The 113,361-nt window shown below is 70.6% G+C and carries 105 protein-coding genes and 1 pseudogene (2 of these 106 running past the window's edge); 54 read left to right on the plus strand and 52 right to left on the minus strand.

What is annotated here, in order from left to right; all coding sequences use genetic code 11:
• The 7 genes from AB0I69_RS01875 to AB0I69_RS01905 all read left to right on the plus strand — a co-directional run.
• On the plus strand, positions 1–1,056 hold the 3' portion of the coding sequence (locus tag AB0I69_RS01875; RefSeq protein ID WP_363093507.1) for a sugar ABC transporter ATP-binding protein. The gene continues 450 nt to the left of window position 1, outside the view; only the last 1,056 of its 1,506 coding nucleotides appear in the window; the start codon falls outside the window, past its left edge; the stop codon is at positions 1,054–1,056.
• The gene (locus tag AB0I69_RS01880; protein ID WP_363093508.1) at positions 1,049–2,077 is read left to right on the plus strand and encodes an ABC transporter permease; all 1,029 of its coding nucleotides are present in this window, start codon (positions 1,049–1,051) and stop codon (positions 2,075–2,077) included. The genes AB0I69_RS01875 and AB0I69_RS01880 overlap by 8 nt, the downstream gene beginning before the upstream one ends.
• A 61-nt stretch (positions 2,078–2,138) precedes the next feature.
• A complete protein-coding gene (locus AB0I69_RS01885) occupies positions 2,139–3,479 on the plus strand; it encodes an L-fuconate dehydratase (RefSeq protein ID WP_363093509.1) in 1,341 nt (446 codons plus the stop codon).
• Positions 3,476–4,231, plus strand: coding sequence for an SDR family oxidoreductase (locus tag AB0I69_RS01890; protein WP_363093510.1), 756 nt, complete (start codon positions 3,476–3,478; stop codon positions 4,229–4,231). The genes AB0I69_RS01885 and AB0I69_RS01890 overlap by 4 nt, the downstream gene beginning before the upstream one ends.
• Entirely contained in the window at positions 4,228–5,217 is a 990-nt protein-coding gene (locus AB0I69_RS01895; protein ID WP_363093511.1) for an aldo/keto reductase, read from the plus strand. Before AB0I69_RS01890 ends, AB0I69_RS01895 begins: the two co-directional genes overlap by 4 nt.
• Positions 5,214–5,528, plus strand: a complete 315-nt coding sequence (locus AB0I69_RS01900; RefSeq protein WP_363093512.1) for an L-rhamnose mutarotase — start codon at positions 5,214–5,216, stop codon at positions 5,526–5,528. The genes AB0I69_RS01895 and AB0I69_RS01900 overlap by 4 nt, the downstream gene beginning before the upstream one ends.
• Positions 5,525–6,364, plus strand: coding sequence for an amidohydrolase family protein (locus tag AB0I69_RS01905; RefSeq protein ID WP_363093513.1), 840 nt, complete (start codon positions 5,525–5,527; stop codon positions 6,362–6,364). Before AB0I69_RS01900 ends, AB0I69_RS01905 begins: the two co-directional genes overlap by 4 nt.
• On the opposite strand, the gene AB0I69_RS01910 is transcribed toward AB0I69_RS01905, so the two are convergent.
• The gene (locus AB0I69_RS01910; RefSeq protein WP_363093514.1) at positions 6,352–7,773 is read right to left on the minus strand and encodes a lipase maturation factor family protein; all 1,422 of its coding nucleotides are present in this window, start codon (positions 7,771–7,773) and stop codon (positions 6,352–6,354) included. The two genes, AB0I69_RS01905 and AB0I69_RS01910, sit on opposite strands and share 13 nt — an antisense overlap.
• A gap of 135 nt (positions 7,774–7,908) precedes the next feature.
• On the opposite strand from AB0I69_RS01910, the gene AB0I69_RS01915 reads away from it, so the two are divergent.
• The 3 genes from AB0I69_RS01915 (at position 7,909) to AB0I69_RS01925 (ending at position 12,280) form a co-directional block, all read left to right on the plus strand.
• Positions 7,909–9,222: a DUF6777 domain-containing protein gene (locus tag AB0I69_RS01915; protein ID WP_363093515.1), complete on the plus strand. Its 1,314-nt coding sequence runs from the start codon at positions 7,909–7,911 to the stop codon at positions 9,220–9,222.
• 82 nt (positions 9,223–9,304) lie between these two features.
• A complete protein-coding gene (locus AB0I69_RS01920; RefSeq protein ID WP_363093516.1) occupies positions 9,305–11,380 on the plus strand; it encodes a SpoIIE family protein phosphatase in 2,076 nt (691 codons plus the stop codon).
• 36 nt (positions 11,381–11,416) lie between these two features.
• Positions 11,417–12,280, plus strand: a complete 864-nt coding sequence (locus AB0I69_RS01925) for a DNA-formamidopyrimidine glycosylase family protein (protein WP_363093517.1) — start codon at positions 11,417–11,419, stop codon at positions 12,278–12,280.
• On the opposite strand, the gene AB0I69_RS01930 is transcribed toward AB0I69_RS01925, so the two are convergent.
• Positions 12,281–12,997 carry an SDR family oxidoreductase gene (locus AB0I69_RS01930; RefSeq protein ID WP_363093518.1) on the minus strand — a complete coding sequence of 239 codons (717 nt, stop codon included), beginning with the start codon at positions 12,995–12,997 and terminating at the stop codon, positions 12,281–12,283. It abuts the gene before it with no gap.
• A gap of 94 nt (positions 12,998–13,091) precedes the next feature.
• On the opposite strand from AB0I69_RS01930, the gene AB0I69_RS01935 reads away from it, so the two are divergent.
• Positions 13,092–13,913 carry a helix-turn-helix transcriptional regulator gene (locus tag AB0I69_RS01935; RefSeq protein WP_363093519.1) on the plus strand — a complete coding sequence of 274 codons (822 nt, stop codon included), beginning with the start codon at positions 13,092–13,094 and terminating at the stop codon, positions 13,911–13,913.
• Here the strand turns inward: AB0I69_RS01935 and AB0I69_RS01940 are convergent.
• The 3 genes from AB0I69_RS01940 to AB0I69_RS01950 form a co-directional block, all read right to left on the minus strand.
• Positions 13,900–14,550 carry a zf-HC2 domain-containing protein gene (locus AB0I69_RS01940; protein ID WP_363093520.1) on the minus strand — a complete coding sequence of 217 codons (651 nt, stop codon included), beginning with the start codon at positions 14,548–14,550 and terminating at the stop codon, positions 13,900–13,902. The genes AB0I69_RS01935 and AB0I69_RS01940 overlap by 14 nt on opposite strands.
• A 140-nt stretch (positions 14,551–14,690) precedes the next feature.
• Complete coding sequence (locus tag AB0I69_RS01945; protein WP_363093521.1) at positions 14,691–15,218, minus strand: hypothetical protein; 528 nt, start codon at positions 15,216–15,218, stop codon at positions 14,691–14,693.
• A 155-nt stretch (positions 15,219–15,373) separates the two neighbouring features.
• Positions 15,374–15,919 carry a sigma-70 family RNA polymerase sigma factor gene (locus AB0I69_RS01950; protein ID WP_363093522.1) on the minus strand — a complete coding sequence of 182 codons (546 nt, stop codon included), beginning with the start codon at positions 15,917–15,919 and terminating at the stop codon, positions 15,374–15,376.
• A 223-nt stretch (positions 15,920–16,142) separates the two neighbouring features.
• Here AB0I69_RS01950 and AB0I69_RS01955 point away from each other — a divergent pair, with 223 nt between their 5' ends.
• Positions 16,143–17,282: a CapA family protein gene (locus AB0I69_RS01955; RefSeq protein WP_363093523.1), complete on the plus strand. Its 1,140-nt coding sequence runs from the start codon at positions 16,143–16,145 to the stop codon at positions 17,280–17,282.
• Positions 17,283–17,289: 7 nt separating this feature from the next.
• Here the strand turns inward: AB0I69_RS01955 and AB0I69_RS01960 are convergent, their stop codons facing one another.
• The gene (locus tag AB0I69_RS01960; protein ID WP_363093524.1) at positions 17,290–17,775 is read right to left on the minus strand and encodes a MarR family transcriptional regulator; all 486 of its coding nucleotides are present in this window, start codon (positions 17,773–17,775) and stop codon (positions 17,290–17,292) included.
• Between the two features lie 58 nt (positions 17,776–17,833).
• On the opposite strand from AB0I69_RS01960, the gene AB0I69_RS01965 reads away from it, so the two are divergent.
• Positions 17,834–18,649, plus strand: a complete 816-nt coding sequence (locus AB0I69_RS01965) for an alpha/beta hydrolase (protein WP_363093525.1) — start codon at positions 17,834–17,836, stop codon at positions 18,647–18,649.
• Between the two features lie 367 nt (positions 18,650–19,016).
• Here AB0I69_RS01965 and AB0I69_RS01970 read toward each other — a convergent pair whose 3' ends face one another.
• Positions 19,017–19,478 carry a universal stress protein gene (locus AB0I69_RS01970; protein ID WP_363093526.1) on the minus strand — a complete coding sequence of 154 codons (462 nt, stop codon included), beginning with the start codon at positions 19,476–19,478 and terminating at the stop codon, positions 19,017–19,019.
• A gap of 90 nt (positions 19,479–19,568) precedes the next feature.
• Here AB0I69_RS01970 and lysX point away from each other — a divergent pair, with 90 nt between their 5' ends.
• Together lysX and AB0I69_RS01980 are read left to right on the plus strand one after the other, a co-directional pair.
• Entirely contained in the window at positions 19,569–22,841 is a 3,273-nt protein-coding gene (gene lysX / locus AB0I69_RS01975; RefSeq protein ID WP_363093527.1) for a bifunctional lysylphosphatidylglycerol synthetase/lysine--tRNA ligase LysX, read from the plus strand.
• Between the two features lie 92 nt (positions 22,842–22,933).
• Complete coding sequence (locus tag AB0I69_RS01980; protein ID WP_363093528.1) at positions 22,934–23,776, plus strand: polysaccharide deacetylase family protein; 843 nt, start codon at positions 22,934–22,936, stop codon at positions 23,774–23,776.
• Between the two features lie 34 nt (positions 23,777–23,810).
• On the opposite strand, the gene AB0I69_RS01985 is transcribed toward AB0I69_RS01980, so the two are convergent.
• Complete coding sequence (locus tag AB0I69_RS01985) at positions 23,811–24,482, minus strand: class F sortase (protein ID WP_363093529.1); 672 nt, start codon at positions 24,480–24,482, stop codon at positions 23,811–23,813.
• Positions 24,483–24,814: 332 nt separating this feature from the next.
• On the opposite strand from AB0I69_RS01985, the gene AB0I69_RS01990 reads away from it, so the two are divergent.
• On the plus strand, positions 24,815–25,321 hold the full coding sequence (locus tag AB0I69_RS01990) for a hypothetical protein (protein WP_363093530.1): 507 nt from the start codon (positions 24,815–24,817) through the stop codon (positions 25,319–25,321).
• A 94-nt stretch (positions 25,322–25,415) separates the two neighbouring features.
• Here AB0I69_RS01990 and AB0I69_RS01995 read toward each other — a convergent pair whose 3' ends face one another.
• The 3 genes from AB0I69_RS01995 to AB0I69_RS02005 all read right to left on the minus strand — a co-directional run bounded on the left by AB0I69_RS01995 (position 25,416) and on the right by AB0I69_RS02005 (position 27,580).
• Positions 25,416–25,964 carry a hypothetical protein gene (locus tag AB0I69_RS01995; RefSeq protein ID WP_363093531.1) on the minus strand — a complete coding sequence of 183 codons (549 nt, stop codon included), beginning with the start codon at positions 25,962–25,964 and terminating at the stop codon, positions 25,416–25,418.
• 247 nt (positions 25,965–26,211) lie between these two features.
• Positions 26,212–26,973, minus strand: a complete 762-nt coding sequence (locus tag AB0I69_RS02000) for a DUF4239 domain-containing protein (protein WP_363093532.1) — start codon at positions 26,971–26,973, stop codon at positions 26,212–26,214.
• A 16-nt stretch (positions 26,974–26,989) separates the two neighbouring features.
• Positions 26,990–27,580 (minus strand): hypothetical protein, encoded by a 591-nt coding sequence (locus tag AB0I69_RS02005; RefSeq protein ID WP_363093533.1) that lies wholly within the window; start codon positions 27,578–27,580, stop codon positions 26,990–26,992.
• Between the two features lie 271 nt (positions 27,581–27,851).
• On the opposite strand from AB0I69_RS02005, the gene AB0I69_RS02010 reads away from it, so the two are divergent.
• The 5 genes from AB0I69_RS02010 to AB0I69_RS02030 all read left to right on the plus strand — a co-directional run bounded on the left by AB0I69_RS02010 (position 27,852) and on the right by AB0I69_RS02030 (position 33,416).
• The gene (locus AB0I69_RS02010; protein WP_363093534.1) at positions 27,852–28,811 is read left to right on the plus strand and encodes an SCO0930 family lipoprotein; all 960 of its coding nucleotides are present in this window, start codon (positions 27,852–27,854) and stop codon (positions 28,809–28,811) included.
• A 340-nt stretch (positions 28,812–29,151) separates the two neighbouring features.
• The gene (locus AB0I69_RS02015; RefSeq protein WP_363093535.1) at positions 29,152–29,964 is read left to right on the plus strand and encodes an SAM-dependent methyltransferase; all 813 of its coding nucleotides are present in this window, start codon (positions 29,152–29,154) and stop codon (positions 29,962–29,964) included.
• The gene (locus AB0I69_RS02020) at positions 29,961–32,105 is read left to right on the plus strand and encodes an EAL domain-containing protein (protein WP_363093536.1); all 2,145 of its coding nucleotides are present in this window, start codon (positions 29,961–29,963) and stop codon (positions 32,103–32,105) included. The genes AB0I69_RS02015 and AB0I69_RS02020 overlap by 4 nt, the downstream gene beginning before the upstream one ends.
• 50 nt (positions 32,106–32,155) lie before the next feature.
• A complete protein-coding gene (locus tag AB0I69_RS02025; RefSeq protein WP_363093537.1) occupies positions 32,156–32,551 on the plus strand; it encodes a nuclear transport factor 2 family protein in 396 nt (131 codons plus the stop codon).
• Positions 32,552–32,636: 85 nt separating this feature from the next.
• Positions 32,637–33,416, plus strand: coding sequence for an oxidoreductase (locus AB0I69_RS02030; RefSeq protein WP_363093538.1), 780 nt, complete (start codon positions 32,637–32,639; stop codon positions 33,414–33,416).
• Positions 33,417–33,504: 88 nt separating this feature from the next.
• On the opposite strand, the gene AB0I69_RS02035 is transcribed toward AB0I69_RS02030, so the two are convergent.
• Positions 33,505–34,386, minus strand: coding sequence for a LysR substrate-binding domain-containing protein (locus AB0I69_RS02035; protein WP_043672571.1), 882 nt, complete (start codon positions 34,384–34,386; stop codon positions 33,505–33,507).
• A gap of 120 nt (positions 34,387–34,506) precedes the next feature.
• Between AB0I69_RS02035 and AB0I69_RS02040 the strand changes: the two genes are divergently transcribed.
• The 7 genes from AB0I69_RS02040 to AB0I69_RS02070 all read left to right on the plus strand — a co-directional run bounded on the left by AB0I69_RS02040 (position 34,507) and on the right by AB0I69_RS02070 (position 42,175).
• On the plus strand, positions 34,507–35,178 hold the full coding sequence (locus tag AB0I69_RS02040; RefSeq protein ID WP_363094148.1) for a succinate dehydrogenase: 672 nt from the start codon (positions 34,507–34,509) through the stop codon (positions 35,176–35,178).
• Between the two features lies 1 nt (position 35,179).
• Complete coding sequence (locus tag AB0I69_RS02045) at positions 35,180–37,132, plus strand: fumarate reductase/succinate dehydrogenase flavoprotein subunit (RefSeq protein ID WP_363093539.1); 1,953 nt, start codon at positions 35,180–35,182, stop codon at positions 37,130–37,132.
• Positions 37,129–37,878: a succinate dehydrogenase/fumarate reductase iron-sulfur subunit gene (locus AB0I69_RS02050; protein WP_363093541.1), complete on the plus strand. Its 750-nt coding sequence runs from the start codon at positions 37,129–37,131 to the stop codon at positions 37,876–37,878. Before AB0I69_RS02045 ends, AB0I69_RS02050 begins: the two co-directional genes overlap by 4 nt.
• A gap of 110 nt (positions 37,879–37,988) precedes the next feature.
• Entirely contained in the window at positions 37,989–39,014 is a 1,026-nt protein-coding gene (locus tag AB0I69_RS02055; RefSeq protein ID WP_363093542.1) for a hypothetical protein, read from the plus strand.
• 172 nt (positions 39,015–39,186) lie between these two features.
• Positions 39,187–39,960, plus strand: a complete 774-nt coding sequence (locus tag AB0I69_RS02060; RefSeq protein WP_363093543.1) for a GNAT family N-acyltransferase — start codon at positions 39,187–39,189, stop codon at positions 39,958–39,960.
• Positions 39,960–40,892 (plus strand): lysophospholipid acyltransferase family protein, encoded by a 933-nt coding sequence (locus tag AB0I69_RS02065; protein ID WP_363093545.1) that lies wholly within the window; start codon positions 39,960–39,962, stop codon positions 40,890–40,892. Before AB0I69_RS02060 ends, AB0I69_RS02065 begins: the two co-directional genes overlap by 1 nt.
• A gap of 119 nt (positions 40,893–41,011) precedes the next feature.
• Entirely contained in the window at positions 41,012–42,175 is a 1,164-nt protein-coding gene (locus tag AB0I69_RS02070) for an alanine--tRNA ligase-related protein (RefSeq protein ID WP_363093547.1), read from the plus strand.
• Positions 42,176–42,265: 90 nt separating this feature from the next.
• Here the strand turns inward: AB0I69_RS02070 and AB0I69_RS02075 are convergent, their stop codons facing one another.
• Positions 42,266–44,620 (minus strand): excinuclease ABC subunit UvrA, encoded by a 2,355-nt coding sequence (locus AB0I69_RS02075; RefSeq protein ID WP_363093548.1) that lies wholly within the window; start codon positions 44,618–44,620, stop codon positions 42,266–42,268.
• Between the two features lie 134 nt (positions 44,621–44,754).
• Between AB0I69_RS02075 and AB0I69_RS02080 the strand changes: the two genes are divergently transcribed.
• Positions 44,755–47,226 carry an ATP-dependent Clp protease ATP-binding subunit gene (locus tag AB0I69_RS02080; RefSeq protein ID WP_363093549.1) on the plus strand — a complete coding sequence of 824 codons (2,472 nt, stop codon included), beginning with the start codon at positions 44,755–44,757 and terminating at the stop codon, positions 47,224–47,226.
• Positions 47,227–47,260: 34 nt separating this feature from the next.
• Complete coding sequence (locus AB0I69_RS02085; RefSeq protein WP_363093550.1) at positions 47,261–48,283, plus strand: alcohol dehydrogenase; 1,023 nt, start codon at positions 47,261–47,263, stop codon at positions 48,281–48,283.
• On the opposite strand, the gene AB0I69_RS02090 is transcribed toward AB0I69_RS02085, so the two are convergent.
• From AB0I69_RS02090 to AB0I69_RS02100, 3 genes are all read right to left on the minus strand, one after another.
• A complete protein-coding gene (locus AB0I69_RS02090) occupies positions 48,273–49,268 on the minus strand; it encodes an LLM class flavin-dependent oxidoreductase (protein WP_363093551.1) in 996 nt (331 codons plus the stop codon). The genes AB0I69_RS02085 and AB0I69_RS02090 overlap by 11 nt on opposite strands.
• Before the next feature lie 42 nt (positions 49,269–49,310).
• Entirely contained in the window at positions 49,311–49,481 is a 171-nt protein-coding gene (rpmF, locus tag AB0I69_RS02095) for a 50S ribosomal protein L32 (RefSeq protein ID WP_363093552.1), read from the minus strand.
• Between the two features lie 88 nt (positions 49,482–49,569).
• A complete protein-coding gene (locus AB0I69_RS02100) occupies positions 49,570–49,992 on the minus strand; it encodes a (2Fe-2S) ferredoxin domain-containing protein (RefSeq protein WP_363093553.1) in 423 nt (140 codons plus the stop codon).
• Positions 49,993–50,064: 72 nt separating this feature from the next.
• Here AB0I69_RS02100 and AB0I69_RS02105 point away from each other — a divergent pair, with 72 nt between their 5' ends.
• A complete protein-coding gene (locus AB0I69_RS02105) occupies positions 50,065–50,556 on the plus strand; it encodes a hypothetical protein (protein WP_363093554.1) in 492 nt (163 codons plus the stop codon).
• Positions 50,557–50,577: 21 nt separating this feature from the next.
• On the opposite strand, the gene AB0I69_RS02110 is transcribed toward AB0I69_RS02105, so the two are convergent.
• From AB0I69_RS02110 to egtA, 5 genes are all read right to left on the minus strand, one after another.
• Complete coding sequence (locus AB0I69_RS02110; RefSeq protein WP_033279016.1) at positions 50,578–50,793, minus strand: dodecin; 216 nt, start codon at positions 50,791–50,793, stop codon at positions 50,578–50,580.
• Between the two features lie 100 nt (positions 50,794–50,893).
• Complete coding sequence (gene egtD / locus AB0I69_RS02115; protein ID WP_363093555.1) at positions 50,894–51,856, minus strand: L-histidine N(alpha)-methyltransferase; 963 nt, start codon at positions 51,854–51,856, stop codon at positions 50,894–50,896.
• Positions 51,853–52,632 (minus strand): ergothioneine biosynthesis protein EgtC, encoded by a 780-nt coding sequence (gene egtC / locus AB0I69_RS02120; RefSeq protein ID WP_363093556.1) that lies wholly within the window; start codon positions 52,630–52,632, stop codon positions 51,853–51,855. Before egtC ends, egtD begins: the two co-directional genes overlap by 4 nt.
• The gene (gene egtB, locus AB0I69_RS02125) at positions 52,632–53,972 is read right to left on the minus strand and encodes an ergothioneine biosynthesis protein EgtB (RefSeq protein ID WP_363093557.1); all 1,341 of its coding nucleotides are present in this window, start codon (positions 53,970–53,972) and stop codon (positions 52,632–52,634) included. Before egtB ends, egtC begins: the two co-directional genes overlap by 1 nt.
• Positions 53,969–55,279 carry an ergothioneine biosynthesis glutamate--cysteine ligase EgtA gene (gene egtA, locus AB0I69_RS02130; protein ID WP_363093558.1) on the minus strand — a complete coding sequence of 437 codons (1,311 nt, stop codon included), beginning with the start codon at positions 55,277–55,279 and terminating at the stop codon, positions 53,969–53,971. Before egtA ends, egtB begins: the two co-directional genes overlap by 4 nt.
• Positions 55,280–55,560: 281 nt before the next feature.
• Between egtA and AB0I69_RS02135 the strand changes: the two genes are divergently transcribed.
• Positions 55,561–56,388, plus strand: coding sequence for a TIGR02452 family protein (locus tag AB0I69_RS02135; protein ID WP_363093559.1), 828 nt, complete (start codon positions 55,561–55,563; stop codon positions 56,386–56,388).
• A gap of 4 nt (positions 56,389–56,392) precedes the next feature.
• On the opposite strand, the gene AB0I69_RS02140 is transcribed toward AB0I69_RS02135, so the two are convergent.
• The 4 genes from AB0I69_RS02140 to AB0I69_RS02155 all read right to left on the minus strand — a co-directional run bounded on the left by AB0I69_RS02140 (position 56,393) and on the right by AB0I69_RS02155 (position 60,193).
• Complete coding sequence (locus AB0I69_RS02140) at positions 56,393–56,839, minus strand: type II toxin-antitoxin system PemK/MazF family toxin (RefSeq protein ID WP_363093560.1); 447 nt, start codon at positions 56,837–56,839, stop codon at positions 56,393–56,395.
• Positions 56,840–56,901: 62 nt separating this feature from the next.
• Positions 56,902–58,383 carry an SPFH domain-containing protein gene (locus tag AB0I69_RS02145; RefSeq protein WP_363093561.1) on the minus strand — a complete coding sequence of 494 codons (1,482 nt, stop codon included), beginning with the start codon at positions 58,381–58,383 and terminating at the stop codon, positions 56,902–56,904.
• 143 nt (positions 58,384–58,526) lie between these two features.
• On the minus strand, positions 58,527–58,745 hold the full coding sequence (locus AB0I69_RS02150; protein ID WP_234444330.1) for a hypothetical protein: 219 nt from the start codon (positions 58,743–58,745) through the stop codon (positions 58,527–58,529).
• A 26-nt stretch (positions 58,746–58,771) separates the two neighbouring features.
• Positions 58,772–60,193, minus strand: a complete 1,422-nt coding sequence (locus AB0I69_RS02155; RefSeq protein WP_363093562.1) for an amidase — start codon at positions 60,191–60,193, stop codon at positions 58,772–58,774.
• Between the two features lie 248 nt (positions 60,194–60,441).
• Here AB0I69_RS02155 and AB0I69_RS02160 point away from each other — a divergent pair, with 248 nt between their 5' ends.
• The gene (locus tag AB0I69_RS02160; RefSeq protein WP_363093563.1) at positions 60,442–61,830 is read left to right on the plus strand and encodes a glycoside hydrolase family 43 protein; all 1,389 of its coding nucleotides are present in this window, start codon (positions 60,442–60,444) and stop codon (positions 61,828–61,830) included.
• Between the two features lie 13 nt (positions 61,831–61,843).
• Here the strand turns inward: AB0I69_RS02160 and AB0I69_RS02165 are convergent, their stop codons facing one another.
• Positions 61,844–62,389, minus strand: coding sequence for a helix-turn-helix domain-containing protein (locus AB0I69_RS02165; protein WP_363093564.1), 546 nt, complete (start codon positions 62,387–62,389; stop codon positions 61,844–61,846).
• Positions 62,390–62,557: 168 nt separating this feature from the next.
• Here AB0I69_RS02165 and AB0I69_RS02170 point away from each other — a divergent pair, with 168 nt between their 5' ends.
• Entirely contained in the window at positions 62,558–63,817 is a 1,260-nt protein-coding gene (locus AB0I69_RS02170) for an enolase C-terminal domain-like protein (RefSeq protein WP_363093565.1), read from the plus strand.
• Between the two features lie 62 nt (positions 63,818–63,879).
• On the opposite strand, the gene AB0I69_RS02175 is transcribed toward AB0I69_RS02170, so the two are convergent.
• From AB0I69_RS02175 to AB0I69_RS02200, 6 genes are all read right to left on the minus strand, one after another.
• Entirely contained in the window at positions 63,880–65,193 is a 1,314-nt protein-coding gene (locus AB0I69_RS02175) for an MFS transporter (RefSeq protein WP_363093566.1), read from the minus strand.
• A gap of 285 nt (positions 65,194–65,478) precedes the next feature.
• On the minus strand, positions 65,479–66,351 hold the full coding sequence (locus AB0I69_RS02180; RefSeq protein WP_363093567.1) for a carbohydrate ABC transporter permease: 873 nt from the start codon (positions 66,349–66,351) through the stop codon (positions 65,479–65,481).
• On the minus strand, positions 66,341–67,357 hold the full coding sequence (locus AB0I69_RS02185) for a sugar ABC transporter permease (protein ID WP_363093569.1): 1,017 nt from the start codon (positions 67,355–67,357) through the stop codon (positions 66,341–66,343). The genes AB0I69_RS02180 and AB0I69_RS02185 overlap by 11 nt, the downstream gene beginning before the upstream one ends.
• A gap of 1 nt (position 67,358) precedes the next feature.
• A complete protein-coding gene (locus tag AB0I69_RS02190) occupies positions 67,359–68,645 on the minus strand; it encodes an extracellular solute-binding protein (protein ID WP_363093570.1) in 1,287 nt (428 codons plus the stop codon).
• 291 nt (positions 68,646–68,936) lie between these two features.
• Complete coding sequence (locus AB0I69_RS02195; RefSeq protein WP_363093571.1) at positions 68,937–69,989, minus strand: LacI family DNA-binding transcriptional regulator; 1,053 nt, start codon at positions 69,987–69,989, stop codon at positions 68,937–68,939.
• Positions 69,990–70,060: 71 nt separating this feature from the next.
• Positions 70,061–70,606, minus strand: coding sequence for a GNAT family protein (locus AB0I69_RS02200; RefSeq protein ID WP_363093572.1), 546 nt, complete (start codon positions 70,604–70,606; stop codon positions 70,061–70,063).
• Between the two features lie 134 nt (positions 70,607–70,740).
• On the opposite strand from AB0I69_RS02200, the gene AB0I69_RS02205 reads away from it, so the two are divergent.
• Positions 70,741–71,310, plus strand: coding sequence for an ABATE domain-containing protein (locus AB0I69_RS02205; protein ID WP_363093573.1), 570 nt, complete (start codon positions 70,741–70,743; stop codon positions 71,308–71,310).
• A 45-nt stretch (positions 71,311–71,355) separates the two neighbouring features.
• Here AB0I69_RS02205 and AB0I69_RS02210 read toward each other — a convergent pair whose 3' ends face one another.
• The 3 genes from AB0I69_RS02210 to AB0I69_RS02220 all read right to left on the minus strand — a co-directional run bounded on the left by AB0I69_RS02210 (position 71,356) and on the right by AB0I69_RS02220 (position 73,980).
• A complete protein-coding gene (locus tag AB0I69_RS02210) occupies positions 71,356–72,582 on the minus strand; it encodes an aminotransferase class I/II-fold pyridoxal phosphate-dependent enzyme (protein ID WP_363093574.1) in 1,227 nt (408 codons plus the stop codon).
• Positions 72,579–73,046: a DinB family protein gene (locus AB0I69_RS02215; protein WP_363093575.1), complete on the minus strand. Its 468-nt coding sequence runs from the start codon at positions 73,044–73,046 to the stop codon at positions 72,579–72,581. The genes AB0I69_RS02210 and AB0I69_RS02215 overlap by 4 nt, the downstream gene beginning before the upstream one ends.
• 217 nt (positions 73,047–73,263) lie before the next feature.
• Positions 73,264–73,980: a TetR/AcrR family transcriptional regulator gene (locus AB0I69_RS02220; RefSeq protein WP_363093576.1), complete on the minus strand. Its 717-nt coding sequence runs from the start codon at positions 73,978–73,980 to the stop codon at positions 73,264–73,266.
• Positions 73,981–74,250: 270 nt separating this feature from the next.
• Between AB0I69_RS02220 and AB0I69_RS02225 the strand changes: the two genes are divergently transcribed.
• From AB0I69_RS02225 to AB0I69_RS02240, 4 genes are all read left to right on the plus strand, one after another.
• Positions 74,251–74,958, plus strand: a complete 708-nt coding sequence (locus AB0I69_RS02225) for a TetR/AcrR family transcriptional regulator (RefSeq protein WP_363093577.1) — start codon at positions 74,251–74,253, stop codon at positions 74,956–74,958.
• A 243-nt stretch (positions 74,959–75,201) separates the two neighbouring features.
• Positions 75,202–76,119, plus strand: a complete 918-nt coding sequence (locus tag AB0I69_RS02230; protein ID WP_363093578.1) for an ABC transporter ATP-binding protein — start codon at positions 75,202–75,204, stop codon at positions 76,117–76,119.
• Entirely contained in the window at positions 76,119–76,868 is a 750-nt protein-coding gene (locus tag AB0I69_RS02235) for an ABC transporter permease (protein ID WP_363093579.1), read from the plus strand. The genes AB0I69_RS02230 and AB0I69_RS02235 overlap by 1 nt, the downstream gene beginning before the upstream one ends.
• Positions 76,869–76,917: 49 nt before the next feature.
• Positions 76,918–77,535: an ABC transporter permease gene (locus AB0I69_RS02240; protein WP_363093580.1), complete on the plus strand. Its 618-nt coding sequence runs from the start codon at positions 76,918–76,920 to the stop codon at positions 77,533–77,535.
• 67 nt (positions 77,536–77,602) lie between these two features.
• Here the strand turns inward: AB0I69_RS02240 and AB0I69_RS02245 are convergent, their stop codons facing one another.
• Both AB0I69_RS02245 and AB0I69_RS02250 read right to left on the minus strand, forming a co-directional pair.
• On the minus strand, positions 77,603–79,186 hold the full coding sequence (locus AB0I69_RS02245; RefSeq protein ID WP_363094149.1) for a metallophosphoesterase family protein: 1,584 nt from the start codon (positions 79,184–79,186) through the stop codon (positions 77,603–77,605).
• Between the two features lie 102 nt (positions 79,187–79,288).
• The gene (locus AB0I69_RS02250) at positions 79,289–80,488 is read right to left on the minus strand and encodes an MFS transporter (protein ID WP_363093582.1); all 1,200 of its coding nucleotides are present in this window, start codon (positions 80,486–80,488) and stop codon (positions 79,289–79,291) included.
• A gap of 132 nt (positions 80,489–80,620) precedes the next feature.
• Here AB0I69_RS02250 and AB0I69_RS02255 point away from each other — a divergent pair, with 132 nt between their 5' ends.
• On the plus strand, positions 80,621–81,700 hold the full coding sequence (locus tag AB0I69_RS02255) for an AraC family transcriptional regulator (RefSeq protein WP_363094150.1): 1,080 nt from the start codon (positions 80,621–80,623) through the stop codon (positions 81,698–81,700).
• Between the two features lie 5 nt (positions 81,701–81,705).
• On the opposite strand, the gene AB0I69_RS02260 is transcribed toward AB0I69_RS02255, so the two are convergent.
• Genes AB0I69_RS02260 through AB0I69_RS02270 form a run of 3 tightly spaced genes read right to left on the minus strand, consistent with a single transcriptional unit; the run spans position 81,706 to position 85,345 of the window.
• Positions 81,706–83,118, minus strand: a complete 1,413-nt coding sequence (locus AB0I69_RS02260) for an aldehyde dehydrogenase family protein (RefSeq protein WP_363093583.1) — start codon at positions 83,116–83,118, stop codon at positions 81,706–81,708.
• Positions 83,115–83,996, minus strand: coding sequence for an SDR family oxidoreductase (locus AB0I69_RS02265; protein WP_363093585.1), 882 nt, complete (start codon positions 83,994–83,996; stop codon positions 83,115–83,117). The genes AB0I69_RS02260 and AB0I69_RS02265 overlap by 4 nt, the downstream gene beginning before the upstream one ends.
• Positions 83,993–85,345: an NAD(P)-binding domain-containing protein gene (locus AB0I69_RS02270; RefSeq protein WP_363093586.1), complete on the minus strand. Its 1,353-nt coding sequence runs from the start codon at positions 85,343–85,345 to the stop codon at positions 83,993–83,995. The genes AB0I69_RS02265 and AB0I69_RS02270 overlap by 4 nt, the downstream gene beginning before the upstream one ends.
• 192 nt (positions 85,346–85,537) lie before the next feature.
• Between AB0I69_RS02270 and AB0I69_RS02275 the strand changes: the two genes are divergently transcribed.
• Positions 85,538–86,161: a TetR/AcrR family transcriptional regulator gene (locus tag AB0I69_RS02275; RefSeq protein WP_363093587.1), complete on the plus strand. Its 624-nt coding sequence runs from the start codon at positions 85,538–85,540 to the stop codon at positions 86,159–86,161.
• 53 nt (positions 86,162–86,214) lie between these two features.
• On the opposite strand, the gene AB0I69_RS02280 is transcribed toward AB0I69_RS02275, so the two are convergent.
• Both AB0I69_RS02280 and AB0I69_RS02285 read right to left on the minus strand, forming a co-directional pair.
• Complete coding sequence (locus tag AB0I69_RS02280; RefSeq protein WP_363093588.1) at positions 86,215–86,700, minus strand: SRPBCC family protein; 486 nt, start codon at positions 86,698–86,700, stop codon at positions 86,215–86,217.
• A 41-nt stretch (positions 86,701–86,741) separates the two neighbouring features.
• Complete coding sequence (locus AB0I69_RS02285; protein WP_363093589.1) at positions 86,742–88,121, minus strand: FAD-dependent oxidoreductase; 1,380 nt, start codon at positions 88,119–88,121, stop codon at positions 86,742–86,744.
• A 234-nt stretch (positions 88,122–88,355) separates the two neighbouring features.
• Here AB0I69_RS02285 and AB0I69_RS02290 point away from each other — a divergent pair, with 234 nt between their 5' ends.
• Together AB0I69_RS02290 and AB0I69_RS02295 are read left to right on the plus strand one after the other, a co-directional pair.
• A complete protein-coding gene (locus tag AB0I69_RS02290; RefSeq protein ID WP_363093590.1) occupies positions 88,356–90,593 on the plus strand; it encodes an MMPL family transporter in 2,238 nt (745 codons plus the stop codon).
• A gap of 139 nt (positions 90,594–90,732) precedes the next feature.
• Positions 90,733–91,683 carry a superoxide dismutase gene (locus AB0I69_RS02295; protein WP_363093591.1) on the plus strand — a complete coding sequence of 317 codons (951 nt, stop codon included), beginning with the start codon at positions 90,733–90,735 and terminating at the stop codon, positions 91,681–91,683.
• A gap of 72 nt (positions 91,684–91,755) precedes the next feature.
• Here the strand turns inward: AB0I69_RS02295 and AB0I69_RS02300 are convergent, their stop codons facing one another.
• A complete protein-coding gene (locus tag AB0I69_RS02300) occupies positions 91,756–93,330 on the minus strand; it encodes an MFS transporter (RefSeq protein ID WP_363094151.1) in 1,575 nt (524 codons plus the stop codon).
• 197 nt (positions 93,331–93,527) lie between these two features.
• Here AB0I69_RS02300 and AB0I69_RS02305 point away from each other — a divergent pair, with 197 nt between their 5' ends.
• Entirely contained in the window at positions 93,528–94,523 is a 996-nt protein-coding gene (locus AB0I69_RS02305) for an AsnC family transcriptional regulator (RefSeq protein WP_363093593.1), read from the plus strand.
• A gap of 98 nt (positions 94,524–94,621) precedes the next feature.
• Here AB0I69_RS02305 and AB0I69_RS02310 read toward each other — a convergent pair whose 3' ends face one another.
• Positions 94,622–95,962, minus strand: coding sequence for a jacalin-like lectin (locus tag AB0I69_RS02310; RefSeq protein WP_363093594.1), 1,341 nt, complete (start codon positions 95,960–95,962; stop codon positions 94,622–94,624).
• A 382-nt stretch (positions 95,963–96,344) separates the two neighbouring features.
• Here AB0I69_RS02310 and AB0I69_RS02315 point away from each other — a divergent pair, with 382 nt between their 5' ends.
• Complete coding sequence (locus AB0I69_RS02315; RefSeq protein ID WP_363093595.1) at positions 96,345–97,319, plus strand: TerC family protein; 975 nt, start codon at positions 96,345–96,347, stop codon at positions 97,317–97,319.
• Between the two features lie 29 nt (positions 97,320–97,348).
• Here AB0I69_RS02315 and AB0I69_RS02320 read toward each other — a convergent pair.
• Positions 97,349–98,530, minus strand: a pseudogene (locus tag AB0I69_RS02320) (MFS transporter); the annotation flags it as partial.
• Between the two features lie 56 nt (positions 98,531–98,586).
• Here AB0I69_RS02320 and AB0I69_RS02325 point away from each other — a divergent pair.
• Together AB0I69_RS02325 and AB0I69_RS02330 are read left to right on the plus strand one after the other, a co-directional pair.
• Entirely contained in the window at positions 98,587–99,567 is a 981-nt protein-coding gene (locus AB0I69_RS02325; protein WP_363093596.1) for an ArsR family transcriptional regulator, read from the plus strand.
• 103 nt (positions 99,568–99,670) lie between these two features.
• Positions 99,671–100,552 carry an LLM class F420-dependent oxidoreductase gene (locus AB0I69_RS02330; RefSeq protein ID WP_363093597.1) on the plus strand — a complete coding sequence of 294 codons (882 nt, stop codon included), beginning with the start codon at positions 99,671–99,673 and terminating at the stop codon, positions 100,550–100,552.
• 89 nt (positions 100,553–100,641) lie between these two features.
• Here the strand turns inward: AB0I69_RS02330 and AB0I69_RS02335 are convergent, their stop codons facing one another.
• Positions 100,642–101,205 (minus strand): NADPH-dependent FMN reductase, encoded by a 564-nt coding sequence (locus AB0I69_RS02335; RefSeq protein WP_363093598.1) that lies wholly within the window; start codon positions 101,203–101,205, stop codon positions 100,642–100,644.
• 101 nt (positions 101,206–101,306) lie between these two features.
• On the opposite strand from AB0I69_RS02335, the gene AB0I69_RS02340 reads away from it, so the two are divergent.
• From AB0I69_RS02340 to AB0I69_RS02350, 3 genes are all read left to right on the plus strand, one after another.
• Positions 101,307–101,987, plus strand: coding sequence for a TetR/AcrR family transcriptional regulator (locus tag AB0I69_RS02340; RefSeq protein WP_363093599.1), 681 nt, complete (start codon positions 101,307–101,309; stop codon positions 101,985–101,987).
• 110 nt (positions 101,988–102,097) lie between these two features.
• A complete protein-coding gene (locus AB0I69_RS02345) occupies positions 102,098–103,132 on the plus strand; it encodes a LacI family DNA-binding transcriptional regulator (protein ID WP_363094152.1) in 1,035 nt (344 codons plus the stop codon).
• Positions 103,133–103,311: 179 nt separating this feature from the next.
• Complete coding sequence (locus tag AB0I69_RS02350; protein ID WP_363093600.1) at positions 103,312–104,748, plus strand: benzaldehyde dehydrogenase; 1,437 nt, start codon at positions 103,312–103,314, stop codon at positions 104,746–104,748.
• A 15-nt stretch (positions 104,749–104,763) separates the two neighbouring features.
• Here AB0I69_RS02350 and trxA read toward each other — a convergent pair whose 3' ends face one another.
• Positions 104,764–105,150, minus strand: a complete 387-nt coding sequence (gene trxA, locus AB0I69_RS02355) for a thioredoxin (RefSeq protein WP_019057648.1) — start codon at positions 105,148–105,150, stop codon at positions 104,764–104,766.
• A 122-nt stretch (positions 105,151–105,272) separates the two neighbouring features.
• Here trxA and AB0I69_RS02360 point away from each other — a divergent pair, with 122 nt between their 5' ends.
• Complete coding sequence (locus AB0I69_RS02360) at positions 105,273–106,703, plus strand: NAD(P)/FAD-dependent oxidoreductase (protein ID WP_363093601.1); 1,431 nt, start codon at positions 105,273–105,275, stop codon at positions 106,701–106,703.
• A gap of 41 nt (positions 106,704–106,744) precedes the next feature.
• On the opposite strand, the gene AB0I69_RS02365 is transcribed toward AB0I69_RS02360, so the two are convergent.
• The gene (locus AB0I69_RS02365; protein ID WP_363093602.1) at positions 106,745–107,389 is read right to left on the minus strand and encodes a peptide deformylase; all 645 of its coding nucleotides are present in this window, start codon (positions 107,387–107,389) and stop codon (positions 106,745–106,747) included.
• A gap of 172 nt (positions 107,390–107,561) precedes the next feature.
• Between AB0I69_RS02365 and AB0I69_RS02370 the strand changes: the two genes are divergently transcribed.
• On the plus strand, positions 107,562–108,953 hold the full coding sequence (locus AB0I69_RS02370; RefSeq protein ID WP_363093603.1) for a PepSY-associated TM helix domain-containing protein: 1,392 nt from the start codon (positions 107,562–107,564) through the stop codon (positions 108,951–108,953).
• A 64-nt stretch (positions 108,954–109,017) separates the two neighbouring features.
• Here the strand turns inward: AB0I69_RS02370 and AB0I69_RS02375 are convergent, their stop codons facing one another.
• From AB0I69_RS02375 to AB0I69_RS02385, 3 genes are read right to left on the minus strand one after another with little or no spacing between them, the layout of a single operon-like run.
• A complete protein-coding gene (locus AB0I69_RS02375; protein ID WP_363093604.1) occupies positions 109,018–109,365 on the minus strand; it encodes a tetratricopeptide repeat protein in 348 nt (115 codons plus the stop codon).
• Positions 109,366–109,414: 49 nt separating this feature from the next.
• On the minus strand, positions 109,415–109,858 hold the full coding sequence (locus AB0I69_RS02380; RefSeq protein WP_363093605.1) for a MarR family transcriptional regulator: 444 nt from the start codon (positions 109,856–109,858) through the stop codon (positions 109,415–109,417).
• Entirely contained in the window at positions 109,855–110,343 is a 489-nt protein-coding gene (locus tag AB0I69_RS02385) for a MarR family transcriptional regulator (RefSeq protein ID WP_363093606.1), read from the minus strand. Before AB0I69_RS02385 ends, AB0I69_RS02380 begins: the two co-directional genes overlap by 4 nt.
• Before the next feature lie 139 nt (positions 110,344–110,482).
• On the opposite strand from AB0I69_RS02385, the gene AB0I69_RS02390 reads away from it, so the two are divergent.
• On the plus strand, positions 110,483–111,448 hold the full coding sequence (locus AB0I69_RS02390) for a pirin family protein (protein WP_363093607.1): 966 nt from the start codon (positions 110,483–110,485) through the stop codon (positions 111,446–111,448).
• 303 nt (positions 111,449–111,751) lie between these two features.
• Here AB0I69_RS02390 and AB0I69_RS02395 read toward each other — a convergent pair whose 3' ends face one another.
• Positions 111,752–112,342, minus strand: a complete 591-nt coding sequence (locus tag AB0I69_RS02395; RefSeq protein ID WP_363093608.1) for a TetR family transcriptional regulator — start codon at positions 112,340–112,342, stop codon at positions 111,752–111,754.
• 106 nt (positions 112,343–112,448) lie between these two features.
• Between AB0I69_RS02395 and AB0I69_RS02400 the strand changes: the two genes are divergently transcribed.
• On the plus strand, positions 112,449–113,361 hold the 5' portion of the coding sequence (locus tag AB0I69_RS02400; RefSeq protein WP_363093609.1) for an aldehyde dehydrogenase. Its footprint extends 575 nt past the window's final position; only the first 913 of its 1,488 coding nucleotides appear in the window; the start codon lies at positions 112,449–112,451; its stop codon lies beyond the right edge, outside the window.

Genomic DNA, 113,361 nt, shown 5'->3' on the forward strand with positions numbered 1-113,361 from the left:
GACCGCCAAATGGTGGAGATCGCAAGGGCGTTGAGCTTCGGCGCCCGGTTCATCGTTCTCGACGAGCCGACCGCGCAGCTCGACAACCGGGAGATCGAGCGGCTCTTCACGCGCATGCGCGCGCTCCAGGAGTCGGGCGTCACCTTCCTGTTCATCTCGCACCACCTCCAGGAGGTGTACGAGGTGTGCCAGACCGTCACGGTGCTGCGCGACGCCCGCTGGATCACGACCGCACCGGTCGCCGACCTCCCGCGCCGGGCCCTGGTGGAGGCCATGGCGGGGGAGTCGATCGCCGAACTCGAAGTCCAGCTGAGGGAGTTGGACACCGAGGCGCCCGTCCTCCTCGACGCGCGCGGGCTCACCTCCGAGTCGTACGAGAACGTCGATCTCACCGTCCGCCGCGGCGAGGTCGTCGGGCTCGCCGGATCCAGCGGCAGCGGCAAGATCGAGCTGGCCGAGTCCTTCACCGGGCTGTACACACCGACCGGCGGTACCGCCCAACTCGACGGCGAGGCACTGCCGTTCGGGGATGTGCAGGCTTCCCTGAAAGCCGGTGTCGGATGCGTGCCGCGCGACCGGCACGGTCAGGGACTGGTCTTCGGCATGTCCATCGGCGACAACGCCACCATGACGGTCCTGGACCGGCTCGGCCGCTTCGGGTTCGTCGGCACCGACCGCAAGCGCGCGTTCGCCACCGAGCTGATCGACCGCCTCGACATCCACACCGAGGGCCCCGAACAGCCCGTCTCCGACCTCTCCGGCGGCAACGCGCAGAAGGTCGTCATGGCCCGCGCGCTGGCATCCGACCCGAGGCTGCTGGTCCTCATCAACCCCACCGCGGGCGTCGACGTGAAGTCCAAGGAGTCACTGCTCGCCCGCATGGACAGCGCCCGCGACGACGGCACCGCCGTGCTCGTCGTCTCCGACGAACTCGACGACCTGCGGCGCTGCGACCGCGTCCTCGTCCTCTTCCACGGCCGTGTCGTCGCCGAGCACCCGGCGGGCTGGCGCGACCACGAGCTGATCGCCTCCATCGAAGGAGTGGACCATGGCTGACACCAAGGCGGCCCCGCCGCTCGCCGCCCCACGCGCCACCGGGGCGGGCTCGGCCCGGACGGTTCTGCTCCGCCGGGCCCGCGAACTCGCCCTCGTACCGGCCCTGTTGGTGCTCCTGGTGCTCGGCGCGATCGTCAACGACTCGTTCCTCACCGAACGGAACCTGATCTCCATCCTGGGCGCCTCCGCCGCGCTCGCGATGGTGGTCCTCGCCGAGTCGCTGATCCTCATCACCGGCAAGATCGACCTGTCGCTGGAGTCGGTGGTCGGCATCGCGCCCGCCATCGGCGCCCTGCTGGTTCTGCCGACCGCCGAGTCCGGCTGGGGCACGGAGTGGGCGGCCCCGCTCGCCCTCGTCGCGGTCCTCGTCGTCGGCGGGATCATCGGCGCCTTCAACGGCATCCTCGTGGTGAAGTTCAAGCTCAACGCCTTCATCGTCACCCTCGCCATGTTGATCGTCCTGCGCGGTCTGCTGGTCGGCGCCACCAAGGGCAAGACGCTGTTCGGGATGCCCGACTCCTTCTTCACCCTGGCCACCAGCACCTTCCTGAACGTTCCGATGTCGGTATGGCTCGCGGCGATCTGCTTCGCGGTCGCCGGGTTCGTGCTCAAGTACCACCGCGTCGGACGCGCCCTGTACGCGATCGGCGGCAACCAGGAAGCGGCCCGCGCGGCCGGAATCCGCGTCGACCGGATGCTCCTCGGGGTGTCCGTCGTCGCCGGTGTCCTCGCCTCGGTGGGCGGGATCATGCAGACCGGCTACGTCGGTGCGATCAGCGCCAACCAGGGCAACAACATGATCTTCACCGTGATGGCGGCGGCGGTCATTGGCGGCATCAGCCTCGACGGCGGCAAGGGCACCATGTTCGGCGCCCTGACGGGCGTACTCCTCCTGGGAGTTGTCCAGAACCTCCTCACCCTCGCCCAGGTCCCGTCCTTCTGGATCCAGGCCATCTACGGCGGGATCATCCTGGTCGCCCTCATGATCGCCCGCGTCACCACCGGCCGCGCCCAGGACTGACCCCACCGGTCTCCGGCACCCGCACGGCACCGGATCCCTGTACCCGACCGAAAGGCCTTCCGTGTCACCGACCCCCGCCCGCGTCACCGCGGTCGACACCTACGACATCCGTTTCCCCACCTCGCGCGAACTCGACGGTTCCGACGCGATGAACCCGGACCCCGACTACTCGGCCGCGTACGTCGTCCTGCGCACCGACGCGGCCGACGGGCACGAGGGGCACGGATTCAGCTTCACCATCGGGCGGGGCAACGAAGTCCAGGTCGCCGCGATCCACGCGCTGCGGAACCATGTGATCGGCCGGTCCGTGGCCGAACTCTGCGCGGATCCGGGGGTGTTGAACCGCGACCTGATCGGCGACAGCCAACTGCGCTGGCTGGGCCCGGAGAAGGGCGTGATGCACATGGCGATCGGCGCGGTCGTCAACGCGGCCTGGGACCTCACCGCCAAGCGCGCCGGCAAGCCCCTCTGGCAGCTCCTCGCCGACGCCGAACCCGAATGGCTCGTCCGCCAGATCGACTTCAGGTACATCACGGACGCGCTCACCCCGGACGAGGCCCTGGAGATCCTGCGCCGCGGCAAGGAAGGCGCGGAGGACCGCCGTACCCGTCTCCTGGAGCGCGGCTTCCCCGCCTACACCACCTCCGCCGGCTGGCTCGGCTACGACGACGAGAAGCTCACCCGGCTCGCCGCGCAGGCGGTCCAAGACGGGTTCCGGCAGATCAAGTTGAAGGTCGGCGCCGACCTCGACGACGACATCCGCCGTTGCAGGGTGGCCCGTTCGGTCGTCGGGCCCGACATCCGCATGGCGATCGACGCCAACCAGCGCTGGGACGTGGCCGAGGCGATCCGCTGGACCAAGGCCCTCGCCGAGTTCGACCCGTACTGGATCGAGGAGCCCACCAGCCCCGACGACGTCCTCGGCCACGCCACCATCCGCGCGGCCGTGGCCCCGGTCAAGGTGGCCACCGGCGAACACGTCCAGAACCGCATCGTGTTCAAGCAACTGCTCCAGGCCGGCGCCCTCGACATCCTCCAGATAGACGCGGCCCGCGTCGGCGGCGTCAACGAGAACCTCGCGATCCTGCTGCTGGCCGCCAAGTTCGGCATCCCCGTCTGCCCGCACGCGGGCGGCGTCGGCCTGTGCGAACTCGTCCAGCACCTCTCGATGTTCGACTACCTCGCCGTCTCCGGCACCACCGACGACCGCGTCATCGAATACGTCGATCATCTGCACGACCACTTCCTCGATCCGGTGGTGATCCGCGAAGGTCACTACATGGCACCCACCACACCCGGCTTCTCGGCCACCATGCGGCCCGAGTCCATCGCGCGCTACACCTTCCCCGGCGGCACCTTCTGGGCCGCCGACCTCGACCGCCAGAAGGGACACGCGGCATGACCGACTTCGAGGGCCTCAAGGCCCTGGTCACCGGCGGCGCCTCCGGCATCGGCCGGGCCACCGCCGAACTCCTCGCCGAACGCGGCGCGTTGGTCGCCGTCCTTGATCTCGACCCGAGCAGCGTCGAGAAGCCGCTGCTCGGCTACCGCGCCGACGTCACCGACGACGCCTCCGTACGACAGGCCGTCGCCTCCGCCGTCACCGACCTCGGCGGACTCGACGTGGTGGTCAACAACGCGGGCATCGGCGCCCAGGGCACCGTCGAGGACAACGACGACGAGGAGTGGCACCGCGTCCTGAACGTCAACGTCATCGGCATGGTCCGCGTGGCCCGCGCCGCCCTCCCGCACCTGCGCGAGTCGTCCCACGCGGCGATCGTCAACACCTGCTCCATCGCCGCCACGGCGGGACTGCCCCAACGCGCCCTGTACAGCGCCACCAAGGGCGCCGTGTACTCCCTCACCCTCGCCATGGCCGCCGACCACCTCCGCGAGGGCGTCCGCGTCAACTGCGTCAACCCCGGTACGGCGGACACCCCTTGGGTCGGCCGCCTCCTCGACTCGGCCTCCGACCCGGCCGCCGAACGCGCCGCCCTGGCCGCCCGCCAGCCCTCGGGCCGACTCGTCTCGGCCGCCGAAGTCGCGGGCGCCATCGCCTACTTGGCGAGCCCGCTGTCCGGCGCCACCACCGGCACCTCGCTCGCCGTGGACGGCGGCATGCAGGGCCTGCGCCTGAGGCCGGTGGGCCAGTGAGCACCCTCGGCGGAAGCGGGGTCGAGATCAGCGGGCTGGGCTTCGGCGGCGCCGCGATCGCCAACCTGTACACCGAAGTCGGCGACGACCAGGCGCACCAGGCCGTCAACACCGCCTGGCAGCAAGGCATCCGCTACTTCGACACCGCACCGCACTACGGCCTCGGCCTGTCCGAGCGCCGCCTCGGCGCGGCCCTGCGCGAACACCCGCGCTCGTCGTACGCGATCTCCACGAAGGTCGGCCGCCGCCTGGAGCCCCTTGAGACGGTCACCGGCGACGACCTCGCCAACGGCTTCGCCGTACCCGCGACCCATCAGCGCGTCTGGGACTTCAGCGCCGACGGGGTACGCCGCACCCTGGACGCCGGCCTGGAACGGCTCGGCCTCGACCGCGTCGACATCGTCTACCTCCACGACCCCGACGATCACGCCGAACAGGCCTTCCGCGAGGGCTATCCGGCCCTGGAGAAGCTCCGCGCGGAGGGCGTCGTCGGCGCGATCGGCGCGGGCATGAACCAGGCCGAGATGCTCACCCGCTTCGTCCAGGACACGGACGTGGACGTGGTGCTGTGCGCCGGGCGCTACACCCTGCTCGACCAGAGCGCACTCACCGAGCTGCTCCCGTCCGCCGTCGCACGCGGCAAGTCGGTCGTCATCGGCGGGGCCTTCAACTCCGGTCTGCTGGCGGACCCGAAGCCGGACGCGACCTACAACTACGCCCAGGCACCGGCCGAGTTGCTGGACCGCGCCCTGCGCATGAAGGCCGTCGCCGAGCGCCACGGCATCACGCTGCGCGCCGCCGCCCTCGCCTTCTGCGCAGCTCACCCGGCCGTGGCGAGCGTCCTGGTCGGTGCCCGTTCGGAGGCCGAAGTGCGGGACTGCGCCGAGCAGTTCGCCCTCCCCGTGCCGGCCGCGTTCTGGCAGGAACTGCGGGACACGGGTCTCCTGTCGACGGACGCCCCCGTCCCTGCTCAGGAGCCGTCATGAGAGTCGCCCTGCACACCAAGGTCCGCGCCGACCGCATCACCGAGTACGAGAACGCCCACCACGAGGTCCCCAAAGAACTGACCGCCGCGATCCGCAACGCCGGCGCCACCTCCTGGACCATCTGGCGCAGCGGCACCGACCTCTTCCACGTCCTGGAATGCGACGACTACGCCCGCCTGCTCGCCGAGTTGGACCAGCTCCCGGTGAACGTCGCCTGGCAGGCCCGCATGGCCCAGCTCCTCAGCGTGGTGCACGACTACTCCGGCCAGGGCGCCGAGGCGAGTCTGCCGGTCGTATGGGAGCTGCCGTGACCGTCGACGCCCACCACCACGTATGGGACCTCTCCGTCCGCGACCAGGACTGGATCACCGGCCCCGAACTCCAGCCCCTCCGCCGCGACTTCACCGTCACCGACCTCGCACCCGAGGCCCGCGCGACCGGCGTCGACCGCACCGTCCTCGTCCAGACGATCACCGTCGCCGAGGAGACCCCCGAGTTCCTGGCCCTCGCCGACGCGCATGACCTGATCGCCGGAGTCGTCGGCTGGACCGACCTCACCCGCCCGGACATCACCGACGAACTGGCCCGCCTGCGTGAACTCCCCGGCGGCCACTACCTCAAGGGCATCCGCCACCAGGTACAGGGCGAACCCGACCCGAACTGGCTGCTGCGCCCGGACGTACGCCGAGGCCTCACCGCCGTCGCCGACGCGGGACTCGTCTACGACCTGCTCGTCCTGCCCCAACAGTTCCCGGCCGCCGTCGAGGTGGCCGCCTCCCTGCCCCAACTCACCTTAATTCTCGACCACTTGGGCAAGCCACCCATCGCCTCGGGACGACTGGAACCCTGGGCGACATCCCTGCGCTCCCTCGCCGCGCTCCCCAACACCTACTGCAAACTGTCCGGCATGGTCACGGAGGCCGACTGGAAAACCTGGCGCACGGCGGACCTGCACCCCTACGCGGACACCGCACTCGACGCCTTCGGCCCCAGCCGGCTGATGTTCGGTTCCGACTGGCCGGTCTGCGTCCTGGCGGCAACGTACGGCCAAGTCGCCGACACGGCGGGCGAGTTGACCGACGACCTCAGTGCGGCCGAACGCGCCGATGTCTTCGAGGGCACCGCCACCCGCGTCTACGACCTCTGAGCCGCCCTCGCGAGCCGCGTGGGCGGCAGATACTCCCGCACGAACGTCCGCTCCCAGCACGCGCCCGTCTCCCGCAACTCCCGCCAGGTCGTGTAGCGGTAGCGGAAGAGGCGGGCCCGGACGTAGCGCGGCGGCTCGTCGGACGGGAACGGGGAGCGGCGCAGCAGTCGTAGCGTGTCCCGGTCGTTCTCCAGGAGCCGTTCCACCAGGGCGCCGAACCACGGCTCGGCGTAGCCGGGGGAGAGGGCCGCGAACCACATCATCCAGTCCAGCCGCAGATGGTACGGCGCGAACTGGCGCGGCCAGTGTCGTGGATCGCCCGGCTTGCCCTTGAACTCGTACTCCCGCCAGTGGGAGTCCTCACGGGGCACGGCGTCCGTCGTGCCCTCGACGACCACCTCGTGGCGGACACGGCTGACGTTGCCGAACGCGCCGTAGGAATTGACCAGATGGAGCGGGTCGAAGGAGCGGTTCATGATCTGGCGGCGGGAGACCATGTTACGGACCGGGCGGTGGCTGAGCCAGAGCAGCAGCGCGGCGACGGCGAGGACCACGACCTCGTACCAAACGGGCGGGCCGGGGACGGACGGCGGTGTGTGGGGGAACCGGATCGCTGACAGGGCCAGCACGATCGTGATCCAGTTCAGCCAGGAGAAGTTGCCGGACAGGACCAGCCACAGCTGGGTGGCGATCATCAGGGACGCGGCGGCGGTCGCGACCGGTTGAGGGGTGAACAGCAGGACGGGGACGACGAGTTGGGTGACGTGGTTGGCGGCCACCTCCACCCGGTGCAGGGGGCGCGGGAGGTGGTGGAAGAACCAGCTCAGCGGGCCCGGTATCGGCTGCGTCTCGTGGTGGAAGTCCAGGCAGGTCAGCTTCCGCCAGCACGCGTCGCCGCGCAGTTTGATCAGACCCGCGCCGAACTCGACCCGGAACAGGACCCAGCGCAGCAGGAACAGCACGACAACCGGCGGCGCCACCTCGTCGTTGCCGAGGAAGACGGCCAGGAAGCCGACCTCCAGCAGGAGCGACTCCCAGCCGAACGCGTACCAGGTCTGGCCGACGTTGACGATCGACAGATACAGCACCCACGGCACCAGCCACAGCAACATCCCGCCCCACAACGGGAGTCGGGAGTCCAGCCCGGCCGCGAGCGCCGCCGACACCGCGCAGCCCGTCCCCGCGCAGCCCGCGAAGAAGCGGTCCGTGTAGTGGAGTTGGAAGATGCTCGGGGCCCGCCAGAACGGCATCCGGTCGAGGAAGCGGGGGACCGGCAGCATGCCGCGCTCACCGATCAGCGCACGGAACTGCAGGGCCGCCGTCAGGAACGCGACCAGATAGACACCGGCCAGAGCCCGCTGGAAGACCAGTCGGCTCAGCCAGTAGTCGGGTGCGGTGAACCATCCCACGATCGTCCGTTCCTCCCTCCGTCGTCGGGCTTCAGTAGACCGTCACTCTCCGCGTTCCGTGCCTCCGGTTGCGTAACCCAAGTGAGTGAAGCAGACAATAGTGGCGAATCACCCGGCTTGAGGCGGGAGAACCTGGTGCGCACATCCACCGGAACCATCGCCACGGCCTGCGCGCTCTCGGCGGCGCTCCTCGTCGCCGGCTGCGGCGGCGACGGCGGCAAGAACACGAAGTCGAGCGGCGAGGTCTTCCTGCAGCCCGTCGCGGCACAGGGCCCGGACCCCTTCACGGACTCCACGGCCACCGCGCCGAGCGCCCCACCACGGGTCACCCGAACGCCCCAGTCCACACCCACGCGGCCGACACCTGTGCGGACCACCTCCCCGCCCCCTGGCCGCATGCGCTCCGTCTCCGGCGCCACCCCCGGCCTGTACGGCGGCACCGCGCGCACCGAGAGCTGCGATGTCGAGCGGCAGATCACCTACCTCGCCCGCGACCAGGCCAAGGCCCGCGCGTTCGCGCAGGCCGAGGGCATCTCGCAGGGCGCGATTCCCGGCTATCTGCGCGGGCTGACCTCGGTCGTGCTGCGCGCCGACACGCAGGTCACCAACCACGGATACCGCGACGCACAGGTGACCGGTTTCCAGTCGGTCCTCCAGGCCGGTACCGCCGTCCTCGTCGACAACCGGGGCGTGCCCCGGGTCCGCTGCGCCTGCGGCAACCCGCTCAAGGCGGGCGCGGCGAACCAGGGGGCGCTCGGCGACAACGGTCGGCCCTGGTCCGGGTTCCGGCCCGCCGAGGTGATCGTGGTGACCCCGGCGCCCCAGGTGATCACCAACATCACGATCATCAACATCGTCGACAACACCTGGATCGAACGGCCCCTCGGTCATCGCGGGCCCCATCACGACCACGTCGTACCCCCGCCGACGCACGTGACGCCGACGCCGACACCGTCCCGTACGAGTCCGTCGCCGCGCCCTCACGACAGCGCGTCCAGCGCTTCGCCCGGCGTCACGAGTCCCTCGCCCAGCAGCAGTGCAAGCGCCTCCCCGAGCGACCAGAGCGCGTCCCCCAGCGGTAGCCCCACCCCGGAGGGGTCGGCCACCGACTGCACCACCCCGACCGTCACCGTCACCCCGGGCGCCACCGGCGACACGACGGCCCAGCCGCCGTCACCGGGCCCCACGGACTGCCCCACCGCCACCGTCACGGCCACCCCGACGACCAGCCCGCCCGGCACCACGCTCACCCCGTCACAGCGCGGCACCACCCCGGGCACCGGGACGCCGACGACGGCCGCACCGGAGCCGTCCCAGGACTCCGCTGACGAGATCGGCCCGCCGACCGTTCCGGAGACCCCCGACCTGCCCGACGGCGGCGGCCTGATCCCCGACGACACCACCACCGGCAGCATCTTCGACAGCCCCACGAACGTCTTCGACGGCTGACCGCGTCCGCAGCGACACCGGACCGCCTCCGGAGCCGTCGGAGAAGTCGAATAATCGGGCAAATCCTGGCAAGGTGGGCCGCATGGTTGATCGGGGAGCGAGCGCCCTGTCACTCCCGGACGACTGGCCCGCCCACCCGGACCCGATCCTGGCGCTCAACCGCATGGGCAGCTTCGACTGGGACCTGGACAGCGGCCTGTTCCACATGGACGCCCAGGCCCACGAGGTCTTCGACCTGCGCCCCGACGAATACGACGGACACCCCGAGAGCCTGGCCGTCCGGGTACCGCCCCCGGAGGGCTACCGGCTCGACGGCATCGTCTCCCAGGCCATGAAGGACGGCAGCGAGAACTACGGCGCCTACTTCCGTATGCGGCTGCGCGACGGCACCCTGCGCTGGACCCACACCCAGGGCTACATCCGGCGTGACGACACGGGCCGCCCGCGCCGGATCATCGGCATCGTCCGGGACGCCACCCAGGAGCTCGCCGAGAGCGCGGCCCGCCGTGAGCAGGCCGCCCAGGACGCGGCCAGGCGCCGGCAGACCAACGTCGTCCAGCTCACCACCGCCGCCCTCGCGCACGCCCGTACCGTCCAGGACGTCATCGACGTCCTCAAGGACACCCACGGCCTCGTCCACCTCGGCGCGACCAGCCTGGTCATGGGCCTGGTCGAGGCCGGCCGTATCCGCCTGGTCGCCGAAGGCCCCGAGGGGAGCTTCGTGCCCGGCACGGAGGTCACCCGGATCGACGAGCAGTACCCGATGGGAGAGGTCGTACGGACCCTCGCCCCGGCGTTCATCGAGTCCCCGGAGGAGTTCGCCGAGCGATATCCCCTCCTGTGGCCGCACATCACCGACCTCAACATCACTGCGGCCGCCTATCTGCCGCTGATCGCCCAGGCCCGGCCGATCGGTGCGATGGGCCTGCTCTACAGCGACCGGCGTGGTTTCTCGGCGGACGAGCGCAACGTCCTCGTCGCGCTCGGCAGCAGCATCGCGCAGAGCCTGCAGCGCGCCATGTTCTACGAGCAGGAGAAGGACCTCGCCCAGGGCCTCCAGCAGGCCATGCTGCCGCGCGCCATCCCCAGCGTCCCCGGCGCCGACGTCGCGGTCCGCTACCGGTCCGCGAAGCTGGGCCGGGACATCGGCGGTGACTGGTACGACCTGATCCCGTTGCCGGGCGGGCGGGTCGGCGCGGTCATCGGCGACGTCCAGGGCCACGACACGCACGCCGCCGCCGTCATGGGGCAACTGCGCATCGTCCTCAAGGCGTACGCCGCCGAGGGGCACACCCCGGCCACGGTGATGGCCCGCGCCTCCGTCTTCCTCCATGAACTGGACACCGAGCGCTTCGCGACCTGCCTCTACGCCGAGGTCGACCTGTCGACCGGAGTGGTGCAGGTGGTCCGGGCCGGTCATATCGACCCGCTGGTGCGGCAGTTGGACGGGACCTGCCGTCGGATGACCGTCGTGGGCGGGCTGCCGCTCGGGCTTTCCGCCGAGTTCGGGCGGCTCGAATACCCCGTCTCCGCCATCGAACTCGACCCCGGCGAGACCCTGTTGCTGTGCACCGACGGCCTCGTCGAACAGCCCGGGGCCGACCTCGACGACGGCATGCAGACCCTCGCCGCGCTCATCGCCTCCGGCCCCGACGACGTACGCGACCTCGCCGATCTGCTCATCGACGTGGCCGAGGAGCGCGGCGGTGAGGACGACGTGGCGCTGCTGTTGCTGCGTCGGCGGGGCCTCGACGCGCCGCAGTCCGGCGGGCGGCTCCAGCAGCACGTGGCCCCCGGCGACTCCGAGGCCCTCACCGGGGCCCGGCACATGATCCGGGCCGCGGTCCGCGCGTGGGGTGCCGGTGAGCGCTCCGACGAGGTCGAGCTGGTCGCCGACGAGCTGATCACCAACGCGCTGATGCACACCGAGGGCTCCGCGATCGTCACCCTGAGGGTCCTCACCGGCCCCGACCGCCGGCTGCGCGTCGAGGTCGAGGACTCCTCCAGCGCCCTCCCGCGCCGCCGTGAGGCGGGCGAGGAGGGTGTCTCCGGGCGCGGTCTGCTCCTCGTCGACCTGCTCACGGACGTGTGGGGTGTGGAGGCGCGCGGCAGCGGCAAGTGCGTGTGGTGCGAGTTCCTGGTCCCGGACCGCACCTGAGCTGACCCCACGGGCCTCCGATGGCACCCTGGACGTATGCCGGAACTTCCCGAGGTCGAAGCACTGAAGGACTTCCTGACCGAACACCTCGTCGGCCACGAGATCGTACGGGTGCTGCCCGTCGCCATCAGCGTTCTGAAGACGTACGATCCTCCACTCACCGCGCTGGAGGGACACGAGGTGGTGGCCGTGCACCGCCACGGCAAGTTCCTGGACGTGGAGACGGACGGCGGCCCGCACTTCGTGACCCACCTCGCCCGCGCGGGCTGGCTGCACTGGAAGGACCGCCTCCCGGACGGCCCGCCCCGCCCCGGCAAGGGCCCCCTCGCACTCCGTGTGGCCCTGGAGACCGGCGAGGGCTTCGACCTGACGGAGGCGGGCACACAGAAGCGCCTCGCGGTGTACATCGTCGCCGACCCGCAGGAGGTCCCGGGCGTCGCCCGCCTCGGCCCCGACCCGCTGGCCGACGACTTCGACGAGACGCGCTTCGCCGAACTCCTGAAGGACGAACGCCGCCAACTCAAGGGCGCGCTGCGCGACCAGACCCTGATCGCCGGGGTGGGCAACGCGTACAGCGACGAGATCCTGCACGCGGCGAAGATGTCCCCCTTCAAGCTGGCGTCGTCCCTGACCCCGGCCGAGACGCACACCCTCTACACGGCCCTCCGCACCACACTCCTGGACGCCGTCGAACGCTCCCGGGGCGTGGCCGCCGGCCGCCTGAAGGCGGAGAAGAAGAGCGGCCTGCGCGTCCACGGCCGCACCGGCGAACCCTGCCCGGTCTGCGGCGACACGATCCGCGAGGTTTCCTTCAGCGACTCCTCCCTCCAGTACTGCCCGACCTGCCAGACGGGCGGCAAGCCGCTGGCGGACCGCCGGATGTCGAAACTGCTCAAGTAGCTACCAGGGCACGGCGGTTCCGTCCCACGACAGGAACCGCCCGGTAGGACCGTCGTCCGGCAGCAGCGCCAGATCCACGGCCCCGCGCGCGGCCTCCGCCGGATCCCCGTCGCTCGCCGCGGCCCGTTCGTTGAGGTCCGTCGCCCGCAGGCCCGGGGCGAGGGCATTCACCTTGAAACCCTCCGTCGCGAGGGACTGGGCGTAGAAGAGGGTCAGCGCGTTGAGCGCGGACTTGGACGACCGGTAGGCGGCGCCCGCCCCGGCGTGGGCGGCGAACTCGCGGTCCGGGTCGGCGCTCCAGGTCAGGGAGCCGGTGCCGCTGGAGATGTTCACGATGCGGGGACGCGGCGAGCGGCGCAGGGCCGGGAGGAACGCGTTGGTGACCGCCAGGACCCCGAAGACGTTCGTCTCGTACGTACGGCGAAAGCTGTCGAGGTCCGACTTGGGCGGGGCCCCGCCGTCGACCATGACGCCGGCGTTGTTGACCAGGACGTCGAGGGCGTCCAGCCGTCGCGCGGCCTCCGCGATGCTGTCCGCGTCCGTGACGTCCAGGACCAACAGCCGTGCGCCGCCGCCCAGTTCCTCGACGGCCCGCTCTCCCCGGCCCGCGTCGCGCGAGCCGACGTACACGGTGAGTCCCTCGGCGACGAGCAGGCGGGCGATCTCCTTGCCGATGCCCTTGTTGGCGCCGGTGACGAGTGCTGTGGAATCGTTCATGGGGACGACGATTCCGCAGCCGGAGCCGCCGAACCAGGGACAGCCGATCCCTGGCAGACGGAGGGCGGTCGGACGGCAGGCGGAGGGAGGCACAGTGACCGGCAGACAGGAACTGGCCCGATTTCTGCGCGGGCGCAGGGCGCAGCTGGTACCCGCCGACGTGGGACTGGCAGGTGAACCGTCCCGGCGGACCCTCGGGCTGCGCCGGGAAGAGGTGGCCGAGCTGGCCCACATGTCCGTCGACTACTACGCCCGCCTGGAACAGGATCGCGGGCCGCGCCCCTCGCCCCGCATCCTGGACGCCCTCACCGGGGTGTTCCGGCTCACGCCGGCCGAGCGGACCCATCTGTTCCGGCTGGCCGGGACCCAGGTGACGCCCCTCGCGGCCCCGGTGCGGACCGTCCGCCCGCACGTGGCGGCCCTGCTGGAACGCATCCCGGACACGGCGGCCGTCGTCACCGACGCCACCTACGACGTCATCGCCTGGAATCCGCTGGCGGGTGCCGTACTCGGCGGCGATCTCGACGCACGGCCGAACCTGGCGCGCCGCCGTTTCCTGGGCCGGCCTCCGGAGAGTTCGAGCGCCGAGGAGTTCGCCCACGTCGTGGTGTCCCGGCTGCGCCGCTCGGCCGACCGCTACCCGCACGACCCGGGCCTCGCCCGCCTGCTGGCCGAACTACGGGCCGGCAGCGAGGAGTTCACGCAGATCTGGGAGACCGGCCCGGTGCACGCCCCCGGCCATCGCACCAAGACCCTGACCCACCCGGAGGCGGGCCGGCTGCGGGTGAACTGCGACGTGCTCACCGTCCCGCACGACGACCAGGAGGTCGTCTTCATCACCGCGGACCCGGGAACCCCCTCCGCACGAGCCCTGCGGCGGCTGGCCGCCGCCGACCGGGGCCTCAGTGCGAGGTGAGCCGTACCAACTGCTGTCCGTCGGCCGTCCGCACGTCGTAGTGGTCGATCTCGGCGGGGTGCATCGCCGCGCCACCCTGCATCGTGATCATCGTCGCGTCGTGCGCGGGCACGTTCCAACTGGTCACGGTCTGCTCGGAACCGTCGCGGCCGACGACCACGAGACGACAGGAGCGCGGGCCCGCGCCGTCCTTGATCTTGAGGGACACGTCGCTGCCGTAGTTCTCGTTCGCGGCCGTGACCTGTGCCCACACGCCCGACTTCGCGTCGGTCGCCGTGAGTTGCACGGCCCCGTCGCCGTGCCCGACGAGGGTAGCCACCGCGGGTCCGCCCACGGCGAACACCACCGAGGCGGCCACGGCGTACAGGAACCGCCGCCGCCCGGCCCGGTGACGGGTGGCCACTTCGCCGAGCAACCGGTCCAACAGCCGTGGTCCGGGTTGCGCCATGGGGTGCACGTAGCGCGGCGTCGCCCGCCGGTACAGCATCAACTGCCGTGAGGCGGGACCGAATTCGGTCACATGAGCCGCGCAGCTAGTGCACTCCATGAGGTGATCCTCGAAGCGGAAGGCCTCCGCCTCGTCCAGCACGCCGAGCGCGTACGCGCCGACGTCGCGATGCCTTTCCAGGGACCTCATGCCGAATCCTCGTGCCGTTAGGTGCGGGTGGGGTTACTCCTTGCTCCCATCGGTACGCACCAGACAGCCGAATCACTCAAGGCACATAGAATCCCAACCAAGTGATTCGGAGCGGCCGGGGCCGCGGATTGGTCCCCATCTCAAAAAAGATGGATGGCCAGATGACCGAGCGGCAGACCCAACTGCCAGGCGGGCGTCCAGACCTTCGGCCCGTCGTCCTCACCGGTCACCGGACCGCCTCCCGATCCCGGCCCCGGCACCGCGTCCAGGTCCGGCGCGAGCAGCTCGGTCTCCTCCAGCCAGCGCCAGGCGGCCTCCGCCAGCTCCAAGTCCGGTGCCTCGACACGGGATTCGATCGCCTCGGCCGCCAACCTGGACATACGTTCCCGGACCCAGTCCTGCCACGGCTGGTCGTACGCCGTGAGCGAAAGCCAGGTCTCCAACTGGGTGACCACCCGGATACCGGACAGCTCGCCGTCCGTGTCGGAAAGGAAGATGGTCAGCGCCAGCGCGTCCCGTCCCGCGCGGAACTCGAAGGACGTCGGCGGCATCAGGTCGCCGGTCCGCAGCAACTCGTCGGCGATGTACTCGGCGTACAACCACGCCATGGGGACGGTGAGTTCACCGCCACCGGTGCCGTCCGTGCTCTCTTGACCTCTGTGCAGCATCCCTTCCTGCCTTCCTCCGGTGCGTGCGCGTCGCCCGGCCCGGGGCTCCGTCAGGAACCCCGAGCCCCCAGTCCGGAACACGGATGAGGACAGCCGATTACTCAACCGGGGTTCTGAGCAAGGCGCTTTACGGAGGTTTGACTAATGGATTGGTTTCACCGCAGGTCGGCCGCATAACCCGGTAGCACCCGGCGTAGGGCGCGCAACGCGTAGTAAGCGCGGGACTTCACCGTACCGGGCGGAATACCCAGTGCCGCCGCGGCCTCCGCCACACTCGCCCCTTGGAAATACACGAGCACCAGGACTTCACGGTGCTCCGGAGTGAGTGTCTTCACAGCCTCCCGCACATCGAGCGTCGCCGCAGACCGTTCCGCGTGATCGGCACAGACCCGTGCGTTCTCCAGCACCGCGTCCCCGACCTCCGGCGGTCGCGCCTGCCGGGCCCGGCGCGCGTCGATGGCGAGCCGCCGGCCCACCGTCAGCAGCCAGGGCCGTACGGACTCGAAGGCGTCGGTGCGCAGTGCCTCGGGGTGCTGCCAGGCCCGTACGAGGGTCTCCTGGACGAGGTCCTCGGCGCGTTGGCGGTCGCCGTCGCAGAGCCGGAGCAGCAGCGCGAAGAGCGGCCTGCCGTGCTCGCGCTGCAGTGCGGCGAGCTCGTGCTCGGCGGTCGTTCCGTTGGTGAGCGTGGGTCCGGCCGTCATGGCCGTATGGCATCGCAGGGGACCGCCCGGGGACAGAGGGCGCACGAGGGGCTTGCGGCGGACGGTCGATCGCGTCGACGAACGGTGCGACGAACGGTCCGCGCCACCCGGTGATCCCCCACACGCGCACACCGGACGGGTCATCAGAGGCCGGAAGTCGTTTGCGGGGGCGGTGAAGTTCATACCTATTGGTGGGTAAATATGACCACAGTGGGGTGAATTGATGATCGCACGCAGACAGCAGGTGGCCGTCGCCGTCGCCGGCATTCTCACCGCGGCCGCCGCCTGCCAGGCCCAGCACCACGACTCGAAGGCGTCCGGCCGCCCGGCGCCCCCGGCGGCCCGCGGCTTCACCCTCGTCGCCGCCGGCGACATCCTCCCGCACAGCGCCGTCCTCGACCGCGCCCGCTTCGACGCGGGCGGCACCGGCTACGACTTCCGGCCGATGCTCGCCGGGGCCCAACCCGTCGTCTCCCGCGCCGACCTGGCGCTGTGTCACGTGGAGAGCGTGTACGGCGACTCCACCGGTACCGCGGCCCTCACGTCCCCGCCCGAGGAGGCCCAGGGCCTCGCCGCGACCGGCTACGACAGCTGCTCCACCGCGTCCGACCACAGCCTGGACGCCGGCGCCGCCGGCATCCAGGGCACCCTCGACACCCTCGACCGCGCCGGCGTACGGCACACGGGAACGGCGCGCACCGACGCCGAGGCGCGCACGGTCGCCCTGCTGCGCGCCGGTCCGGCGAAGGTCGCCCACCTCGCCTACACCGCCGACACGAACGGCGTCCCGCTCCCACCGGCCGAGCCCTGGGCGGTCAACCTCCTCGACCCCGCCCGCGTCCTCGCCGACGCCCGGGCCGCCCGCCGCGCGGGTGCCGACGTGGTCGTCGTGTCCCTGCGCTGGGGCACGGCGGGCCAGGAGGCTCCCGACCCGCAACAGGTGGCGCTGGCCAGGGAACTCACCGCCGCCCGGACCGGCGGCCGACCCGACATCGACCTGATCCTCGGCACCCACGCCCACGCCCCGCAGGCCTACGAGAAGGTCAATGGCACCTGGGTCGTCTACGGGCTCGGCGACCAGGTCACCGGCGAGATGTACGACAACACGGGCGCCCAGGACCCCGGCGGCAACACGAGCACCATCGGCCGCTTCACCTTCGTGCCGCCCGCCCGGCCGGGTGGCCGCTGGGAGGTGACCAGGGCGGAGTTCCTCCCGCAGCTGTTCGACATCGACGCGGGCCGGGTCGTCGACATCAACCGGGCGATCGTCCAGGGCGCCGACCTGACCGCCGACCGCGACCGCATCCGCGAGGTGGTGCTGAGCCGGGGCGCGGCGAAGGACGGGCTGGCGATGGGGAAGTAGCGGACGGTCAGTCGACGTCCACGTGGTCGAAGGTCCTGAGGATCTCGGTCAGCACCCGCACGCACGCCCTGACTTCGGCGTCGGTCAGATCGCCGCCGACCTGGCGGTTCAGGTGGTGCTCGCGGCCGAGGACGGACGTGATGACGGCGCGGCCCTCCTCCGTGAGCCGGATCAGGGAGGACCGTTGGTGTGCGGGGTTGGGCGTGGCCTCCGCCCAGCCGTGGACCGACGCCTCGTTGACCATGCGCTGCACGAACTGCCGGCTCAGGGCCTGGGCCCGGCCCATCTGGGGCACCGTCATGGGCCCGTGCTGTCGCAGCAGGTCCAGTACGGCGCGTACGCCGACGGAGACCCCCTCGACCGGTTCGCCCTGCTCGACCTTGCGCAGGGCACGCCGGTAGAGCGGGCCCACCAGGTCGAACACCTCGGTGAGGCGGTGGCCGAGTTCGTCGGGGGAGAGGGGAGCGGGAACCGGGGGAGCGGAGTCGTTCACGAGCACATCATGACACCTGGGTTGCCAAACCCTCGCCGAAGATGACACCTTGGTTGTCATGACAGCTGCTCCGGAACTGAGCTTCTTCGCATCTGCCGACGGGGACCTGGCCTACCGCGACGTGGGCACCGGCACCCCCGTGGTCCTCCTCCACTCCGGCTTCGCCGACCACCGGGTCTTCGACGACCAACTACCGTCCCTGGCCGCCGACTTCCGCGTCATCGCGCCCGACATCCGAGGCCACGGCTTCTCGGCCAACGCGAGCGGGCCGTTCCGCTGGGCCGACGACCTGGCGGCCCTCCTGCACCACCTCGACCTCGGACCGGCGGTCCTGGTCGGCCTGTCCATGGGCGCGGCCGTCGCCACCGACACCGCGCTGGAACACCCCGAACTGGTCCGCGCGCTCGTGGTCTCGGGCGCCGGCACCAGCGCGTTCGAGTACACCGACCCGCACCTGCTGGAACACCAGGCCCACGCGGCGCAGTTGCTCGCCACCGGCGACATCGCGGGCTGGCTCGACCAGTTCACGCAAGGGGTGGCGGGCCCACGCCGCACGGTGGGCGAGGTCGCCCCGTCCGTCATCCGCCGCCTGCGCGAACTGACCGCCCACACGATCTCCAAGCACACCCCGGGCGAGAAGGACTGGTACGTCCCGCTGGCCGACCCGTGGCCCCGAGTCCCGAAGCTGGACATGCCGGTGCTGGCGATCCACGGCGCCGCCGACTGGCCCGACAGCATCGCGATGGCGGAACGCCTCGTCGACACGGTCCCGAACGGCCGCGCCGTGACGATCGAGGGCGTCGGCCACTACCCGAACATGGAGAAGCCGGACCGCTTCAACGAGATCCTGACGGACTTTCTCGGCACGCTCTGACTGAGCGAGGCGACAGGCCGACCAGGGCGCAACCGCAGGCTGTCACGGGCACGACCGGCTATGGCACGCTCGCCGACGGCTACGGCGTCACCTCCCCACCTTCACCATCTACAGCACGGTCGCCGGTGGCTACGGCGTTACCGCCCGGCTCCGGCCCAATCGCCACCGGCTATGGCATGACCCACGGCGGTTGCGGCGTCGCCGCCGGGCCACGGCGCGGCCGCTGGTGGCTAGGGCGTCACCGCCTAGCCACCGTCCTACCCCATCGGCTACCGCACGACCGCCGGGCGGTCACGGCATCACCGCCGGGCCACGGCCCAACCGTCACCGGCGACGGCATCACCGCCCCCCGTCCAACCGCCGGAGGCTACGGCACCACCGTCACCGGCCACCGCCCCGCCTTCACCAACCGCACCGCGACCGACCCGATGATCCGGTGCCCGGCCTGCTCGGAGGCGCCCACGACGACCGCGTCGGCCTTGAGCTCGTCGGCGGCCTTGACCAGGCCGCCGTAGGGATCGCCGCGGAACGTGTGGAACTCCCAGCGGATGTCGAATATCCCCTTCACGCGCTCGGTCTCGTGGCGGATCTGGGCGACGAGGTCCTCGGCGATCTCGTCGGTCGTCTCGGCGACCGGTGCCCCCATGGCCGCGCCCGCCGCCAGCACCGGCTGCACGTACACCATGGCAAGCAGCGCGTGCTGCCGTCGGGCCAGGCCCGCGGCATATGCCGCGGCCCGGAACGAGGACTCGGAGCCGTCCACTCCGGCGACGATGACCTTCGGCCCGTCCGTGCCCCGTTCGAACTGAGTTGAGTGCTGTTCCGTCACGGCTGTGAGGCTATCGGAACCCGCAGGTCCCGAACCCGCCCGGGAGCGCTCGACGGGCGCGCGGCCCGCCCTGTTCCTACAGTCGGAACCATGACTGCCACCGTGGAGGGCACCAGGGCCAAGAACACCACGGCCCCGATACGACCGCCCGGCAACGGCTTCCTCAGCAGGGTGCCCGAGGGTTTCGCGACCTTCTTCGGCGCCCTCGGCCTGCTCTGCGTCCTGCTGGCCTTCATCGCCCCACTGCGCCGCGTGCTGCGCCCGGTGGTCCGCTTCCTCGACCTGCTGATCGTCCCCGTCAGCGCCAACCTCGCCTACGCCGTCTTCCTGTTCCTGCTGGCCGCCGCGACCGGCGCCCGCAAGAAGATCGCCTGGTGGCTGGTCGTCGTCTACCTCGGCCTGCTGGTCCTCACCGACGCCCTCGGCGTGGCCCTGGGCCTCTACGCCGATTCCCTCCCGTCCCTCATCGTGTGCGCCCTGCTGCTGGTCCTGCTGATCGTGGCCCGCAGACAGTTCTACGCCGCCTCGCGCCGCGCGGCCGTCCGACGGGCCCTCGCCGTCCTCCTCGTCGGCCTCGCCGTGGCGATCCTCGCCGGCTGGGGACTGGTCGCCCTGTTCCCCGGCACCCTCCCCACGAGCCAGCACCTGGGCTGGGCCGCCGACCGGGTCTGCGGCGGCCTGGTCTCCGGCCGCTCCTTCGACGGCCGTACGCCCCGAGCCGTGTCCTTCCTCCTCGGCCTGTTCGGCGCGCTCGCCCTCCTCAACGCGGCCACCGTCCTCTTCCGCTCCCAACGCCTCGAAGCCGCCCTGCACGGCGACGAGGAGGCCCGCATCCGCGCCCTCCTGAAGGCATACGGCGGCCAGGACTCCCTCGGCTACTTCGCCACCCGGCGCGACAAGGCCGTCGTCTTCTCGCCGACCGGAAAGGCCGCCGTCACCTACCGCGTCGAGGCCGGTGTCTGTCTCGCCAGCGGCGACCCGGTCGGCGACCGCGAGGCCTGGCCGCACGCCATCGCCGCCTGGCTCGACCTCGCCCGCCGCCACGCCTGGGCCCCTGCCGTGATGGGCGCCTCCGAGGACGGCGCACGAGCCTTCGCCCGCGCGGGACTCGGCGCCCTCCAACTCGGCGACGAGGCCATCCTGCACGTCGCCGACTTCGACCTCGCCGGCCGCGACATGCGCGTCACCCGCCAGGCCGTGAGCCGAGTCCGCCGCGCCGGTGCCACCTGCCGCATCCGCCGCCACGCCACCCTCACCGACACGGAGATGGAGGAGGTCGTCGACCGCGCCGACGCCTGGCGCGACACCGAGACCGAACGCGGCTTCTCCATGGCCCTGGACCGCCTCGGCGACCCGTCCGACGGCGACTGCCTCCTCGTGGAAGCACTCGGCGAGGACGGCAAGTTGCTGGCCCTGCTCTCCCTCGTCCCCTGGGGCACCGACGGCGTCTCCCTCGACCTGATGCGCCGCGACCGCACCGCCCCCAACGGCGTCATGGAGTTCATGGTCGCCGAACTCTGCGCCGCCGCCCCGAAGTTGGGCGTCCACCGCATCTCCCTCAACTTCGCCGTGTTCCGCTCGGCCTTCGAGGAGGGCGCCCGCATCGGCGCGGGCCCGGTGCTCCGCCTGTGGCGCCGCCTCCTGCTGTTCTTCTCCAAGTGGTGGCAGCTGGAGGCCCTTTACCGCTCCAACGCCAAGTACCACCCCGAGTGGTACCCCCGCTTCATCTGCTACGGCGAGACCGCCTCCCTGGCCCGCATCAGCCTCGCCTCCGGCATCGCCGAGGGCTTCGTCTCCGTACCGTCGCTGCGCCAACTCTGGGGAAAGGGGCACCAGAAGAGCGGACCGCGACCCGCGACCACCGCGGGCCTGCCGCCCCTGTCGGTGCTCGGCCTCGACAGCGAGGACGAGGCCGACGGCCCGGAGAGCGGCCTGCCCGAACAGGTCCGCGTCCGCCACCGCAAGCTCGACCGCCTCCGCGCCGCCGGCACCGACCCCTACCCGGTCGGCGTCCCGCAGCGCACCCACACCCTCGCCGAGGTCCGCGCGGGAGACCAAGTCACCGTCGCCGGGCGGGTGATGCTCGTGCGCGACCTCGGCGGCATCGTCTTCCTCACCCTCCGCGACTGGTCCGGCGACCACCAACTCGCCCTCACCCGCGCCGAGTCGGGCCCCGACCTCGACCGCTTCGTCACCGACACCGACATCGGCGACCACATCACCGCCACCGGCCGCGTCGGCACCAGCGACAAGGGCGAGCCGACCGTCTTCGTCACCTCTTGGCAGCTCACCGGCAAGTGCCTGCGCCCCCTGCCCGACAAACACCGCGGCCTCACCGACCCCGAGGCCAAGGTCCGCATGCGCTACCTCGACCTCGTCGCCAGCCCCGCCGCCCGTGACGTGATCCGCGCCCGCTCCACCGCCGTACAGGCCCTGCGCCAGGGCCTGTTGGAGCGCGGCTACCTGGAGGTCGAGACCCCGATGCTCCAGCAGATCCACGGCGGCGCCAACGCCCGCCCCTTCACCACCCACATCAACGCCTACGACCTCGACCTCTACCTGCGCATCGCCCCCGAGCTGTACCTGAAACGGCTCTGCGTCGGCGGCATGGAGAAGGTCTTCGAGATGGGCCGCACCTTCCGCAACGAGGGCGTCTCCTACAAGCACAACCCCGAGTTCACGATGCTGGAGGCCTACCAGGCGTACGCCGACTACGACGTCATGCTCGACCTCGTCCGCGAACTCATCCAGGGTGCGGCCACAGCGGCCTTCGGTTCGCCCGTCGCGCGCAAGGACGGCGAGGAGTACGACATCTCCGGGGCCTGGCCCGTCAAGACCGTCCACGGCGCGATCTCCGAGGCGCTGGGCGAGGAGATCGACGCCGACACCGAACTGGCCCGCCTGCACCGGCTCTGCGACCGCGCGGGCGTGCCGTACGGCGCCGACGACGGCCGCGGGGACGTCGTACTGGAGATGTACGAACGGCTCGTGGAGGAGCCGACCCGGCTGCCCACCTTCTACAAGGACTTCCCGACCGACGTCTCCCCGCTCACCCGGCAGCACCGCACCGACCCGCGCCTCGCCGAACGGTGGGACCTGGTCGCGTTCGGCACCGAACTCGGTACCGCCTACTCCGAGCTGACCGACCCCGTCGAACAGCGCCGCCGCCTCACCGCACAGTCGCTGCTCGCCGCCGGGGGAGACCCCGAGGCGATGGAGTTGGACGAGGACTTCCTCGACGCGCTCGAATACGCGATGCCGCCCACCGGAGGACTCGGCATCGGCGTCGACCGACTCGTCATGTTCCTCACCGGTCTGACGATCCGTGAGACGCTGCCGTTCCCCCTCGTCCGGCGCCGCTGACGGCACGAACACTGGGCCGGGCGGGTGTTTTCCTGCCGCCGCTCCGGTGTTGCCGTGGGGCGTCGGGGCTCGCGCGGGCGACTGATGAGTGCATGAAGAAGGATCAGTTGCTCACGCGCCGACGGGCTTTGCTCGCCGGCGCCGCTGCCGTGGGGGCGGCCGGCACCGCCGGTCTGCTGTACTCCGGACTCTCGGACGACGCCCCCGCCCGGGTCACCGCCCCCGCCGCAGGGCCCCCACCGCTCCTCGCGCGCAAGCCCTCCTCCTACCGCCTCCAGCCCGTGGCCGGATACGGCGCACCCCACGTTGCCCCCGCCCACGTCCCGGTGCGGCACGAACCCTTCCTGCGCATGTCCGGACGCGGCAACACCATGGTGCTCACCTTCGACGACGGACCCGACCCCCGCTACACCCCGCACATCCTCGACACCCTGGCCGAGTACGACGTCCGCGCCACGTTCTTCGTGTGCGGCGAGATGGCCGACTGGAACCGCGACCTGCTCGCCCGCATGTCCGACGAGGGCCACATCGTCGGCAACCACACCTGGTCGCACCCCCTGCTGACCAAGCTGACCCGCGGTCAGATCCGCTCCGAGATGGAACGCACCAGCGATGTCATCGAGGACGCCTACGGCGAACGCCCCCAGTGGTTCCGCGCACCCTACGGCGCCTGGAACCGCGCCACCTTCCAACTCGGCTCCGAGATGGGTATGGAACCCCTCGCCTGGACCGTCGACACCCTCGACTGGGACACCCCAGGCGTCCGCCACATCGTCAACGCGGTCGAGGACGGCGCCGCCCCCGGCGTCGTGGTGCTCTCGCACGACGCCGGGGGCGACCGTTCCCAGAGTGTGAAGGCGCTGCGCGAATACCTGCCGCACCTGCTCGACTCCGGCTACCACATGACGCTGCCGCGCCGCCGCACCACCACCTGACGGACTTTCGCCCGCCCGCCCGGCCGGGGAACGCTCAGCGGACCTCGACCAGGCGGGCGAAGACGACGACGTTCCCGTCGTAGCCGTTCTGCTTGGAGAAACCGCCGCCGCAGGTGATGACGCGCAGTTCCGGAGTTCCCTTGGAGGCGTAGACGCGGTCGCCGGGGAAGTCCTTCTTCTCGAAGACCTCGATGCCGTAGATCTCGAATACGGCCGTCTTTCCGTCCTTGCGCTCGACCTCGACGCGATTCCCCTTCTTGAGGGCCCCGAGTCCGTAGAACACGGCGGGGCCCATTTTGTTGTCGACGTGGCCGACGACGACCGCCGTGCCCTTTTCGCCGGGGGAGACGGCGCCGGTGAACCAGCCCGCCAGATTCGGGTCCTCCGGCGGCGGCGCACCCACCCAGCCGTCCGCGTCCAGACCCACCGGCATGATCGGTGCGTCGACCCGGATCGCGGGAATCCGCACCCGGTCGGCGACGGAGTACGGCAGTGGGGCCGGGACCTTGCCGAACGTGGTGTGGCCGGTCCGGGCGTCCGCGGCCGCGGCGGACGCCGGCTGGGGCGGCCCCACGTCGAACTCTCCCGAACCATTCCGAATGAGCGCGAGACCGGTCAGCAGAACAAGCGCTATCACTCCCCACGGGGCGCGCTTCTTCTGCCGCTCCTCCTCTTCGGCAAGCTCGGACAGCTCCGACGCTGACATTCGCCATCCCCTCTCGACGCGGCCGTCGCCACGTCAATCGCGCATACGAGAACGCTAAGTCCCGAAGCCGGAACCGGCGACGGGGAGAGTGCGAACGGGTGGCCCGGTCATCCTTATGTGCGCCATACGAGTTGACGCCCGCAGGAATTTTCTGACGGTCCGTGACCTGCGGCAATATCCGATTGTGCGCTTTCCCTTCGGCGTGTCCTCTCACCAGGACGGACCATTCTCGAAATGCGGGCGCGTGCAAGGCATCTGAGGGTGCGTCTGGGAGGCGTTTTCTCGCCGATCGACCGGGGACGGGTCCCGGGGCGCCTTCCGCGGAGGATGACATGCGTACTACTCGTGCCCTGGCTGCCGCCGGTGCCGCGGTGGCCGTCCTGGGGCTCGCCGCCCCGGCGGCCGTCGCGGACGGCATGGGCGCCAGCCCCAGCAACATCGTCGCCCTGCCCAGCGTGATCGCCCGCGGCGGACAGCTCACCGTCACGGTCGACGGCTGCTTCAGCGGCGGCAACGCCATGGCGACCTCACCGGGGTTCGAACGCCCCGCCAACCTGTCCCTGCTCGGCGGTTCCGGTACGACGTCCAGCGGAACGGCCAGAATCAGCAGGTCGGCGACCCCCGGCTCGTACAGCATCACGGTCCGCTGCTCCAACGGCTCCTCGCTGACCCGTGACGACGCCTACACCGTCATCGGCGGTGTCCGCGGCGGGCTCGGCGGCAGCAGCAGCGCCGGGGCGACCCCGACCGACATGGCGATCGGCGGCGGCCTGGTCGCCGCGGCCGTCGTGGGCGGCGGGGTGTTCTGGATGCGCCGCCGCACCGAGCGCGGGATCTGACCTCCTCCCCTTCGGAGTTCAGGCGCACGTGACAGGCCTTCGCCCCGGACCCTTGCGGGTTCCGGGGCGAAGGCCTGTGCGGGTGGTGCCGTGGTCAGGCGCCGTCCTCTCCGGTACGGCGGCGGGAGAAGTGGTACGCCGCCCCCACCGAGCCGGCGATGAGGGCCGCGCCGATGCCGAGCTCCTTGAGGTCGAAGCCGGCGATGCTGCCGCCCTCACCGGCCCGGACACCCCGGGGCATCTGCTGGGCCGGCTGGAGCGGCTGGATGTTGTTGTTCGTGCGGCCGGAGGCGATGGTCAGACCCGTGGAGCCGCTCACGCCGTCACACGTGAACGTCACCTGGTACACCGCGCCCGGCCTGGCATCCCAGTCGACCATCGCCGTCGCCGACGACTGACCCGGCGAGATCCGCACCGTGTCGAAGACCCCGGAGGAGACCGTGGCGGAGCCCTTGCAGCCGCCCTGGTCCCGGTCGAGCTGCAGGGTCACCTGACCGCCCGCCGCGATCGTCGAGGGCAGGACGCTGAAGCCGAACGGCGTGATGTTGTGGTTGCCGTCGCCCTTCGCGACGGCCGCCGGCGCGGAGAGGGCGAGGGCGCTGATGCCCAGCAGTGCGGCCGAAGCGACGCGTATCGCGCGCATGGTGGTTCCTCCGGGTCCCCGAGGAGCAGCAGCGGACCTTTTCCGCTTGCGCCGTAAATGCACCTCGATGACCGAAACGCTAGGAACATGTGTGCGCTCCCGCGATCCCAGTCGCGCGAATGGGGCAACCGTGTGGGCCGCACAGGGGACGCCGTTCCTGCGACCGGGGGACGCCCGCGGCGTGGCGGACGTCCCCCGTCGGCCGCTCCGGTGAGGGGCCGTCAACCCGCGACGCGCGGGAAGAGGTTCACTTGAGGTGCGGGAAGAGATTCAGGAACGGCTGCGCCGACGCCGTGATGCCACGGCTGTAGGGCGCGTCGAAGTCCCAGATCAGGAACAGCAGGAAGGCGATCAGCGCCGAGAACGTCCCGGCGAGGATCAGCTCCCGCGTCGTACGCCGGATCTGCAGCGCGAAGACCATGCCGATCGTGATCACGCCCCCGGCGAGCAGTCCGAACCACACCACCGACGGCATGGTCGCCCCGGTGGAGTTCGCGCGGGCGCTGCGCGCCTGGTCCAGGGCGCCCACCTGGTCGACCAGCGGCTGGTAGGCCTGCGCCTGGAAGTCCGTCCTGGGCTGGTAGCCCGTGACGTCGGCACGGATGCGCTCCAGGAGGTCGGTGCCGCGCTGGGTGAGCTTCTCGTGGTCGGCCATCGTCTTCCACTCGACGTCGACGACCTGTGAGACGTAGGCGTCGACGTCGGCACGGACGCGGTCACGTTCGTCCGCCGGGTAGGCCCGCACCCGCTCCGAGATCTCGTGCAGCGCCTGCGCCTCCGCCTGGACGTGGTCCTGGGCGGCGCTGCGGGCCTCCCAGACACCGGCGATCGCCAGGCCCAGGACGATGGCGTACACCACGCCGATCCACATCGTCATGTACTCGATGACGTCCGGGGTGTCGCCGGGGTCCTCGTTCTCGGACGCGGTGCGTTCGCGTACGAAGGTGATGATGACGACCACGGCACAGGCCGCCGCCATCGCGATGGCGAGAACAAGCCATTCCGACAAGAGGTTCCTCCGGGGATCAACGCGGACGCAGCGCGGCGATGGCGACCACCGCGGGCAGGGTGATGAGCAGGACGTAGACGACCGGCGGCGTCCGGCCGGTGGCGGGCCGCGGGCGTGGCTGGGCGTGGTACTTCGGATAACTGACCGGGGACGCCGAGGGATGCGGGGTGGGCCTGGGCGACGGCTTCGGGGTCGGTGTGGGCGTGGGCGTCGGGGTCGGCCGGGGCAGCGGAACGGCCTGAGCGGGGCGTGGCGCCGGAGCGGGCGGCGGAGGTACGGCTCTCGGTGTGGGCCGCGGCTTCGGCGTCGGCTTCGGTGTCGGGGTGGGCTTCGGCGGGGGAGGCGGAGTCGGCTTGGGCGGTGGTGGGGTGGGGGTCGGTGAGGGGCAGGGCGGCGGTGGGGTCGGCTTCGGGCAGGCCGGGGGAGTCGGCCAGGAGTCGCCGCCGGCCACCGCCACCGCCTCCGTGCCGTCCGGGCCCGTCGAGGCGTACGCGCAGGCGTCGGCCGCTGCCACGCCCGCCGGTGCGCCCCCCAGCAGCCATGTCAGCGTCACCAGCGTCAACACCCTTGCGGCGAGGGCGGTTCGGGTCGGTTCGGGTCCATGCACGACGGAGATCATGAGGCCTGGCGGGGCGGCGCGTGCCGGGGCGCGAGGGGATTGCCCCGAAGGAGTGGACGGCGCAGTGCGACGGTTTGACGATCCGACCGTCATGCATGGCCGAATGCGCACGCGCATGCGAGTCGGGGGTGCCGTGGCACAGGGGTCGGAAAGAAATTTGTGCGGCGGTTGAACACTTCCGTGGTCCCCACCCGTAACTAGGACCGTGCGGCGGCACAGACGGGCGCTGCAACATCCAGGTGATTATGGGGAGTTGACGATGAAGACCTCCTGGCGGAGCGCCTCACTCGCGGCGACGGCCGTGTCCGTCATGGCGTTGACGGCGGCGTGCGGTTCGGACAATGTGACCACGCCTTCCTCTGCGGCACAGAACGTCGGTGCCACGGCTGCGGCCGGAGGTTACGGAAGCGTCGGTGCGACGGCGAGCGCCAGCACCGGTGCGGGCAACGGCTATGGCGCCGACGGCCAGCAGGCTGCGGCCGCCGAGCCCGCGGGTGAGCTGACCGTTGCCAACAACCCCGATCTCGGCAAGGTGTTGAGCGACGGTGCGGGTCTCACCCTCTACCGTTTCGACGCCGACACGGCCAATCCGCCCAAGTCGAACTGCGACGGCGACTGCGCCACCGCCTGGCCGCCGGTTCCCGCCAACGACGCCACGGCCGGTGCCGGTATCGACAAGTCCCTGCTCGGCGAGGTGACCCGCACGGACGGCACCAAGCAGCTGACCGTCGGCGGCTGGCCCGCCTACCGCTACGCCAAGGACGTCAACGCCGGTGACGTCAACGGCCAGGGCGTGGGCGGCAAGTGGTACGCGCTCGCCCCCGACGGCAAGAAGGCGACCCTAGCCTCGCTGCCCGGCCTGTCCGTCCGCAAGGACGCCAAGCTCGGCGACATCGTCGTCGACAAGAACGGCCACACGGTCTACCGCTTCCTCAAGGACAAGGCATGGCCGAAGTCGGTCTCGAACTGCCTCGGTGCCTGCGCGGAGAAGTGGCCGGCCGTCGGCATCGTCTCGGCGAACGACACCAAGGGTGTGCAGAAGAAGGGCCTCATGGGCTTCACCCGGCCCGACGGCGTCAAGCAGATGACCGTCAACTGCTGGCCCATCTACACCTTCTCCGGTGACACCGCCGCCGGACAGACCAACGGTCAGGGAGTGGGCGGCACTTGGTACGCCGTCTCCCCTGAAGGGAAGCCGGTCGGCGCGCCCGCGGCGTAGCGAGAACCTCCCCAGGGTTGATCGCCCCCGCCCACTCGGCACCGAAACGCGGAAGGGAGGGACGCGGGCAAGCGACCACAATGCCGAACAACACAGCAGCGCGCGCGACCCCAGGTCCGCCCCCTCCGAACCGCACGGAGGGGGCGGGCCGCTTTGGCGTATTCCTTGCGTCAATTCCGGCATTCGCCGCGCTTCTCCGCGTGTCTCCGCACGTCAATTGGGCACGTGCCGCTGGCAGTGACCGGGAACGGATGGTCAATTTCCGTTTCCGCTCGCTCCTTTGGCGGGCGATCAGTAGCCTCAGCTCGAACACCGGATCGCCTACGCCTTGGAGAGATACATGGAGCGTCCCGCCTGGGCACCACGAAGCATCGACATCTCGGTGCCGAGCGTTTCGCGTATCTACGACTACTACCTGGGCGGTTCGCACAACTTCGAGGTCGACCGGGAGGCGGCCCGCAAGGCCATGGAGTTCCTCCCGGGACTTCCCAAGATCATGCAGGCGAACCGGGCGTTCATGCGTCGCGCCGTGCGTTTCGCGGCTGCCGAGGGCATCACCCAGTTCCTCGACATCGGCTCCGGAATTCCCACCTTCGGAAACGTCCACGAGGTGGCCCAGGAAGCCAGCCCCGGCGCCCATGTCATGTACGTCGACCACGACCCGGTGGCGGTCGCCCACAGCCAGGCGGTCCTCGCGGGCAACGCGACCGCGGACGTCATCGCGGCCGACCTCCGCAAGCCCCAGGAGATCCTGGCGAGCGCCGAGGTTCAGCGGCTGATCGACGTGAATCGGCCAGTGGCCCTCCTTCTCGTTGCCATACTGCACTTCGTGGAAGACGCGGACGACCCGTACGGAGCGGTGGCACAGCTGCGCGAGGCACTCGCGCCCGGCAGCCTGCTGATCCTCACCCATGCCTCGTACGAGGGAATCCCGCTGCCACCGGAGCGGGCGGAGGGCGCGGTGGACGTGTACAAGGACATTCGCAATCCGCTGATCATGCGCTCGCGCGACGAGATCGCGCGGTTCTTCGAGGGGTACGACATGGTGGAACCCGGACTGGTGCCGATGCCGGACTGGCGGCCGGACACCGCACCGGAGGACGAGGATCCGTTCTCCTTCTCCGGTTTCGCCGGCGTAGGACGCGCGGCGTGAGCGCGGAGCCGGACGGGCCGGAGGACAGACTGCGCAGGTTCGCGACCATCTGGAGCCGGGCGGTGTTCCCGGCGACCCAGACGTCGCTGACCCGGCCGGAGTTCGAGGAGCTGCTGCTGCCGCTGGCACGGCGGTTGAGCGAGGCGCTGCGGGCCAGGACCTTCGAGGCCGAGGAGGGCAAGGCGGCCGGCGCCGCCCTCGTCGCCGCACACTGCACCGACCCCGACGCGCTCAGCCGCACCCTGGAGTGCGTCGACGCCTACCTGGTGCTCTACTGCGGCGGCGACGGCTCCCAGGAGGACCTGCGGATCCGCTCGGCCCGCCTCCAGCACGCCATGGCCGCCGGCTTCGCCCAGGAGTTGCGCGAACGCACCCTCGCCGAGCAGGAGGCCATCTCGGTGGCCGCCCTCCAGGCCCAGGGCGTGGTCGCCCAGGCCCTGCACGCGACCGAGGCCCGCTTCCGCGCGGTCTTCGAGGGCGCGGCCATAGGAATCGGCATGGCCGACCTCGAAGGCAACATCCTCCAGGTCAACGGCGCGCTGTTGCGCATGTTCGGGATCTCCGACCAGACCATGGGCGGCCGTAACGTCCGCGAGTGGACCCACCCCGACGACGCCCCGCAGACGTGGACGCTCTACGACGAACTCGTCCGCGGCGAGCGCGAGCACTACCACGTCGAGAAGGCGTTCTACCGACCTGACGGAACGGTCCTGTGGACCAACCTCACGGTCTCCCTGCTGCGCGACGCCGACGGCAACCCGCAGTACCAGCTCGCCCTCATGGAGGACACCACCGAGCGACGGCTGCTGAACCTGCGGCTGCGCTACGAGGCGACGCACGACGCCCTCACCGGCCTCCCCAACCGCACCCTGTTCTTCGAACGCCTGGAGAAGGCGCTCGGCGCGGGCAACAACCAGCGGTTCGGGCTGTGTTACCTCGACCTCGACGGCTTCAAGACCATCAACGACAGCCTCGGCCACGCGGCCGGCGACCGGCTGCTCGTCGAGGTCGCCGACCGGCTGCAGTCCTGTGCGACCGCGCCCGGCGAGATGGTCGCGCGGCTCGGCGGCGACGAGTTCGTGGCGCTGACCACAGGACCCGACACCGAGCGCGAGGTCGACGAACTCGCCGGCCGCATCATGAACGCGCTGATCACCCCCGTCAGCATCGACGGCCGCGACCTCACCGTGCGCGGCAGCATCGGCATCGTGGAAGGCCCGGCGGGCGAGCGCGGCCCCGCGGAGGTGCTGCGCAGCGCCGACATCACGATGTACCGGGCCAAGTCGGCGGGCGGCAACCGCTTCGAACTCGCCGACCCGGAGGCCGACGCCCGCGCCATCACCCGGCACGGTCTGACGACGGCACTCCCGGCCGCCCTGGACCGCAACGAGTTCTTCATCGAGTACCAGCCGCTGGTCCACCTCGGCGACGGCAGCGTCCGCGGCGCCGAGGCCCTCGTCCGCTGGCTGCACCCGCAGCACGGCGTGCTGGGCCCCGACCGGTTCATCCCGCTCGCCGAACACACCGGCCTGATCGTGCCGTTGGGCCGCTGGGTCCTGGAACAGTCCGTACGGCAGGCCAAGCAGTGGCAGGAACGACACGGCGGCAACGACGCCACCGGCCCGCTGCGCATCAACGTCAACCTCTCGCCCTGCCAGCTCAGCCATCCCGGCCTGGTGCAGGACACCGTCGACATCCTGGATCGCGCGGGTGTCGCGCCGGACGCGCTCTGCCTTGAGGTCACCGAGTCCGCGCTCATCGGCGCCGACGACGACCTGCTCAAGCCGCTGCGCCGACTGGCCGAGATGGGCGTCGACATCGCCCTCGACGACTTCGGCACCGGCTACTCCAACCTCGCCAACCTCCGCCGCCTGCCCGTGAGCATCCTCAAACTGGACCGCTCCTTCACCCAGGGCATGCAGCAGTTCCCGGCCGACCCCGTCGACCTCAAGATCGTCGAGGGCATCGTCTCCCTCGCCCACAGCCTGAACCTCGCGGTGACGGTCGAGGGCGTCGAGACGGGCGCGCAGGCCGAACAGCTCCGCATACTGGGCTGCGACACGGCCCAGGGCTGGTACTACGCCCGCCCGGGCCCGCCGGAGCGGCTGCACGACCTGGCACTGGTGGACGCGACGGGGTGACGCCGTAACTCGGTTGCGGGAGATTCGGGTTCGAGGGTGATCATGTGCGGGTGAGTCAAGAAGCACATGCATCGGACGACGTGAACAAGGCGATCGAAGGCGAACTCGCCCTCATGGACCCGGCCGTCCGCTCCTCCCGCAGCGAGGCCGTCCGCCTGCTGGACCCCGAGTTCGTCGAGGTCGGCGCGTCGGGCAGGCGCTACACGTACGAGCACATGCTGGCCTGGCTGCCCGAGCACGCGGGCAGTCAGGCGGACGGTCCCCGTTACGTCCCGTCGGCCATCACGGGCATCGTCCTGGCCCCCGGCCTGGTGCAGCTCAGATTCGAGACGGACTTCGACGGCCGCCGCGTCCGCCGCACCTCCCTGTGGCGCAAGCGCGACGAGGAGACGGGCTGGCGGATGTACTACCACCAGGGGACTCCGGTGCCGCCGGGCATCGACTAGGACCTGTGCACGACTCGTCGGCGGGAGAGGATGCTCCCCGTGGCGGACGAACAGTCACCGTCTCTCGCCGAAGGAGTGGGGCTCGATGAGTACCGAACTGCAGGGCAGGACCGCCGTAGTGACGGGCGCCAGCAAGGGCATCGGGCTGGCCGTCGTGGAGGCGCTGGCCCGGGCGGGGGCCACCGTCGTCGCCGGGTCGCGCACCACCACCGAGGGGCTGGACGCGCTGGTCAAGGAGTTCCCGGTCACCTGGGTGGCCGTGGACCTCGCGGAGCCCGGCGCGGCCGAGCGGCTGATCGAGGCGGCCGACGGGCGTGTCGACATCCTGGTGAACAACGTCGGCACGGCACCGCCCCGCACCGGCGGCTTCCTGTCCGTGACCGACGAGGACTGGCGGCGCACCCTCGACCTGAACCTCCTCACGGCCGTACGTGTCACCCGCGCCGCCCTGCCGCTGATGCTGGCCGCAGGGCAGGGCTCCGTGGTCACGATCGGCTCGGTCAACGCCACCCTGCCCGACCCGCTGGTCATCGACTACAGCGCGGGCAAGGCCGCCCTGGTCGCCTTCTCCAAGGCACTGTCCAAGGAGGTCGGCCCGAAGGGCATCCGCGTCAACACCGTCAGCCCCGGCCCGGTCGAGACGGAGCTGTGGCTCGGCGGCGGCGGAGTGGCCGAGACCGTGTCGGCCGCCACTGGCCTCACCCCGGCCGAGGTCGCGGCCCAGGCCGCCGGCGCCACCGTCACGGGCCGCTTCTCCAAGCCCGCCGAGATCGCCGACGTGGTCCTGTTCCTCGCCGGCGACCGTGCGGCCAACCTGACCGGCAGTGATGTGGTGATCGACGGCGGGTTCATTCCGACCTGGTGAGGCACGGGTGGGGCGATGATCTGGTGAGGTCCTGATGGGCCGGCGTTCCGGCGCCAGCCGCAGCAGCGACCCGGTGAGACCCCGCCGCTCACCGCTCCAACAACATCCGCTGCAACTCCCTGGCCGCCCGCGGCGGAGCCACATCGCTGCGGTGGGCCAGGGCGATCGTCCGGTGCAGCCCGGGCCGCGCCAGCGGGGTCACCCGCAGCCCCCGCCCGGACTTCGTGGCGACCATGCGCGGGACTACGGCCACGCCGAGCCCCGCCCGCACGAAGCCGAGGACCGCGTCCATCTCGCCGCCCTCCACCGCGAAGTCGGGCTCGAAGCCCTCGGCGCGGCAGGCGGCGACGGTCAGTTCGCGGAGGTCGTAGCCGTGCCGGAACATCACCAGGCGCTCGCCCTCCAGGTCGGAGATCCGTACAGTCCGTCCGCGGCCCGGCGCCGGCGCCTCCGGTGAGGACACGACCACCAGGTCCTCCCGCAGCAGCTCCACCGTCGTCAACGCCGGTGACGGCGTGGGCAGCGGCAGCACCACCAGCGCCAAGTCGAGGGCGCCGCGCGCGAGTTCCCGTACGAGATCGTGCGAACCGCCCTCCTCGATCAGCAGCCGGATGCCCGGATAGCGGTCGTGGAAGGCGCGCAGCACGTCCGGCAGCAGGCCCGTGCACAGGCTCGGGGTGGCACCCAGCCTGATCCGGCCGCTGCGCAGCTGGACCAGTTCGAGGACCTCGTGCCGGGCCGTGTCCGCATCCGCCAGGATGCGCCGGGCCAGCGGCAGCAGCGCCTCGCCCGCGTCCGTGAGCGTGATGTTGCCGCGGGCCCGCAGGAACAGATCCGCGCCCAGCTCCCGCTCCAGCGCCTTGATCTGCTGGGACAGCGAGGGCTGCGCGACATGGACCAGATCGGCGGCCCGGGTGAAGTGCCGGGTCTCGGCGACGGCCACGAAGTACTGGAGCTGCTGGAACTGCATGCAGCCACGATAGCCGCAGCCTATGGAATCCAGGCGGATCATGTCTTGGACCGATCGACCGTCCGGCACCTAACGTCCGTAGACATGGCTCTGGCAACGCGGACGGACCGACGACCGTCCATGGCACGCACCGTGTGGGACAGCTCCGTCGGCAAGAAGACAGTGATGGCGGTCAGCGGCCTGATCATGCTGCTGTACCTGGTCGTCCACATGATCGGGAACCTGAAGATCTTCTTCGGCGCGGGCGAGTTCAACCACTACGCCCACTGGCTGCGCACCGTCGGCGAACCCTTCATGCACTACGAGTGGACGCTCTGGCTCATCCGGATCGTCCTCGTCGTCGCCGTGATCGCCCACGCCGTCTCCGCGTACCAGCTCAGCCGCCGCGACATCAAGGCGCGCCCCAGCAAGTACGTGCACAAGAAACCCCGGGCGAGCTACGCCACCCGCACCATGCGCTGGGGCGGGATCATCCTCGGCCTGTTCATCGTCTGGCACATCCTCGACCTGACGACCGGCACCGTGCACTCCGGCGGTTTCCAGGAGGGCCACCCGTACCAGAACGTCGTGGACACCTTCTCCACCTGGTACGGCGACACCATCTACATCGTCGCGATGCTCGCCCTCGGCCTGCACGTCCGGCACGGCTTCTGGAGCGCCGCGCAGACCCTCGGCGCGGGCAGCCACAGTCGCGACCGCGCCCTGAAGACCGTCGCCAATGTCCTCGCGCTGCTGCTCACGGCAGGCTTCATCGCCGTGCCCGTGGGCGTCATGACCGGAGTGGTGAGCTGAAATGACCCTTGAATACGCGGACTTCACGACCGGGCAACCCGTCACCGACACCAAGTCCCCGACCGGCCCGATCAACGAGCGCTGGGACACCCGCCGTTTCGAGGCCAAGCTCGTCAACCCCGCCAACCGCCGCAAACACACGGTGATCGTCGTCGGTACCGGGCTGGCCGGCGGCTCCGCAGGCGCCACCCTCGCCGAACAGGGCTACCACGTCGTCCAGTTCTGCTTCCAGGACTCCCCGCGCCGCGCCCACTCGATCGCCGCCCAGGGCGGCATCAACGCGGCGAAGAACTACCGCAACGACGGCGACTCCGTCCACCGCCTCTTCTACGACACCGTCAAGGGCGGCGACTTCAGGGCGCGGGAGTCCAACGTCCACCGCCTCGCGCAGATCTCCGTCGAGATCATCGACCAGTGCGTCGCGCAGGGCGTGCCGTTCGCGCGGGAGTACGGCGGCCTGCTCGACACCCGCTCGTTCGGGGGAGTTCAGGTCTCCCGCACCTTCTACGCCCGGGGCCAGACCGGGCAGCAACTCCTGCTCGGCGCCTACCAGGCGCTGTCCCGGCAGATCGCCGCCGGGAACATCGAGATGCACCCGCGGACAGAGATGCTCGACCTGATCGTCGTGGACGGGAAAGCGCGCGGGATCGTGGCGCGCGATCTCATCACCGGCCGTATCGACACGTACTTCGCGGACGCCGTCGTCCTCGCCAGCGGCGGCTACGGCAACGTCTTCTACCTGTCGACGAACGCCATGAACTCCAACGCCACCGCCGTGTGGCGGGCGCACCGGCGCGGCGCGCTCTTCGCCAACCCCTGCTTCACGCAGATCCACCCCACCTGCATCCCGCGCACCGGCGACCACCAGTCCAAACTCACCCTGATGAGCGAGTCGTTGCGCAACGACGGCCGGATCTGGGTGCCGAAGGCCCAAGGCGACACGCGTCCGCCGAACCGGATCCCCGAGGGCGAGCGCGACTACTACCTGGAGCGCATCTACCCGGCCTTCGGCAACCTCGTGCCCCGCGACATCGCCTCCCGCGCCGCGAAGAACGTGTGCGACGAGGGGCGGGGGGTCGGCCCCGGCGGGCAGGGCGTCTACCTCGACTTCGCCGACGCCATCGGGCGGTTGGGCAGGAAGGCCGTCGAGGAGAAGTACGGCAACCTCTTCGACATGTACGCCCGGATCACCGCCGAGGACCCGTACACGGTCCCGATGCGGATCTATCCGGCCGTGCACTACACGATGGGCGGCCTCTGGGTCGACTACGACCTCCAGACCACGGTCCCGGGCCTGTTCGCGATCGGCGAGGCCAACTTCTCCGACCACGGTGCCAACCGCCTCGGCGCCTCCGCGCTGATGCAGGGCCTCGCCGACGGCTACTTCGTGCTCCCGGCGACGATCAACGACTACCTCGCCCGGCACCCCGGCCACGAAGAGATCGGCGTCCAACACCCCGCCGTACAGGAGGTGTTGGCGGAGACCGAGGACCGTCTCAACCTCCTCCTCTCCGTGGACGGCGACCGCACCCCCGACTCCTTCCACCGCGAACTCGGCGAACTCATGTGGGAGTTCTGCGGCATGGCCCGCACCGACAGCGGACTGCGCAAGGCGCTGGAGCGTATCCCGCAGATCCGCGAAGAGTTCTGGAGGCGGATCAAAGTCCCGGGCACCGGCGAGGAGTTCAACCAGTCGCTGGAGAAGGCGAACCGGATCGTCGACTACTTGGAACTCGCCGAGCTGATGTGCCTCGACGCGCTCAACCGCGCCGAGTCCTGCGGCGGCCACTTCCGCGAGGAGTCGCAGACCCCGGACGGCGAAGCGGAGCGCAGGGACGGGGAGTTCAGTTACGCGGCCGCCTGGGAGTTCACCGGTACCGGCTCATCTCCCGTACTGCACAAGGAAGACCTGGTCTTCGAGTACGTCCACCCCACTCAGCGGAGCTACGCATGAAGCTCACCCTGCGCGTCTGGCGGCAACGCAACGCAGACGCCGAAGGCGCCATGTCCACCTACCAAGTGGACGGAATCTCCACCGACATGTCCTTCCTGGAGATGCTCGACACCCTCAACGAGGAACTCATCCTCAAGGGCGAGGACCCGGTCGCCTTCGACCACGACTGCCGCGAGGGCATCTGCGGCGCGTGCAGCCTGGTCATCAACGGAGACGCGCACGGCCCGGAGCGCACCACCACCTGCCAACTCCACATGCGGTCCTTCGAAGACGGCGACACGATCGACATCGAGCCGTGGCGTGCCTCGGCCTTCCCGGTCGTCAAGGATCTCGTGGTCGACCGCTCGGCATTCGACCGCATCATCCAGGCCGGCGGCTACATCACCGCCCCGACCGGTGCCGCACCCGAGGCCCACGCCACCGCCGTACCCAAACCGGACGCCGACTTCGCCTTCGAGCACGCCGAGTGCATCGGCTGCGGGGCGTGCGTGGCCGCGTGTCCGAACGGGGCGGCGATGCTGTTCACCTCCGCAAAGGTCAACCACCTCAACGTCCTCCCACAGGGCGCACCCGAGCGCGAGACGCGGGTGCTGGACATGGTGACGCAGATGGACGACGAGGGCTTCGGCGGCTGCACGCTGGCCGGTGAGTGCGCCACCGCCTGCCCGAAGGGCATCCCGCTGGTCTCCATCACCGCCATGAACAAGGAGTGGCTGCGAGCGACCCGCAAGGTCGCCAAGCGCTGAACTCGCTTACAGCACAAGAACGTTCGCCGACAAGATGCGGACGGGCGGGACCGGGAGTGGTGCTCATCCCCGGTCCCGCCAAGCACCGTGCCCCTCAGTAGGCTGCCCACATGATCTTTACAGGCAAAGGGAGGGAGCGGTTTCTCGACGCCGTGGCGGGCTTCGAGACCGCTGTGCGCGAGAGGGACGGCGAGCGGGCCCAGCGCCTGCTCCAGGCCATGTACGGCCGGTTCGACCGGGCCGAGGAGCACGAACTCGTAGCGGCCGGGCCGCGTCTCGCGGCGCTGCTGCCGGACATGCCCGAGGGGCCGCGCGCTCTGACGGCGGTGGCGGTCGGCGCCTGTGTCGAGCGGGGTGCGGACCCGACGCTGTGCGATCTGTACGTCTTCCAAGGGCTTGCCGGGGCCCTTGCCTCCGCCGGGGAGTTCTGCGAGCGATGGGAGGCGACCGGGGGAGGGGACCTGCCCGATCCGGACGCGGGCGACCCGGAACCCGCCGTGCTCGAACGGGCCGGACAGGACGCCGTCCTGGGCTGGTGGCTGCTGCCCCGCTGGGAGATGGCCTCCGTCGCGATGCTGAATCGCCCCGCGGTCCGCACCGCACTCGAACCCGCCCTGCGCACCGGCCTCCTGGACGCGGTGCGTGTCGTACAGGAGGCCTCCGGCCACGACTTCAAGTGCCTGCACTACTCCCTTCTCGTTCTCGACGACGAACCCCTCCTCGCCCTGCACCGCCCCACTGGCACCGGCTACCTGCTCCGGATGACCGGCATCGGGGACACCTTCCAACTGCACACCCTCCTCGCGGACGTCCTGATCGGCGGGGGACACGTGTCCGGGCGGGCCCCCTCCCCGCAGGAGGCGGCCGTCTGCCGGAATGCCCCGGGACAGGTGCCGACCACCGGGACCTTCAACCTCGTGACCCCGGGCGGCGAATGGGTGTGGAACGAGGGAACTCCCACCGACATCCCGGTCGTTGACGGCGTACGGGTGCTGGTCCTCGACCCGCCGCCGTACGAGCGGGGCTGGCCCGCGGGCCGGTTCTTCCCCGGCATGGCCGGTGACCTGGTGTTGGAGCGGGTGCTGGGCGCCGACGAGACCCGGCAGTGGCTCGGCCGCTGCGCCCCGCCGAAGTGAACGGCGCACGCTGAGGGCGCGGGTGTGGGGACGTCGTTCAACAAGCTCACATCCCGGCTCCGGGCACAGGTCACGCGCAGGACGCCCGGCGTAGGAAGAACTGTTGCGACCGGACATACGGAACCGGCCAGCTTGTTCCTCCGCCGAACCCGGCCCGTGATCAGGGAGAGCCATGACCGGCGTTTCCACCCTCGACCGTCCCGCGCAGCCCGCCGCGCCGACCCGCTACACCGTCACGCTCGCCCGCGACGAGGACGATGTACGTGCCGCGCAGCGGCTGCGGCACGACGTCTTCGCCGGGGAGATGGGCGCCCACCTCTCCAGCCCACAGCCCGGCCTGGACGTGGACGCCTTCGACGCCTACTGCGACCACCTCCTCGTCCGCGACACGGTCACCGGGCAGGTCGTCGGCACCTACCGGCTGCTGCCGCCCGAGCGGGCCGCGGTCGCCGGACGGCTCTACTCGGAGAGCGAGTTCGACCTCGCCCCCCTCGACTCGATCCGCCCGGGCCTCGTCGAGGTCGGCCGCTCCTGCGTCCACCCCGACCACCGCGACGGCGCCGTCATCGGCCTCATCTGGGCCGGCATAGCCCGCTACATGATCGACCGCGGCCACGAATGGCTCGCCGGCTGCTGCTCCATCCCGCTCGCCGACGGCGGCGCCCTCGCCGCCGGCACCTGGGACCGGGTCAGCGCCAAGCACCTCGCGCCGGAGGAGTTCCGGGTACGACCCCTGCTGCCCTGGAGCGCCGACGGCGTGACCCGCCCCGCCGGACGCGTCGAACTCCCGCCGCTGCTGCGCGGATACGTCCGCCTCGGCGCCTGGGTGTGCGGCGAGCCCGCCCACGACCCGGACTTCGGGGTCGCCGACCTGTACGTGCTGCTGTCGATGCGCCGGGTCAACCCGCGCTATCTGCGGCACTTCCTCTCACTCGTCCCGGCCTGATGAGCGTCTGGCTGCCCAGCGCGCCCTGCACCCCCAGGTCGTGCATCGACTCGAAGGGGTCCGTCACGGCCGTACCGCGCGCCGTGCTGCGCTTCGTGACCGTCCTGGTCGTGGTGGCCGCCGGGGCCGCGCTCACCCCCGTCGGCGCGCGGATCCCCGCCCGCGCGGTGCGCTGGTGGTGCCGGACGATCGTCAGGTCCGCCGGCATCCGGCTCCGCATCACCGGCACCACCACGCCCACCGGCGGACTGCTGCTGGTCGCCAACCACATCTCGTGGCTGGACATCCCGCTGCTGGCCGCCGTACGCCCCGCCCGGATGCTGGCCAAGGCCGAGATCCGGCACTGGCCCGTGGCCGGCACGCTCACCGCCGGCAGCGGAGCGCTCTTCATCGACCGCGACCGACTGCGCGCCCTCCCCGAGACGGTCGCCTCCATCGCGGGTGCCCTGCGCGCGGGCGGAGCGGTCGCCGTCTTCCCCGAGGGCAGCACCTGGTGCGGCCGGGCCCAGGGTCACTTCCGGCGGGCCGTCTTCCAGGCCGCACTGGACGCCGGAGTCCCCGTCCAGCCGGTCGGCCTGCACTACCTGACCGACGGCACCGCCAGCACCGCCCCCGCCTTCGTCGGCAGCGACTCCCTGCTCACCTCGGTGTGGCGGGTCGTGTCGACGCGCGGGCTCGTCGCCGAGGTCGAGGTGGGGGAGGCGATAGCGCCCGGCAGTCACCCCGACCGCCGCTCCCTCGCCCACGCGGCGCAGGCCGGGGTGACGGCTCAGCCCCAGCACCGGGACCACTGCACCTCGGTGGCACCGTCCCCGGTGAAAATCCGTAGGACGGCACGCAGGCGTCCTGTTAGCGTGGCTTCCATGAGGATCATCAGGCACACCGGCACCGCGACCGCGCGAGCGACCAGCTCGCCGGCTGCCGACGCCTGACCTCACTCACCTCTTCCGGCGGCCGGAAACGGACCGCCGGGACGTGTCGTTTCCACCCTCCTCGCACCCTGCCCCGCGGTCCCTTCCGGTCCCCGACCGACCCGAAGGACTTCACCGCCATGAACACCGACGACACCGTCCGTACCTTCGTCGACTTCTACCGAGAGCGCGGGCACGAGCTGATCACCGGCAGCTCGCTGCTGCCGCCGCCCTCGGACCCGGTCCTCTTCACGACCTCCGGCATGCACCCGCTCACGCCGTATCTCCAGGGGCGCCCGCATCCACAGGGGCGGCGGCTGGTCAACCTCCAACGCTGTCTGCGTACTACGGATCTCGACGAGGTCGGCGACCTCACGCATCTGACCGTGTTCGAGATGCTCGGATCGTGGTCGTTGGGCGACTACAGCCATCCGCTGAGCCTGCGTTGGGGGTACGAGCTGTTGCGGGACGGCTTTGGCATTCCGCGCGAGAAGTTGTACGTCACTGTGTTCGGCGGTGATGAACAGGTCGGGCCCGATCTTGAATCGCTGCACACCTGGCGGGAGTTGGGGTTGCCGGTTGAGTCGACTCGGGACGAGAACTGGTGGTCCAACGGGCCTGTGGGTCCCTGTGGCCCCGACTCCGAGATCTTCTTCTGGACCGGCGACGGCCGGCCGGAGGGGAGCCCGACCACGGATTCGCGTTGGGTGGAGATCTGGAACCACGTGCACATGCGGTACGAACGTGGCGAGGACGGTGAGCTTGTGCCGCTGCGGCAGGTCAACGTCGACACGGGCATGGGGTTGGAGCGGCTTGTCTCTGTCCTTCAGGGGTGCCGATCGGTCTATGAGACGGATCTGTTCGAGCCGTGGATGCGGAGGGTTCCACCGTTGTGGGATCTGGACGAGCGTTCGATGCGGGTCGTCTGTGATCATCTGCGGTCGAGTGTCGTGGTGTTGGGGGACGGGGTACGGCCCTCCAACACTGGGCGTGGGTATGTGGTGCGGCGGTTGATTCGGCGGCTGCTCATGAGCTTGCGTCGCGATGATCCGTCGCGCACGGTGTCTGATCTGCCGGTGGAGCTTGTTGAGCACACGCTTGATCATTTTCGGCAGTCGCTCGACAGCGGCACCGTGCGGGGGGTGTTGCTGGATGAGGAGCGGCGATTCTCTCAACTGCTGGAGCGGGGGCGGCGGGTGTTGTCTCGGCCGGAGTTTCGGGGGCCGTTGAGTGAGGAGGACTATCGCTACCTCCATGACACTCATGGGTTGCCCCGGGAGTGGGTTGTCGGTCTTCTGGGGTAGTCGGTTGGCTGCGGGTGCGTGGGGGCTGGTCGCGTCCACGCGGCGGAGCCGCAAATTGATACAGCCCCGCGCCCCTAAAAACAGGGCAGCTTACGCGAGCGCGTTTGCCAGATAGGGGGCCGTTGCGCTTCCGCTCGCCTGTGCCACATTCCTCGGCGGGCCCGCCGCCACGATCCTCCCGCCCTTTTCTCCTCCCCCCGGGCCCAAGTCGATCACCCAGTCCGCCCCTGCCACCACCGCCATGTCGTGTTCGACCACCACCACGGTGTGGCCCGCGTCGACGAGGCCGTGGAGTTGGCGGAGGAGGACCTCGACATCGGCCGGGTGGAGGCCGGTTGTCGGTTCGTCCAGGAGGTAGAGGGTGTGGCCGCGTCGGCCGCGTTGCAACTCGGTGGCCAGCTTGATGCGTTGGGCCTCGCCGCCGGACAACTCCGTGGCGGGTTGGCCCAGGTGCAGGTAACCGAGGCCCACGTCCAGCAGCGCGGTCAGGCTGCGGGACACGGCCGGAGTGTCCGCGAAGAACTCCGCCGCGCCCTCCACCGTCAGGTCGAGGACCTCCGCGATGTTCCGTCCCCGGTACGTCACTTGGAGTGTCTCGGGGTTGTAGCGGGCCCCGCCGCAGTCCGGGCAGGGGGTATAGGTGCTCGGCAGGAAGAGCAGCTCCACGCTGACGAAGCCCTCGCCCTGGCAGGTCTCGCAGCGGCCTCCCGCCACGTTGAAGGAGAACCGGCCCACGCCGTAACCCCGGTGGCGGGCCTCGTCCGTGGCCGCGAAGACCTTTCTCACGACGTCGAAGAGGCCGGTGTACGTCGCCAGGTTCGAGCGTGGGGTGCGGCCGATCGGTTTCTGGTCGACCGACACCAGGCGTCCCACGCCCGCCAGTTCCTCCGTGATCTCGCCGATCAGCGTGGACTTCCCGGAGCCCGAGACGCCGGTTACCGCAGTGAACACGCCGAGCGGGAACTCCGCCGTCACGTCCCGCAGGTTGTGCCGGGTCACCGGGCCCACCTTCAACTCACCCCGCGGCGCACGGACTTCGCGTACGGGAGCGGGGGAGCGGTCGAAGAGGAAACGGGACGTCGCCGACTCCTCCACCGCCGCCAGCCCGGCCACCGGTCCGCTGTACAGCACCCGTCCGCCGTGCTCACCGGCCAGCGGACCCACGTCCACCAGCCAGTCGGCGCCCCGCATGACGTCGAGGTGGTGCTCCACCACGAACACCGAGTTGCCCGCAGCTTTCAGCCGGTCCAGGACCGTGAGCAGGGCCTCCGTGTCCGCCGGGTGCAGTCCGGCGGACGGTTCGTCGAGGACGTACACGACACCGAACAGGCCGGACCTCAACTGCGTTGCCAGGCGCAGCCGTTGCAGCTCGCCCGCCGAGAGGGTGGGGGTCGCGCGGTCCAGGCTGAGGTAGCCGAGGCCCAGTTCGAGGATCGGGGCGATGCGGGAGGTGAGGTCCTCGGTCAGGACGCGTGCCGCTTCCGATGTGCCGTTGAGCGTGCCCGCCAACTCCGCAAGCGGCAGTGCGGCCAGGTCGGCGATCGTGCGGCCCGCGACGGTCACCGCCAGGGACTCGGCACGCAGTCTGCTGCCTCCGCAGACCGGGCAGGGGGCGCTGGTCAGGAAGCGTTCCGCCTTGGTGCGGAGGGTGGGGCTCTTCGTGTCCGAGAACGTCTTCATGACGTAGCGGTGGGCGCTCATGTACGTGCCCTGGTACGGGCGTTGGATGCGGTCCGCGTCCCGGACCGGGTGGACCGTCACCACCGGTTGTTCGTCCGTGAACAGGATCCACTCCCGTTCGGCGCCGGGGAGTTCGCGCCACGGCACGTCCACGTCGTAGCCGAGGGTGTCGAGGATGTCGCGCAGGTTCTTGCCCTGCCAGGCGCCCGGCCACGCGGCGATCGCGCCCTCGCGGATCGACAGCGAGGGGTCGGGGACGAGGGATGCCTCGGTTGTGCGGTGGACTCGGCCGAGGCCGTGGCACTCCGGGCACGCGCCCGCCGCCGTATTGGGGGAGAAGGCGTCCGAGTCGAGGCGTTCGGCGCCGGGCGGGTAGTCGCCGGCGCGGGAGAACAGCATCCGGAGGGAGTTGGAGAGGTTGGTGACCGTGCCCACCGAGGAGCGGGAGGTGGGGGTCGAGCGGCGTTGCTGGAGGGAGACCGCCGGGGGCAGGCCGGTGATCTCGCCTACCTTCGGCGCGCCCACCTGGTGGATCAGTCTGCGGGCGTACGGCGCCACGGACTCGAAGTAGCGGCGCTGGGCCTCCGCGTAGATCGTGCCGAACGCGAGGGACGACTTTCCGGAGCCGGAGACGCCTGTGAACACGGTCAACACGTCCCGCGGGATGTCGACGTCGACGCCCTGGAGATTGTGCTCGCGGGCGTCGCGGACACGGACGTAGGAGTCGGGGACGTAGGGGGTGCGGGGGGTGCCGGGGCTGTGCATGACCCGGCGAGTCTATGCGAGCACGCCGTGTGCCGCCCGGTGACCTGCGGGGGTGCGGGGGCGTCCGCGCTGTGCCACGTTGGAAGACACGGATGTCAGTAGCCGCACAGTCGCCGCACGGAAGGTCCGTGGTCATGAGCACTCCCGGATTCGGTTTCGGACGCAGCCCCTTCGAGGAATTCGACGAGCTGATGTCCCGGTATTTCGGCGGTTCGGGGCCGGCGTCACCGGCACGCCGGGCCCAGCGCGTCGACATCGGGAGTCTTCTCTCCGAACGGGCCCGTGAGCTGGTGGCCCAGGCGCGGGACATCGCCGCCGTCGAGGGCAGTGAGGAACTGGATGCCCGGCATCTGCTCGCCGCCGCCACCGAGCAGGACTCGACCCGACGGCTGCTCACCGAGGCGGGCGCGGACCCCGACCGGATCCGGGAGCGGCTGACCGCCGGCGCGGACGGCGGCCCGAAGACCGAACCCACCACGCTCACCCCGGCGGCCAAGCGGGCCCTGCTCGACGCGTACCGGATCTCGCGTGCCGAGGACTCCTCGTACATCGGCCCCGAACACCTGCTGCGGGCCCTGGCCGCGAACCCCGAGTCGGCGGCAGGGCAGGCCCTCGCGGGCAGCGGCTGGGAGGGCGACCGGGTGCCCACCGGTGCCGAGCCCGAGCGGAAGCGGCCCAGCAGCACGCCCACCGTCGACGAGTACGGGCGTGACCTCACCGAGGACGCCCGCGCCGGGCGGCTCGACCCGGTGATCGGGCGGGACGAGGAGGTCGAGCAGACCATCGAGGTGCTGTCCCGGCGCAGCAAGAACAACCCCGTCCTCATCGGCGACCCCGGTGTCGGCAAGACCGCCGTCGTCGAGGGCATCGCCCAGCGCATCGTCGCCGGTGACGTACCGAAGACCCTGGCGGGCAAGCGGCTCGTGTCGCTGGACCTGGCCGGGATGGTCGCCGGCACCAAGTACCGGGGCGAGTTCGAGGAGCGGTTGAAGAAGCTCCTTGACGAGGTGAGCGAGCACAGCGACGAACTGGTGCTGTTCCTGGACGAGTTGCACACCGTCGTCGGTGCGGGTGGAGGTGGGGACGGTGCCCTGGACGCGGGCAACATGCTCAAACCCGCCCTGGCCCGCGGGCAGTTGCACCTCATCGGTGCCACCACCGTCGACGAGTACCGCAAGTACATCGAGAAGGACTCCGCGTTGGAGCGCCGCTTCGCGCCCATCCTGATCGGCGAACCGACCGTCGACGACACCATCGAGATCCTGCGCGGCCTGCGCGACCGCTACGAGGCCCACCACCAGGTCCGTATCACCGACGAGGCGGTCGTCGCGGCGGCCGAACTGTCCGACCGCTACATCACCGCCCGCTTCCTGCCCGACAAGGCCATCGACCTGATGGACCAGGCCGCGGCACGGGTACGGCTGCGCGCCAAGACCCCGCTGCCCGACAACCGCGAGGTCGAGGATCGGCTGGCCGCCCTCAACCGGGAGAAGGATCAGGCGGTCGCCGACGAGGAGTACGAGCGGGCCAAGGAACTCCGCGACCGGATCAAGGACACCGAGGCCGAGCTGAAGGCGGGCGGCTCGGCGGAGGAGCAGGCGCCCAAGGTCACCGCCGAGGACATCGCCGAGGTCGTCTCCCGCACCACCGGCATCCCTGTCGCCCAGCTCACCGAGGAGGAACGCGCCCGGCTGATGAAGCTGGAGGAGCACCTCCACGAGCGGGTCGTCGGGCAGGACGAGGCCATCACCGCCGTCGCCCGCGCGGTACGCCGCGCCCGGGCCGGCATGAGCGACCCGAACCGGCCCATCGGCAGCTTCCTCTTCCTCGGCCCTACCGGCGTCGGCAAGACGGAACTCGCCCGCGCCCTCGCCGCCGCTCTCTTCGGCGACGAGAGCCGCATGATCCGGCTCGACATGAGCGAGTTCCAGGAGCGGCACACCGTCTCCCGCCTGGTCGGCGCGCCTCCCGGATACGTCGGCCACGAGGAGGCCGGTCAGCTCACCGAGGCAGTCCGCAGGCAGCCGTACGCCGTGCTGCTGCTCGACGAGGTCGAGAAGGCGCACCCCGACGTCTTCAACACGCTGCTGCAACTCCTCGACGACGGACGGCTCACCGACTCGCAGGGCCGCACGGTCGACTTCAAGAACACCGTCGTCATCATGACGTCCAACATCGGCGCCGACCGCATCCTCGCGGCGGGCGTCGACGACTACGCCAAGGTCCGCGAGACGGTGATGCCGGTCCTGAACCAGCACTTCCGCCCCGAGTTCCTCAACCGCATCGACGAGATCATCGTCTTCCGCGGCCTGGAACGCGCCCAACTGCGCGACATCGTCGACCTGTTGCTGGAACACACCCGGCGCAGGCTGCACGCCCAGGACGTCACCCTGGAGGTCACGGACGCGGCAGCGGACCTGCTCGCGAACCTCGGTTACCAACCCGACTTCGGCGCCCGCCCGTTGCGCCGCACCATCCAGCGCGAGGTCGACGACCGGCTCGCCGACATGCTGCTCGCCGGTGAACTCAACGCGGGCGACCGGGCGTTGGTCGACGCGAGCGACGGCACGATCGAGATCAGGGCACGCCAGGCGGCCGAGCACTAGCCGAGCCGCATTCGCACCCCTCTGGGAGACAGGCATGAGCAGTTATCGAGTCGCGCAAGTGGGCGCGGCCGGCGGCGAGTTCACGATCGTAGAGCGAGACGTGCCGGAGCCGGGACCGGGCCATGTGCGGATCGCCGTGGAAGCCTGCGGGATCTGCCACAGCGACACCTTCTTCGTGAACGCCGGAGTGCCGGGCGTACGGTTCCCGCTCGTCACCGGGCACGAGATCGCCGGGCACATCGACGCGCTCGGCGAGGGTGCCTCGGACAGCGGCTGGCGGGTCGGCGACCGGGTGTCCGTCGGCTGGTTCGGCGGCAGCTGCGGCCACTGCACCCCGTGCAGGCAGGGCGACTTCATCGTCTGCGAGAACCTGAAGGTGCCCGGCTGGGCGTACGACGGAGGCTTCGCGGAGATGACCGTGGCGCCGGTCGACGCACTCGCCCGGATCCCGGAGGGGCTGTCGGCGAGCGCCGCCGCGCCCATGGGGTGTGCGGGCGTGACCACCTTCAACGGGCTGCGGCGCAGTTCGGCAGGACCGGGAGACCTGGTGGCCGTACTCGGACTCGGTGGCCTCGGCCACCTGGGCGTGCAGTACGCGGTCGCGATGGGATTCGAGACCGTGGCGATCGCGCGAGGTCCCGAAAAGGCCGATTTCGCCAAACAGTTGGGCGCGCACCACTACGTCGACAGCACGGCGGACACCGACGTCGCGGACGCGCTGAAGGCACTCGGCGGCGCCAAGGTCGTACTGGCCACGGCGGGCAACGCCGACGCCGCCACGGCGACCGTGGAGGGGCTGAGGCACCGTGGCGAGCTGGTCGTCATCGGGGCGGACACCGCGCCGTTGGGGATCAGCCCGCTCCAACTGCTCATGAGCGCCAAGGTGGTTCGGGGCCATCCGTCCGGCACCGCGCAGGACGTGCAGGACACCCTGGCCTTCAGCGCGCTGCACAACATCCGTCCGATGGTGGAGACGGTGCCCCTGGACCAGGCCGGCGAGGCCTACCAGCGGATGCTGTCCGGCGCGGCGCGCTTCCGGATGGTGCTCACGCCATGAGCGAGGCGAGCCGCCGGTAGGAGTCCAGCAGGGCCTCGCAGTCGTAGGTGCTGGTGGTGACGAGGACCTCGTCGGCCCCCGTCTCCTTCAGCACCGTCTCCAGCTCGTGGGCCACCTGTTCCTCGGTGCCCGCGAGCTGTCCGGCGAGTCCGGCCTCGTAGAAGCCGAACTCCTTGTCGGTCATGGGAAGTTGCTCCACGCGCTCGGCGGGTGGCAGTGGCGGGAAGGTGCCGTGGGTGCGCGAGTACGCCATCGACCAGGCCTCCGGGACGAGGAGTCGGCGGGCAGCCTCGGGGGTGGCGGCGACGGCGATCGTGCCGGAGATGACGACGTACGGGTTCGCGGCCCACGGGGAGGGCCGGAAGCCGGCGCGGTAGTGGTCGATTCCGCGCCGCATCTTCTCCCGGTTGCGAAGGTCGCCGATCACCATCGGCAGACCGGCCCGGGCCGCGATGTCGGCGCCCTCGCCCATCGCGAGCACGAACGGCGGCACGCTCAGGCCCTCGGAGGGCCGTGCGTGCGCGCCCGTGGGTGACGTACCCCGGAACCAGTCGAGGAGTTCGTCGAGTTGCCCGGCGAAGTCGTCGGCGTCGTCCTTGTCGCGGCCCAGCGCCTTGCGCACGCCGTCGGTGAAGCCCACCGAGCGGCCGAGCCCCATGTCGATCCGGCCCGGGAACAGCGACTCCAGTACGCCGAACTGCTCGGCCACGACCAGGGGTTGGTGGTTGGGCAGCATCACCCCGCCCGTCCCGACCCGGATGCTCCGGGTGGCCGAGGCGACGGCGGCGGCCAGCACGGTCGGCGCGGAACCGGCGACCCCGGGCACGCCGTGGTGCTCCGACACCCAGAACCGGTGATAGCCCAGCTCCTCGACCTCCCGCGCCAGCCGCACGGTGTCGCGCAGCGCCTCGGCGGGCGGGTGCCCCTCGCGGGTGCGGGAGCGGTCGAGGACGGAGAACGGGGTCGAGGCGATCACGGAGCTCACGTCCACTTCAACGCCCGGGAGGCCCCGGCATTCCCGTGCCGGTCAGTCCTCGGGGCGCAGCAGCCCGCGCTCGTACGCCTTCGCCAGCCGCTGTGGGACGAGGTGGCGTACGCCGTCGACGGTGACCGGCACGAGAGCGGGCGCCGTGGCCTTCCACTGGGCGCGGCGGTGGCGGGTGTTGCTGCGGGACATCTTCCGTTTGGGGACGGCCATGGGGATTCCTCCTCGGTGGGCGGGCAGGCACCGAGGACGCTATATGAAAATGGATCCCATTAACAATCGGGGGTTGCGTGCACGGCTCTCACCGCCGGGACCGGACGCGTGCGTCCCGGGGCGGGGCGATGAACTGCAGCTCCAGGGTGACGGGCGGCTCCGCGAGCCCCGGCCCGCCCGCCGCCGCCCACTCCAGCACTTCCTCCGTACAGTCGTCGTCCATCGCGAACCCGACCCAGGTCGGCCGCCCACCGGCCCGACGCCCCGCGGCCGACGGCTGGACCACGATCACGTTGGCCTGGTCGCAGGGGCCCAGGCAGTCCGTCGTACGGACGGCGAAACCGTGCTCGGCGGCGCCGGACCGCAGCCGTTCCAGCTGCCAGGCGTGGTCGGTGCCGGGGTGCTTGCGCGGGTCGCCGCAGCAGCAGCCCCGGCATACGACCAGGGTGCAGGGCCGCTCACGGGCGGCGCCGATGAGGAACGTACGGGGGGCGGGAGTGGCGGCAGACATGCAAGAAGCATGAGGCCAGGCCTCTTGCGGGCCGTTGCCGGGGTGGCGGGCCCGGCTGTTTAGGGTGGGCGGGTGACTGCCGACAACAAGCGCCCGCTCGCCGTGTTCGACCTCGACAACACCCTCGCCGATACGGCGCACCGGCAGCGGTTCCTGGAGAACAAGCCGCGCGACTGGGACGGCTTCTTCGGTGCCGCGCCGCAGGACCCGCCGTTGGCCGACGGCGTCGCGCTCGCGCTGGAGTGCGCCGAAGAGTGCGAGGTCGTGTACCTGACCGGGCGGCCGGAGCGCTGCCGACCTGACACGCTCGCCTGGCTCGCCGCGCAGGGGCTGCCCGAGGGGCGCGTCTTCATGCGGCGCAACGACGACCGCAGGCCCGCCCGGCGCACCAAGCTGGAGAAGCTCAAGCGGCTCGCCCGCGACCGCGATATCCGGGTCCTCGTGGACGACGACGAACTGGTCTGCGACGACGCCGAACGGGCCGGGTTCAGGGTCGTACGGGCCCGCTGGACCGCCCCCTCCGCCGCGCTGGAGGCGGCACAGGAGGGGGAGGGCCGGACCTGAGGGCTCTCGCCGTTGCGGCTGTCAGTCCTCGTCCTCGATGCGGAAGCCGACCTTCAGGCCGACCTGGAAGTGCTCGATCTGTCCGTTCTCGATCTGGCCCCTGACCTGCGTCACCTCGAACCAGTCCAGGCTGCGCAGGGTCTGCGCGGCGCGGGCGACGCCGTTGCGGATCGCCTGGTCGATGCCCTCGTGAGAGGTCCCGACGATTTCGGTGACCCGGTACGTGTGGTTGGACATGCGGGTACTCCTCTCGGCCGTGACGGGCGCGTCACGCGTCACTCCGAACTCCACCGTGCCCCAAGGCGCGGCAGTGCGCGAGACGGCCCGTCACCCGCCGTCAGCGCACCACGCTGAGCGACAGCGCGAAGCGTCCTTCCCGGTCGGTCCACCAGTGGGTCAACTCCAGCCCGGTCGCCGCCAGTTCGGACCGCACGCCCTCCTTGCGGAACTTCGCCGAGATCTCGGTGCGGAGTTCCTCACCGGCCGTGAAGTCGACGGCGAGATCGAGCGCGGGGATCTTCACGGTCTGGTCCGTGCGGGAGCGCAGCCGCATCTCGATCCACTCGTTGTCCGTGTCCCAGAGGGCCACGTGGTCGAAGGCGGCGGCGTCGAAATCGGCGCCGAGCTCGCGGTCGACCACGGTCAGGACGTTCTTGTTGAACGCGGCCGTCACCCCGGCCGCGTCGTCGTACGCCCTGACCAGGACCTGCTCGTCCTTCACCAGGTCCGTGCCGAGCAGCAGCGCGTCGCCGGGGGAGAGGAGTGAGCGCAGGCCGGCGAAGAACGTGGCGCGTTCCGCCGGGAGCAGGTTGCCGATCGTGCCGCCCAGGAACGCCAGCAGGCGCGGGCCTGGTGTCTCCGGCAGGGTGAGGTCCCCGGTGAAGTCGGCGATCAGGGCATGCACGTCGAGACCCGGCCGCTCCTCGATGAGGGCGTGCCCGGCCTGGGTGAGCGCGCTCTCGCTGACATCGACCGGGACGTACACGGCCAGGCCGGTCAGCGCGTCCAGCAGGTGGCGCGTCTTGTCCGAGGAGCCGGAGCCCAGTTCGACGAGCGTGCGGGCGCCGGTCGCCGCGGCGATCTCGCCGGCCCGGTCGACGAGGATCTCCCGCTCGGCGCGCGTGGGGTAGTACTCGGGCAACTCGGTTATCTGCTCGAAGAGTTCGCTGCCGTGGGCGTCGTAGAACCACTTCGGCGGGAGCGTCTTCGGGGTGCGGGTGAGGCCCTCCAGGACGTCGGCGCGCAGGGCCGCGTCGGTGGCGTCCTCGGGCAGGGTGCGGGTGAGAAGGAACGGGCTCACGTGCGGGGCTCCTTCGATGGTGCGGCTGCTAGGTCCTTCAACGGAGTCAGGAGGACCTCGGTGCGGGTTGCGGTGAGCAGAGTGCGGTCGGGGGCCTCCTGCCAGTTCGGGTCGTCGTCGTAGGGCTCGGAGGCCACGACCGTGCGGCGGCCGGGCTCCGAGAGGTACCAGAGGCTGTCGCCCCAAGCCGTGGCGGCGATCGCCTCGCCGTTGGTGAGAAGGAGGTTGAGGCGGGAGCCGGGGGCCGCATGAGCGACCTCCGTCACCGTGTCGGCCAGCGCCTGGCCCTCCGCGTCACCGGCCCGCAGCCGGCTCAGGACCAATGCCCAGACGAACGCCGAGTCGCAGCGGGCGTCCAGGGACAACAGGTCCACCGGCGGCAGGCGTTGGGCCAGGGCCGCCAGTGTCCGGGGCCAGCCGGTGACCGCGCCGTTGTGGCTGAACAGCCAGGGGCCCGCGGCGAACGGCGCCGCCGCGGCCTCCCCGTCCGCGCCCGCGAACGTCGCGTCCCGTACGGCGGCCAGCAGCGCCCCCGAACGGACCACGCGGGCCAGGTCGGCGAAGGACTGGTCGCCCCAGATGGGTACGGCCCGCCGGTAGCGGCCCGGCACCGGGTCGCCCTCCGCGTACCAACCCACCCCGAAACCATCGGCGTTGACCGTCCCGTGCCGCTGGCGTCGAGGCTCCCAGGACTGGCGGTACAGGCTGTGCGCGGGGTCCACGAGGAGTCGGCCGAGCGGCTCCTCGGGTCCCAGGTACGCCAGGTGACGGCACATCAGACGGCTCCCGAGCGGGCCGTACGGAAGCCGGAGAAGATCTGCCGCCGGATCGGATAGTCCCAGTTGCGGAACGTGCCCCGGCAGGCCACCTCGTCCACCGCGAACGAGCCGCCCCGCAGCACCTTGTACTCCGGGCCGAAGAACACCTCCGAGTACTCCTTGTACGGGAACGCCTTGAACCCCGGGTACGGCAGGAAGTCGCTCGACGTCCACTCCCACACGTCACCGATCAACTGGCGTACGCCGAGCGGTGATTCGCCTTCGGGATAGCTTCCGGCGGGGGCCGGGCGCAGGTGGCGTTGGCCGAGGTTGGCATGCTCGGGGGCCGGGTCGGCGTCGCCCCACGGGTAGCGCATCGAGCGGTCGGCCGTCGGGTCGTGCCGGGCCGCCTTCTCCCACTCGGCCTCGGTGGGCAGCCGGCGTCCGGCCCAGCGGGCGTAGGCGTCGGCCTCGTACCAGCACACGTGGACCACGGGCTCGTCCTGCGGTACGACCTCCGTGACGCCGAACCGGCGCCGCAGCCACTGGCCCGCCTCTCGGCGCCAGAACCCCGGCGCCGTAAGGGAGTTGCGGCGGATGTGCGCCCAGCCCTCCTTCGTCCACCAGCGCGGGTCGTCGTAGCCGCCGTCCTCGATGAACGCCAGATACGCGCCGTTCGTCACCGGGGTCGTGTCGATGTAGAACGGGGCCACCTCGCGGCGGTGCGCGGGCCGTTCGTTGTCCAGTGCCCACGGCTCGGTGGAGGTGCCCATCGTGAACGGGCCGCCGGGGACGAGGACTTCGGACGGGCCGGTGAACAGCGGGACCGGCTCCGGGTCAGGGGCGGTCAACGCCTGCGGGCCCGTGCGGAGCTGATGGGTGATCAACATCGTTTCGTCATGCTGCTGTTCGTGCTGGGCGACCATCCCGAAGGCGAAGCCCATCTCGGTGAGTCGCGTCCCGCGGAAGGCGTGGCTCTCCAGTACGTCCGTGACCCGGCCGCGCACCTCGGCCGCGTACTGCCGGGCCTCCGCGGGCGGCAGCAGCGGCAGCGAGGGGCGTTCGGAGCGCGGGTGCTCGAACGCGTCGTAGAGGCCGTCGATGTCGGGCCGCATCGCGTCCCGGCCGCCGACGGCCCGCAGCAGCCACAGTTCTTCCTGGTTGCCGATGTGTGCGAGGTCCCAGACCAGCGGGGACATCAACGGCGAGACCTGGGCGGTGAGTTCGGGCTCGTCCACACAGCTCGTCAGGAGCGTGGTGCGGTCCCGGGCCGTGGTCAGGGTGGTCAACGCCCGTTGCCTGAGCGCCTCGATATCGATGTCAGCAGAGGTGTCGGCGGCGGTGTCGGCGTCGGTCATGTGCGGATGTCCTTCCCGTGCGGGCGGCTGTCCGTGCCACGCACGCGGTCGAGCAGATCGTCGGCGGGGCAGCGGCCCCGGACGACATAGCGGTCGAAGTAGGCGCGGACGGCGTCCGTGACCTCGGCTGTGGCGCCGAGCCGGGGCAGGGCCTCCAGCGCCGCCGCGAAGCAGACGAGGGCGACCTCCTGCAGCTCCGGGTCGGACAGTCCGTAGCGGGCCGCGTCGATCCACAGCGGATTGTGCGGCGCGGGCAGCCCCTGGGTCCGCTCGGCCAGCGGCTTCACGGCCCGGTAGGCGGTCTCGGCGGCCTCGGGGTCGTCGAACAGCGCCGTCGTCACGGCCAGCGGCACGATCCAGCCGTCGTCCCCGGGCTGCGCGTCGATCATGCGCAGTTCGAGATGGCCACGCGGCCTGACCGGTGGGAACAGTGTCGTGACGTGGTAGTCGAGGTCCTCGCGGGTCGGCGGCCGGGGCGCCCCCGACCTGATCCACTCCCGGAAGGTCAGCCCCTCGGGCACGTCCCACGGGCCGCTGTCCTGCCGTATGCACATCACCGGCGAGTCCAGGACGTGGTCGGTCCAGGCGTCGCGCGGTTCCGCGTCCAGTGGGGGTCCGCCCGCACGGCCGGGGCCGATCTCCATCCAGATCAACTGTCGGGTGGAGCGCCAGCCGGTGGGGCTGCGGCCGACCAGCGGGGAGTTGGCGAACGCGGCCACCAGGACCGCGCCCAGCTGATGCGCAAGCCACCAGCGCCGCCCGAGGCCGAGCGGACCCGGCTCCTCGTAACCGGCGTCCAGGCACACCTGCACGGACGCCGAGGTGCACATCATGCGGCGGCCCGCGCTGCCGGTGCGGTCGAGGCAGCGCTCCATGGCGTCGTAGCGCGGCTCGTGCAGGAACCGGCGCGGCGGGTGCCAGGGATCGTGGCCGACGCCGACCAGCCCCAGGTTGTCGCGGCGCAGCACGGCCCGGACGGTGTCGAGATCCTGGGAGACGGTACCGATGCACTCCATCAGGGAGGCGGCGGGCGACGAGCTGAGTTCCAGCTGGCCGCCGGGCTCTACGGTGAGCGCCGACCTCAGGTGCACGGTCTTCAGAGCGGCGTACGCCGCTTCCAGTCGTTCGGGTGTCACGGGGAGCTGCGGCAGGCGCAGCTCGTGGACGAGCCATTCCACTTCGACCCCGAGCGTTCGGGGCGGACCGGTCTTGAAGCAGATGCCCCTGACCAGGGCTTCCACCTCGGGTTCGGTGACCGCGGTACGGGGCTCCGTACAGTCGCTACAGTCACTTGCCGTATCGGACATGTCGGGATCCTCCTGAGATTCCACCATGCCACCGGCCAGGTGTCGGAAGGGTTCCGGGCCGGCACACTCGTCCCACCCAAGACCCTCGCGTCGATTCGCACAAGGGTGCGTATCGGCACGTTCGGGATCCGTAATCTCTGGTTCGCCGGCCGTTCGCGGGGCCCGGAAACTCCGTTGCATCGCACGACCAGCATCGCTCAGGATGCGTATATGAGCACGACGGGGGAGATCACGGGGGAGGTCGCGGGGCGTGCGCCCATGGCGTACACGGGGGTTATGCCATGAGCGCGCGCCTGCGCGGCATCGCGCAGCAGACCGAGCAGATCGTCGCGGCCGGGAGCTACCGCGCGGCGGACGGGCACGAGGTGTCCATCGCCGACGAGACGGAGGCGGCCCGCGCGGGCACGCGCCTGTACGGACCGGAACCGGTGCGGACACCACCGTTCTCGCCCGTGGAGACGCTCTTCGAGGTCACCGGCGAGAGCAGCCTGGAGGCCGCCCGCCGACTGACCGGCCCGGTCGCCGTCCTGAACTTCGCCTCCGCCCGCAATCCCGGCGGCGGCTTCCTCAACGGCGCGCAGGCCCAGGAAGAGGCCCTGTGCCGAGCCTCCGCCCTGTACACGTGCCTGCTTGAGGCCCGAGGTTTCTACGACCATCACCGCGCCCACCGCGACCCGTTCTACACGGACCGCGTCATCCACTCACCGGCCGTCCCCGTCTTCCGCGACGACAAGGGACGGCTCCTCGACGAGCCGTACACCGCCGGATTCCTGACCGCCGCCGCGCCGAACGCCGGGGTCGTCCTGCGCACGGCGCCGGAGCGCGCGGCAGAGCTGCCGCACGCCGTCGCCGTACGGGCGGAGCGGGTGCTGGAGACGGCCGTGTCGCACGGCTACCGGCGGCTGGTCCTGGGCGCCTGGGGCTGCGGGGTCTTCCGGAACGACCCGGCGCAGGTCGCGGGCGCCTTCCGCACGCTGCTCGGGCCGGGCGGGCGATTCGCCGCGGCCTTCGAGCACGTGGTGTTCGGAGTCCTGGACCGCACGCCGGGTGCCACGGTCCGGGACGCCTTCGTACGAGCCTTTCCGGAGCGTCAGCTCCAGCAGGGCTAGTCGCTCAGGTCCAGCCGTAGCGCTCGTGCAGCCGGTGCCGGACGAGATTGAAGCGCATCTGGTCGATCGCGCAGGCCTCGCGGCGCATGCCGTCCTCGTGCAGGCGCAGGACGCGGTCCACGTCGACCCACGAGTCGCGCCCGGACTTGTCCCACGGGCCGCTGCCGATCGCCACCCACTCGCGGTCGCCGTCATGGCGCTTGCTCGACAGCTGGACGGCGAGCAGGGTCCCGCCGTGCTCACGGGCCACCACGAGGACCGGGCGGTCCTTGCCCCGGCCGTCGTTCTCCTCGAACGGCACCCAGGTCCAGACGATCTCACCGGGGTCCGGGTCGCCGTCGTGCGCGGGGGAGTACTCGGTACGGACCTTGCCGACCTCACGCGGGTCGGCCTCGGTCGTGGCGGAGGGGCCGAAGCGGCCCGGAACGTTCTCATCGGTAAAGGCGGTCACGGAGGCACCTTAGAACGTGCCTCCGTGACCTCGGACGCCGGGCGCCCGTCAGACGATCACCGCTACTCCTTCTCCACCGGCACCTTCTGCGACGGCGGAGCCGTGACTCCGTTCAGGGCCGAAGTCCCGCTCGGGGTCTGTCCGTTCTGGTTCATCGAGGAGAGCAGCTGGCGGGCCAGACCGAGTCCCGTGCCGCCCATCGTGAGCGCCTTGGCGAGCATCTCCGCCATGCCGTCGGCCCCGTTGAGGACCACCATGTTGTCGACGCTGCCGAACGCGGACGCGCCGGCCTTCACGATCTCCGGCCAGTTCTCCGCGAGTTGCTGCGCGACCACGGCCTCCTGGTTCTCGGCGAGAGCAGCGGCCCGCGCCTTGATGGCCTCCGCCTCGGCGAGACCCTGGGCCCGTGTCGCCTCGGCGGCGGCGAGCCCCTTCGCCTGCGCGGTGGCAGCCTCGGCCTCACCGGTGGCCCTGGTGGCCGTCGCGGCGGCCACACCTCGTGCCTGGGTCGCCTCGGCCTCGGCGTTCGCGGCCGTCTTGATCCGGTTCGCCTCGGCCTCGGCCGCCAACTCGGTCTCCTTGGCCTTGGCTTGAGCCGCGGAGATCCGTGCGTCGCGCTCGGCCTCGGCGCGGGCCCTCGTCTCGTACGCCTGGGCGTCCGCGGGCTTGCGGACGTCCGCCTGGAGCTGCTGTTCCCGCCGCAGGGCGTCGAGTTCGGCGATCCGGGTCTCCTGTACGACGACGTCCTGCCGGGCGGCGGCGTCCGCGAGCGGTCCGGCCTGCCTGGCCTTCGCCGCCGCCTTGTCGCGCTCGGCCTGGTAGCCGGCCTGCAGGATCTCGCTGTCCCGGGTGGCCTCCGACATCCGCGCCGCGGCCTTCTGTTCGGCCTCGGTGGCAAGACGGTTGGCCTCGGCCTGCGCGATGCGCGCGTCCCGCTGTACGGCGGCGGCGTGCGGCATCGCGAGGTTCTTGATGTAGCCGGTCGGGTCCTCGATCTCGTGGATCTGCAGCGAGTCCACGATCAGACCCAGCTTCTCCATCTCCGTACCGCAGGCGGCACGGGTCTGCCCCGTCAGCTTCTCCCGGTCGCGGATCATGTCCTCGACCGTCAACCCGCCCACGATGGACCGGAGATGACCGGCGAACACGTTGTGCACCCGCTCCGACATCATCTTCTGCTGGTCGAGGAAACGCCGTCCCGCGTTGGCGATCGACACGAAGTCGTCGCCCACCTTGAAGATGACCACGCCCCGCACCTTGAGCGGAATGCCCTGCGTGGTCACACAATCCACGTGCAGCTCGGTCTCGTTGAGGTCCAGCGAGATCTTGCGCACCGCCTGCACACCGGGCAGCACCAGCGTGCCGCGCCCCGTGACGATGCGGAACCCCATGCCTTCTTCAAGGCCTTCGGTACGGTGCTTGGAACCCGAGATGATGAGTGCCTCGTTCGGCTCCGCGACCCGCCACATCGACTTGAACAGGCCTATCAGTGCGAGAACGGCGACAAGCGCCACCCCCGCTACGACGCCGATGACCATCGGCATACGCCCCCTTTTGATGGTGCCCTTTCGGCACCGAACGAAGGGAGTGTGCTCCTGCGCGACAGCGGGGTACAGACGCTGACGGATCCTTGTTGCAATCTTGACGCATATGCCTCTGAAACGCTCTCACCTGCGGCGGAGGCGGCTCAACTGTCGTATGCCTGCGTCACGTAGACGGTCCTCGGCGGCAGGTACTCCACCACCATCACCACGGTGCCGCGCTCGATCCGGTCCGTGCCCGTGGCGGCGTACGCGAGGAAGTGCTCGGCGCCCCCGCGCACCCGGACGATCACCTCGCCGACGAGCCCGGGCCCGACCGTCCCGGTGACCCGCCCCATCAGCCCGACCATCGACGCATCCTGCATGGTCACAGGGTACGGGCCGAACAGGACTACGCGGCCGGTGAATCCGTGGCGATCGGCTCCGGCCACCGCTCGTGCCAGCGCAGGTCCGCCTCCAGCTGGGCGGCGAGCGACAGCAGCAGGGGCTCGCTGTTCGACGGGCCCAACAGCTGGGCGCCGACCGGGAGTCCGCCCGCCACGAAGCCCGCGGGGACGTTGACGCCGGGCCAGCCGAGGATGTTCCACGGCCAGGCGTAGGGGCAGGCGGCGATCATCGCGCGGTCGGTGGCCAGGCCGTTCAGGTCGAGCATCGCGCCGACGAGGGGTGGGGGAGCGGCTGTTGTCGGCGCGAGAATCACGTCGTACATCCCGAAGAACGCGCCGATCCGGTCGTGCAGGGTCGCCTCCGCGCGCCGTGCCGCCCGCAACGGGGCGCCGCCGAGCCGTCGGCCGAGACGGGCGGCCTCCAGGGTGCGCCGGTCGAGGAGTTCGGGGTGCGGTGCCTCGCGGACCCGCTCGGCGAGACCGACGGTGGCGCGCGGGAGGAAGGTCAACCCGATCTGACCGTACGGCGGATCGTCCTCCACGACCGTGTGGCCCAACTGGGCCAGTTTCTCGGCGAGTTCGAGGACCCGGGCCCGTACGTCCAGTTGCAGCCGGGCGGGCAGTGCGGTGAACGGCGGCTTCAGGGAGAGGGCGATGCGCAGTCGGCCGGGGTCGCGGCCGACCGCCTCCGACAGGGTGAGCGGGGGCGGGCGGTGCAGGTCCCCCGCGTGGTTGCCGCTCGCCGCGTCGAGGAGCAGGGCCGCGTCCGCGACCGTACGGGCGAGGGTGCCGTTGACCGTGATGCCCTGGAAGGACTCGCCGCGCGGCCAGGTCGAGATACGGCCGCGCTGCGGCTTGACGCCGATGAGGTGGGTCCAGGAGGCGGGGATGCGCACCGAACCGGCGCCGTCCGAGCCGAGCGCGGCCGGGACCAGCCCCGCGGCGACCGCCGCCGCCGAGCCGCCGGACGAACCCCCGGGCGTGTGACGGGAGTTCCACGGATTGCGGGTCGCGCCGAACGCGGGCCCCTCGGTGAACGGCCACTGCCCGAGCTCGCAGGTGTTCGTCTTCCCGACGATCACGGCACCGGCCGCCCGCAGCCGTCGTACCGCCTCGCCGTCCTCGGCCTGCGGCGGGAACTCGCCGCGGCAGCCGAACGCGGTCGGTTCGCCCGCCACGTCCATGTCGTCCTTGACGGCGACCGGCACTCCGAGGAGCGGCTTGCGCACTCCGGCGGCCAGTTCCTTGTCCGCGGCTTCCGCCTCGGTGAGTGCCGCCTCCGTGCGTACGATCCGAAAGGCGTTCAGGGAGGCCTGAGTTGCTTCGATCCGCGCCAGCGTCTCCTCGACCAGTGCCCGTGCCGTCACCTCCCCGGCGGCCAGAGCGCGGGCGGACTCGGCCACGCCTGCGGAACGGTCGGGCTTCATGCGGGCACCTCCGGAAGCGCGTGTCTACCGAACGGTAACGTCCGGGCGCCCGGCGTGCTGCGGATGCGGCAACTTCCCGCGTGGCGTGGACGGTTGGCCGTACGCCAGCCGTACGCCACAGGCTTCCCACAGAGATCATCCAGCGCTGCGCAAACCATTGACGTGTTCCTGACCCACCCCTACCTTCTGACCGAATTCACGAACCACGTTCGACATGGCGAACGTCCGAGTCTCCGGGAGAGCCGCCCGTGACCACACGTCCCCCCACACCGTCCCGCCGCAACCTGCTGCGCGCGATGGCCGTCCTGCCCGCCTCGGCGCTCGTCCTGGGCAAGGCCCCCGGACTGCTCGGCACGGCACTGGCCGCCGCCCCGTCGAGCGGCTACGCCACCCGGTACACGATCGTCCCGTTCCTCAACAGCGACGACGGCACCGTCAACGTCTACCAGTCCGACGACGCCACCGACTTCCGCCTCGTCCAGGCCTCCGCCTACACCCCGCCCAGCAACCGCATCCGCGACGCCAGCGTGTTCAAGCACACCGACGGCTACTACTACCTGACGTACACCACCCACACATGGGAGGACGTCAGCACCACCATCGGCTTCGCGCGCAGTGCCGACCGGGTCAGCTGGACGTTCCTGTACGACTACACGGTCCCGATCACGAACCTGTCCCGCGCCTGGGCGCCCGAGTGGTTCGTGGACAGTGACGGCAGTGTCAACGTCATCGTGTCCTGCTCCACCACCGACGACGAGTGGATCTTCACGCCGTACCGGCTGAAGGCGTCCAACTCGGCGCTGACGGCGTGGAGTTCACCGGTCGCCCTGTCCGGCATCGGCTCCAACCACATCGACACGTACATCGTGCGGATCGGCTCGACCTACCACGCCTTCACCAAGAACGAGACGGCGAAGTACATCGAGTACGGCACCGCCACCAGCCTCACCGGCCCCTACACGATCTCCAAGACCGGCGACTGGGCCGGCTGGGGCAGCTACCGCGAGGGCCCCTCGGTGGTGCAGCTCGACAACGGCGGCTGGCGGATCTTCTTCGACGGCTACGGCGACGGCAATTACTACTACAGCGACAGCTACGACACGTTCGCCACCTGGTCCGCGCCGACCGCGCTGACCACCCTCTCCGGCACGGCACGCCACTTCACGGTCATCAAGGAGACGGTGTCCGGCGGCCCGAGCCTCGCGACCGGGGTCACCCGTTCCTTCCAGTCCGCCAACTACACGACCCGCTACTGGCAGGAGGTGTCTTCGCTGCTCAACCTGCCGGTGGTCACCAGCTCCAGCACCACCGCCCTGAAGCAGGCGTCCACCTTCACGGTCGTGGCCGGGCTCGCCGACGCGACCGGCTTCTCCTTCCGGGACTCGGCCGGCAACTACCTGCGCCACTACGACTTCCGGGGCCGGTTCGACGCGAACGACGGCACGGCGACCTTCGCCGGGGACGCCACGTTCTACGCCCGGACGGGCGCCACCACCGGTGCGCTGCGCTTCGAGTCGTACAACTACCCCGGCTACTACCTGCGCCACTACAACTACCAACTGCGGGTGGACCCGACGGACGGCACGGACCTCTTCCGGACGGACAGCTCGTTCGTGCCGGTGACGGCCTGGGCCTGAGAGCGGGCGGGGCTCAGTCGGTGAGGCCCAGTGCCCCCGCCGCCTGGATCGCCGGCCAGACCCCGGCCAGGGCCCCCGTCGACGTCAGGTCGCGCTGGGTGAGAGTGCCGAAGCGGCGCAGCCGGTAGGCGAGGGTGTTCGGATGGATGTGGAGGGCCGCCGCAGCCGTGTCGGTGCGGCGGTCCCGCTCCATCCACGTACGGGCCGAGACCAGCAGCTGCGAGTCATGGGACTCGTCGTAGCGCAGGACCTCGCCGAGCACGTGCTCGACCAGCGCGGTCAGGACGGCCGGGTCGTCGGGCAGCCAACGGCCCGTCGAGTCATCGCCGTAGCGGACGACCGGGCGACCCGACTCCACGGCCTTGGAGACCGCCCAGAGCGCCTCACGCTGGGCGACCCGCAGCGCGGCACCCGGCAGGAAGGGGCGGCTCATCCCGGCGGCCACGCCCAGGTCCGGGTCGTCGACGAGCCGACCGGCCACGACCTTCAGGGCGTAGGGAACACCGGCCCGGAACCGGGCGGCGGTGTCACGCACGAGTGCGGGGATCTCGACGTCCACGGCCCGGGTGCTCCTTGCGGGTCGGCGGGAGAGCGATGCCGCCCACACCCTGGGACGCCGAGGGCCGGCCGGTTCGTGCGGTGTGGCAGTGGCCCCTGTGCTCCTGGGTAGTTACCCCAGGCAGGGGCTGATCTGGCCCGTCGATCACGGCTTGGAGGTACGGGGCGCATGAGCAGTACGGCAGGGAACCGGATCCGGGAGCTGATCGTCACCCCGATCGCCTTCCGTGATCCGCCACTCCTCAACTCGAACGGCGTCCACGAGCCCCTCGCCCTTCGGGTTGTCCTCCAACTCGTGCTGGAGGACGGCACGGTGGGCCTCGGCGAGTCCACGGGTGGGGTGACCCGCCTGGAACGACTTGAGGCCGCGGCGGGGGTCGTCGTAGGCCGGGACGTCTTCGACACGACGGGCCTCGCCGCCGCGATCGACGCCGCCCTGCTGCCGACCGTCCCCAGTTCCCACGAGCGCGGCTGGACCACCTCGGCGGTGGAGGTGGCGTGCCTCGACGCGCAGGGCAAGCTGCTCGGACGCCCGGTCAGCGACCTGCTCGGCGGGAGGGTCCGTGACGCCGTGCCGTTCGCCGCGTACCTCTTCTACAAGTGGGCCGAACATCCCGCCCTCGACGGCCGGGCCGCGGTGGGCGACGACTGGGGTGAGGCGCTGGATCCCGCCGGGATCGTCGAGCAGGCCCGGCTGATGCAACAGCGGTACGGCTTCCGGTCGTTCAAGCTCAAGGGCGGAGTCTTCCCGCCCGACGAGGAGATCGCCGCGATCAGGGCACTGGCGGCGGCCTTCCCGGGGCAGCCGCTGCGCCTGGACCCCAACACGGCATGGACGGCACGGACGTCGACGTACGTGGCGCGTGAACTGGACGGCGTACTGGAGTACTTGGAGGACCCGACCGCCACGATTCCGGGCATGGCGCAGGTCGCGAAGGACTCGCCGCTCCCGCTGGCCACCAACATGTGCGTGGTCGCCTGGGAGCACGTGAGGCCCGCGATCGAGCAGAACGCGATCCAGGTGCTCCTCACGGACCACCACTACTGGGGCGGGCTGCGCCGGACCCGTGAACTGGCGGCCGTCTGCGAGGCGTTCGGGATCGCCCTGTCCATGCACTCCAACTCACACCTGGGCATCAGCCTCGCCGCCATGACCCACGTCGCCGCGACGATCCCCCACCTCGACCACTCCTGCGACACGCACTACCCGTGGAACTCGGCCGACGACGTCGTCCGCCCCGGGGTGCTGGAACTGCGGGACGGCGAGGTCAAGGTTCCCACCGGCCCCGGCCTCGGCGTGGAGCTCGACCACGACGCCCTCGACCGACTGCACCGGCTGTACGTCGACTCGGGTGTGCGCGCCCGCGACGACACCGCCTACATGCGGCGCGTCCGGCCCGACTACGAACTGAGGCTTCCGCGCTGGTGAGCCTGCCGTGCCTGGGAGCCCGCCTGGCGTGTGTTCAACCGGATGGCCGCGGGATGCCGTCGTCAACGCTGCGTCGTCGACGGCTCGTTGGGGAGCATGGCATGGGGTGGCCGGTCGGCGGACGCGCGTAGCGTCGGCTCGTTGCGCAGCCGTACGAAGGTGATGGCCAGGGCGACCGCCTGGACGGCGGCGCAGCACAGGACGACCGTGTCCAGGTGCGCCGGTGGGGTGACGGCGACGAGGATGCCGGCCACCGGGAAGGGCAGCAGCAGGAGCAGCATGGTCAGGGAGAGGGTGGTGCCGAAGGCCGTGGCCGGGATGACCAGCGAGCGGAGGGTGCGCAGCACGACGGTGAGGCCGCCGTCGCCCGCCATGAACAGCGCGATGAGGACCATGTAGGCGGCGTAGGAGGGGGCTTGGGGGAGTGCGAGGCAGGCCGCGGAGGCGAACGTCGCGCACACGACGCCCACGCCCCACAGGTCGACGCGGCGCAGGGCGAGTCGGCAGCAGGTGATCGCCAGCAGGGTCGCGGCCGCGGCGGCGGACCACAGGGTGCCGACGTCGGCGGAGGAGCGGCCGAAGTTCTCCACCACGATGATGGGGCTGGCCGACTGGAGCAGGCCGAGGGCGAGGTTGGAGCAGGCCAGGCCCGCCACCAGCCACCGCAGGGCGGGCAGTCTGTGCAGCATGCGCAGCCCGGTCCGCAGCCCGCCGGGTGTGTGTTCGCCGTCCGGCCGCGCGGAACGCAGCGGGGTGGGCGGGGTCTGCAGCCCGAGCACGGCCGCCAGCAGCGACAGCCCGGTCAGGCAGCCGAGCATCCAGCCCGGCCCCACCAGCAGCAGGAAGCCCGCGAGCAGGGGGCCGACGAGCATGGCGGTCTGGTCGATGCCGATGAGGACCGACTGCACTCCGTGGGGCCGGTTCTCCGCCCGCCGGGTGACGATCGCGCCCACGGCCTCGTTGGCGACGAAGCTGAACTGGGTGAGGGTGCCGGTCACCGCGGCCAGCACCAGCACGGTCACCGTCTCCGCCGTGCCGCGCGGAAGCATGACCAGTGCGACGGCCGCCCCCGCCAGCACCACGGCCCGCAGCAGCGAGGCGAGGAAGCACACGATCGCCGCGCCCCGGCGGTCCACCACATTGCCGGCCAGCACGAACGCGGCGATCCGCGGCGTCCACTCCAGGGCGAACGCCAGGCCCGTCAGCGACGAGGAGCGGGTGATGGCCAGGACCAGCAACGGCATCGCGTACGTCGACATGGAGAACGCCAGGGCGTCACTGGTCCGTGGCGCGTAGATCCGTCGAAACAGGCTGCCGGACGGAACGGCCGCATGGCGACCGGCCGGCGGCCGGTCCTCGTGCAGGGTGATGGCCACGGAATGGGGGGCTTTCGGTGAGGCGTGTCGCGGAGGGGGAAACGGGTGTGGCGCCGGCCTGGGACGAAAAGAATTCGCGGGAGGCGGGGAGAGAGGGAAACGCCTATAGGCAAGGAGAGTTGAGGCGTGAAATATAGCGCAGTCAAATGGGATTCGGCATATCCCGTGCGGACATCTCCGCACGGTCTGTGCCGCACCTCCCCGTGCCGGGAAGACAGAAGGCGATAAGAAAGCTACTTCATCGCAATTCGGGCACGGGGGGTGAGGCATTCACGGCATTTCCGATCACATCTTCGTCGCCCCGGCCGCCAGATCCCGCAGGAAGTGCCGTGCCCCGATCAGGAACACCACGATCAGCGGGATCACGCTCATCAGGGCGCCGGCCATCACGACGGCGTAGTCGGTGTTGTAGGCCACGTTGAGGTTGGCCAGGGCGACCTGGAGGGTGAGGCGGTCGGGGTTGACCAGGACGACCAGCGGCCAGATGTAGTCGTTCCAGAGGTGGATGAACGTGAAGATGCCGAGGAAGGCCAGTGCGGGCCGGAACAGGGGCAGGGCCACCTGCCAGTACAGGCGGAAGAAACCGGCCCCGTCGATCCGTCCGGCGTCCAGGAGTTCGTCGGGCAGTGAGTTCTGGGCGTACTGCCGCATCCAGAAGATGCCGAACGCGTTGGCCGCGCCTGGTATCACGAGGGCTTTGAGTGAACCGGCCCAGCCGAACTCGGCCATGGTGACGAACTGCGGCACCAACGCGAGCTGGGCGGGAATCATGTATGTCGCCAGCAGGATGCCGAACAGCACCTTCCGCGCCGGGAACTCGTACTTGGCAAAGGCGAACGCGGCAAGGGAGTCGAAGAACAGCACCAGCGCCGTGCCCGCCACCGAGACGACGACGGTGTTGAACAGCGAACCGAAGAAATCGATCCGGTGGATCACCTGACGCATGTTCTCCAGGAGATGGGTGCCAGGCACCAGCCGGGGCGGGAACCGGAGGATCTCCTGGGTGGTGATCGAGGCCATCACCACGAGCCAGTAGAAGGGGAACAGCGAGACCAGCACACCGAACAGCAGCACCACCCGGACACCGATACGGGAGAGCCTGCTGCCGGAGCCGATGGCGAGCCCCGCGCCGGCGCCGGTCGTGTCGTCAGCGGCCATTGCGGGCTCCCTTGCGCAAGGAGATACGGGGACGGTCGTCGCGCTCGGAGCCGGACACCAGCCGCCAGTTGATGATCGCGAAGAGGGCGATGATCGCGAAGAGGGACCAGCCGATGGCCGCGCCGTAGCCGAACTGGTGGTCGTTGAAGGCCTTCTGCCAGAGATAGAGCACGATGGTCAGACCTTCCTGGCCCGGCCCGCCGGTGGTCCCGGGGTCGTCCGAGTAGAAGAGCACCTGCGACTCGGTGAAGATCTGCAGGCCGTTGATGGTGGACGTGATGACCGCGAAGAGGATCACCGGCCTCAACTGCGGTACCAGCACCCGGAACAGGGTCTGGCGGCTGCTCGCCCCGTCGACCCGCGCCGCCTCGAACAGCTCGGTGGGAACGGCCTGCAGGCCCGCCAGGAGGATCAGCGCGTTGTAGCCGACCCAGCGCCAGATGATCATGAGGGAGATCGCCGACTTGATCCCGAGGGAGGACGTCAGCCAGCCGACGCCGTCGACCCCGGTCGCCTTCAACAGGGAGTTGGCCAGGCCTGCTTGGGCGAAGACCGAGCCGAAGACGATCGTCATGGCCACCATCGAGGTCACGTTCGGGATGAAGTACGCGATCCGGTAGGCGGTGGCGTGGCGCACCTGCGCGTTCAGCAGGAACGCGATGACCAGGGCCAGGAACAGCATCGGCACCGTCGACATGAACCAGATCTCGAAGGTGTTGAGGATCGAGTGCCAGAACACCGAGTCGTGCAGCAGCCACCGGTACTGCTGGAGCCCGACGAACCGCATGTCACCGATGCCGTCCCAGTCCTGGAAGGACAGGTACAAGGAGAAACCCACCGGGAAGGCGCCGAAGACCGCGAAGAGCACGTAGTACGGCGAGATGGCGAGATACGGCGGCACGTGCCGCCGCCAACGCCCGCGCGGGGCACCGGTGTTGACGCCTCGCGCCGCCTCGGCGCCGCTTCCGGCCGCGGGCGCCTGGGCCGCTCCCGCTACGGTCGCCATCTCAGCTCACCCCCTGCTGGGACAGCGTCCGCTCGCAGGCGTGCATGGCGTCGCGCCAGGCCTTGTCGGGGTTCTTACCGAGGGTTTCCACGTTGGTCAGCTCCTGGAAGACGGGGGTGTTGCACATGTCCTCGTAGGGGCTGAAGAAGATGACCGGGGCCTTCTCCGCGGCCGGGCCGAAGACGTCGACGGGTATCTGTCCGCCGAAGAAGGGGTCGGGTGCACGCATCGCCGGTTTGCCGTACGCGGCCGGGGTGGTGGGGAACAGCGCCATCTCCTGATAGCTCTTCAGCTGGTTCTCGGGCCCGAGCAGCCACTTCAGGTAGGCGAAGGCGCCTTCCGGGTCACGGCAGTACCGGGTGATGGTCACGTACGACCCGCCGTAGTTCGTGGAACCGCCGGGCAGCTCGGTCAGCCGCCAGGCCCCGGAGGTCTTCGGCGCCACGTCCTTGAGTCCGCCGATGGCCCACACCGCCGTGATCATCGAGGCGATCCGGCCGCGGCTCATGGCCGCGTTGTAGTCGGGCGTGCTGTCCAGCACCCGGGCGCTGAGCCCCTGTTGGTACGTCTCCACCGCCAAGTCCCAGGCGCGCTTGACGTGTTGCTGGTCGCCGATGAAGTGGTTGTCGGCGTCCACGAACTGCTTCGGACTCTGGTACAGCGCCATCCGGAAGACGTAGCTGATCTGGGAGACCAGGAACGGCTTGCCGGGCGCCCTGCTCCTGAGCGTCCGGCCGAGCGCGAGGTACTTGTCCCAGGTGGCGGTCGCCTCCGCGACGTCCGCCGGTTCGGTGGGCAGGCCCGCCTGCTCGAAGAGGTCCCGGCGGTAGTAGAGCGCGGTCGGTCCGGCGTCGAGCGGGAAGCCGATCATCCTCCCGCTCGGGCTGATACCGCTCTTCCACTTCCAGTCCAGGTACTGGTCCTCCAGGGCCCCGGCGCCGAGCTTCCTCAGGTCCAGGAACTCCTCCTCGTCGGGGAAGAACAGTGAGACGTCGGAGTTCGCGCAGGCCAGGTCCGGCACGTACGCCCGGGCCGCCATGCTGGTGCGCAGCTTCGACTTGTAGTCGCCGGCGATCGGCGAGCCCTTCACCTTCAGTCCGGGTACGCCGGGCACTCCGCGCGCGGAGACGGCGAGGAGCTTGTCGCTCAGCGCGCCGTTCCAGTACCAGATGCTCAGGTGATCGGTGCCGGCCGAGACGGAGCCGTGGTCGCTCCCGCACCCCGACAGGCCCAACAGGGCGGCACCCGCGCCGCCGAGGGAGGCCCCCAGCAGTCGTCTGCGGGACATCGTTCGCAATTCCATGGGCGCGCACTCGCTTTCCGGACATGCCAAGGCCGGGGAGGAGGGGGAGAGGCGAGGACGTCGACGACGGTCGCTGAGGTGGAGAGGTCGGTCCGACGTCGGGCGGGCGAAACCGGGCGGTTACGTGGGGGACGTGAACGTTCACGTGAACGTTGCCGTCGAGTATCGAGGCGGCCGAAAACCAGTGTCAAGGGACGTGCACAGTAGTTGTGTTGGCGCTTTCTATGGATGAGGAGAGGGGCGGCCGAAGCAAGCGGCAACGCACCCGCACCGGGGCTACGCCGAGGCCCGCACCACCAGTTGGGGAATCACCCATGCGTCGGTGCCGGTCAACGGCTCCTGACCCGAGCTCAGTCGGGCGACCTGCTCCACGGCCAGCCGGCCCAGACGCCGCTTGTCGATGTGCAGGGTGGTCAGGGCGGGCTCCACCAACTCACCCAGGGACAGCCCGTCGAAGCCCAGCACGGCCAGGTCGTCGGGCACCCGCAGACCACGGCGCCGTGCCGCCCGCATCGCGCCGACGGCGATCAGGTCGTTGAATCCGAAGACGGCGGTCATCTCGGGCCGTACGTCGAGGAGTTGGGCCACGGCCGCCTCGCCGCCCGCCACACTGTGCTCGGGGCTCCGTACGACCCACCTCTCGTCGACGGGCAGTCCGTGCAGCCGTACGGAGGCGAGGAAGGCCTCCCGACGGGGGCCGGGGGCGTCGATCCGATCGCCGTCGAGCATGCCGATCCTGCGATGCCCCGCACGCACCAGATGGGCCACGCCCTGCTCGACACCGGCGGCGGCGTCGATGCCGACGGCTCCGAACCGGGTCTGGTGCGGCCCGCGTTCGAGCACCACCGTCGGTACGCCTCCGAGGTGCCGGGCGAGTACGGCGTCCGGGTTCTTGAAGTAGCCGACGACCGCGTCCGCCTGATGGGAGAGCATGTCGAGGGCCTCCAACTCCCGGTTCTCGTCCGTACGGGAGTCCCACACCACGACCTGCCAGCCACGCTCCTCGGCCGCCTCCAGCACACCGGCGGCCACCTCGGGGAAGAACGGGTTCATCAGATCCGGGATCACCAGCCCCGCCGTCACCGCGCCCTTGCGGACGAGCCCCCGCGCGAACCGGCTCGGCCGGTAGTCCAGCAGGCGGGCCACCTCCAGGACGCGCTCCTTGGTGGCGGGGTCGATCTCACCCTTGTCGTTGACCGCCCGGGACACCGTCTGCCGGGACACTCCGGCCAGTTGTGCGACGTCGTGGATCGTGGCCCGCCGTCGGGGCGCGTCGGGCCGCGAGGTCCCGTCGACACGAGGGTCGCGTTCCTGGTTGTCCGCCCACACGCTGTGCACTGTATCCGGCCCGGACGGACGGTCGGCAGGGAGCGGCACGGGGGTGTTCGGGGCGGGCGGTCTCAGGCCGAGGCCGAGAAGGGCTCGGGGTGCCACTCGTCCTCGACGATGCCGAAGACCAGGGAGTCCCGCCAGCCGTCGCGGATCAATTGGGTGTGACGCAGGCGCCCTTCACGCGTCATGCCCAGTCCGGCCAGCACCCGGGCAGAGCCCAGGTTGCGCGGGTCGCAGGTGCCGTAGATCCGATGGAGCCCCAACTCCCCGAAGCCGAGGGCGAGAAGCTGCCGTCCGATCTGCGTCCCGATGCCCTGCCCCCAGACTCGCGGGTGCACGACATAGGAGATCTCGCCCTGGCGCTGGGCGCCGCTGCGGATGTGCACCTCACCCATGCCCACGACGTCCGGCCCGAGGCGGGCCACATGGGCGAACCGGGACCGGGGGCTGTCCGACCATGCTTCGACGGCGCGGTCCACGAAGTCCCGGGTCTCGTCCGGTGTGTTCGGCCCCCATGTCTGATAGCGACATGTCTCCGCGAGGCTCGCCCATGAGTGGACGGCCGGCCAGTCGGTCGGGGCGATCCTGTCCAGGGCTATTGGGGGCCGACTCATCGTTCGATCATGGCTGTGTCGATGGAAACCTGTCAATGAGGTGATGGATCAAGGGGTGTGCGGACTGCCAACCAGGGGATAGGCCTCGATTTCTCGCCCTGGACAGGGTTTTCGTCACCTGTCAATATGGATACGTGGATGAGTTTGTCTTTGTGAGCGGCCGGCTGTGTCTCGACCTGGCGGGCACCAAGCTGTGGCGCCGCAGCCTCCGCACCGAACTGCTGGGCTTCCCGGACGACCTGCGGCGCTGGATCGGCGAGGCGGGCCTCGTGGACGATCCCGGTCCCGTGGACTCCCGAGGGCTGGAGCGGGTCCGTCGGCTGCGTGAGGCCGCCTACGCGCTGGTCCGTGACTGGCCTTTGGGTGACAGCCCGGACAGCGCCGTCGAGGAAGCTCTCGCGGAGGTGAACGAGGCCGCTCGCCTTCCGCTGCCCAAGCATCAACTCGACGCATCAGGGCGGGTGTTGCGGACCGGTGGCGTCGACGAGGTGCTGGGCGCGGTGGGTCGTGATGCCGTGGACCTGGTGGGTTCGGGTTCGCCCCAGTTCTCGCGGATGAAGGAGTGCGCCAACGACGAGTGCACGCGCCTGTTCGTGGACCTGTCCCGCTCCGGGGCCCGGCGCTGGTGCGGGATGGCGGAGTGCGGGAACAGGCACAAGGCGGCCATGTACCGGCAGCGGAAGAAGGAGCAGTCCGGGGTGTGACCCGCGTCCGGCGAACCTCCCGCTGTGGCCTCGCCGTCAGTGGTGTTACTGCGGGGTGAGCGCGAGTGCCCGGGTGAGGCCGGTCAGGATGTCCTCCAACACGGCGTGGGACGTGGCGAAGTTGAGCCGCAGGTAGGTGTCGGCGCCGGGCCCGAAGGGGCTGCCGCCGTCCAGCAGGACGCCACCGGTCTTCAACACCCGCTCTACGGGCGGCTGTTCGAGCCCCAGCGAGCCGGCATCGATCCAGGCCAGATAGGTCGCCTCCGGCAAGTGATGGCGCAGGTGCGGCAGTTGCGTGTGCAGTACCTGCTGGACCCGGCGACGGTTGCGGTCCAGGACGGTCAGCAGGTCGCGCTGCCATGCGTCGCCGTCCCGCCACGCGGCCTCGGTGGCGATCACGCCGAGCGGGGACACCGTGCCGTACAGGTCCGGCGGTTGGGCGTCGCGCAGCGCGAGGAGCCGGTCCGGGCCGTAGTGCGTCACGGCACAGCGGATCGCGGCGAGGTTGAACGACTTGGTGGCGGACGTCAGCGTCACGGTCCTGCGCGCCGCGTCGGGGGAGAGGCTCGCGAACGGGACGTGCCGGTGCGGGGCGTGGACCAGCTCGGCGTGGATCTCGTCGCTGATCACCAGCAGGTCGTGCCGCCGGGCGATGGCGGCGGTCTCCTCCAGCTCCGCGCGGGACAGGACACGGCCCGTCGGGTTGTGCGGGTTGACCAGCACCAGGACCTTGCAGCCCGACCGGGTGACCGCGGTGTCCAGGGCGGCGAAGTCCATGCGCCACCCCTCGTCCGTGTCCTGCATGGGGACGGGCACGGCGACGCGTCCCATAGTGGCCAACGTGGCAAGGAACGGCGGGTAGTTGGGCGTCTGGATCGCGACCGCGTCGCCCGGGCCCGTCGCCAGGTGGAGGACCAGCTGGAGGCACTGGATCAGATCGGTCTGCTCACGTACCCGGTCCGCCCGCGCCGTCCAGCCGTAGCGGTCGGCCATCCGCCGGGCGAAGGCGGCGCGCAGCGGGCTGCCGTCCGGCCAGTCCGGGTAGCCGAGATCGCGTCGCTCAACGGCCGTACGCAGCGCGTCAGTTACTGCCGGAGGGATGGGGAAGTCCATGTCCGCCACCCAGGCGGGCAGCACGTCCGGTCCCGGGCGGTGCCACTTGACGCTGCCACGGGCGCGCAGCCAGTCCCGGTCCAGGTCGTCGAAGCCGGGCAGCAGCAAGGGCTCGGCGCTCGCGTCCGAGCTCACGCCGGCGCTTGTGTCGACGCTCATGAGGAGGCTCCCTGCTGCAGCAGATCGCGGGTGATCTGTATCTGGCCGTGGTGCTGGGCGAGTTCTTCGAGGACGTGCAGCTGGACACCAGCCACGCTCAGCGGGCGGTCCGGTCCCTCGAAGTCGGCGGGCGGCGTGTTGCGTGGCCGCGACGCCGGAGTGACCGTGGCGAGGTCGGCCTCCAACTGCGCGAACAGCGCGTCGACTTGCTCGCGAAGGTCGCTGCCACGCCCCGTGGCCGTGAACTCGGAGGCGCGGTCACGGTCGACCGCGCGCCCCGCGACGACATGGCCGGTCCAGTAGTCGGCGACCGCGGCACAGTGGTACGCGATGGCGTAGACGGAGTTCGCGCCGGGCAACGGCGGGCGGGTGTTCCCCAAGTCGTCGCCCAGGTCCTCCAGCACGCCGAGCATGCCGTCGAAGGCGCGTCGCAGGAAGTACAGGTACTCGTTCTGATCTTGCACGGCAGGGGTTCCTCATCGGTGAGCCGCGTCACCGTTTTGTGCGGTGACGTCATCAGAGTGAAGTACGGCTGCGTCACCTGTCAATGAGGTAACCACCGCGTGGATCACGCAGGCAGTAGCGAGATGGACGGAGTACCGGCGTGCGCGAACTCAAAGATTGCTCACCTCATTGACAGGTGATTTGCGAGAGTGTCGAGTTGGTGTCGAGTCCGTCCGCTCAGAGGTGAAAACCCTCGGCGAGGCTCTCGATGTGGGCGGACAGCAGGGTGTCGCCCCGGTGCCCCATGCCGGCGAACTGCAGGGCCACTTCCAGGCTGACCGTCCCGTGCAGGGTGGACCAGGCCATCACCGTGCCGGCCAACGCGATCCCCATGGCCGTGAGGTCGGCGCGGAGTCCGGTGCAGGCGGTGACCCAGTTCCTGACGGTCGGCTCGCGGCCGGCCCACGCGGTCATCTCCTCGACGAGGGGCGCTACGGCGGCAGCGGGCTCCGCGGTGACGAACGCGCCGAGGAAGGGGCCCAGTGCGGCGCGGGCCCCGTCGGAGGTGCCCGGCGTGACGGTGTGGTCCGGCAGCGGCGCGCCCTGGATGAGCTGGTGGCGGTGCGGCTCGCGCATCGCCCAGGCCCGGTAGGCGAGGGCGAGTCGGTGCAGCCAGGCCCGCGGTTCGACGGGCGCGCTCGGGGTGGTTCCCGCATCGCCGATGGCGTGGGCGACGTCGAGATAGGCGTCCGTGACCAGGGCGTCGACCAGCGCGTCACGGCTCCCGAAGTACCGGTAGAGCGCCGGTCCGGACAGCCCGAGTGCCTTGGCGATACGGGTGAGTCTGAGCCCGGACGATCCCCCGGACGCGAGCTGTTGCAACGCCAGTTCCTTGATCTCCGACCGTGTCTGTTCCTTGAAGCGCTCCCGGGGTGTGGGGATGCGTGTGGTCACGGTGACCTCCTCCGCCGGTCATGACCGCTTGCCATGACTGGGTACAGCAACTGTATACCGCGTTAGCTATGTGGTGAATTGAAAGTTACGTATCGTAGCGTCAGTGCTTGCGAGTAACGACGATCACGGGGTCCCTGCTGGCACCTGCCGTCAACTGCTGGCCCTGTCGTAAGAGCGATAGGGTGGAACAATCGCAATGTCCAGTGACGATCCGGAAGGGTCGCAGCCGGAGTGCCGGGAAGCCCGGCCCGAATCGCAGGAGGATGGGGCATGACGGCCCAGGCGCGCAGTCCGCGGGAGCGGTACCGGGAGCAGACCCGCGCGGAGATCAAGGAAGTGGCTGTGCGTCAGCTCGCCGCGGGTGGCGTCGAGAGCGTGGCCCTCCTGCGCATCGCCAAGGAGATCGGGATGTCGGGCCCGGCGCTCTACCGCTACTACGCCAGCCGGGACGACCTGCTCGCCGAGCTGGTGCTCGACGCCTACACGGCCGCGGCCGAGGCGGTGCACGCGGTGGACATCGAAGGCGGCGGGCGCGCGGCGTTGCAGTCCCTGACCAGGGCCTACCGTGCGTGGGCGGTGGCGAATCCGCATCTCTACCTGCTCGTCCAGGGCACCCCGGTGGCGGGGTTCACCGCGCCGCCGGAGACCGTGCTGCGGGCCCGGTCCGTTCTTGGACCGTTCCTTCCGGTCTTCGCCGGGGGTCGGCCGCTGGCCGGACTGGACCCGCTGCTGGCGGAGTTCCAGGTCTGGCTGCGCGAGGAGCGGGACGTGACGGCGTGGGTCGCGGAGTGGACGGGGCTGGACCCCACCGATCCGGCGGCGGCCGTCGCGCTGACCGGCGCCATCATGGTTTGGCCGCAGATCCACGGCACAGTGGGCCTGGAGACCGCGGGCCAGTTCACCGGCATGGGGCACAGTCCGGCCACCCTGCTCGACGTACAGACGGCGATCCTGGCGGACGCCTTCCAGCTCCGCTGACGACCTCAGTCCAGGAGGGGCTTCCCTCCGTCCTTTGACCTGCGCTTTCCAGCCCTGCCGGCTATCTCCGGCGGGGCTTTTTTGGTGTTCCGTCCTCGTTCCTTCCTGCGTCGCTCCCGAAGTGTATTGCTATAAGCAGTCGTGACAGTTACTCTATATAACAGTAGCGTCGAAGTGTCGCGCAGTGATTCGTGTGCACCACGCCCACCACACCACCCCCCCCGCCTCAAGGAGGAGCCCACCGTGATCGAAGCAATCGGACTCACCAAACGCTACGGAGAGAAGGTCGCCGTGAACGACCTCTCCTTCACCGTGCGCCCCGGACAGGTCACGGGCTTCCTGGGCCCCAACGGCGCCGGGAAGTCGACCACTTTGCGCATGCTGCTCGGCCTGGACCGCCCGACCTCCGGCACCGCGCTCATCGACGGCCGTCCCTACGCCTCGCTAACCCGCCCCCTGCGTACGGTCGGCGCACTGATCGACGCCTCGGCCTTCCACCCCGGCCGCTCCGCACGCAGCCACCTGCGGGCCATCGCCCTCTCGAACGGCATCGGCGCCGCCCGCGTGGACGCCGTCCTCGACGAGGTCGGGCTGACGAGTGTCGCCGGTCGGCGGGCGGGCGGCTTCTCCCTCGGCATGAAGCAGCGGCTCGGTATCGCCGCCGCCCTCCTCGGAGACCCCCAACTCCTCATCTTCGACGAGCCGGTGAACGGCCTCGACCCCGAGGGCGTCCACTGGATCCGCACTCTCATGCGGGACCTCGCCGCACAGGGCCGTACGGTCTTCGTCTCCTCGCACCTGATGAGCGAGATGCAGTACACCGCCGACCACCTGGTCATCGTCGGCCGCGGCCGGCTCATCGCCGACAAGCCCCTCGCCGATCTCATCGACTCCGCCGCCGGCACCCATTTGACCATCCGGACCCTCCCCGCACGGCGGGGTGAACTGGCCGCCGCCCTGCGGGCGTTGGAGGCCCAGGTCGAAACGCACGCCGACGACGCGCTCGCCGTACGCGGCACAACTCCTCAGGAGGCAGGCATGCTCGCCCACCACCGCGGCATCCCGCTCACCGAACTGTCCATCCAGCGCTCGACGTTGGAGGACGCGTACATGGCCCTCACCGACGACGCCGTCGAGTACCGGGCGAAGGAGGCAGCGTGATGCGTGACGTGATCGCCTCGGAGTGGCTCAAACTCCGCTCGGTACGCTCCACTTGGTGGGCACTGGGTGCCGCCTTCGTTCTCATGCCGCTGACCGGACTGCTCATCGGCATGAACACGAACTCGGACCAACTCGGCAACCCGTCCTACGACGCCCTCGACACCCTGACCGGCACAGCCATCGTGCAGTTCGCCTTCGGTGTCCTCGGCGTGCTGGCCATCTCCCCCGAGTACGGCACCGGCCTGATCCGGACGACCTTCGCCGCGGTGCCGTCGCGCAACCGCGTGATCGCGGTCAAGGCGGTCCTGCTCGCAGTGGTGTTCGCGGTCGCGGGCACGGTGATCTCGCTGGTCACGTTCCTCGTCGGACAGGCCGCGCTCCCCGCCGGCCTCGGTGTCTCGCTCGGCGACCCGGGCGTCCTGCGGGCCGTGCTCGGAGCCGCCTTCTACATGGTGTTCATCGGCATGTTCGGCTTCGCGCTCGGCGCGTTGATCCGGCACACGCAGGGCGCCCTGTCCGTACTGATGGCGGTGGTCTTCGTGATCATGGGCATCCTGCCCTCCCTGGTACCGCAGTCCCTCCAAGACAGCGTCGCCGCCTACTCGTTCACCGGAGTCGGCCGCTCCCTGATCGTGGTCAAACACGTCGACGGGGTCACCACCCCGCTCACCGCACTGATCCTCTGCCTGGTGTACGCGGCCGTCGTCCTCGTACCGGCGTTCATCCTCACCAACCGACGCGACCCCTGAGCCGCAACCGGTCCGCTCCCCGCCGCCACAGCCCACCACGGAGGTCACCATGTCCCACGCAAGCGCGCCCGCCACCCGCAGCGCCCAGCCGTCCGCCTTGAGCGTCGTCCTCAACAACCGTCTGTCGTACGTCAGTTTCGGCCTCGCCTGGCTGCTCGGCCACGGCGTGAACGCCCTCACCCACGGCGACGACCCCGTCCTCGACCTGCCGTCCGCGATACCGGCGTCACTGCTCGTCGTAGGCCTGCTCGCGGGTGTCGTCGTCACCAGCGTCGTAACTGCCAAGTCGCTGCGCGGAGTTCGCGGCCCCGACGCGATGGTCGGGAACCTGCTGGCCGCGTCCTGGCCGATCGGCTTCGGCGCCCTGTTCCTCATCATCACCGCGCTGAGCTCGGCCCTCGACGAGCAGAAGGTCCACACGCTCATGTGGCCCACCGCGTCCGGACTCGTCGTGGGCCTCCTCTACCTCGCCGGGGGCGCCGTCTACCGCGACCGTCTCCAGTACGTACTCGGCACCTGGCTCGCCCTCACCTCCTCCGCCGCCCTCTTCCTCCACGGCGCGCCCTTGTACTGGGCGCTCGCCCTCGCGGGCGGCGGCAGCTACCTCGTGGCGGCAGCTCTGGAACCCCGCCGCCACGCCAAGGCCCTCCTCGCCAGGGCCGGTTGACGCGCAGGCCCGCATGCTGGAGCGGCGGCCCCCGACACGACGTCGGTGGCCGCCGCTCCACGTCGTACTAGTGGCCGTGCCCGGTCTTCTTGACCTTGCGGGAGACCGTGAAGCGGTCGACCTCCGCGCCGGTCGCGGCCAGCGCCCGTACCGTGAGGGTCGTCGTACGGCCCGGTGCGGCGGGGGCGACGTCGACGCGGATGAACGAGTAGCCGGTGTAACGGACCCTGGACCAGTCGACGTTCTCCGTGACCTGGCCGTCCTTGCCCGTCCAGTACGTCGGCACCGATTCGATCGCGTCCTCGTGGCCCTCATAGCTGTCGGCGACCGGGAAGCTGTACACGCTCTCGCCGCCCGCGCCCGCCGTCACGTACACCACGCCACCACGGGTCGGCTCGTGGGTGCCGCCGATCGGCAGAGTGCGTACGGCCTTGTCCTGGACGACCGGGTCGGTGCGCTCGTAGACGTGGTTGTGGCCGTTGACCACCAGGTCCACCTGGTGCTTCTCGTACAGCGGCACCCACTGCTCGCGCACCCCGCCCTCGGAGGCGTGCGAGCTGGTGGTCGAGAAGGCGCAGTGGTGGTGGAAGACGACGACGAAGTCGACGTCCGTACGGGCCCGGAGTTCGGTGAGCCGCTTGTCGAGCCAGGCGGTCTGCTTGCCGCCGGTGTAGCCCTTGTTGGCGGGGATCTCGTACGACACGTCGTTCGCGTCTACCGAGACCACACCTACGTTGCCGTGGACGAAGGAGTAGACGCCGGGAGCTGACGTGGCGTCAAAACCGTTGTCGGGCAAGGTGAATCGGGCTTCGTTGCCGCCGTAGCCGTTGGGGGAGTACCAGGACTCCATGTCGTGGTTGCCGAACGCCACCATCCACGGCACCCGGCTCGACAGCGGTTCGATCTGCGCGAGGAACGAATCCCACTGGCGGGCATCGTAGTTGCTCGCGTCCCCGGGCAGCCCGTGCCCGGTCTCCTCGGCGTAGCAGATGTCGCCCGCGTGGAGGTGAAACGCCGGATTCTGCGCCTGGACAAGGGAGTTGAGGCCGATCGACGTGTAACTCGGGTTCTGGTCACCGAAGGCGGTGAACGTGAACGGCCGGGTGCTGTGCGTCCGGGGAGCGGTGGTGAAGGAGTAGATGGTGTGCGCGGCACCCGCCTCGGCCGGGTCGAAGCCGTCGTGGCCGACGCCGTAGTAGTACGTGGTGTCGGGGCTCAGGTTGTCCAGGGCCGCGTGCACGTAGTACTGGTTGATGTCGGCGCTCTTGCCGATCCCGGCCGGCGTGAACAGGTCGCGCACCTCCGCCGGTATGCGGTGGCTCAGGTCGAGGGGGCTGCGGCCGATGCGGAGGAACGGTTTGCGGACCGGCAGCGGCACCTGCCACGACACGCGCATCTGCGTCCGCGGATCGGCACCGTAGGCGAGGTGCCGGCCGAACGGCGCGACCAGCGAACCGTGCACGGTGGAAGCGGTGGAACCCGGCACGAGCGTGGGCGCCGCCGCCGCGACACCGGCGCCACTCGCGAGGGCGACCCCGGTCGCGGCGACCGCGCCACCGCGCAGCAGACCGCGACGGGAGAAGGCGCGTCTGAGGTATTCGTGTTGCTCGGGCATGCTCAGGGTGTCGGCGAGCCGGTCGGGCAGGCCCATGCGAGGAGTGTTCATGGGCGCGACGCTGGCATCGGCGGTTGAACGACCGATTGCCGCCTGCCCATGGGCCGGCCATATCCCGCCCATCGCCTGGCTCGATTCCTACGCCCCGGATGCCCCCGGCGGCTGCGTGAAGTGGCGGGCGCCGGCCAGGACGAGCACCGCCAGGGCGGCCGGTGCCGCGTACGCGAGCCTGAACTCGCCGGTGGAGCCGAGGAGTCCGCTCACCGCGCCGCCGGTGACGACGCCCGCGTAGTTGAAGAGGTTCAGCCGGGCCAGCACCGTCTCCGAGGCGGCGGGCCGGAGCCGCGCGGCGGATGCCAGACACAGCGGTGCCAGCACCGACGCCCCCAGCCCCACCACCCCGGCCGCGAGCACGGCGAACGTCCAGTTCGGTGCCACCGCCATGCCCGCCAGCGCACCCGCGACCAACACGGCGGCGGTGCGGACGACGGTGCCGGTACCGACCTTCTGCACGAGCCGGTCCGCCGTCGCGCGGCCGACGACCGTCCCGGCCTGGTATGCCGCGTACGCCATCGGTGCCACCGTGAGGGACGCGGCGAGAGTCTGCCGCAGATACACCGCCGACCAGGCGGAGACGGTCGAGTCCACGACGTAGACGACGAGGAGGACCAGGCCGAAGGGCAGGAGCCGTAGCCACAGGTGACGCCCCAGTGGCGCCTCCGTCGAGGAGGCCGGTGGTTTCGCCGGGGCCGGGAGGGGGTGCGTGCGCAGACAGACGGCGACGACCAGCAGGACGCCCGCCTGCACGGCCAGGCCCTCGCCCACGGGCCGGTCCAGCCGGGCCGCCCCGGCCGTGAGCAGGGCCGCGATCACGCCACCCACGCTCCACGCCGTGTAGAAGGACCCGAAGACGCTACGGCCGTAGGCGCGTTCGATCGCGGCGGCCCGGGTGTTGATGCCGACGTCGAGGCCGCCGACGGCGAGGCCGAAGAGGACGTACGCGCAGATGACGGTCGCCGTGCCGGGTGCCCATCCGATCAGGGTCAGCGCGGTGGCGGCGGTCAGCAGGGCCCCGCGCATCGTGGCGACGGGGCCGGCGACGCGGACCGCGGCCAGCCCCAGGAAGCTGCCGGCCCCCGCGGTCAGGGCCACCCCGACCAGCGTGGCGGTGGTGAGGAGCGGTGACAGTCTCAGGTGTTCGGTGACGGCGGGGACGGTCGTGTACACGGCGGCGACGGACATCCCCTGCGCGGCGAACGCGAGGGTCGCCGCCCTTCGGGCACCGGCCTTGTCGGCGGGGCGCCCGACCCGGGCCCGGCCTGCAGTACTGACTGACATGCACAGACCGTAGTCAGCAGGCGCAGGACGAACGCAGGACGTCGGGGGCCGTTGAGGGGACTTCGGCGGCCAGCAGGCACGACCGGTGATGCCCGGATGCTTACGGTGGACGCCCACGAGGAGGTGAGTGCGATGTTCCCCGACCCCGCCCCGGCAGACCCGCACGGGACCAGCCGCAGCACGTCGGCGACGATCCAGCCGAACATCCTGCGCTATCTCGTCATCGTCGCCGACGAACGCGGCGTCGACCTACGGCCCCTGCTGAGCCAGGTCGGCCTGGACGACACCCTCATGCGCTCCGCCGCGCTACGGGTGTCCTACCGGCAGGGCAGCGCGGTGATCCGGCGCGCGCTGGAACTCACCGGGGACGAGCGGCTGGGGCTGAAGGTCGGCGCGACCCAGCACCTGACCGCGTGGGGTCTGCTCGGCTTCGCGCTGCTGTCCGCCGACACGCTGCGGCACGCCATCGAGACCGGCGTGCGGTACCAGAACCTCTCCGGCGCGATGACCGTGTGGTCGACCGGTGTCGGCGAGGACGGCGCCTTCGTCCTGCGCGCCGACCTGCCCGACCCCGCCATCGACCCGAGCGTGGCCTCCTTCCTCATCGAGGAGGGGTTCGCCTCCGTCGTCACCCTGTCCCGGCTGGCCGTCGGCCCCGGCTTCGCCCCGCGAGCGGTGGAGTTCTCCGCCCCGTCACCCCGTCAACACGACATGTACGGCGCCCTGTTCGGCTGTTCGGTCCGCTTCCGTGCCCCGGCCGACCGCATCGTCATCGACCCCGTCTGGGCCGGCGCCCGGATGCCCGGCCGGGACCCGGTGACGTACGCCTCGACCCTGGAGACACTCGACGCCCAACTGGCCTCCCGCACCGACCAGCAGGACCTCCTCGAAGTCCTGGAGGTGTCCGTGGCGCAGAGCCTCCCGGTGATCCCGTCCTTCGGCGAGCAGGCGCGACGGCACGCGACGAGCGAGCGGACACTGCGCCGCCGGCTCGCCGACTGCGGTACGACGTACGAGGCGCTGGCCGAGGGAGTACGCCGGGAGCGCGTCGAACAGCTGCTGCTCCGCCCGGAGTTGACGCTGCGTGAGATCGCCCGCCGGGCGGGGTTCTCCGACGAACGGGCCCTGCGCCGCGCGGTGCGCCGCTGGCACGGCACCTCCCCGGCGCAGCTGCGGGAGCAACTGCTCCGGGCGGCGGCGCACCGCGAGTGACGCGGTCAACGGGTGCGGATCCAGACCGTCTTCTCCCGCGTCCACTGGTCGAAGGCGTTCGTCGACTTCTCCGCGCCGCCGAACCCGGACTGCTTCCAGCCGCCGAAGGGAGTGGTGATGTCGCCCTCGCTGTACGCGTTGACGGAGACCACGCCCGCCTCGATGCCACGGGCCAGCCGCAGCGCGGTGTCGAGGTCACGGGTCCAGACGGAGGCGGCCAGCCCGTACTCGGTGGCGTTGGCCATCCGCACCGCTTCGTCCTCCGACGCGAAGGTCTCGACGGTGACCACGGGACCGAACAACTCCCGTGTGAGGACGTCACTTTGGGCGGGGGCGCGGGTGATGACAGTGGGCGGGTAGTAGGAGCCGCGCGCGGGCAGCCCGTGGGGGAGTCCCGCGGTGTGGATCTGGGCTCCGGCCGCCCGAGCGGCATCCACGGCACCCGCGACCCGGTCGAAGGCGGCGCGATTGATGAGTGGTCCCTGTTGGGTCCGCGGGTCGGCCGGATCGCCGATGACGAGGTTCCTCGCGGCGGCGGTGAACCGCTCCACGACCTCCTCGGCGATGCTGTGGTGCACCAACACCCTTGAACCGGCGGTGCAGTTCTGCCCCATCGTGAGGAACGCGGCCTCGATCATGTCGCCGATGAGGTCGTCGCCGTAGGAGAGCGCGTCGGCCATCAGTACCTGGGGGCTCTTGCCGCCCATTTCCAGGGAGACGCGCTTGAAGTTGCTGTCGGCGGCGGCCCTGAGGATGCGGCGGCCGGTGGTGGTGGAGCCGGTGAAGGAGAGTGCCTGTACGAAGGGGTCGCGGGCGAGGGCCGCCCCGGCTCCCTCGCCGTGGCCGGGCAGCACGCTGAGCACGCCGTCGGGCAGACCGGCCTCGATGGCGAGTGCGGCCAGGTGCAGGGCCGAACGCGGGGTCGCCTCGGCGGGCTTGACCAGGAGACAGTTGCCCGCGGCCAGGGCCGGTCCGACCTTCCAAGTGGCCATCGCCAGCGGGTAGTTCCACGGAAGGATCGCCGCGCCGACCCCGACCGGTTCGCGGGTCACGAGACCGAGCGCGTCGGGTCCGCCCGGCGCGACCCGGCCGAAGACCTTGTCCGCCGCCTCGGCGAACCAGCGGATCGACTCGATCGCGCCCGGCACATCCCCCGTACGGCACTCGGTGATGGGCTTGCCCGCGTCCTCGCTGTCCAGCCGGGCCAGGATCTCGGCGTCGCGCTCCATCAGGTCGGCCAGCCGCAGCAGTACGGCGCTCCGCTCGCGGACCGGACGTCGCGACCACACCCCGGAGTCGTAGACGTGCCGAGCCTGCTCGGCGGCCTTGGCGACGTCGTCGGCGTTTGCGGCGGGCAAGGTCGTGATCGGCTCCCCGGTGGCGGGGTTGACGACGGTCAGCGTCTCGTTCCTGGTCATGCCTCCTCCACCAACTCCCAGCGGCCGTCGGTCTGTCGGGCCAGTCCGCGGCGGCGCAGTTCCTCCAGATAGCGGGCCATGCCGCGGTCGCCGCGCTTGCGGAACAGGGGGAAGACCCTGGGCAGCAGGTTCGGCACGAGCATCGCGCATCGCACCAGACGGGACTCGCCGGACCGCGGATAGGCCTCCAGACGTGGCTTGTCCAGCAGGCTCACGACGGCCGTGACGACGTTCGCCGGCTGTTGCGGTGGGTCCTGGAACTGCATGGAGTTGCCGCCGTCCACCGCCTCTTGGCGCAGCATCCGGGTGTCGGTCGCCGAGGGCAGCACCGACCCGGCCAGGATGCCCTTGCTCCGCAGGTCGAGGCCGATGGCGAGCATCGCACCCCGCAGCCCGAACTTGGACGCCGTGTAGATCGGGGTCTCGCCCAGCGGGAAGATCCCGCCGAGGGAGACCGTGGTGACCACCCGGGCGTCCCGCGAGGCCTTCAGGAGGGGGAGGGCGATCCGGGTGGCCACCAGCGGGGAGGTCAGGTTGAGGGAGATCTCCTCCTCGATGCTCTCGACGCTACGGACGTCGAAGCGCTCCGAGCTGGTCATCCCCACGTTGTTCACCAGCACGTCGAGACGGCCGTAGACATCGGCGACCCGCTCGAACAGCCGCTCCACCTGGGCGCGTTGCAGAAGGTCGCAGCCGATGCCGGCGTGCCCGGCGCCGGGCAGCTCCGCGGCCACCTTCTCGGCCCGGACCTCGTCGATGTCGACGACGACACAGCGCGCGCCACCCGCGGCGAAGCGGTGGCACAGCGCGCTGCCGATGCCGCCCGCGCCGCCGGTCACCAGCATGACCTTGTCGGTGAAGTCGTACCTCCTGCTCATGCCGTCGCCTCCACGCGGCGGGCGGCGGACCGCTCCGGCGGTGCCTGGCCCTCGGTGCGCCAGCCCATCTGACGGGCGACCTTGCCGAGGTACTTCACGAACGCCCCGCTGTCGACGTAGCCGGTGTGCCGGGGCGAGGCGACGAACTTCAGCCCGCCGGACAGGTCCGGGCGGTCGGCCCGGATCATCTGCGTGAACCGTTCGGCGTTGGGCAGACCGTGGCGTGCGTCGTTCAGATACCCGGCGATCAACTGCGCCTGGCTGTCGAAGAGTTGATACGCACCGGAGTTGGTCTCGACGAACCCGATCCCGAACAGGCCCTGGTGCTCGCGCGAGAACGACGACAAGTAGAGGTCGGGATGCTGCTCGTCGCCGAAGTACCGCTGCGCGACCGGGACTTTGTGGACGTAGCCGGTGGCCATCAGTACGAGGTCGAAGTCGTCGCTCGTGCCGTCGGTGAAGTGCACGGTGCTGCCCTCGGCGCGGGCGATGCCGGGCCTGGCGGTGATGTCGCCGTGCTGGAGGTGGTGGATCAGCATCGAGTTGATGGCCGGGTGGGTCTCGAAGAGCTTGTGGTCCGGCTTCTGCAGGCCGAGGCGCGTCGGATCGCCGTTGACGAGCCGCAGCAGACCGCCGAAGACGCGCTGCGCCAGCCACATCGGCAGATGCGGACCGCTGTTGGCGATGGTGTCCACCGGCCGCCCGAACAGATGCTTCGGGATGAACCAGTATCCGCGCCGCATGCTGATCACCGCGTGGTCCGCGGTCCGGGCCGCGTCGCACGCGATGTCGCAGCCGGAGTTCCCCGCGCCCACGACCAGCACCCGCTTGCCCCGCAGCTCCTCCGCGCTGCGATAGCCGGCGGTGTGCCGGACCTCCCCGTCGAACTCCCCGGGAATCTCAGGGATGTTGGGGTACCACTGGGCACCCGTGCAGACCACGACCTGCGCGTGCAGGCTCTCCCGCCCGTCGGCCCGGACGACCGTCCAGGTGCCGTCCGCGTTCTTCTCGACGCTCTCGACCCCGACGCCGAACTCGATCCGGTCGGTCAGCCCGTAGGCGTCGGCGAACGACCGCAGGTACGACAGGATCTGCCGGTGCGGCGGGTAGTCCGCGAAGTGGTCCGGCATCGGGAAACCGCCGAAGCCGGACAGGGTCCTGCTGGAGATGAAGTGCGCCGACTCGTACATCGGCCCGCCCGGGTTCTCGATGTCCCAGATACCGCCGAGCCCGGTGTGCCGCTCCAGATGCGTGTAGGGCAGCTTCCGCTCCGCCAGTGCCCTGGCGACCGCCAGCCCGGCAGGCCCCGCGCCGATCACACACGTATCAAACTGGCTGTTGTCCTTCACGAGCCTGCCTCCTCGTTCGTCCCGTTTCACGGGTGGTGCAGGAAACGTATGCAGTCGCCGGTCGGCGGGAACTGACCCGCGCGGCCAGGGACCGGACCTCAGCGGCCGGGTCACGGCCGCAGCTGTGCAGCTGAGTCAAGACCGACTTGTTCGTATGACTGGTTCGGGAGACTAAGTCGCTATAGTGGGGTCATGGCTCATGTTTCCGCGGCCGAGCGCCGCCCCCAGCTGATCAAAGCGGCCATCGACTTCATGACGAGGGAGGGGGTCGCGGCCGGCAGCACGCGTGCCATCGCCGCCGAGCTGGGGGTGGCCCAGGCCACGGTGCACTACACCTTCGGTACGAAGGAGGGGCTGTACCTCGCGGTCATGGAGCAGCTCACGCAGGATCTGGTGGCCCAGGTCGAGCAGGCGGCGCCGGTCGAAGGAGGGTTCGAGGAGACCGCGAGCGCGCTGGTGGCCGCACTGTGGCGGACGGTGCGCGAGCAGCCCGAAAGCCATCAACTCCTCACGGAACTGACCATGTTCGCGCTCCGCTCGCCCGCTCTGACCGAGGCCCTCGAAGCCCACTACCGGGGGGTGACCGAGGTGACCGCGCGACTGATCACCGAGGCGGCCGAACGCACCGGCCAGCCCCTCGCGCAGCCCGTCGACGCGATCGCGCGGTTCTTCCTCGCCGGTTTCGACGGGCTCATGCTGCAACACCTCGCGCTGCCCGACGAGGAGGCCGAGCGCACCTGTCTCCAGGCCTTCGTGTCCGCCGTGGTGGGGATGGCGGGCGGGCGGCTGGAGCTGGTGCCCGTGCCGCTGGGCTGACGCGGCGAAGGGCGCCCTCGTACCGTACGAGGGCGCCCTTCGCATGCGGTCGGTCAGCCGCGCACGCCGATGGTCTCGGAGCGGATCAGGGTGTTGAGGCCGGCCATCGAGGTGCGCATGTTCGCGCGCATCCCCGTTCGCTGTATCCGGTCGAGCAGAAGCCCGACGGGGCCGAGACCGATGACGTACTCCACCCGGTAGGTCATCCGCGTGGCCTCCCTCCCGTCCGCCCCCCGAACCGGCTCGAACTCGAAGACGCTGGTCACGTCCTTCAGCGGGGCGAACCCGACTCCGGTGTCGACGCGGCGCCTCAGGGGATCGATCTCCACCACCGTCCACACCGAGTCGGTGCGCAGCGGGCCGAGGGTGCGGTTGCGTTCGGCGTACGTCCTGCCCACGGTGGCGACGCCGTGGTGGTCGGTGACCTCGATGGCGCCGGCGACCCACTCGGCGTACCGGTCGGTGCGGGAGACGACCTCCCAGACGCGCTCGACGGGAGCGTCGACGACGGCGCGTTCGGTGACGTGGAACTTGGTCATGAGCGGTTCTCCTTCTAACGGTTTCGTACCTGTGGTCTCGGTCAGCTCTGGTGGAGGAGTTCGGTGGCGGTGTGCCGGCCGGAGCGGACCGCGCCGTCCATGAAGCCGTTCCAGTAGGGGGAGAACTCGGACCCCGCCCAGTGCACGCGCCCGAAGGCCCGGCCCAGCCACTCGCCGTACTCGGTCAGCACCCCGGGGGCGGCGACGGACGTCGGGCCGCCCCGGGTCCACTGCTCGGCGGTCCAGTCCTGCTCGACGTAGTCGACGGTGTCGTAGGCCCGTTCCCCGACGACCTGCGCGAACGAGCGCAGCACCGCGCCACGGCGCTCGCCCGCCGGGCGGTGCGCCCACTTGCGCCACTCCTTGCCGCCGAGGAACCCCATGAGCACGCCGGGTCCGCCGTCGGGCGGGGAGTTGTCGAACATCTCGCGGATCGGCGAACCGCCCCGCAGCAGGCCCATGCCGGACAGGCCATCGGCCCGCCAGAACGGGGTGTCGTAGACGGCCACGCACTTCATGAGCGTGCCGAAGGGCAGCCGCTGGAACAGCTGGTCCTGCTGCGGCGGCAGCAGCGGGTCCCAGACGATGCGCGAGGCCAGGAGCGGGGGTACGGCGACGATCACGCGGTCGGCCCGCCAGTCGCCGGCGTCGGAGACCACGGTGACGCCGTCGACGTCCTGGCTGATCCGCCGTACCGGGGCGGACAGTTGGACGCGGCCGTCGAGTTCCTCGGCCAGCCGGGTCGCGACCAGCTGCGAGCCGCCGACGAACCGGCTGTCCTGGGCGCCGCCGGAGGTGCCGGTGCCGCGCTCCATGGTGCCCGGGTGGATCTCGTCGCCGAACGTCGAGACGTACCAGAGGCTGAACAGCGCCGACGCGTCACGCGCCTCGCCGCCGTAAGCGGAGTTGAGGAAGATGTTGATCAAGTCGACGGCGTCGCCGGTGAGTTCGGCCTTGCGCAACCAGGTCTCGTACGTCATCCCGTCCAGGTCACGGGCGTTGGGGGCTCGCCACGGAGCCGCAGGGGGAACCTTGGCCGCCGCCTGGCCGATGCGGGCCAGGGCGATGCCCATGTCGGGGAGGGCGAGCAGGTCCGGGGGAGTGTGTCCGGAGAACCGCCGAGCCCTGCCGTCGCGGACGTAGACCCGGTCACCGGGCACGGCGGCTTCGTACGTGGCCACGCCGACCTCCTTGGCGAGCGCCAGGATGTGGTCCTGGGTGGGGCCCACGAACTGCCCGCCGATCTCGGTCACTTGGCCGTCGCCGAGGTCGTGGTTGAGCAGCCGCCCGCCGACCCGGTCGCGGGCCTCCAGGACGGCCACGGACCTGCCCGCGGCGACGAGTTCACGCGCCGCCGTGAGTCCGGCCAGCCCCGCGCCGATCACGACGACGTCGGTCCGTGTGCTGTGCGTACTGGTCATGGTCGCTCCTTGGCTCACCGCGTCGAAGGGGGTCGGCACACAACTTACAGACGACATTGTCAGTCGACAAGGTCAAATGGTTCTGTCGCTTGAATAGTGCCTCTGAGCTGGGACTATGTCGAGTGAGGTGTGCGTCACGGTTGAATGACTGTGTCGAGTGACTTGAGCAACTGATAAAGTCGAGCTCGTCGATCGACATTCCCCCTTCCTCCGCCTCCTTCCAGGGAGTTAGTCATGGCCGTCCTGCTTCACCGGCTGGGCCACAGCGCCTACCGGCACCGCAAGCTCGTCCTCGGTATATGGCTCTTCGTGCTGGCCGCGCTCATCACGTGCGTCGGCGTCTTCGGCGGCAAGCTCGACGACCGCTTCTCGGTGCCGGGCACCGAGTCGCAGCGGGCGTTGGACAGCCTGAGCAAGACCCTTCCGGAGGCGTCGGGCGCGAGCGCCCAGATCGTCTTCACGGCACCCGAGGGGCACCGGATCACCGAAGCGCCCTACACCGCGACCATCACCCGGACCGTCGCGGAAGCCGAACGGGCGCCCCAGGTCAGCGAGGTCGTCGACCCCCGGTCCGCCGGCGCCGTCTCGGCCGACCGGACGACGGCGATCGTCCAGGTCCACTACCGCGTGCAGACCGCGGAGGTCCGCACCTCGTCCGTGGACGCGCTCCAGGACGCGGCCCGCGCGGCGGAGCAGGACGGGCTGCGGACGGCGGTGGGCGGGTCCGTCTTCAACAGCAAGGGCGTCCACATCGGTCCGTCGGAGATCATCGGCGTGGCCGTGGCGCTGCTCGTCCTCGTCGTCACCTTCGGATCGCTGCTGGCCGCCGGCATGGCACTGCTGCCCGCGCTGATCGGGGTGGCCGCCGGCCTGGCCGGACTGCTCGCCCTCGCGCCCGCGATCAGCATCTCCTCCACGGCCGTCACGCTCGCCCTGATGCTGGGCCTGGCCGTCGGCATCGACTACGTCCTGTTCATCCTCTCCCGCCACCGACAGCAACTCGCCCGCGGAACCGACCCGAAGGAGTCCGTCGCGCTGGCCGTCGGCACCGCCGGCAGCGCCGTGGTCTTCGCCGGCGCCACCGTGATCATCGCGCTCGCCGCACTGAGCGTCATCGGCATCCCGTTCCTGACCACGATGGGTCTCGGCGCGGCCGGAGCCGTACTCATCGCCGTGCTGGCCGCGATCACCCTCGTCCCCGCCATCGCGGGATTCGCCGGGGCGCGGCTCGCCCCCAAGCCCGGCAGCCGCGCCGCCCGGCGGGCCGCGGACGCGGAAGGAACCACCGGCCGCACCACCCTGGGTACCCGCTGGACCAAGTGGGTCATAGCCAAGCCGCTGCTGACCGTGCTCGCCGTCGTGGGCATCCTGGTCACCCTCATGCTGCCCGCCGCGGACCTGCGCCTGGCCCTCCCCGACAACGGCTCCGCCCCGCACGCCTCCACCCAGCGCACGGCCTACGACACGATCAGCCGCACGTTCGGCCCCGGCTTCAACGGCCCCCTGCTCGTCCTGGCCGAGACCAACGACCGTACAGCCGCCGCGAGTTCACAGGCGGGCGCCCAAGTGGCGGAGAAACTGCGGACCTTGAAGGACGTCAAGGCCGTCCTGCCGCCCCAGCCCACGAGCGACCCGACGCAGAGCGTCATCACCGTGCTGCCCAACTCCGGCCCCGACAGCGTCCGTACCGACCGGCTCGTCCGCGACATCCGCGCGGTCGCGCCCGAACTCCGTGACACCACCGGCGCCTCGATCGCGGTCACCGGCACCACCGCCGTCAATATCGACGTCTCCAACCGTCTCAGCGACTCCCTGCTGCCCTTCGTCGCCATCGTCGTCGGGCTCAGCCTGCTCCTGCTGATGATGGTCTTCCGGTCGCTGGTCATCCCCGTCAAGGCCGCCGTCGGCTTCCTGCTCTCGGTGGGCGCCTCGCTCGGGCTGGTCGTCGCCGTCTTCCAGTGGGGCTGGCTGGCCGATGTCCTCGGTGTGCCGCACAGCGGCCCGGTCGTCAGCTTCCTGCCGATCATCCTGATCGGCGTGCTGTTCGGACTGGCCATGGACTACGAGGTGTTCCTCGTGTCCGGGATGCGCGAGGAGTGGGCCCACACCGGACAGGCCCGCCGGTCGGTCGTCGACGGGGCACGGCACAGCGTGCGGGTCGTCACCGCCGCCGCCCTGATCATGTTCACCGTCTTCGCCGGGTTCTTCCCGCTGGACGACTCCCTCATCAAGCCCATCGCGTTCGCCCTGGCCGTCGGCGTGGCCATCGACGCCTTCGCCGTCCGGATGACGCTCGTACCGGCGGTGCTCGCGCTCGCCGGGCGGGGCGCCTGGTGGCTGCCGGCCTGGCTGGACCGGATCCTGCCCGACCTCGACGTCGAGGGAAGCAGCCTCCAGAAGGCCGAGCCGACGGAGAGCCGGGAAGCCGAACCCGCGGGTGCGAGTGGGGCCCGTGGGAACTCGGGGAAGTGACGGGCCGTTACGCAAAGACCGGGCCTCGGGGCGGAGTTGAAGAAGATGTCACCCGCGCCCCAGGGTCCACCCGAGTCACCGAGTTCGCCCGACCGCACGCCAGCCCCCGTTCACCCCACTCGTCCCGGAGGCCCGCACGATGACCCGGATCCACCCCCACCCCACCCGACGCGCGATGCTCGGCGGCGCTGCCCTCACCGCCCTCGCCGCGACGGTCGGCACCGGCACCGCGAGCGCCAACTCCCCAACGGCGCAGACCGGTTGGCCGACGGAGTTCCCGCTGCCCGACGGCTTCCTCCCCGAGGGCATCGCCATCGGCAGCAGGCCGTACGCCTACCTGGGCTCGCGTGCGAACGGCGCCATCCACCGCACCGACCTGCGCACCGGCGAGGGCAGGATCCTGTCCGAGGGCGCCACCGGCCTCGTCTCCGTCGGGCTGAAGCTGGACCACGACGGCCTGCTGTACGTCGCCGGCAGCACCGGAGCCGCGAGAGTCGTCGACTCCGGCACAGGTGAGGTACTGACGACCTATCAACTCACGCCCACCACCGGCCACTTCATCAACGACGTCACCCTGCTCGGCGACCGCGCCTGGTTCACCGACTCGCTCGACGCCGTGCTCTACGGCGTACCGCGCGGCCGTACGGGCGAGGTCACCGCCCTGCCGCTCACCGGCGACTGGGTCCAGACGCCCGGTGTGAACAACGCGAACGGCATCGTCGGCACGCCGGACGGGCACGGCCTCATCGTCGTCAGCAGCACCCCCGGCAAGCTCTACCACGTGTCGCTCAGGACCGGCCACGCCACCGAGATCGCCCTGAGCGGTGCGGCCGATGTGGCCAACGGGGACGGTCTGTTCAGGATCGGGCGGACGCTGTACGTCGTCCAGAACCGCCTGAACCGGATCAGCGTGTTCGACCTCGACGCCAAGGTCACCACCGCGACCCTGCGCCGCACGATCGCCGATGCGCGCTTCGACGTCCCCACGACCGCCGCCCGCTTCGGCAACCGGCTCTATCTGGTCAACGCCCGCTTCACCAGCCCGCAGACGCCCGACACGACGTTCAACGCCGTCGCGGTGCCGATCTGATGTGACAGGAGGCGAGGCCGGGCGGGGCTCCGAAAGGCGCAACAGGGGCCCCACCCAAGGGCACTTCGTGCCTCAGCGGTTCGGTGTCGGGCCAACTGCCCCTACGGCGGCTGCCGTTGGCTCCCCGGCGGGGGCGGTGGAGTTCGCGCCGGCCACCGCAGCCGCCGGGGACACGGACGCCTGTCGTGGGCGGAGCAGCAGCACGCACACCAGCGCGGCCAGGAGAGTCAGCGCCCCGGCCACCACCAGGCACAGCCGCATGCCGTCCAGGAAGGAGTCGCTCAGGGCGCCCAGCGCCCGACCGGTGTCCGCGCCGAGGTTCATATGGGCGACGGCGCCGAGACCGCCCGCGTCGGCGGTCGAGACGATGCTCCGCTGCGTCGCCCCCGTCACCCCGGCGTCGGTGAGGTGGCCGGGCAGTGTGCCGAGTGCCTTGGTGGAGAGCAGGGCGCCCAGGACTGCCGGGCCGAGCGCACCGCCGACCTGCCGGAACGCGTTGTTGCCGGCCGCGGCCATCCCCGCCTGCTGATACGGCACGGAGGCGACGGCCGTCGCGGTCATCGGCGTCAGCACGGTGCCGATGCCCAGACCGAGCAGCGCCAGCCGCCAGGCGATGGACGCGAACGAGGTGTCGGCGTCGACGCCGGTCAGCGAGAACAGCGCGCCGGAGATGACGAGCAGACCACCGGTGATCAGGACGCGCGGGGAGGTCCGGTGCATGAGCCGTCCGACCGGCTGGCCGACCACGATCGCCGCCGCGGTGACCATGAGCAGCCGCAACGCCGCCTGAAGCGTGTCGAGTTGCTGCACCAGGCCGAAGTACAGGCTGAGCAGGAAGAAGAAGCCGATCAGCGCCAGGAAGGTGATCATCGCGACCAGCGTGGTGGCGGTGAACGCCGGGCTGCGGAACAGCGTGAGATCCAGCATCGGGCTGTCACTGCGCAGCTCGGCGAACACGAACGCGACCCCGCCGACCACCGCGGTGAACAGGGCCACCATGACCTTGACGTCCGTGAAGGAACCGGCACCGCCCTCGATCACGCCGTAGACCAGCGCGGTGATGGCGAGGGTGGCGGTGAGCTGGCCGGGCCAGTCCAGCTTCCGCCCGTGCGCGGCCCGCGAGTCGGGCAGCAGGCGGGCGGCGATGACCGTCGCGAGCAGCGAGACCGGTATGGACAGCAGGTAGATCCAGCGCCAGGCGGCGTGGTCGAGGATGACGCCGGCGATCAGCGGGCCGACGGCCAGCGCGGCCATCAGAGCGGTCGCCCACAGGCCGATGAACTTGCCGCGCTCCCGATGGTCGGGCACCGCGTGGCTGATCAGCGCCAGCGTGGTCGGCAGCAGGGTCGCCGCGCCGAGACCGGCCAACGCCTGGCCGATCCACAAAACTTGGACCGACTGCGCGGCCAGCGCCACGGCCGCACCGGCGGCGGAGAACAACAGGCCCGCCTGGAACACCTTCTTGCGCCCGTGCACATCGCCGAAGACACCGGCGGTGAGGATGAACGCGGCCATGGGCAGGACGAACGCGTCCTGGACCCAGGAGAGTTGGGCGGTCGACGCGCTCAGCGCCGACTGGATGGCGGGCAGGCTCACGGCGACGGTGGTCACCGGCAAGTAGGCGACGAAGACGCCGAGGCAGGCCATGACGAGGGTGGCCGTCCGCCGGTCGGCCGTCCCGCTCGCCGGGGTCGTGACGTTCACGGGGAACTCTCCTTCAGAGTGTGGTGCCCTCGAACGGGCACGGCCCCCAGGATCGGTCCCGGCATGCACGATCACCAACGTACCGCTGAAAAGCGACGAGAATCCTCCGATCTTGGCCCCACCAGTGTCAGACTTCCCTCATGGCAGATGACGTCGACGGGAAAATCCTCCGCGCGCTGCAATGTGCGCCGCGCGCCTCGTTCCGGCTGATCGGCGAGGTGGCCGGAGTGTCCGAGCAGACCGCCGCCCGCCGCTTCCACGCCCTGCGTCGCGCCGGGGTGATGCGGGTGGTCGGCCTGGTCGACCCCGCCGTCCACGGCGACGCGCGCTGGGTGGCCCGGATCCGCTGCCGCCCCGACCGGGTCGGCCCGCTCGCCGACGCGCTCGCCCGACGGCCCGACATCGCCTACGCGGGACTCGCGTCCGGCGGTTCGGAGATCATCTGCGTCATCAGCGCACCGGTGCACGTGCCGCGCGACGACGTCCTGCTGCGCCAACTGCCCAAGTCCGCATCGGTCCTTGACGTGAGCATCGACCTGCTCATCCATCCCTTCGGCACGTCCGGAGTGAGCGACTGGACGGGCTACGGCGGCCACCTCGCCCCCGATCAGATCCGGTACCTCGTGGGCGACCGGCCGCCGCCCCCCACCGGCCCGCCCGTACGTCTCACCGACGAGGACACCCCCCTCCTGGACGCGCTCGCGGAGGACGGCCGCGCCACCCACACCCAACTCGCCGACGTCACCGGCTGGTCCACGGCTCGCGTGGCCCGCCGACTGGACGCCCTGGAGAACTCTGGGGCCCTCGCCTACGACGTCGAACTGCTCGCCGCACGCCTCGGGTTCGCGCTCAACGCCACCCTGTGGCTGCGCGTCGCCCCCGCCCGCCTCGAACGCGTCGGCGAGGAACTCGCGGACCACGCCGAGGTCGCCTTCGCCGCCGCCATCAGCGGCGACTCCAATGTCATGGCTGTCGTCATCTGCCGCGACACGGAGCACCTGTACCAGTACCTGACCACCAAGGTCGCCACCGTCCCGGGCATCGACGGCTACGGCGTGAGCATCCACGTCCACCGCCTGAAGCAGGCCACTTCGCTGATCTCGCGAGGGCGACTGGTGCCGTCGGCATTCGCGTGACGCGGTCGGAAGGCACCGAGCCGGACCACCCGCGGTGACGGATGATCCGGCTCTCAACTGCCGTACGGTGCTTGGTGCTTCGTCGCTACGACGGCGTGTCAGCGCTTCGTGTAGATGAAGCCGACCTTGTCCAGCTCGTCGCCGGAGCGCCCGTGGAAGCCGGCGATCTGCCAGCCGGACGGGGCGGTACGGGTCACGCAGTCCGAGGTGGTGGTGCCACCGGCCAGGGTGTTGCCCAGGTTGGTGGTGAACTTGGCGTAGAAGATCCGCGTGGTGTCGTTGTACTTGCTCTCGCACAGGTACGCCGTCGTCACGTACTCGCCGCTGCCCAGCGTCAGCGAGGACGCGGTGCCGCCGGTCCCGCCGTGGGTGAGCGTGGTGCCGTTGGCGAGGGTGATGCCGACCTGGTCGACGCGGGAGCCGGAGCGCAGCGAGATCGTGGTGGCGCGGGCGGCGGCCGGGACGCTGTCGATGTCCTGGTAGTAGTTGCCGTGCGGTCCGCCGAACTGGTCGCTGAGCTGGAAGTCCGCGTTCTGCGACCAGGTGAAGCCGACCGTGATCGGGTCGTGGTCGGAGAGCATCAGCCCGTCCGAGGTCAGGAACTTGGCGTGCTCGTTGTTGTACGAGGTGGCGTTCAGCGAGACCAGCTTGCTGCTGCGGTAGAGGACCTTGTCCACGACCTCGCAGGTGTTGGGCACGGTGGCCCCGGTCTGGTCGCACAGCAGCGTGTCGCTGCCCTTGGCCGGTGCCACGCCGCCGCGGATCACCTTGACCCAGGCGTCGGTGAGCCCGTTGGCCGCGCCGAACTCGGCGATGGTGTCGGCGGTGCGGGTGTAACGGGTGTTGGTGTCACCCATGACGACGACCGCGTTGCCGGCGGAGTGGGACTGGATGAAGGTGGTGAGCTGGCTGAGGTTGTCCGCGCGGGAGGTCTCGTCGCCGTCGTTCGTCCCCGCGTTGGTGTGCAGGTTGTAGAAGTCGACGTACACCCCCTCGGACAGCCGCTCCCGCATGAACGTGAAGCCCTTCGGCGTCAGGCAGTCGCCCGAGTCGATCTGGCAGGAGTTCCAGCCGACCCGCTCGAAGTCGTCGCCGTCCCAGGCGTAGTTGGAGACGGTGTTGAGCCCGCTGCCGATACCGGCGCCGCCGCTGGTCGCGGTGCGGTAGGGGTGGGTGTCGGTGGAGTACAGGTAGGCGTGGTAGTTGAAGTCCTCCTGCACGTTCACGATGTCGTACGGGGCGATGCGCGTGCCGATCGCGGTGGTGCTCGTGTCCCGCGGCGTCGAGGCGCTGGACAACGACTCCGGGAGCCCGGCGACGTTGTAGGTGAGCACGCTGAAGCTGCCCGACGTTGCGGCGGCGGCCGGAGTCGCGGCGGCCACCGTGATCCCGCCCAGGGCCGCGGCAGCGGCCGCCAGACAGGCGAGAAGTCTGCGCATGGGGAAGTGCCTCCTGCGGAGTGACAGAGGGGGAGGGTGATGCGGCGGTCATGTCAAAATGTAGCGACAAGCGCTTGCTATGGCTCCCCTCCGGCCTCACCGAATCCGGAATTCCGCGTGACGCCGAGATGTCCAACTCCCCATGCTTGCCCGTTTGTTGACGGTGCGGGCGGATACCGGTCCATGGGGTGGGCCGTACGGGAGGGGCTCGGCTTCCCATGCCGGCCGGAGACCCTCAACCAACCGGACGAGGCCGCCGGTCTCCGCCGCCCGGGTGTCGATGTCGTGCATGCCATGACATGACCTTTTGTTCACCTCATGGAAGTGGAAGGGATGCACAGTCGACAACGATGTCGACGCCCCGTCCGCACCAGGAGTACCTGTGAACGTCTCCCTCACCGTCTGGCTGCTGACCGTCGCGGCCCTGTGTGCCCTTGTCGGCGTCGACTTCCTCATCGGTCGCAAACCCCATGACGTGTCGATCAGGGAAGCGGGGACCTGGACAGTGGTCTGGGTCGTCCTGGCCTGTCTGTTCGGGCTCGGGCTCTTCCTCTTCGGCGGGGGCGGCCCCACGGGCGAGTTCTTCGCCGGATACATCACCGAGAAGTCGCTGAGCGTCGACAACCTCTTCGTCTTCGTGCTGATCATGGGCAAGTTCGCGGTGCCCTCCCAGTATCAGCAGCGCGTCCTGATGGTCGGCGTCCTTGTCGCCCTGGTCCTGCGCGCCGGCTTCATCGCGGCCGGCGCCGCGATCATCTCCACGTTCTCCTGGGTGTTCTACCTCTTCGGCGCGTTCCTGATCTGGACCGCCTGGAAGCTCGTCCAGGACGCCCGCAAGGGCCACGGGAACGACGAGAACGACGAGTACGAGGAGAACAAGCTCCTCAAGATCGCCGAGCGCCGCTTCGGCGTGGCCGACCGCTACCACGGCACCAAGCTGTTCATCACGGAGAACGGCAAGCGCATCATGACGCCGATGCTCGTCGTGATGCTCGCCATCGGCTCCACCGACGTGCTCTTCGCCCTCGACTCCATCCCCGCGATCTACGGCCTCACCCAGGACCCGTACATCGTCTTCACCGCCAACGCCTTCGCCCTGATGGGGCTGCGCCAGCTGTACTTCCTCATCGGCGGCCTGCTGAAGAAACTCGTCCACCTCAGCTACGGCCTGTCGATCATCCTCGGCTTCATCGGCGTCAAGCTGGTGCTGCACGCCCTGCACGAATCCGGCGTGCACGTCCCGCAGATCTCCATCCCCTTCTCCCTCGGCTTCATCGTGCTGGTCCTGGCGGTGACGACGTTCACCAGCCTGCGGGCCACGAGGAAGCGGGGGGCCGAGCCCGCTCGTACGGCATAGCCCGCGTCGTCCCGGCGCAGATGAACGAGATGGCGCGCCAGGGCCAGTGAGGTGAGGAGCGCGACCAGGGCGCACACCCCGGGCCAGCCGAGACCGTCGTAGCACCGCGCCCCCAGCCACGACCCCATGCTGCCGCCGAGGTACGCACAGGTCATGTACGCGGTGTTCAGGCGGCTGCGGACCTCGGCGCCCAGGGCGTAGATCCGCACCTGGTTGGCGACCATTCCGGACTGCATGCCGACGTCGAGGAGCAGGGTTCCGGCGACCAGCGCCGTCAGTCCCGGTACGCCGCCGAGGCCGCCGAACGACAGGACCGTCGCGGCGGCCGCGACCCCGAAGAAGCACACCAGGTTGACCGGGTCCGGGCCCCGGCGGTCCACCTGGCGTCCCGCGAACGGCGTGCACAGCATGGTCGCCGCGTTCACCAGGGCCAGCAGCCCGACGGCCCGCGCGCTCATGCCGTACACCGGGCCGGTCAGGAGCAGCGCCACCGATGTCCACACGGCGGAGAAACCGGCGAACACCGCGGCCTGGTAGAGGCAGGAGCGGCGCAACTCGGGTTCGGTGCGCAGGAGTCGCAGTGGTTCGGTGAGCAGGATCCGGTACCGCTCCTTGGCGGCCGGGCGGGTGCGGGGCAGCGCTCGGGCCAGGAGAGCGGCGACCGTCAGGGAGAGCACCGAGGCCATCACGTACGGCGCCCGCCAGCCCAGCCGGTCGGCGAGGGCGCCGCCGAAGGTGCGGGACAGGAGCATGCCGGCGATCGAGCCGCTGAGCAGGGTGCCGCCGACCGCGCCACGGCGTTTCTCCGGCACCAGCCCGGCCGCGAGCGGTCCGGCGAGGGGCGCGATCACCGTGGTCAGGCCGACCACGGCGCTCGCGCAGGCCAGTGGGAGCAGCCCGGGTGCGGCGGCCGCGGCGAGCAGGCCGAGGCCGGTCAGCGCGAGCAGGGTCACCAGCAGCGGACGGTGCGGGAGCCGGTCGCCGAGCGGGACGAGCAGGAAGACACCGGCCGCGTAGCCGAATTGGGTCATGGTGACCACGGCGGCTGCCGAGCCGGGGGAGAGGTGCAGGCCCGTGGCCAGCGAGGGGCTGATCGCCTGCGGGAAGTAGACGTTGCCCACGGCCACTCCACAGGCGAGGGCCAGTAGCGGGATCGACCAGGGAGCGGCGGCAGGCAGCGCGGTATCCTGCCGTTGAGTGTGATCCGTCATGTGCCGAAGTCCACGGCACGGGCGGGTAGTTGCCAAAGGATGTAGCCGGAGGCTTAATGATCAGCTTCCTGCTCGACGGCGAGGATCTCGCCGACACCTGGTTCGCCATCTCGCCGCTGACCGAGGTCATGGGCAGCCTGCGCGTCCTGCGCGAGCCCGGCCTCCAGCCCCTGCACGCCCCGTGGCGCAGCTCGGTGCTGCGGCGGCTCGATCCGGCCGATGCCCGGCTGCTTGCCGCGCTGGTGGGGCCGACCCTTGCCCTGCCCGACTTCCTGACGCCGAGGCCCACCGCCTTCGCGCCGACGATCGAGGAGGAGCTGGCCGCCGTGCGCGCCGCACCCGTGGAAATCGTCCGGCGCGATCTGCTCGCCGCCCACGCACCCGCCCCGCTTCCCGGCGCGCTACGGCGAGTTGACGCGCCCGGTGCTCGACCTGTCCTTGAGCTGTTGGACGAACTGTGTGAACTCCTCCTCCGCTACTGGGAGTTGGCGTTCCGGTCGAGCTGGCCGCGGATGCGGCTCGTGCTGGAGGGTGATGTCACGCACCGCGCACGGCAGTTGGCGACGGGCGGGGCCCGGTTGCTCTTCGCCGACCTGCACCCCAATCTGCGCTGGCGGAACGGGGAGTTGCGCATCGACAGGATGATCAGCCGTCACCGTGTGGACGGGGCCGGGCGGGGACTGCGGCTGGTCCCGTCGCTGTTCGCCCACAAGCCGGCGCCTCCGGTCAGCGCCGAGGAACCGCCGATGCTGTCCTATCCCGGGAGGGGCGCCGCCACGCTCTGGGAACGCGAACCCGGGCCCGACGTCTCCGCGTTGGCCTCACTGCTCGGCGCACCCAGGACGACCGTGCTGCGCCTGCTCGCCGAGCCGCTCCCGACTGTCGAGATCGCCCGCCGTCTCCGGGTGACCCCGAGCGCCGTCTCCCAGCACCTCCGGGTGCTGCACACCACGGGTCTTCTCACGCGGAGCCGCGACGGACGGCATGTGCTCTACCGGCGCAGTGAACTGGGCGACCGACTCGCCGACGGAGCTTGACTTCGAGAGCGCTCGAAGACCTACCGTCACGAAGGACGGTGCAGGTCCGGGTGGACGGTGAATCCGGGTGGACCGCGAAGTGGACTGTGAAAGGGAGTCGGGCATGCGCGTCGGCGTACACATCAACCGGTTCAACCATCCCGGAGGGCCGACGGCGGTCGGACCCGAGCTGGCCGCGGCGGGCGCCGCGGCCGAGGCGGCGGGCGTCAGCTGGCTCTCGGTGATGGACCACTACTTCCAGATGGAGTTCAACGGCGGCGCCGAGGACGCCATGCTGGAGGCCTACACGACGCTCGGCTTCCTGGCCGGCAACACCTCCACGGTCCAGCTCGGCGCGCTGGTGACCGGGGTGACGTACCGGAATCCCGGGCTGCTCGCGAAGATCGCGACCACGCTCGACGTGGTGTCCGGCGGCCGGGCCACGCTGGGTATCGGGGCGGCCTGGTACGACCGTGAGCACCACGGTCTCGGCGTGCACTACCCGCCGGTCGCGGAGCGTTTCGAGCGGCTGGAGGAGACGCTGCGGATCTGTCTGCAGATGTGGGACCCGGAGGCGAACGGCCCCTTCGAGGGCAAGCACTACCAACTCGCCGAGACCCTGTGCGTACCCGCGCCGGTCAGCAGCCCGCACCCCGAGATCATGATCGGCGGCGGCGGGGAGAAGAAGACCTTGCGGCTGGTCGCGCAGTACGCCGACGCCTGCAACCTGATCGTGTCGACGCCGGACGAACTGCGCCACAAGCTCGACGTGCTGCGCGGGCACTGCGACAGGCTGGGGCGCGACTACGACCGTATCCGCAAGACGATCGTCCACACCGGCGAGTCGGTCACCACGGGGGACACCGATGCCTTCCTGCGGGAGATCGACGGCTTCACGAAGTTCGGTGTCGACACGGTGATCCTGGGCCCGCGAACGGGCGAACCGGCCGAGTGGATCGAGCGGTTCGTGGCGCCGGCGGTACCGCGCCTGGCCGAGTTGAACTGACCGTAGCGACCGGGGCGTCCGGAGCGACATGAAGGGGCCGGAGTCCGTGTGGACTCCGGCCCCTTCGATGGTGAAGCGGGGTGCTTGGATCAGGCGGCGACGGCCTCGCCCGCGTGGCCCTTGAGCTGGGAGAGGACCTCGGTCAGCTGGGCGACGACCTCGGCGTCCTCGGACGGGTGGGTCTCGGCGAAGCGGACCACGGAGCTGGGGATCGAGAGCTTGAGCTCCTCGATCACCTTGCCGCCGGCGATGCCCACGGCCTTGCGGGCCTCGTCCTGCGCCCACACGCCGCCGAACTGGCCATAGGCGGTGCCGACCACGACGACCGGCTTTCCGCCGAAGCCGCTGGCGCCGTAGGGGCGGGACAGCCAGTCGATGGCGTTCTTCAGGACGGCCGGGATGGTGCCGTTGTACTCGGGGGAGAAGAAGAGGAACCCGTCCGCGGCACCGGCGGCGGCACGCAGCTTGGCGGCGGCGGCCGGGACGTCGCCCTCGACGTCGATGTCCTCGTTGTAGAACGGGATGTCGGCGAGACCCTCGAAGATCTCGATGTCGGAGCCCTCGGGCGCGAACTTCACGGCGGCCTCGGCGAGCTGGCGGTTGTGCGAGCCGGCACGCAGGCTGCCGACGAGCGCGAGGATACGAACAGACATGGGGACTCCAAGGGGGGTGAAACACTGCCGTTACGATCCGGACCGAGGTCCGTTTAAATGTTGTACCAGGCTAAGCGGACCGCGGTCCAGTTTTGTTCCCCGTGCTTTACGCTGTCTTCATGTCCCGCGCCCTGCCGCCCTTTCCGAAGCCCGAGGAGTCCATAGGCGAGCCCCAGTTGCTGGAGGTCCGCTCCTTCGCCGACGAGCCGTGCCTGCGTGCCGACGCGGCCCGCAACCGCGCCAAGCTGCTGGAGGCCGCCGCCCGGCTGATCGCCGAGCACGGGGTGGCCGGCGTCACCATGGAGGCGGTGGCCGCCGCCGCCCAGGTCGGCAAGGGGACCGTCTTCCGCCGCTTCGGCGACCGCACCGGCCTGCTGATGGCGCTGCTCGACCACTCGGCGCAGACGCTCCAGGCCGACTTCCTCAGCGGCCCGCCCCCGCTGGGCCCCGGAGCCCCGCCGGTCGAGCGGCTGCGGGCGTTCGGTGTGGCTGTCCTGTACCGCTCGGCGGAGCAACTGGACCTGCAACTGGCCGCCCAGCCGGAGCCCACCCGCCGCTTCTCCCACACCGCGCTCCAGGCGCTGCGCACCCACGTCATGGTGCTGCTCCGGCAGATCCTGCCGGACGCCGACTGCGATCTCCTCTCCCAGACGCTCATGGCCTATCTCGACCCCGCCCTGATCAACCATCTGACCAGGCAGTGCGGGATGCCCATGGAACGGCTGGAGTCCGGCTGGATCGACCTCGTCGCCCGCGTGACCTGTACGCCGCCGCCCTGCTGAGTCCCGCTCGTGACGATCATGTTCGTGAAATCCCGGACCATGTTGCCCTCGTGACGACCGTTCCCCCGCCGCACTGCCGGGCCCCGGCTTCTGCCAAGATGCCGTACGTCATGGTGCAGATACCGAAAACGCCCGCAGCCCCGTCGCCCGCACCGCGCTCTGTGCCCACGAGCGCCGATGTGGCCCGCCTGGCCGGCGTCTCACGCGCGACCGTCTCCTACGTCCTCAACAACACCAGCGCCGTACGGATCAGCGAGCCCACCCGCCGCCGTGTCCATGCCGCCGCCAAAGAGCTCGGGTACGTCCCGCACGCGGCGGCCCGCAGCCTGCGAGCCGGGCACAGCCGGATGGTGCTGATGCCGGCGCCGACCGTCCCGGTGGGCCTGCTCTACAGCCAGTTCATCAACGAACTCCAGTGGGCGCTCAGCCGCCTCGACTACACGGTCGTACAGCACGGCTCCGTCGGCCTGCGCGGCGACGAGGCCGCCCGCGCCTGGGCCGAACTGCGCCCCGTCGCCGTCCTGGTGCCCGGCGCCGGACTCGGCCCGGAGGGCGTCGCCGTCCTCAAGCGCTCCGGCGCACGGGCCGTCCTCACGCTCGGCCCCGACGTGGTCGAGGGCGCGCACGCCCTGCTCCTGGACCACGAGGGCGTCGGCCACTGCGCCGGCGAGCACCTGTACGGCCGCGGCCGGCGCCGGATCGGTGTGGTCGTACCCGAGGAGCCGGGCATGGGGGTCTTCTCCCGGCCCCGCCTCGCGGGCGTGCGCCGCGCGCTGCTCGGCACGGACGCGACGGTGACCGAACTCCCGCTCGCCTACAGCGAGGAGAGCGCCGCCCGGACCGCCGCGCGGTGGCGCGCGCTGGACCTCGACGCGGTGTTCGCCTACAACGACGAGTACGCGATGCTGCTGATGCGCGCCCTGCAGGACGAGGGCATCCGCATCCCCGAGGACACGGCCGTGATCGGCGCCGACGACCTCATGATCGGCCGGCTCCTGCGCCCGCGCCTGAGCACCGTCCACATCCAGCTCCCGTCCGGCCGCGACCTCGCCGAACTGGTCGACAACGCGGTGCGCGACCCCGGCGCCGTACCGTGCGTCCACGAACTGCTCGGAGCCTCGGTGACACACCGCGACTCCAGCTGAACCGGGCCTGAACCCGGGGGAGTTGCGTCGTGAGTGTGTGCGGCGGGCGGCGCGTTTCCGGCGCGACACGACTAGCATGTTGCACGCTCAACAAGACGGGGATGCGTTCGACCACCGGATGCTGCTCGCATGTCCGCTCCGGGTCACCGCATCCACCGGTGACCGATCGGAGAACCGCCATGCCTCTGCTCGACCCCAAGATCTGGCAGCCCCGCCCCCTGTCGGGCCCCGAGTACCCGGTCACCGAGCCCGCCACGGGCGACACGCTCGGCACCGTCACGCTCGCCGCGGCCGAGGACGTACGGCCGGCCGCGCAGGCGGCCCGCACCGCGCAGGCCGAGTGGGCGCGCGTCCCGCACTTCGTCCGTGCCGCCGTGCTGCGCAAGGCCGGTGACCTGTTCGCGGCGCACGCCGATGAGTTGCGCGAGTGGATCGTGCGGGAGTCCGGGTCGATCCCCGGCAAGGCGGACTTCGAACTGCACGTCGCCGCCCAGGAGTGCTACGAGGCCGCCGCGCTCGCCTCCCGCCCCGCCGGGCAGGTCCTCCCCTCGGAGGCGCCCAGGCTGTCGTACACCCGCCGCATCCCGGTCGGTGTCGTCGGCGTGATCGCGCCCTTCAACGCCCCGCTGATCCTCTCCATCCGCTCCGTCGCCCCGGCGCTCGCGCTCGGCAACGCGGTCGTCCTCAAGCCGGACCCGCGCACGGCGGTCTGTGGAGGACTGTCGCTCGCGGCGGTCCTCGCGGAGGCGGGCCTGCCCGAGGAGCTGCTGCAGGTCCTGCCCGGCGGTGCCGAGGTGGGAGCGGCGCTGGTCGCCGATCCGCAGGTGCCCGTGATCTCCTTCACCGGCTCAACTGCCGCCGGTCGCCTGGTCGGTGAGGCCGCCGGCCGTCATCTCAAGCGCGCGCACCTGGAGTTGGGCGGGAACTCGGCCCTCATCGTGCTGGCGGACGCCGACCTGGACGCGGTGATCTCCACGGCGGCCTGGGGTTCGTTCTTCCACCAGGGCCAGATCTGCATGACGACCGGCCGCCATCTCGTCCACGAGTCGCTCTACGAGGAGTACGTCGAACGCCTCGCCGCCAAGGCCGACTTGCTCGCCGTCGGCGACCCGCACCGCGCGCAGGTCCACCTCGGCCCGATCATCGACGCGGCCCAACTCGCCAAGGTGCACGGCCTGGTGGAGGCCAGCACGGCAACTGGCGCCAGGCTGGCGGCCGGTGGCACCCACGAGGACCTCTTCTACCGGCCGACCGTCCTCGCCGGCGTCGACGACGACACCCCCGCCTACACGGAGGAGGTCTTCGGCCCGGTCGCACCGGTACGGTCCTTCGCCACCCCCGACGAGGCGGCGGCGCTGGCCGCGACGGGACCGTACGGACTGTCGCTCGGCATCGTCACACGCGACAGCGCCCGCGGCCTGGACCTCGCGGAACGCATCCCCACCGGGATCGTCCACATCAACGACCAGACCGTGAACGACGAGGCCGTGGCCCCCTTCGGCGGGGTCGCCGCGTCCGGTACCGGCGCCCGCTTCGGCGGTGAGGCCAACCTGGAGGCCTTCACCGACGTGCGCTGGACGACGGTACGCGCGGACGTGGCGTCGTACCCCTTCTAGTACTGACGAAGAGGCTTACTGACCGTTCTGCTCGGCCTGCGCCTGCTGCTCGGCGACCGACTTGCGGACCTCGTCCATGTCGAGCTTGCGGGCCTGGCCGATGACGTCCGTCAGGGCGGCCTCCGGCAGGGCGCCGGGCTGGGCGAACACGGCGACGCGGTCGCGGACGATCATCAGCGTGGGGATCGACTGGATGCCGAAGGCCTGGGCCAGCTCGGGCTGGGCCTCGGTGTCGATCTTGCCGAAGACGAGGTCCGGGTTCTCGTCGGCCGCCTTCTCGTAGACCGGGGCGAACTGACGGCACGGCCCGCACCAGGACGCCCAGAAGTCGATCAGGACGAAGTCGTTGTCCGTGACCGTCTGGTCGAAGTTCTCCTTGGTGAGCTCCACGGTGGTGGTCATGACGTGATTCCCTCTTCCTCGATGTGGGGGCGAAGCCGCCTCGGACAACACGGTCGTCCGGGCCCGTATTCCGCGCCCCTACCCGTGTGGCCTCAGCGCACACCACCCAGCAGACTGGCCCCATGACGGAAACGGAATCCATCGCGTACGACGTCGTGGTGCTCGGGGCCGGGCCCGTGGGGGAGAACGTCGCCGACCGCACCCGTGCGGCCGGTCTCTCCACCGCGATCGTGGAGAGCGAACTGGTCGGCGGCGAGTGCTCGTACTGGGCGTGCATGCCCAGCAAGGCACTGCTGCGGCCGGTCATAGCCCGCGCCGACGCCCGCCGCGTACCCGGCCTCGGCCACCTCGTCCAAGGCCCCCTCGACACGGCCGCGGTGCTCGCCCACCGCGACTACGAGGCCTCGGGCTGGAAGGACGACGGTCAGGTCCGCTGGCTCGACGGCATCGGCGCCGACCTCTACCGCGGCCAGGGCCGCCTCGACGGCCCCCGCAGGGTGACGGTCGACGGCCCCGACGGCGTACGACACGTCCTCACGGCCCGGCACGCGGTAGCGGTCTGCACCGGCACCCGCGCCCTCCTCCCCGACCTGCCCGCCCTCGCCGACGTGAAGCCGTGGACGAGCCGCGAGGCCACCAGCGCCAAGGCCGCGCCGGGCCGGCTGATCGTCGTCGGCGGCGGAGTCGTGGCCGTCGAAATGGCGACCGCCTGGCAGGCCCTCGGCTCCCGCGTCACCCTCCTCGTCCGCGGCAAGGGCCTGCTGCCCCGCATGGAGCCCTTCGCCGGCGAACTGGTCGCCGACGCGCTCACCGAGGCGGGCGTCGACCTGCGCACGGGTACGTCCGTCACGTCGGTGACCCGCGAGAACGGCACCGTCGTCGCCGTCACCGACAGCGGCGACCGCATCGAGGCCGACGAGATCCTCTTCGCCACCGGACGCGCCCCGCAGACCGACGACATCGGCCTCGCCACGATCGGCCTGGAACCGGGCTCCTGGCTCTCGGTGGACGACACCCTTCGCGTCCAGGGCCGCGAGTGGCTGTACGCGGTCGGCGACGTCAACCACCGCGCCCTCCTCACCCACCAGGGCAAGTACCAGGCACGCATCGCGGGCGCCGCGATCGCCGCCCGCGCCTCCGGCGTCCCGCTCTTGGAGACCGACCCCTGGGGCGCCCACGCGGCCACCGCCGACCACGACGCCGTACCCCAGGTGGTCTTCACCGACCCGGAGGCCGCGTCCGTCGGCCTCTCCCTCGCCGAGGCGGAACAGGCCGGCCACCGCGTCCGCGCGGTCGATGTCGAGTTCTCCTCGGTCGCCGGCGCGGGCCTCTACGCCGACGGCTACCGGGGCCGCGCCCGCATGATCGTCGACCTGGACGACGAGACCCTGTGCGGCGTCACCTTCGTAGGCCCCGGCGTAGGCGAACTGATCCACTCGGCGACGATCGCGGTAGCCGGCCAGGTCCCGATCAACCGCCTGTGGCACGCGGTCCCGTCGTACCCCACGATCAGCGAGGTGTGGCTGCGCCTGCTGGAGGCGTACCGCGGCTGAACACACCCGAGTTTCTCGGGTAGTTGACAGCCATTGATCTTCTACGGCAGCTCGAAGCCGAGCGCAGCCGACGCCGCATCCGGTGTCGGCTGCGCCCAGCGCTCCGCCATCGCCTCGTTCGACGACAACGAGCGCAGCTCGGCACGGTCCAGGTAGAGCAGGCCGTCGAGGTGGTCCGTCTCGTGCTGGACGATCCGCGCGGGCCACCCGGTGAACACCTCGTCCACCGCCCGCCCGTGCTCGTCCTGCCCGGTCAGCCGCACCGAGGCGTGCCGCGCCACCACGGCCTGCCAGCCCGGGACGCTCAGACACCCCTCGAAGAACGCGGCCCGACCGTCACCGACCGGCGCGTACGACGGATTGACCAGCACCCGGAACGGCTGCGGCACCCGCCCGCGCACCACCCGCACCTCGTCCGGCACCGGCGCCGGATCCTCGATCACCGCGATCCGCAGCCCCACCCCGACCTGCGGCGCCGCGACGCCCACCCCCGGCGCGGCATGCATGGTCACGCGCAACGCCTCGACGAACCGGGCCAGCAGTGCGGGCTCCAACTGCCCGTCGAACGGCTCGATACCGCGCCTGAGCACCGGGTCACCGGCCGAGACGATGGGCAACGGGCCGCCACCGGCGAGGAGTTCCTCGACCCGCTCGGCCAGGGGTACGTGATCACTGGGATGTGCCATCGCGCCAGGATGCCACGCCCCCCGGCGCCACCCGATGTGACCCACGCCACGCGCCTCCACGGGAACTCGCGGCCTTCACGCCCCGACTACTGAGCCACTACGGCTACGACACATCACCCGCTCGATTCCGCGCACTCGTCCCCTATCCCCTCGCCCCCGGAGCAGCCCGCCCATGTCCACCGCTCCCTCGGCCACGACGGCCGAGGCCCCGCAAGAGCCCGCCCCGGCACCGTCCCCCAGCCGCTGGGCCCCGCTGCGCCCCCTGGTCCTGCGCCTGCACTTCTACGCCGGAGTGCTCGTCGCCCCGTTCCTGCTCGTCGCCGCGACGACCGGCTTCCTGTACGCCGGTGCCTTTCAGGCCGAACGGATCGTGTACGCCCATGAGTTGACCGTCCCCGTGGGCGACCGCGAACTGCCGATCTCCACGCAGGTCACCGCCGCGCGCACGGCGCACCCCGAGGGCACGGTCTCGGCGGTACGACCCTCCCCGGAGGCGGGCGCCACCACCCGCGTGATGCTCTCCGGCGTCAAGGGCATCGCCGCCGACCACACCCTCGCGGTGTTCGTCGACCCGTACACCGGAAAGGTCCGCGGCGCGCTCGAACAGTACGGCTCGACCGGCGCGCTCCCGCTGCGCACCTGGATCGACGAACTCCACCGCGATCTCCGACTCGGCGAAACCGGCCGCCTGTACAGCGAGTTCGCCGCGAGCTGGCTGTGGGTCATCGCGGGCGGCGGCCTGGTGCTGTGGTTCTCCCGCCGCCGCGCCCTACGTAAGGTGCGCGGAACCAGCGGCCGGCGCCGCACCCTCGGCCTGCACGGCACGGTGGGTGTCTGGACCGCCGTCGGCTTCATCTTCCTGTCGGCGACCGGACTGACCTGGTCGACGTACGCCGGCGCCAACATCGACGAACTCCGCACCTCCCTGGGCCAGTCGACCCCCTCGGTGTCGGCCGCGGCGAGTGCTGAGCACGCGGGCCACGGCGGTTCCACCGCGACCGGCGACGCCGAACACGGCGTAGGACTCGACAAGATCCTCGCCGCCGCGCGCGCCGAGGGGTTGGGGAACCCCGTCGAGATCGTCCCGCCCGCCGACGCGAAGTCCGCCTACGTCGTCCGGCAGGTGCAACGCAGCTGGCCCGAGAAACAGGACGCCGTCGCCGTCGACCCCGCCACCGGCAAGGTGACCGACGAACTCCGGTTCGCGGACTACCCGTTGCTCGCCGAGCTGACCCGCTGGGGCATCGACCTGCACACCGGCGTCCTCTTCGGGCTCGTCAACCAGATCGCCCTGATGCTGCTCGCGCTCTCCCTGATCCTGCTGATCGTGTGGGGCTACCGCATGTGGTGGCAGCGCGGCCGAGGCTCCTCCTTCGGCCGACCGATACCGCGCGGTGCCTGGGCCCAGATGCCCCCGCTGCTTCTCGTCCCCTGCCTGGCGGTGATCGCCGTACTCGGCTATTTCGTCCCGCTGTTGGGGATTCCGCTGGCCGCGTTCATCGCCGTGGACGTGGTGCTGGGCGAGATCGCGCACAGACGAGGGCAGCGGACGTACGCGAAGTAGCCACGCACGCGAAGGAGCCCGGTTCCGCACCGGAACCGGGCCCCGTCTCTGCGCTCTTCGTTTCTCAGACCTGCTCGAAGTCACCCGCGAGCGCCGAGGCGATCCGCAGATGCGAACCCGCCTCCTCGTGCCGTCCCTGCCGCTCCAGCGTGCGGCCCAGCATCAGCCGCGCGTAGTGCTCCACCGGGTCACGCTCCACGAGGACACGCAACTCGGTCTCGGCGCGCCGCAGTTGGGCCGAGTGGTAGTAGGCGCGCGCCAGCAGCAGGCGCGGTCCGGTCTGCTCCGGCACCTCCTCGACCAGCCCGCCCAACACCCGCGCCGCCGCGGCGTAGTCCTTGGCGTCGAAGAACAACTGCGCGCGCTCCCAGCGCTCCGCCGGTGTTCCGTGGTCGTAGTACGTCATGTCCACTTGACCTCCTTCGATCTGCCACAACGGCCGGTGTTGGTTGAATATTCCACTACCTTCCGGCGGTGGCCAGCTCCGCGTTCGCCCGCTCGGTGACCAGGGTCAGTACGCGGCCGGTGGCCAGCAGGTCCTCGTCGGGGATGCCGCCCCAGATTCGGGCGCTCGCCGCGTTTGTCTCCTTCACGATCCGTTCGTACAGGGCCCGGCCCGCGTCCGTGATGCGCACCTCGGACGCGTCCGTCGCGACGAGTCCGGCCGCGATCAGTTCGTCGATGGTGTTCCGTACGGAGTCCTCGCCTGTCTTCAGGGCCGCGACGGTGTCCGCGGCGAGCCGGTCGCGGTCGACAGGCCCGACGGCGAGGGCGACCGGCCGCAGGACGATCTGCTGCTGGAAGTCGAGGCCGTGGCGGGTGAGGACGCTCTCCAGAACGGCGCGGGCGGCGTAGTGGGCCAGGCCGAGCGTGCGGGCGTCCGCGGGGGTCGTGGTGGTGGTCATGACTGCTCCTTCTCGTGCTCACTCGCAGGGACGGGTGTGAGGGGTGTGTCGAGCAGGGTCGCCAGATCCCGGCTGAACTCCCGGGCGCGTGCGCTGTCCAGACCGCCGAGCGGCTCCAGCAGCTGCTCCAGAAGTCCGTGCACGACTTTGATCGCCCGCCGAGTCACGTCACGGCCCTCCTCGGTGAGGGCGAGCTGGACCGCGCGGGGGTCCCGGGCGTCCCTGGTGCGCTCGACGAGTCCGGCGGATTCCAGGGCGCGGGCCAGCTTCGACACGTAGAGGGCTTCGAGCCCGGTGTGGTCGGCGAGGTGACGCTGACTGGGGCGCAGCCCGGAGCGCTGCATGCCGTAGAGCGACGCCACCAGGGGGTACTGCGCATGGGTCAGTCCCAGGGGTGCCACCGCGCGGTCGACCGCCACGCGCCACTTCATCGACAGTCGCCAGACCAGGAAACCGGGCGTAGCGCCCGAGGATGCCGTACTCATAGTGGATACAGTACATGGCTACTATATCCATGGCTACTATGTTTCGGACGGGAGGAAGACAAGCGGAGGGCGGGGGAGCTGCCACCGGCGAGGGTTTGGCGGACTGACGGAACGGCCTCGGCGGGACTAGGTTGTCGCCATGAGCAATCTTGATCGCGAAGCGGTTCCGGCCCTGTGCGGCGGCCGCGGTTTCGTGGTGGCGGAGCCCGTCCGTGAACTCCTCAGCCCACGCCGGGTCCAGCTCGGCGAGTCCACCGAAGTCCGCCGACTGCTGCCCAACCTGGGCCGCCGTATGGTCGGCGCGTGGTGCTTCGTGGATCACTACGGTCCTGACGACATCGCCGACGAGCCGGGGATGCAGGTGCCCCCGCACCCGCACATGGGCCTGCAGACGGTGAGTTGGCTGCACGAGGGCGAGGTGCTGCACCGCGACTCGACCGGCAGCGTCGCGACGATCCGACCGCGCGAACTGGGCCTCATGACCTCCGGCCGCGCGATCAGCCACGCCGAACAGAGCCCCAAGACGCATGCCCGCTTCCTGCACGGCGCGCAGCTCTGGGTCGCCCTCCCCGACAGCGACCGTCACGTCGACCCGCACTTCGAGCACCACGCCGAACTGCCGGTCGTCACGGCGCCGGGCCTGCGTGCCACGATCGTCCTCGGCGACGTCGACGGCGCGACCTCGCCCGGCACGACGTACACCCCGATCGTCGGCGCGGACCTGGCCCTCGCGGCCGGCACGGACGTACGCCTGCCGTTGGAACCCGACTTCGAGTACGCCGTCCTGGCCATGTCCGGCGAGGCCCACGTCGACGGCGTCCCGGTCCTCCCGGGCTCGATGCTCTACCTAGGCTGCGGCCGCACCGAACTCCCGCTGCGCGCCGAGTCGGACGCCGGCCTGATGCTGCTGGGAGGCGAGCCGTTCGAGGAGGAGCTGATCATGTTCTGGAACTGGATCGGCCGCACCCAGGAGGAGATCCAGCAGGCCCGCACGGACTGGATGACCGGGTCACGCTTCGGCGAGGTCAAGGGATACGACGGCGATCCGCTGCCGGCTCCTGAACTGCCTCCGGTGGCGTTGAAGCCGCGGGGGAGGGTGCGCTGACCTGCTGAGATGCGCTATCGGATTCTGCTCACGGCTTGCCGTCGTCGGGGCCAGTGGCGGGCACGGAAGACTCGGCCTGGCCAAGGCTGCCGTAGGCACGCTGAGTGACAGGCGCGGCCGGGGCTCCGATGCTGACCGACATGCCGGCCGACCGGCTGGACGCGCTGATCGGGCATCCGTTCCATCGGGGGAACGGTGAGCGGCTGATCGGCTTCGTCAAAGGCCTGCGCGAGTGGCACAGCGCCGAGGATTTCGTGACGTTCCAGCGGCAATTTCTGCCAGCCATGCTCACCGTGAACCTCTCTACGCCGAGCCCACTACGGCTGTCGGAGCGGCTGCGCAGAGGCGGCGGGCGGCTTCGACGACGACGGCCCGGTGCTCGGCGAGCCGCTCGGGCCGGTAGGGGTCGGTGCCGTCGGCGGCCGTGAGGAGATCCCGCGGCGCGAGCACCCAGCTCTGGGTGAGTCCGGTGATGAGGACGAGCAGGTCGGTCGACGGCAGTTGCCCGGCGGTCGAGTCCGCGGTCATGCGGGCCATCTTGTCGCTGTACACGTCCGCCGCGTCGGGGCCCAGCTCGGGCCGCTCCAGCTGGCGCCACAGGTGCATGCGCAGTGCGGCGGGGTGGCGGGTCAGGTAGTCGAACATGCGGCCCGCGTAGCCCGGCAGGTCGTCCTCGGTGAGCGGCACCGCGTCGTTCAGCTCGGTGATGACCTCGTGCAGGGCGGCGGCGAACAGGAGCTCCTTGTTCGTGTAGTACACGTAGATGGACCGCTTGTTGGCGCCCGAGACCTCGGCGATGCGGTCGATGCGGGCACCTGCGAAGCCGGAGGCGCTGAACTCCTCGATCGCTGCCCGGAGGATCTTTGCGCGGGTTGCCGCGGAGTCGTAGGCCATGACCCCACCCTAAGGTAACCAACCAGTTATTGACAAACTCCGGACCCGGTGCCTAGATGGTAACTATCCAGTTATTTTCATTACTGGCCGTAGCGGAAGGTCTGTCATGAGTACTCCCTCGCCCTCCTCGCCCGTCTTCGAGCGGGACCTGTTCATCAACAACACCTGGCGTCCCGGCTCCACCGGCGAGCGCATCCCCGTCGTCGACCCCGCGACCGAGAAAGAGATCGGATCGGCCGCCGCGGCAACCTCTGAGGACATCGACGCGGCCGTCACCGCGGCCCGTGCCGCGTTCGACTCCGGCCCGTGGCCGCGACTGACCCTGCGGGAGCGTGCCGAGATCCTCACGAGGTTCGCCGAGGAACTGGAGAAGGACGTCGACCCGGTCACCGAGGTGCTCGTCGCCGAGACCGGCCTGACGGTCGGCCAGAGCCGTGGCGGGGCCCTGACCATGCCCGGCCTGCTGCGCTACTACGCCTCCTTGGCGGACACGACGGAGCTGACCGAACTGCGCACCGGCCTGTCGGGGGTCAGCGCCCGCATCGAGAAGCGGCCGGTGGGCGTCGTAGCGGCCATCGTCCCGTGGAACGCCCCGCTCGCACTCGCCGCGTTCAAGCTGCCGCAGGCCCTGCTGGCCGGCTGCACCGTCATCATGAAGCCGTCGGAGGACACCCCCCTGAGCGCGGGCTACTTCGCCGACGCCGCACTGCGGGCAGGACTGCCCGCCGGTGTGCTGAACATCGTCAACGCCCTGCCCGCGGGCGGCGACCACCTGGTGCGCCACCCGGGCGTCGACAAGATCACCTTCACCGGCAGCACCGTGGTCGGCCGCCGCATCGCCGCCGCAGCCGCCGACACCCTCAAGCAGCTCACCCTCGAACTCGGCGGCAAGTCACCGGCACTCGTACTCGACGATGCCGACCTCGACCGCATCGTCGAGACCCTCGTGCCGGGCGTCACCGGGAACAACGGCGAGAGCTGCACCAACCCCAGCAGGCTCATCGTGCCCGAGCACCGGC

Source organism: Streptomyces sp. NPDC050508, assembly GCF_040655155.1.
Taxonomy (GTDB): Bacteria; Actinomycetota; Actinomycetes; order Streptomycetales; family Streptomycetaceae; genus Streptomyces.

Coding starts and splice junctions, on each gene's coding strand:
- AB0I69_RS01880 (WP_363093508.1), top strand. CDS start 1,049: ATGGCTGACACCAAGGCGGCCCCGCCGCTCGCCGCCCCACGCGCCACC.
- AB0I69_RS01890 (WP_363093510.1), top strand. CDS start 3,476: ATGACCGACTTCGAGGGCCTCAAGGCCCTGGTCACCGGCGGCGCCTCC.
- AB0I69_RS01900 (WP_363093512.1), top strand. CDS start 5,214: ATGAGAGTCGCCCTGCACACCAAGGTCCGCGCCGACCGCATCACCGAG.
- AB0I69_RS01920 (WP_363093516.1), top strand. CDS start 9,305: ATGGTTGATCGGGGAGCGAGCGCCCTGTCACTCCCGGACGACTGGCCC.
- AB0I69_RS01925 (WP_363093517.1), top strand. CDS start 11,417: ATGCCGGAACTTCCCGAGGTCGAAGCACTGAAGGACTTCCTGACCGAA.
- AB0I69_RS01930 (WP_363093518.1), bottom strand. CDS start 12,997: ATGAACGATTCCACAGCACTCGTCACCGGCGCCAACAAGGGCATCGGC.
- AB0I69_RS01940 (WP_363093520.1), bottom strand. CDS start 14,550: ATGAGGTCCCTGGAAAGGCATCGCGACGTCGGCGCGTACGCGCTCGGC.
- AB0I69_RS01945 (WP_363093521.1), bottom strand. CDS start 15,218: ATGCTGCACAGAGGTCAAGAGAGCACGGACGGCACCGGTGGCGGTGAA.
- AB0I69_RS01950 (WP_363093522.1), bottom strand. CDS start 15,919: ATGACGGCCGGACCCACGCTCACCAACGGAACGACCGCCGAGCACGAG.
- AB0I69_RS01955 (WP_363093523.1), top strand. CDS start 16,143: ATGATCGCACGCAGACAGCAGGTGGCCGTCGCCGTCGCCGGCATTCTC.
- AB0I69_RS01965 (WP_363093525.1), top strand. CDS start 17,834: ATGACAGCTGCTCCGGAACTGAGCTTCTTCGCATCTGCCGACGGGGAC.
- lysX (WP_363093527.1), top strand. CDS start 19,569: ATGACTGCCACCGTGGAGGGCACCAGGGCCAAGAACACCACGGCCCCG.
- AB0I69_RS01980 (WP_363093528.1), top strand. CDS start 22,934: ATGAAGAAGGATCAGTTGCTCACGCGCCGACGGGCTTTGCTCGCCGGC.
- AB0I69_RS01985 (WP_363093529.1), bottom strand. CDS start 24,482: ATGTCAGCGTCGGAGCTGTCCGAGCTTGCCGAAGAGGAGGAGCGGCAG.
- AB0I69_RS01990 (WP_363093530.1), top strand. CDS start 24,815: ATGCGTACTACTCGTGCCCTGGCTGCCGCCGGTGCCGCGGTGGCCGTC.
- AB0I69_RS01995 (WP_363093531.1), bottom strand. CDS start 25,964: ATGCGCGCGATACGCGTCGCTTCGGCCGCACTGCTGGGCATCAGCGCC.
- AB0I69_RS02010 (WP_363093534.1), top strand. CDS start 27,852: ATGAAGACCTCCTGGCGGAGCGCCTCACTCGCGGCGACGGCCGTGTCC.
- AB0I69_RS02015 (WP_363093535.1), top strand. CDS start 29,152: ATGGAGCGTCCCGCCTGGGCACCACGAAGCATCGACATCTCGGTGCCG.
- AB0I69_RS02030 (WP_363093538.1), top strand. CDS start 32,637: ATGAGTACCGAACTGCAGGGCAGGACCGCCGTAGTGACGGGCGCCAGC.
- AB0I69_RS02035 (WP_043672571.1), bottom strand. CDS start 34,386: ATGCAGTTCCAGCAGCTCCAGTACTTCGTGGCCGTCGCCGAGACCCGG.
- AB0I69_RS02040 (WP_363094148.1), top strand. CDS start 34,507: ATGGCACGCACCGTGTGGGACAGCTCCGTCGGCAAGAAGACAGTGATG.
- AB0I69_RS02045 (WP_363093539.1), top strand. CDS start 35,180: ATGACCCTTGAATACGCGGACTTCACGACCGGGCAACCCGTCACCGAC.
- AB0I69_RS02050 (WP_363093541.1), top strand. CDS start 37,129: ATGAAGCTCACCCTGCGCGTCTGGCGGCAACGCAACGCAGACGCCGAA.
- AB0I69_RS02055 (WP_363093542.1), top strand. CDS start 37,989: ATGATCTTTACAGGCAAAGGGAGGGAGCGGTTTCTCGACGCCGTGGCG.
- AB0I69_RS02060 (WP_363093543.1), top strand. CDS start 39,187: ATGACCGGCGTTTCCACCCTCGACCGTCCCGCGCAGCCCGCCGCGCCG.
- AB0I69_RS02065 (WP_363093545.1), top strand. CDS start 39,960: ATGAGCGTCTGGCTGCCCAGCGCGCCCTGCACCCCCAGGTCGTGCATC.
- AB0I69_RS02070 (WP_363093547.1), top strand. CDS start 41,012: ATGAACACCGACGACACCGTCCGTACCTTCGTCGACTTCTACCGAGAG.
- AB0I69_RS02075 (WP_363093548.1), bottom strand. CDS start 44,620: ATGCACAGCCCCGGCACCCCCCGCACCCCCTACGTCCCCGACTCCTAC.
- AB0I69_RS02080 (WP_363093549.1), top strand. CDS start 44,755: ATGAGCACTCCCGGATTCGGTTTCGGACGCAGCCCCTTCGAGGAATTC.
- AB0I69_RS02085 (WP_363093550.1), top strand. CDS start 47,261: ATGAGCAGTTATCGAGTCGCGCAAGTGGGCGCGGCCGGCGGCGAGTTC.
- rpmF (WP_363093552.1), bottom strand. CDS start 49,481: ATGGCCGTCCCCAAACGGAAGATGTCCCGCAGCAACACCCGCCACCGC.
- AB0I69_RS02100 (WP_363093553.1), bottom strand. CDS start 49,992: ATGTCTGCCGCCACTCCCGCCCCCCGTACGTTCCTCATCGGCGCCGCC.
- AB0I69_RS02110 (WP_033279016.1), bottom strand. CDS start 50,793: ATGTCCAACCACACGTACCGGGTCACCGAAATCGTCGGGACCTCTCAC.
- egtC (WP_363093556.1), bottom strand. CDS start 52,632: ATGTGCCGTCACCTGGCGTACCTGGGACCCGAGGAGCCGCTCGGCCGA.
- egtB (WP_363093557.1), bottom strand. CDS start 53,972: ATGACCGACGCCGACACCGCCGCCGACACCTCTGCTGACATCGATATC.
- egtA (WP_363093558.1), bottom strand. CDS start 55,279: ATGTCCGATACGGCAAGTGACTGTAGCGACTGTACGGAGCCCCGTACC.
- AB0I69_RS02135 (WP_363093559.1), top strand. CDS start 55,561: ATGAGCGCGCGCCTGCGCGGCATCGCGCAGCAGACCGAGCAGATCGTC.
- AB0I69_RS02145 (WP_363093561.1), bottom strand. CDS start 58,383: ATGCCGATGGTCATCGGCGTCGTAGCGGGGGTGGCGCTTGTCGCCGTT.
- AB0I69_RS02150 (WP_234444330.1), bottom strand. CDS start 58,745: ATGCAGGATGCGTCGATGGTCGGGCTGATGGGGCGGGTCACCGGGACG.
- AB0I69_RS02155 (WP_363093562.1), bottom strand. CDS start 60,193: ATGAAGCCCGACCGTTCCGCAGGCGTGGCCGAGTCCGCCCGCGCTCTG.
- AB0I69_RS02170 (WP_363093565.1), top strand. CDS start 62,558: ATGAGCAGTACGGCAGGGAACCGGATCCGGGAGCTGATCGTCACCCCG.
- AB0I69_RS02180 (WP_363093567.1), bottom strand. CDS start 66,351: ATGGCCGCTGACGACACGACCGGCGCCGGCGCGGGGCTCGCCATCGGC.
- AB0I69_RS02185 (WP_363093569.1), bottom strand. CDS start 67,357: ATGGCGACCGTAGCGGGAGCGGCCCAGGCGCCCGCGGCCGGAAGCGGC.
- AB0I69_RS02190 (WP_363093570.1), bottom strand. CDS start 68,645: ATGTCCCGCAGACGACTGCTGGGGGCCTCCCTCGGCGGCGCGGGTGCC.
- AB0I69_RS02200 (WP_363093572.1), bottom strand. CDS start 70,606: ATGAGTCGGCCCCCAATAGCCCTGGACAGGATCGCCCCGACCGACTGG.
- AB0I69_RS02210 (WP_363093574.1), bottom strand. CDS start 72,582: ATGAGCGTCGACACAAGCGCCGGCGTGAGCTCGGACGCGAGCGCCGAG.
- AB0I69_RS02225 (WP_363093577.1), top strand. CDS start 74,251: ATGACGGCCCAGGCGCGCAGTCCGCGGGAGCGGTACCGGGAGCAGACC.
- AB0I69_RS02235 (WP_363093579.1), top strand. CDS start 76,119: ATGCGTGACGTGATCGCCTCGGAGTGGCTCAAACTCCGCTCGGTACGC.
- AB0I69_RS02240 (WP_363093580.1), top strand. CDS start 76,918: ATGTCCCACGCAAGCGCGCCCGCCACCCGCAGCGCCCAGCCGTCCGCC.
- AB0I69_RS02245 (WP_363094149.1), bottom strand. CDS start 79,186: ATGGGCCTGCCCGACCGGCTCGCCGACACCCTGAGCATGCCCGAGCAA.
- AB0I69_RS02250 (WP_363093582.1), bottom strand. CDS start 80,488: ATGTCAGTCAGTACTGCAGGCCGGGCCCGGGTCGGGCGCCCCGCCGAC.
- AB0I69_RS02255 (WP_363094150.1), top strand. CDS start 80,621: ATGTTCCCCGACCCCGCCCCGGCAGACCCGCACGGGACCAGCCGCAGC.
- AB0I69_RS02260 (WP_363093583.1), bottom strand. CDS start 83,118: ATGACCAGGAACGAGACGCTGACCGTCGTCAACCCCGCCACCGGGGAG.
- AB0I69_RS02265 (WP_363093585.1), bottom strand. CDS start 83,996: ATGAGCAGGAGGTACGACTTCACCGACAAGGTCATGCTGGTGACCGGC.
- AB0I69_RS02275 (WP_363093587.1), top strand. CDS start 85,538: ATGGCTCATGTTTCCGCGGCCGAGCGCCGCCCCCAGCTGATCAAAGCG.
- AB0I69_RS02280 (WP_363093588.1), bottom strand. CDS start 86,700: ATGACCAAGTTCCACGTCACCGAACGCGCCGTCGTCGACGCTCCCGTC.
- AB0I69_RS02285 (WP_363093589.1), bottom strand. CDS start 88,121: ATGACCAGTACGCACAGCACACGGACCGACGTCGTCGTGATCGGCGCG.
- AB0I69_RS02290 (WP_363093590.1), top strand. CDS start 88,356: ATGGCCGTCCTGCTTCACCGGCTGGGCCACAGCGCCTACCGGCACCGC.
- AB0I69_RS02295 (WP_363093591.1), top strand. CDS start 90,733: ATGACCCGGATCCACCCCCACCCCACCCGACGCGCGATGCTCGGCGGC.
- AB0I69_RS02300 (WP_363094151.1), bottom strand. CDS start 93,330: ATGGCCTGCCTCGGCGTCTTCGTCGCCTACTTGCCGGTGACCACCGTC.
- AB0I69_RS02305 (WP_363093593.1), top strand. CDS start 93,528: ATGGCAGATGACGTCGACGGGAAAATCCTCCGCGCGCTGCAATGTGCG.
- AB0I69_RS02310 (WP_363093594.1), bottom strand. CDS start 95,962: ATGCGCAGACTTCTCGCCTGTCTGGCGGCCGCTGCCGCGGCCCTGGGC.
- AB0I69_RS02325 (WP_363093596.1), top strand. CDS start 98,587: ATGATCAGCTTCCTGCTCGACGGCGAGGATCTCGCCGACACCTGGTTC.
- AB0I69_RS02330 (WP_363093597.1), top strand. CDS start 99,671: ATGCGCGTCGGCGTACACATCAACCGGTTCAACCATCCCGGAGGGCCG.
- AB0I69_RS02335 (WP_363093598.1), bottom strand. CDS start 101,205: ATGTCTGTTCGTATCCTCGCGCTCGTCGGCAGCCTGCGTGCCGGCTCG.
- AB0I69_RS02345 (WP_363094152.1), top strand. CDS start 102,098: ATGGTGCAGATACCGAAAACGCCCGCAGCCCCGTCGCCCGCACCGCGC.
- AB0I69_RS02350 (WP_363093600.1), top strand. CDS start 103,312: ATGCCTCTGCTCGACCCCAAGATCTGGCAGCCCCGCCCCCTGTCGGGC.
- trxA (WP_019057648.1), bottom strand. CDS start 105,150: ATGACCACCACCGTGGAGCTCACCAAGGAGAACTTCGACCAGACGGTC.
- AB0I69_RS02360 (WP_363093601.1), top strand. CDS start 105,273: ATGACGGAAACGGAATCCATCGCGTACGACGTCGTGGTGCTCGGGGCC.
- AB0I69_RS02365 (WP_363093602.1), bottom strand. CDS start 107,389: ATGGCACATCCCAGTGATCACGTACCCCTGGCCGAGCGGGTCGAGGAA.
- AB0I69_RS02370 (WP_363093603.1), top strand. CDS start 107,562: ATGTCCACCGCTCCCTCGGCCACGACGGCCGAGGCCCCGCAAGAGCCC.
- AB0I69_RS02380 (WP_363093605.1), bottom strand. CDS start 109,858: ATGACCACCACCACGACCCCCGCGGACGCCCGCACGCTCGGCCTGGCC.
- AB0I69_RS02385 (WP_363093606.1), bottom strand. CDS start 110,343: ATGAGTACGGCATCCTCGGGCGCTACGCCCGGTTTCCTGGTCTGGCGA.
- AB0I69_RS02390 (WP_363093607.1), top strand. CDS start 110,483: ATGAGCAATCTTGATCGCGAAGCGGTTCCGGCCCTGTGCGGCGGCCGC.
- AB0I69_RS02395 (WP_363093608.1), bottom strand. CDS start 112,342: ATGGCCTACGACTCCGCGGCAACCCGCGCAAAGATCCTCCGGGCAGCG.